Annotated in this window: 81 protein-coding genes and 1 tRNA gene (1 of these 82 running past the window's edge); 39 read left to right on the top strand and 43 right to left on the bottom strand. The window is 62.1% G+C overall.

Going from position 1 to position 115,343, the window contains the following annotated elements:
- Nucleotides 1–103 precede the first annotated feature (103 nt).
- Entirely contained in the window at nucleotides 104–283 is a 180-nt protein-coding gene (locus tag JSS27_05250) for a DUF488 family protein (GenBank protein ID MBS0208342.1), read from the top strand.
- A 220-nt stretch (nucleotides 284–503) separates the two neighbouring features.
- Here the strand turns inward: JSS27_05250 and JSS27_05255 are convergent, their stop codons facing one another.
- A complete protein-coding gene (locus JSS27_05255; GenBank protein MBS0208343.1) occupies nucleotides 504–881 on the bottom strand; it encodes a hypothetical protein in 378 nt (125 codons plus the stop codon).
- A 371-nt stretch (nucleotides 882–1,252) separates the two neighbouring features.
- On the opposite strand from JSS27_05255, the gene JSS27_05260 reads away from it, so the two are divergent.
- The 14 genes from JSS27_05260 (at nucleotide 1,253) to JSS27_05325 (ending at nucleotide 19,115) form a co-directional block, all read left to right on the top strand.
- Nucleotides 1,253–1,909 (top strand): cytochrome c3 family protein, encoded by a 657-nt coding sequence (locus tag JSS27_05260; GenBank protein MBS0208344.1) that lies wholly within the window; start codon nucleotides 1,253–1,255, stop codon nucleotides 1,907–1,909.
- Complete coding sequence (locus JSS27_05265; protein ID MBS0208345.1) at nucleotides 1,906–5,037, top strand: TAT-variant-translocated molybdopterin oxidoreductase; 3,132 nt, start codon at nucleotides 1,906–1,908, stop codon at nucleotides 5,035–5,037. The genes JSS27_05260 and JSS27_05265 overlap by 4 nt, the downstream gene beginning before the upstream one ends.
- Entirely contained in the window at nucleotides 5,034–6,425 is a 1,392-nt protein-coding gene (gene nrfD / locus JSS27_05270) for a polysulfide reductase NrfD (protein ID MBS0208346.1), read from the top strand. Before JSS27_05265 ends, nrfD begins: the two co-directional genes overlap by 4 nt.
- Before the next feature lie 6 nt (nucleotides 6,426–6,431).
- Nucleotides 6,432–6,977 carry a DUF3341 domain-containing protein gene (locus JSS27_05275; protein ID MBS0208347.1) on the top strand — a complete coding sequence of 182 codons (546 nt, stop codon included), beginning with the start codon at nucleotides 6,432–6,434 and terminating at the stop codon, nucleotides 6,975–6,977.
- Nucleotides 6,974–7,654, top strand: coding sequence for a cytochrome c (locus JSS27_05280; GenBank protein ID MBS0208348.1), 681 nt, complete (start codon nucleotides 6,974–6,976; stop codon nucleotides 7,652–7,654). Before JSS27_05275 ends, JSS27_05280 begins: the two co-directional genes overlap by 4 nt.
- Complete coding sequence (locus JSS27_05285; GenBank protein MBS0208349.1) at nucleotides 7,651–8,865, top strand: hypothetical protein; 1,215 nt, start codon at nucleotides 7,651–7,653, stop codon at nucleotides 8,863–8,865. The genes JSS27_05280 and JSS27_05285 overlap by 4 nt, the downstream gene beginning before the upstream one ends.
- Nucleotides 8,849–9,289, top strand: coding sequence for a hypothetical protein (locus JSS27_05290; GenBank protein MBS0208350.1), 441 nt, complete (start codon nucleotides 8,849–8,851; stop codon nucleotides 9,287–9,289). Before JSS27_05285 ends, JSS27_05290 begins: the two co-directional genes overlap by 17 nt.
- A 5-nt stretch (nucleotides 9,290–9,294) precedes the next feature.
- Entirely contained in the window at nucleotides 9,295–10,185 is an 891-nt protein-coding gene (locus tag JSS27_05295; GenBank protein ID MBS0208351.1) for an SCO family protein, read from the top strand.
- Between the two features lie 2 nt (nucleotides 10,186–10,187).
- Nucleotides 10,188–11,162 (top strand): cytochrome c oxidase subunit II, encoded by a 975-nt coding sequence (coxB, locus tag JSS27_05300; protein MBS0208352.1) that lies wholly within the window; start codon nucleotides 10,188–10,190, stop codon nucleotides 11,160–11,162.
- Nucleotides 11,159–12,814 carry a cytochrome c oxidase subunit I gene (gene ctaD, locus JSS27_05305; protein ID MBS0208353.1) on the top strand — a complete coding sequence of 552 codons (1,656 nt, stop codon included), beginning with the start codon at nucleotides 11,159–11,161 and terminating at the stop codon, nucleotides 12,812–12,814. The genes coxB and ctaD overlap by 4 nt, the downstream gene beginning before the upstream one ends.
- Nucleotides 12,811–13,518: a cytochrome c oxidase subunit 3 gene (locus tag JSS27_05310; GenBank protein MBS0208354.1), complete on the top strand. Its 708-nt coding sequence runs from the start codon at nucleotides 12,811–12,813 to the stop codon at nucleotides 13,516–13,518. Before ctaD ends, JSS27_05310 begins: the two co-directional genes overlap by 4 nt.
- Nucleotides 13,515–13,799, top strand: coding sequence for a cytochrome C oxidase subunit IV family protein (locus JSS27_05315; GenBank protein MBS0208355.1), 285 nt, complete (start codon nucleotides 13,515–13,517; stop codon nucleotides 13,797–13,799). Before JSS27_05310 ends, JSS27_05315 begins: the two co-directional genes overlap by 4 nt.
- A gap of 528 nt (nucleotides 13,800–14,327) precedes the next feature.
- Nucleotides 14,328–15,689, top strand: a complete 1,362-nt coding sequence (locus tag JSS27_05320; protein MBS0208356.1) for an efflux RND transporter periplasmic adaptor subunit — start codon at nucleotides 14,328–14,330, stop codon at nucleotides 15,687–15,689.
- Nucleotides 15,690–15,794: 105 nt separating this feature from the next.
- Entirely contained in the window at nucleotides 15,795–19,115 is a 3,321-nt protein-coding gene (locus JSS27_05325; protein ID MBS0208357.1) for an efflux RND transporter permease subunit, read from the top strand.
- Nucleotides 19,116–19,350: 235 nt separating this feature from the next.
- Here JSS27_05325 and JSS27_05330 read toward each other — a convergent pair whose 3' ends face one another.
- From JSS27_05330 to JSS27_05365, 8 genes are all read right to left on the bottom strand, one after another.
- Complete coding sequence (locus JSS27_05330; GenBank protein MBS0208358.1) at nucleotides 19,351–21,801, bottom strand: plasma-membrane proton-efflux P-type ATPase; 2,451 nt, start codon at nucleotides 21,799–21,801, stop codon at nucleotides 19,351–19,353.
- A 204-nt stretch (nucleotides 21,802–22,005) separates the two neighbouring features.
- Nucleotides 22,006–22,464 carry a hypothetical protein gene (locus JSS27_05335; protein ID MBS0208359.1) on the bottom strand — a complete coding sequence of 153 codons (459 nt, stop codon included), beginning with the start codon at nucleotides 22,462–22,464 and terminating at the stop codon, nucleotides 22,006–22,008.
- A 54-nt stretch (nucleotides 22,465–22,518) separates the two neighbouring features.
- Nucleotides 22,519–23,541: a malate dehydrogenase gene (locus JSS27_05340; GenBank protein ID MBS0208360.1), complete on the bottom strand. Its 1,023-nt coding sequence runs from the start codon at nucleotides 23,539–23,541 to the stop codon at nucleotides 22,519–22,521.
- Between the two features lie 64 nt (nucleotides 23,542–23,605).
- Nucleotides 23,606–26,884: an efflux RND transporter permease subunit gene (locus JSS27_05345; protein ID MBS0208361.1), complete on the bottom strand. Its 3,279-nt coding sequence runs from the start codon at nucleotides 26,882–26,884 to the stop codon at nucleotides 23,606–23,608.
- 102 nt (nucleotides 26,885–26,986) lie between these two features.
- Nucleotides 26,987–28,393, bottom strand: coding sequence for an efflux RND transporter periplasmic adaptor subunit (locus JSS27_05350; protein ID MBS0208362.1), 1,407 nt, complete (start codon nucleotides 28,391–28,393; stop codon nucleotides 26,987–26,989).
- A 385-nt stretch (nucleotides 28,394–28,778) separates the two neighbouring features.
- Complete coding sequence (locus JSS27_05355; protein MBS0208363.1) at nucleotides 28,779–30,164, bottom strand: TolC family protein; 1,386 nt, start codon at nucleotides 30,162–30,164, stop codon at nucleotides 28,779–28,781.
- A 226-nt stretch (nucleotides 30,165–30,390) separates the two neighbouring features.
- Nucleotides 30,391–32,043: a TolC family protein gene (locus tag JSS27_05360; protein MBS0208364.1), complete on the bottom strand. Its 1,653-nt coding sequence runs from the start codon at nucleotides 32,041–32,043 to the stop codon at nucleotides 30,391–30,393.
- Nucleotides 32,044–32,141: 98 nt separating this feature from the next.
- A complete protein-coding gene (locus JSS27_05365) occupies nucleotides 32,142–33,752 on the bottom strand; it encodes a TolC family protein (GenBank protein ID MBS0208365.1) in 1,611 nt (536 codons plus the stop codon).
- 595 nt (nucleotides 33,753–34,347) lie between these two features.
- Here JSS27_05365 and JSS27_05370 point away from each other — a divergent pair.
- Entirely contained in the window at nucleotides 34,348–34,713 is a 366-nt protein-coding gene (locus JSS27_05370; protein ID MBS0208366.1) for a hypothetical protein, read from the top strand.
- Nucleotides 34,714–34,802: 89 nt separating this feature from the next.
- Nucleotides 34,803–36,395: an arylsulfatase gene (locus JSS27_05375; GenBank protein ID MBS0208367.1), complete on the top strand. Its 1,593-nt coding sequence runs from the start codon at nucleotides 34,803–34,805 to the stop codon at nucleotides 36,393–36,395.
- A gap of 278 nt (nucleotides 36,396–36,673) precedes the next feature.
- Here the strand turns inward: JSS27_05375 and JSS27_05380 are convergent, their stop codons facing one another.
- Together JSS27_05380 and JSS27_05385 are read right to left on the bottom strand one after the other, a co-directional pair.
- Nucleotides 36,674–37,084, bottom strand: coding sequence for a hypothetical protein (locus tag JSS27_05380; GenBank protein ID MBS0208368.1), 411 nt, complete (start codon nucleotides 37,082–37,084; stop codon nucleotides 36,674–36,676).
- Between the two features lie 24 nt (nucleotides 37,085–37,108).
- Nucleotides 37,109–40,699 (bottom strand): proline dehydrogenase family protein, encoded by a 3,591-nt coding sequence (locus JSS27_05385; protein MBS0208369.1) that lies wholly within the window; start codon nucleotides 40,697–40,699, stop codon nucleotides 37,109–37,111.
- Between the two features lie 211 nt (nucleotides 40,700–40,910).
- Between JSS27_05385 and JSS27_05390 the strand changes: the two genes are divergently transcribed.
- The 3 genes from JSS27_05390 to JSS27_05400 all read left to right on the top strand — a co-directional run bounded on the left by JSS27_05390 (nucleotide 40,911) and on the right by JSS27_05400 (nucleotide 46,807).
- Nucleotides 40,911–42,245, top strand: a complete 1,335-nt coding sequence (locus tag JSS27_05390; GenBank protein ID MBS0208370.1) for a hypothetical protein — start codon at nucleotides 40,911–40,913, stop codon at nucleotides 42,243–42,245.
- Nucleotides 42,246–42,371: 126 nt separating this feature from the next.
- Nucleotides 42,372–43,364: a hypothetical protein gene (locus tag JSS27_05395; protein MBS0208371.1), complete on the top strand. Its 993-nt coding sequence runs from the start codon at nucleotides 42,372–42,374 to the stop codon at nucleotides 43,362–43,364.
- 152 nt (nucleotides 43,365–43,516) lie between these two features.
- The gene (locus JSS27_05400) at nucleotides 43,517–46,807 is read left to right on the top strand and encodes a protein kinase (GenBank protein MBS0208372.1); all 3,291 of its coding nucleotides are present in this window, start codon (nucleotides 43,517–43,519) and stop codon (nucleotides 46,805–46,807) included.
- A 136-nt stretch (nucleotides 46,808–46,943) separates the two neighbouring features.
- Here JSS27_05400 and JSS27_05405 read toward each other — a convergent pair whose 3' ends face one another.
- Nucleotides 46,944–48,308: a Gfo/Idh/MocA family oxidoreductase gene (locus JSS27_05405; GenBank protein ID MBS0208373.1), complete on the bottom strand. Its 1,365-nt coding sequence runs from the start codon at nucleotides 48,306–48,308 to the stop codon at nucleotides 46,944–46,946.
- On the opposite strand from JSS27_05405, the gene JSS27_05410 reads away from it, so the two are divergent.
- The 3 genes from JSS27_05410 to JSS27_05420 all read left to right on the top strand — a co-directional run bounded on the left by JSS27_05410 (nucleotide 48,307) and on the right by JSS27_05420 (nucleotide 50,919).
- Complete coding sequence (locus tag JSS27_05410) at nucleotides 48,307–48,579, top strand: hypothetical protein (protein ID MBS0208374.1); 273 nt, start codon at nucleotides 48,307–48,309, stop codon at nucleotides 48,577–48,579. The two genes, JSS27_05405 and JSS27_05410, sit on opposite strands and share 2 nt — an antisense overlap.
- 153 nt (nucleotides 48,580–48,732) lie before the next feature.
- Nucleotides 48,733–49,488 (top strand): DUF2071 domain-containing protein, encoded by a 756-nt coding sequence (locus JSS27_05415; GenBank protein ID MBS0208375.1) that lies wholly within the window; start codon nucleotides 48,733–48,735, stop codon nucleotides 49,486–49,488.
- Nucleotides 49,489–49,596: 108 nt separating this feature from the next.
- On the top strand, nucleotides 49,597–50,919 hold the full coding sequence (locus JSS27_05420) for a hypothetical protein (GenBank protein MBS0208376.1): 1,323 nt from the start codon (nucleotides 49,597–49,599) through the stop codon (nucleotides 50,917–50,919).
- Nucleotides 50,920–51,082: 163 nt separating this feature from the next.
- Here JSS27_05420 and JSS27_05425 read toward each other — a convergent pair whose 3' ends face one another.
- Complete coding sequence (locus tag JSS27_05425) at nucleotides 51,083–52,171, bottom strand: methyltransferase (GenBank protein MBS0208377.1); 1,089 nt, start codon at nucleotides 52,169–52,171, stop codon at nucleotides 51,083–51,085.
- Nucleotides 52,172–52,275: 104 nt separating this feature from the next.
- Here JSS27_05425 and JSS27_05430 point away from each other — a divergent pair, with 104 nt between their 5' ends.
- Nucleotides 52,276–52,488 (top strand): hypothetical protein, encoded by a 213-nt coding sequence (locus tag JSS27_05430; GenBank protein ID MBS0208378.1) that lies wholly within the window; start codon nucleotides 52,276–52,278, stop codon nucleotides 52,486–52,488.
- Between the two features lie 75 nt (nucleotides 52,489–52,563).
- On the opposite strand, the gene JSS27_05435 is transcribed toward JSS27_05430, so the two are convergent.
- The 7 genes from JSS27_05435 to nirD all read right to left on the bottom strand — a co-directional run bounded on the left by JSS27_05435 (nucleotide 52,564) and on the right by nirD (nucleotide 67,798).
- Nucleotides 52,564–54,774, bottom strand: coding sequence for a serine/threonine protein kinase (locus JSS27_05435; GenBank protein ID MBS0208379.1), 2,211 nt, complete (start codon nucleotides 54,772–54,774; stop codon nucleotides 52,564–52,566).
- Between the two features lie 11 nt (nucleotides 54,775–54,785).
- Nucleotides 54,786–55,628: a LamG domain-containing protein gene (locus tag JSS27_05440; GenBank protein MBS0208380.1), complete on the bottom strand. Its 843-nt coding sequence runs from the start codon at nucleotides 55,626–55,628 to the stop codon at nucleotides 54,786–54,788.
- Between the two features lie 135 nt (nucleotides 55,629–55,763).
- On the bottom strand, nucleotides 55,764–60,431 hold the full coding sequence (locus tag JSS27_05445) for a protein kinase (protein ID MBS0208381.1): 4,668 nt from the start codon (nucleotides 60,429–60,431) through the stop codon (nucleotides 55,764–55,766).
- Between the two features lie 182 nt (nucleotides 60,432–60,613).
- Nucleotides 60,614–61,981, bottom strand: coding sequence for a serine/threonine protein kinase (locus JSS27_05450; protein ID MBS0208382.1), 1,368 nt, complete (start codon nucleotides 61,979–61,981; stop codon nucleotides 60,614–60,616).
- Between the two features lie 59 nt (nucleotides 61,982–62,040).
- Nucleotides 62,041–62,418 (bottom strand): TerB family tellurite resistance protein, encoded by a 378-nt coding sequence (locus JSS27_05455; GenBank protein MBS0208383.1) that lies wholly within the window; start codon nucleotides 62,416–62,418, stop codon nucleotides 62,041–62,043.
- Nucleotides 62,419–62,979: 561 nt separating this feature from the next.
- On the bottom strand, nucleotides 62,980–64,443 hold the full coding sequence (locus JSS27_05460; GenBank protein ID MBS0208384.1) for a sigma-54-dependent Fis family transcriptional regulator: 1,464 nt from the start codon (nucleotides 64,441–64,443) through the stop codon (nucleotides 62,980–62,982).
- Between the two features lie 364 nt (nucleotides 64,444–64,807).
- Nucleotides 64,808–67,798, bottom strand: a complete 2,991-nt coding sequence (nirD, locus tag JSS27_05465) for a nitrite reductase small subunit NirD (GenBank protein MBS0208385.1) — start codon at nucleotides 67,796–67,798, stop codon at nucleotides 64,808–64,810.
- 196 nt (nucleotides 67,799–67,994) lie between these two features.
- On the opposite strand from nirD, the gene JSS27_05470 reads away from it, so the two are divergent.
- From JSS27_05470 to JSS27_05485, 4 genes are all read left to right on the top strand, one after another.
- Nucleotides 67,995–68,192 carry a hypothetical protein gene (locus JSS27_05470; GenBank protein ID MBS0208386.1) on the top strand — a complete coding sequence of 66 codons (198 nt, stop codon included), beginning with the start codon at nucleotides 67,995–67,997 and terminating at the stop codon, nucleotides 68,190–68,192.
- Nucleotides 68,193–68,647: 455 nt separating this feature from the next.
- A complete protein-coding gene (locus JSS27_05475; protein MBS0208387.1) occupies nucleotides 68,648–70,276 on the top strand; it encodes a dimethyl sulfoxide reductase anchor subunit in 1,629 nt (542 codons plus the stop codon).
- A gap of 2 nt (nucleotides 70,277–70,278) precedes the next feature.
- On the top strand, nucleotides 70,279–72,516 hold the full coding sequence (locus JSS27_05480) for a nitrate reductase (GenBank protein ID MBS0208388.1): 2,238 nt from the start codon (nucleotides 70,279–70,281) through the stop codon (nucleotides 72,514–72,516).
- Between the two features lie 52 nt (nucleotides 72,517–72,568).
- Complete coding sequence (locus JSS27_05485) at nucleotides 72,569–73,855, top strand: NarK/NasA family nitrate transporter (GenBank protein MBS0208389.1); 1,287 nt, start codon at nucleotides 72,569–72,571, stop codon at nucleotides 73,853–73,855.
- 201 nt (nucleotides 73,856–74,056) lie between these two features.
- Here JSS27_05485 and JSS27_05490 read toward each other — a convergent pair.
- Both JSS27_05490 and JSS27_05495 read right to left on the bottom strand, forming a co-directional pair.
- A tRNA-Leu gene (locus JSS27_05490) sits at nucleotides 74,057–74,139 on the bottom strand.
- A gap of 201 nt (nucleotides 74,140–74,340) precedes the next feature.
- Nucleotides 74,341–75,363, bottom strand: a complete 1,023-nt coding sequence (locus JSS27_05495; GenBank protein ID MBS0208390.1) for a cyanophycinase — start codon at nucleotides 75,361–75,363, stop codon at nucleotides 74,341–74,343.
- A 354-nt stretch (nucleotides 75,364–75,717) separates the two neighbouring features.
- On the opposite strand from JSS27_05495, the gene JSS27_05500 reads away from it, so the two are divergent.
- Nucleotides 75,718–77,271: an altronate dehydratase gene (locus JSS27_05500; protein MBS0208391.1), complete on the top strand. Its 1,554-nt coding sequence runs from the start codon at nucleotides 75,718–75,720 to the stop codon at nucleotides 77,269–77,271.
- A 104-nt stretch (nucleotides 77,272–77,375) separates the two neighbouring features.
- Here JSS27_05500 and JSS27_05505 read toward each other — a convergent pair whose 3' ends face one another.
- Complete coding sequence (locus tag JSS27_05505; protein MBS0208392.1) at nucleotides 77,376–78,161, bottom strand: cytidylate kinase-like family protein; 786 nt, start codon at nucleotides 78,159–78,161, stop codon at nucleotides 77,376–77,378.
- Nucleotides 78,162–78,863: 702 nt separating this feature from the next.
- Between JSS27_05505 and JSS27_05510 the strand changes: the two genes are divergently transcribed.
- Nucleotides 78,864–79,478: an SIS domain-containing protein gene (locus JSS27_05510; GenBank protein ID MBS0208393.1), complete on the top strand. Its 615-nt coding sequence runs from the start codon at nucleotides 78,864–78,866 to the stop codon at nucleotides 79,476–79,478.
- Nucleotides 79,479–79,620: 142 nt separating this feature from the next.
- Here JSS27_05510 and JSS27_05515 read toward each other — a convergent pair whose 3' ends face one another.
- From JSS27_05515 to JSS27_05560, 10 genes are all read right to left on the bottom strand, one after another.
- Nucleotides 79,621–80,487, bottom strand: a complete 867-nt coding sequence (locus tag JSS27_05515) for an OmpA family protein (protein ID MBS0208394.1) — start codon at nucleotides 80,485–80,487, stop codon at nucleotides 79,621–79,623.
- Nucleotides 80,488–80,621: 134 nt separating this feature from the next.
- Nucleotides 80,622–81,155 (bottom strand): hypothetical protein, encoded by a 534-nt coding sequence (locus tag JSS27_05520; protein ID MBS0208395.1) that lies wholly within the window; start codon nucleotides 81,153–81,155, stop codon nucleotides 80,622–80,624.
- Nucleotides 81,156–81,225: 70 nt separating this feature from the next.
- A complete protein-coding gene (locus JSS27_05525) occupies nucleotides 81,226–82,536 on the bottom strand; it encodes a prepilin peptidase (protein MBS0208396.1) in 1,311 nt (436 codons plus the stop codon).
- Entirely contained in the window at nucleotides 82,533–84,581 is a 2,049-nt protein-coding gene (aroE, locus tag JSS27_05530) for a shikimate dehydrogenase (protein MBS0208397.1), read from the bottom strand. Before aroE ends, JSS27_05525 begins: the two co-directional genes overlap by 4 nt.
- 173 nt (nucleotides 84,582–84,754) lie before the next feature.
- A complete protein-coding gene (gene mutL / locus JSS27_05535) occupies nucleotides 84,755–86,671 on the bottom strand; it encodes a DNA mismatch repair endonuclease MutL (protein ID MBS0208398.1) in 1,917 nt (638 codons plus the stop codon).
- 115 nt (nucleotides 86,672–86,786) lie between these two features.
- The gene (locus JSS27_05540; GenBank protein MBS0208399.1) at nucleotides 86,787–88,214 is read right to left on the bottom strand and encodes a sigma-54-dependent Fis family transcriptional regulator; all 1,428 of its coding nucleotides are present in this window, start codon (nucleotides 88,212–88,214) and stop codon (nucleotides 86,787–86,789) included.
- A 148-nt stretch (nucleotides 88,215–88,362) separates the two neighbouring features.
- Nucleotides 88,363–89,115 carry a sensor histidine kinase gene (locus tag JSS27_05545; protein MBS0208400.1) on the bottom strand — a complete coding sequence of 251 codons (753 nt, stop codon included), beginning with the start codon at nucleotides 89,113–89,115 and terminating at the stop codon, nucleotides 88,363–88,365.
- 133 nt (nucleotides 89,116–89,248) lie between these two features.
- Complete coding sequence (pnp, locus tag JSS27_05550) at nucleotides 89,249–91,351, bottom strand: polyribonucleotide nucleotidyltransferase (protein MBS0208401.1); 2,103 nt, start codon at nucleotides 91,349–91,351, stop codon at nucleotides 89,249–89,251.
- 361 nt (nucleotides 91,352–91,712) lie between these two features.
- Nucleotides 91,713–91,982 carry a 30S ribosomal protein S15 gene (rpsO, locus tag JSS27_05555; GenBank protein MBS0208402.1) on the bottom strand — a complete coding sequence of 90 codons (270 nt, stop codon included), beginning with the start codon at nucleotides 91,980–91,982 and terminating at the stop codon, nucleotides 91,713–91,715.
- 525 nt (nucleotides 91,983–92,507) lie between these two features.
- Complete coding sequence (locus JSS27_05560) at nucleotides 92,508–93,449, bottom strand: fatty acid desaturase (protein ID MBS0208403.1); 942 nt, start codon at nucleotides 93,447–93,449, stop codon at nucleotides 92,508–92,510.
- Nucleotides 93,450–93,767: 318 nt separating this feature from the next.
- On the opposite strand from JSS27_05560, the gene rplU reads away from it, so the two are divergent.
- On the top strand, nucleotides 93,768–94,085 hold the full coding sequence (gene rplU / locus JSS27_05565; protein MBS0208404.1) for a 50S ribosomal protein L21: 318 nt from the start codon (nucleotides 93,768–93,770) through the stop codon (nucleotides 94,083–94,085).
- A 138-nt stretch (nucleotides 94,086–94,223) separates the two neighbouring features.
- Here the strand turns inward: rplU and JSS27_05570 are convergent, their stop codons facing one another.
- Nucleotides 94,224–95,297 carry a 3-deoxy-7-phosphoheptulonate synthase gene (locus JSS27_05570; GenBank protein MBS0208405.1) on the bottom strand — a complete coding sequence of 358 codons (1,074 nt, stop codon included), beginning with the start codon at nucleotides 95,295–95,297 and terminating at the stop codon, nucleotides 94,224–94,226.
- A 220-nt stretch (nucleotides 95,298–95,517) separates the two neighbouring features.
- Between JSS27_05570 and JSS27_05575 the strand changes: the two genes are divergently transcribed.
- Nucleotides 95,518–96,168, top strand: coding sequence for a hypothetical protein (locus JSS27_05575; protein MBS0208406.1), 651 nt, complete (start codon nucleotides 95,518–95,520; stop codon nucleotides 96,166–96,168).
- 226 nt (nucleotides 96,169–96,394) lie between these two features.
- On the opposite strand, the gene phoU is transcribed toward JSS27_05575, so the two are convergent.
- Nucleotides 96,395–97,054: a phosphate signaling complex protein PhoU gene (phoU, locus tag JSS27_05580; protein MBS0208407.1), complete on the bottom strand. Its 660-nt coding sequence runs from the start codon at nucleotides 97,052–97,054 to the stop codon at nucleotides 96,395–96,397.
- A gap of 372 nt (nucleotides 97,055–97,426) precedes the next feature.
- On the opposite strand from phoU, the gene JSS27_05585 reads away from it, so the two are divergent.
- The 3 genes from JSS27_05585 to JSS27_05595 all read left to right on the top strand — a co-directional run bounded on the left by JSS27_05585 (nucleotide 97,427) and on the right by JSS27_05595 (nucleotide 102,015).
- Nucleotides 97,427–97,639 carry a cold shock domain-containing protein gene (locus JSS27_05585; protein MBS0208408.1) on the top strand — a complete coding sequence of 71 codons (213 nt, stop codon included), beginning with the start codon at nucleotides 97,427–97,429 and terminating at the stop codon, nucleotides 97,637–97,639.
- 117 nt (nucleotides 97,640–97,756) lie between these two features.
- Complete coding sequence (locus tag JSS27_05590; protein ID MBS0208409.1) at nucleotides 97,757–101,221, top strand: mechanosensitive ion channel; 3,465 nt, start codon at nucleotides 97,757–97,759, stop codon at nucleotides 101,219–101,221.
- A 233-nt stretch (nucleotides 101,222–101,454) separates the two neighbouring features.
- A complete protein-coding gene (locus JSS27_05595; GenBank protein MBS0208410.1) occupies nucleotides 101,455–102,015 on the top strand; it encodes a DUF456 domain-containing protein in 561 nt (186 codons plus the stop codon).
- Between the two features lie 168 nt (nucleotides 102,016–102,183).
- Here JSS27_05595 and JSS27_05600 read toward each other — a convergent pair whose 3' ends face one another.
- Both JSS27_05600 and JSS27_05605 read right to left on the bottom strand, forming a co-directional pair.
- Nucleotides 102,184–102,399, bottom strand: a complete 216-nt coding sequence (locus JSS27_05600) for a winged helix-turn-helix domain-containing protein (GenBank protein MBS0208411.1) — start codon at nucleotides 102,397–102,399, stop codon at nucleotides 102,184–102,186.
- 180 nt (nucleotides 102,400–102,579) lie between these two features.
- Nucleotides 102,580–103,128, bottom strand: a complete 549-nt coding sequence (locus JSS27_05605; GenBank protein ID MBS0208412.1) for a cob(I)yrinic acid a,c-diamide adenosyltransferase — start codon at nucleotides 103,126–103,128, stop codon at nucleotides 102,580–102,582.
- Between the two features lie 123 nt (nucleotides 103,129–103,251).
- On the opposite strand from JSS27_05605, the gene JSS27_05610 reads away from it, so the two are divergent.
- On the top strand, nucleotides 103,252–104,343 hold the full coding sequence (locus tag JSS27_05610) for a PD40 domain-containing protein (GenBank protein ID MBS0208413.1): 1,092 nt from the start codon (nucleotides 103,252–103,254) through the stop codon (nucleotides 104,341–104,343).
- A 239-nt stretch (nucleotides 104,344–104,582) separates the two neighbouring features.
- Here the strand turns inward: JSS27_05610 and JSS27_05615 are convergent, their stop codons facing one another.
- Entirely contained in the window at nucleotides 104,583–106,079 is a 1,497-nt protein-coding gene (locus JSS27_05615; GenBank protein ID MBS0208414.1) for a transglutaminase family protein, read from the bottom strand.
- A gap of 604 nt (nucleotides 106,080–106,683) precedes the next feature.
- Between JSS27_05615 and JSS27_05620 the strand changes: the two genes are divergently transcribed.
- On the top strand, nucleotides 106,684–107,418 hold the full coding sequence (locus tag JSS27_05620) for a hypothetical protein (protein ID MBS0208415.1): 735 nt from the start codon (nucleotides 106,684–106,686) through the stop codon (nucleotides 107,416–107,418).
- A 297-nt stretch (nucleotides 107,419–107,715) separates the two neighbouring features.
- Here the strand turns inward: JSS27_05620 and JSS27_05625 are convergent, their stop codons facing one another.
- Complete coding sequence (locus tag JSS27_05625; protein MBS0208416.1) at nucleotides 107,716–109,278, bottom strand: N-6 DNA methylase; 1,563 nt, start codon at nucleotides 109,276–109,278, stop codon at nucleotides 107,716–107,718.
- Between the two features lie 3 nt (nucleotides 109,279–109,281).
- On the bottom strand, nucleotides 109,282–110,235 hold the full coding sequence (locus JSS27_05630) for a XamI family restriction endonuclease (protein ID MBS0208417.1): 954 nt from the start codon (nucleotides 110,233–110,235) through the stop codon (nucleotides 109,282–109,284).
- A gap of 121 nt (nucleotides 110,236–110,356) precedes the next feature.
- Between JSS27_05630 and JSS27_05635 the strand changes: the two genes are divergently transcribed.
- Complete coding sequence (locus JSS27_05635) at nucleotides 110,357–110,743, top strand: hypothetical protein (GenBank protein MBS0208418.1); 387 nt, start codon at nucleotides 110,357–110,359, stop codon at nucleotides 110,741–110,743.
- Between the two features lie 97 nt (nucleotides 110,744–110,840).
- Complete coding sequence (locus JSS27_05640) at nucleotides 110,841–111,017, top strand: hypothetical protein (protein ID MBS0208419.1); 177 nt, start codon at nucleotides 110,841–110,843, stop codon at nucleotides 111,015–111,017.
- A 72-nt stretch (nucleotides 111,018–111,089) separates the two neighbouring features.
- On the opposite strand, the gene JSS27_05645 is transcribed toward JSS27_05640, so the two are convergent.
- The 3 genes from JSS27_05645 to JSS27_05655 all read right to left on the bottom strand — a co-directional run.
- Complete coding sequence (locus JSS27_05645; GenBank protein MBS0208420.1) at nucleotides 111,090–112,898, bottom strand: adenylate/guanylate cyclase domain-containing protein; 1,809 nt, start codon at nucleotides 112,896–112,898, stop codon at nucleotides 111,090–111,092.
- A 124-nt stretch (nucleotides 112,899–113,022) separates the two neighbouring features.
- Complete coding sequence (locus JSS27_05650; protein MBS0208421.1) at nucleotides 113,023–113,868, bottom strand: glycosyltransferase family 2 protein; 846 nt, start codon at nucleotides 113,866–113,868, stop codon at nucleotides 113,023–113,025.
- A gap of 212 nt (nucleotides 113,869–114,080) precedes the next feature.
- Nucleotides 114,081–115,343: the 3' portion of a UvrD-helicase domain-containing protein gene (locus JSS27_05655; GenBank protein ID MBS0208422.1), read on the bottom strand. The gene runs 1,917 nt beyond the window's last position; the window shows 1,263 of its 3,180 coding nt (coding positions 1,918–3,180); the start codon falls outside the window, past its right edge — the gene reads right to left on this strand; the stop codon is at nucleotides 114,081–114,083.

Raw genomic sequence — 115,343 nt, forward strand, 5'->3', positions numbered from 1 at the left:
TATTAAGACTGACAGAGGACTAGTCAGCCTTCCCTTTTCGCATTGATCGTGGACCAGGCTCGCCTTTCGTCTCGCCAATTGTGATTGCTTGGGCCGGCGGATCGTGATTCGGCCGCGGCGCGCATCTGAACGGCCTTCGCGAAAGGATGGGCTGCGGCTCCTGGTCGGGCGGCTTTGGCCGCGCGGCCCGTCAACAGCGCGAGCGACCGTGCAGCCCCGACCAGGAGGTTTGGCGCCGCGCAACGAGTTGCGGGAGTGGTTCGCGCACGTCCCAGCCAAATGAAAACAATTACAAGCTCGTTACCCGTGGGAACCGCCAGCGCGGAAGGGCTCGCTTGAGTTGCCAACGGAAGCCAGCCAGCGCCGGCTGGTTTGCTTTGCTCCCTGGTGCGCGGAGCGAAGAACGCCATGCGGCGATGGCGCCGAAAAAGCTTCTGGAATGACCGCCGTTGAGCCAAGGCAGGGTTCGGGGGCGCCTTATCCGCGAAGGGCCAGCCAACGCTTCACGTCAACTGTGTCACGACCCACACGCCGAAGAAGGCAAAGTGCCTTCCGCCGTGCCGCGCGGCAAGGCGAACAATCTGCGTGGCCTCTGCTTGGTCTTTGGCCTTCACTCGCAAGACAAAGCCGCCCGCCTTGAGTTCCTTGAGATGCTCCTTCAAGGCGTCATCTTCGGCATCCGAAAAGAAAAAACCTTCCGCGCGCTCGAGCAAGTGAACGCCATCCACGCCACTCAAATACGAAACGCTCCCGGCGGAGACGCCCGCCTGTTTTAAGGCTTCGATCGTGGCATCCAACCCAGCTTGCGAATCGACAATACCTATTACCCGGCCATAGGGGGCCAGGTTTTGGCCGTAGTCATGGACTGGTGGCTTTTCCATGTTGGGCGTCTCCTCGTCGAAGACCGTCGCGCATGATCGTATTCCCGCCAACTTGATCGTCTCCTGACCAACCAATGGCGTCGCGCGAAAATAGAGTGCGCTACCGCCAACGTCAACATCTATCCGTATTTATCCGTGCAAACCGCGCGCCATGATTAACGCGACTGTAATCGCTGCCACTTCCATCTTATGGTTCGCACAAATCGCACAACCTTTAGTCGTTACAGTTTCGAGAAGAAGAGTGTCGCCATTCATTGGCAACCGCCGACGCGATCCGCTTCTTGGCTACCACCGACACATTGCCTGCGAGGGCTTTAACAATGCCCCAGCGCTTCATAGAATGAGCCGCACTCCTCAGTCGGCGGAACATCATGACGCAAATCTTCCACCCGAGCATGAACACCTTTTCCAAGGTGACCATCTTTGGTGGGTTGCTCATTGTCGCGGCGCTGACCTTTGGGTGGGACCAGTTCAATCGCTCCTCGTACATCACCGAAGCGGACGTGGTCCGCGATCAGCCGGTGCCGTTCAGCCACCAGCACCATGTCCGCGGTCTGGGCATTGATTGCCGCTATTGTCACACCACGGTCGAAGAATCGAACTTCGCCGGCATGCCCGCCACCGAAATCTGCATGAGCTGTCACTCGCAGATTTGGAAAGACAGCCCCATGCTCCAGCCAGTGCGCGAGAGCTTCCGCACCGGCAAGCCGCTGCTCTGGACGCGCGTGCATGACGTGCCGGACTTCGTCTACTTCAATCACGGCATTCATGTCGCCAAGGGGATCGGGTGTGAAAGCTGCCATGGTCGCGTCGATGAAATGCCGCTGATGCGCCGCGCCCATTCGTTGCAAATGAGCTGGTGCCTGGAATGCCATCGCCACCCTGCTGACTTCGTGCGAGTGAAAGAGGACATCTTCAAATTCGGCCAGCCGGGAGAGAAGCTCTCGCCCGCACGGAGCGAAGCGTTGCTCAAGGAATACGGCGTTGACTTGAAGATTCTGACGGACTGCTGGACGTGCCACCGATGAGCCGAGAACTGATCGAGCTTGAAGTCTTGCCGTCGACGCAACCCGCGCCGGCCGGGGCGCCGCTCGATTGGTCGGCGCTGCGCGAGCGGTTGGCCGCTGAAGATGGTCCGCGGTTCTGGCGCAGCGTCGATGAACTGGCCCAGACACCGGAGTTTCTTGAATACCTGCGCCGCGAGTTTCCACGCCAGGCGGGTGAATTGAACGACGCGCTTGGACGTCGCAATTTCCTCAAATTGGCCGCCGCCTCGCTGGCCCTGGCCGGTGTGAGCGGCGCGGGTTGCATGCGCCAGCCCGAGGAGAAAATCGTCCCCTACGTGCGTCAGCCCGAGGAGATGATTCCCGGCAAGCCGTTGTATTATGCCACCGCCCTGACGCGCGGCGGCTACGCGACGGGCGTGCTGGTCGAAAGCCACCTCGGCCGCCCAACTAAGATCGAAGGCAATCCCGATCATCCGGCCAGCCTGGGAGCGACCGATGCGATCACCCAGGCCGCGATCCTCGATCTGTACGACCCGGATCGCTCGCAAACATTGCTGAAGAACGGACGCATCAGCACGTGGGGCGATTTTCTCACGGCGCTCGCGGCCGAGATGGCGGCCATTCGCAACGCGCACGGCGTCGGATTGGCGATCCTCACCGAGACGATTACCTCGCCGGCGCTGGCCGATCAGCTACAGAACCTGCTGCGCGACCTGCCCGAGGCGCGCTGGTATCAATACGAACCCGTCAATCGTGACAATGTTCGCGAAGGAACCCGTCTGGCCTTTGGCGAATACGTCGACACGGTTTATCACTTTGATCGGGCTCGCGTGGTCGTTACCCTCGACGCCGACTTCTTCAGTCAACTGCCCGGCAGCGTGCGCTATGCGCGGGACTTTATATCTGGGCGGCGCACGCATGGCGACCCAGCCAAGTTGCGGATGAACCGGTTGTACGCCATCGAGAGCACGCCAGGGCTCGTGGGCGCGGTGGCCGATCACCGCTGGCCTCTCAAGGCCGGCAACATCGAGCGCTTGGCGCGCCTGTTGGCGCATCGTGTAGGGGTCGCCGGGGTTGTCGAACCGGCCGACGTGGCGAACTTGTTGCCCAAGGGCGCGCTCGAAGCCATGTTGTCCGATCTGCATGCGAACCGCGGCGCGAGCATCGTGATCGCCGGCGATGGCCAGCCGCCGGCGGTGCATGCGATCGTGCAGGCCATCAACCAGGCACTCGGCAACCACGGTCAGACGGTCGAAACCATCGCTCCGGTCGAGCCCACGCCGATCAATCAACTCGCGTCGCTGAGCGATCTAGCCGAGCAGCTGCAATCAGAACGCGTCAAGGCGCTGATCGTGCTAGGGGGCAACCCGGTTTACAATGCGCCGGGTGAACTGGAGTTTGCCACGCTGTATCAGAGGGCCCCTTTCCGCGTCCATCTATCGGAAGTGGTTGACGAAACGTCGTTCCTATCTCATTGGCACGTACCCGCGGCCCATGAATTGGAATCGTGGGGGGACGCCCGGGCGTTCGACGGGACGCTGACGATCCGCCAGCCGCTGATTGCGCCCTTGTATGCCGGTCGCACGCCGTACGACGTGGTCGCGGCCCTGGCGGGGCACTCGGATCAAGGGCATTACGAGTTACTGCGGGCTTACTATCGCCGGCAATTCGGCGACGCCAGCTTTGAAGCCCGCTGGCAGCAGAGCATCCACGACGGAGTCGTGGCCGATTCACGCGCCGCCACTCGCCAAGTGGCGCTGCGCCCGCTGGGGTCAACGCTGGCGGGTCTGCAACCGGCGTCGGGCGCTGGGCCGCTTGAACTGCAACTGCTCCCAGATGTGAATATCTGGGACGGCCGCTACGCCAACAACGGCTGGCTCCAGGAATTGCCGAAACCTTTGACGAAGCTCACCTGGGACAACGCGGCGCTGCTGAGCCCGCGCACCGCCGAGCGGCTGGGTGTGTTGAACCACCAGTTGGTTGAAATCAAGTCCGGCGGGCACACGACACGCGCGCCAGTTTGGATTGTGCCCGGACAGCCGGATGATTCGATCGCCCTGGCGCTCGGCCATGGGCGTACCCAGTCAGGACGCGTGGGGCGCAACACGGGCGTGAACGCCTATCCCTTGCGCGCGGCGCGATCCGAATGGTTCACGGCCGACGTGACGGTGACGCCGACGCGCGAGCAATACCGGCTGTCAGTCACGCAAAACCATCACAGCATGGAAGGGCGCAACATCGTCGAGGTGGCGACGCTAACCAACTTTCAACAGCAACCTGAGTTCATCGACGAAAAGAAACGCCATCCCGAAGGCTTGCCCACGCTCTACCCGGCGTTTGACTCGGCAGAAAACGCCTGGGGCATGGCCATCGACCAGACGGCTTGCATCGGTTGCAACGCATGCGTGGTGGCCTGTCAGGCCGAGAACAACATCCCGATTGTCGGCAAGGAGCAGGTCGACCGCGGCCGCGAGATGCACTGGCTGCGGATCGATCGTTATTACAAAGGGACGATCGAGAATCCCCAGACCTACTTTCAGCCGATGGCGTGCGTCCACTGCGAGAACGCGCCGTGCGAGTTGGTTTGTCCCGTGGCGGCCACGGTGCATAGCGCCGAAGGGCTGAACCAGATGGTCTATAACCGTTGTGTCGGCACGCGGTACTGTGCGAACAATTGCCCTTACAAGGTCCGCCGCTTCAACTTCCTGGACTATCAGGGAGACTTTGAATACGACGGCGAGCGTTCGCCGGTGATGAAGTTGATGCGCAATCCCGACGTCACGGTGCGCAGCCGCGGTGTGATGGAAAAGTGCAGCTACTGTGTCCAACGGATCACGGCCGGCCGAATCGAGGCCGAGAAGCAAAACCGCCCGATCCGAGACGGCGAAGTGGTCACCGCCTGCCAGCAAGCTTGCCCGACCCAGGCAATCACGTTCGGCAACCTGCGCGACCAATCAAGCCAAGTGGTCAAGCGGCGCGAAACACCACTGAACTACGCGCTGCTGGCCGAGTTGAACACCAAACCGCGGACGACGTACCTGGCCCGGGTGCGCAACCCCCACCCGTCGCTCGACCAAGGGACGCTCGACGACACGCCGCCCGTGGTGCCCGACGAGGTCGATCGCTTGCGCAGGGAGTGGGCGCCATGAGCGACGCATCCGAACCGCGCGACGTTCCCGAATCCGAACTGCACGTCGGCAGCCCGCTCGTGCTTGAACCGGGGCACACCTACGCCTCGGTGACCGACAAGATTTCGAGCATCGTCCTCAATCGGCGTCTGCCGCGCGGCTGGCTGTTCGGGTTCAGCGTCTCGTTCATTCTGATGATGCTGTTGCTCTACGGCACTTGCCATTTGTTCGCCACCGGTGTCGGCATTTGGGGAACGACGATACCGATCGGATGGGCGTTTCCAATCATCAACTTTGTCTGGTGGGTCGGCATCGGTCACGCCGGCACGTTGATCTCGGCCGTGTTGTTGCTGCTGCATCAAGACTGGCGAACCAGCATCAACCGTTTCGCCGAAGCGATGACGCTGTTTGCCGTGTCATGCGCTGGCTTGTTCCCGCTGTTGCATCTGGGTCGCCCATGGGTGTTTCACTGGCTGCTGCCCTACCCCAACACAATGGACATGTGGCCGAACTTCCGTAGCCCGCTGGTGTGGGACGTGTTCGCGGTGCTCACCTATCTGACCGTGTCGACCATCTTCTGGTACGTGGGCTTGATCCCCGACCTGGCGACAATGCGCGACCGCGCGCAGCACCGCGTGGCGCGGATCGTCTATGGCATGCCCTCGCTCGGTTGGCGCGGCTCGGCGGCGCACTGGCGGCGATATCAGACGGCCTATTTGCTGTTGGCCGGGCTGGCCACGCCGCTGGTCGTCTCGGTACACAGTATTGTCGGTATGGACTTCGCCAACAGCCTCGTGCCGGGCTGGCACACGACCATTTTCCCGCCGTACTTCGTGGCCGGGGCGATCTTCTCGGGATTTGCCATGGTGATGACCTTGGCGATTCCGCTCCGCAAGTTTTACGGCTTGGAGGATTTCGTCACGCTCAAGCACTTGGACAACATGGCCAAGGTGATGCTGGCCACCGGCTCAATCCTGGCCTATGGCTATGCGGCCGAAGTGTTCTTCTCGTATTACAGCGGCAACCCTTACGAGCGCTACGTGACGATCAACCGCGCGCTGGGGCCGTACGGTTGGAGCTATGGGCTGCTGGTGCTGTGCAATATCATCGTGCCGCAGCTTTTCTGGTTCCGGCCCGCGCGTCGCAGCGTCCCCGTCTTGTTCATGGTGTCGATTGTCATCAATGTCGGCATGTGGCTGGAGCGATTCGTGATCGTGGTCGTCAGCTTGCATCGGGATTACCTGCCCTCGGCCTGGCGAATGTATTATCCCACCGCTTGGGACTATGCCTTCTTCGTGGGCTCGCTCGGCTTGTTCTTCACTTTGCTGTTTTTGTTCATTCGCGTACTGCCGATGATTTCGATCTTTGAACTCCGCGAACTCGTCCACGAAACCGAGGGAGAGGGCTAAGCGATGATGGCCGTCCCTCCGCAAGTGGCGCCGCTGTACGGCTTGCTGGCCGAGTTCGACCAAAGCGACGAACTCGTCGCAGCGGCGCGCCAGGCTTACGCCGCGGGCTATCGGATGATGAATGGCTATTCGCCATTTCCGGTACACGGCTTGTCCGAGGCGCTCGGGCAAAAGTCGTCACGCCTGCCGTTGATCACGCTGCTCGGCGGCCTGTGCGGTGGGGCGGCGGCGTATTACATGATGTACTATGCGTCGGTCGTGAGCTATCCGCTCAACATTGGTGGCCGGCCGCTCCATAGCTGGCCGGCGTTTCTGCCGATCACGTTCGAGTTGACCGTGTTGGCGGCGGCATTCGCGGCGGTGCTGGGGATGCTGGCCTTGAACGGCCTGCCCCACCCGCACCATCCCCTGTTCAACGTCCCCGAGTTCAAGCTAGCCAGCCGCAGCAAGTTCTTCCTCTGTATCCAGTCGCGTGATCCGCGGTTCACGTTGATCGAGACCGCCGAGTTCCTCGCTCGCCTGCACGGCAAAGTACACGAGGTGCCGCGATGAGGCTGCCGGGCGTCAATACGGCGGCCGCGGTCGTCCTGTGCATCGTGGCGAGCAGTTGCGGCTGCGATCGCCTCGACATGTACGACCAGCCGCGCCACGAGGCGATGGAAGCGAGCAATTTCTTCCCCGATGGCTTGTCGGCGCGGCCACGCGTGCCGGGCACGATCGCCCGCGGACAGCTTCACGCGGACGAAGCGCTGTTCACCGGCCGGGTCGGCGGCCAATCGGTAAGCCAACTTCCCGACGGCGCGCTGCGGGCCATCCATGCGCGCTTTCCACAACGCTTCAAACAACCGTTCGACAAGACCGACCTGGTCGAGTTACGACAAGCGCTACTTGAGCGCGGCCACGAACGGTTCGACATTTACTGCTCGGTCTGTCATGGCGGCGCCGGGGCCGGCGACGGGATGATCGTGCGGCGCGGCTTCCGCAAGCCGCCGTCGTTCCATATCGACCGCCTGCGCAACGCGCCCGCCGGACACTACTTCGACATCGTGACGTCGGGCGTCGGCGCCATGCCCAGCTATGCCAGCCGGATCGGCGCCGCCGATCGCTGGGCGATCGTGGCGTACGTGCGGGCATTGCAACTGAGCCAGAACGCGCGACTGGACGATGTGCCAGCCGATGCGCGGTCGATACTGGATGCTGCCAGCGCGCCGGCGGGAGCGAAGCCATGAGCCAGGCTCGGGCCCCGTGGGCAACCACCACGGAGTTGAATGTCACGCTGCAACGGACGGCGCGCCGGGCGCTGCTCGTCGCGGTGGTGGCCGGCGCGGCCACGGCCTATGGCTACTCAACTGACCGCGCCGAGTTCTATCCGGCGTATTTGACGGCGCTGATGCACTGGCTGGGAATGGCGCTCGGCTGCCTGGGAACGTCGATGCTCCACGGCCTGAGCGGCGGCGGCTGGGGGCGGACGATTCGGCGCGTGCTCGAGGCGGGCTATCAGACGTTGCCACTGCTGATGCTGCTATTCCTCCCGATCTGGCTGAACGCCGCGCATATCTACGAGTGGGCCGATCCCGAAGTGGTGGCCCATCACAGGTCGCTGCAACTCAAGACGGACTATTTGAACATCGCGGGTTACCAGACCCGGGCGGCAATCTGCTTTGCCGTGTGGATTGGCGCCGGCTTTTTCCTGACTCGTTTCACGCCGCTGGGCGACACTCGCCCCTACTCGCCGCGCAGCCGCAAACTGCAGCGCGTGAGTGGGCTGGGGCTGATCGGCTATGGGCTGGCCATTACCGTGGCCGCGGTCGATTGGGTAATGTCGCTGGAGCCCGAGTGGTTCTCGACGATGTACGGTGTGTTGTACCTGGCCGGACAAGCGGTGTCTGGGATGTCGTTCGCGTTGATCGTCGTGGCGCTACTGGAAAGGTACGAGCCCTGGGGCAGGTCGCTGCTGCCGTCGCGGTGCAATGACTTGGGGAATCTGCTGCTGGCGTTCATCATGTTCTGGGCCTACGTGTCATTCATGCAGTACCTGATCATCTGGTCGGCGAATCTACCCGAGGAGAACGTCTGGTATCTGCATCGCGAGACGGGGGACTGGCGCGCGGTCGTCGCGGCGCTGATGATCCTGCACTTTGGCGCGCCGTTCTTGATGTTGCTGTCGCGCGAGCGGAAGCAAAGCGCTCGGGGCTTGCTACCGGTCGCGGTGTTGCTGCTTGTCATGCGCTACGTCGACCTCACCTGGCTGATCGTGCCAGGGTTCACCCACGGACATGGCCACGAAAGCGTCACCGGCATCTCGTGGCAAAGCGTCGCGGCGTGGCTGGCGATCGGCGGCGCGTGGACGGCGATGTTTTGCTGGCGATTGTCGGCGCGTGCCGTGGTTCCAATCCATGATCCCGAAGCCCGGGAGGCTGCCGATGAGCACGCCCATTGACCCGCCCACGCCTGACCCGCCCACGCCTGACGGGCCCCAGCACGGCGGTCACGAGAAACGCGATGTCCAGGTCCGCGCGGTCGCGCAATTTGGCCTGGGCGTGATGCTCCTGATTCTCGGTTCCTTGGCGGTGATTCACCGGCTGGTCAACCATTACAACGCCGAGGCCGACCAAGCCGCGGGCCCAACCAGCCCGCTAGCCGCCGACCAGACACCCCCCGAACCACGGCTAGAGACGACGGTCGGAGGGGCGTTCGACCAATATCGCGCCCGAACCGAGCAGGTGCTGACGACCTACGCATGGATCGATCGCGAGCAGCGCGTGGTGCGAATTCCAGTCGCACGGGCGATCGAGTTGCTGGCCAAGCGCGGTTTGCCCGAGCCAAAGCAATTGACCACTCCGGCCAAGGAGCGTAAGCCGTGACGCACATGCGAATGATCCTGGCGCTGGGGGCGATCATCCTGCTTTTATCAGGCGTGGATGTACGCGCGCAGCGATTCGCTTCGGCCCCGTACGGCACGCCGGCCGGTTCGAGCCCCAGCGCGGAGATGCTGCGCGACGTGGGCATCGAGCAACACCTCGACGCCCAGTTGCCGCTGGATGCCGAGTTTCGCGACGAAACGGGCAAGACCGTGCGCTTGGGTGATTACTTCCAGGACCAACCGGTGGTCGTGCAACTGGTCTATTACCAGTGCCCGATGCTTTGCAACCAGGTGTTGAATGGTTTTCTGAAGTGCAGCCAGGCGGTGCCGCTCGAGATCGGCCGCGACTATCAAGTCGTCACGGTCAGTTTCGACCCCCACGAAGGGGCCGACCTGGCCGCCAAGAAACGCGAAAGCTACGCGCGGGCCTATCGTCGCCCCGGTGGCGCGGAAGGTTGGCACTTTCTGACCGGCGACGAGGCAAGCATCAAGCGGCTGGCCGCGGCGATCGGCTTTCGCTACCGCTATGACCCGGCGAGCAAGCAGTACGCCCACGCCAGCGGCATCTTCGTGGCCACGCCCAGCGGTCGTCTGAGTCGTTACCTCTATGGCATCGAATACCTGCCGAACGATTTGCGATTCTCGCTGGTGGAAAGCTCGTCGGGCCGAATCGGCTCGCCAGTCGACCAGGTGCTGTTGCTCTGCTTCCACTACGACCCGCTGACAGGCAAGTATGGCGTGGCGATTTCGCGCGTGTTGCGCGCCGCGGGCGGCTTGACCGCGCTGGCCTTGGGGGGCTTTGTCGTGGTGATGTTTCGCCGCGAGCGTAAACGGATGCGATTGGTTCGCCCCGCGGCGGGCAGCAAGGTTGCCGAGGATCTGACGCCACGGACTTAGTCATGATTGACGACGGTTTTCGCTTACTTCCCGAGCAAGCATCGACGCACGCTTCTGGCGTGGACTCGCTCTATTTCTTTTTGTTGGCGGTGTCGCTGTTCGTCACCGTGGCGATTGCCGGCACGATCCTGTATTTCCTCATCAAATACCGCGGCGGCAATCATCACGTCGACCGAACTCCCTCCGCTGGTTCGTACTTGGCGATGGAAGTGGCCTGGATCGTGACTCCACTGGTGCTGTCGATGGGCATCTTTGGCTGGGGGGCGTCACTCTACTTCGACGCCTTCCGTCCGCCGCGCGACGCGCTTGACGTTCAAGTGGTCGCCAAGCAGTGGATGTGGAAGTTTCAACATCCCAACGGCCGCCGCGAGATCAACGAACTGCACGTCCCACGTGGCCGTCCGGTGCGGCTGACCATGATTTCCGAAGATGTGATCCACGCCATGTTTGTGCCGGTGTTTCGCATCAAGCGCGACGTGCTGCCGGGCAGTTACGGCATGTGCTGGTTCGAGGCCACGCGAACCGGCGATTTCCATCTATTCTGCGCCGAGTATTGCGGCACGAATCACTCTCTGATGAAAGGGCGCGTCGTGGTGATGGAGCCGGCCGAATATGAAAGCTGGCTCGGAGGTGGCTTGTCGAACGAGCCGCCGGCCGTGGCGGGACAGCGGCTGTTCGAGGAACTGCGCTGCAATACTTGCCACGTGGCCGCGACCGGGACGGCGCGTTGTCCGCCACTCGAGAACATGGCCGGCAAGGAGGTTCGCCTGGCCGATGGTCGCACGGTGGTGGCCGACGACAACTACCTGCGCGAATCGATCCTGCAGCCGGCCGCCAAGGTCGTGGTCGGGTATCAGCCCCTGATGCCCAGTTTTGACGGCCAGTTGAACGAAGAGCAACTGCTGCAACTGTTGGCCTATTTGAAATCCCTGACCAAGCCCACGGCGGCCCCCGCCCCGGAGCGCCGCAACCCATGAACGCCACCACCGCACCTACTCCAATCCAAGTCGCGCCGCCAGCGTCGCGCAATTACTTGAGCGATGGCTACAGCGTCCGTTCGTGGCTGCTGACGACCGATCACAAGCGAATCGGCGTTTTGTATCTGCTGTCGATCACCTTCTTTTTCGTCATCGGCGGCATGGCGGCCACGCTGCTGCGGCTGGACCTGATGACGCCCGAGGGAGATTTGGTCCAAACCGAGACCTTCAACAAGCTGTTCACGGCGCACGGCGTGGTGATGGTGTTTTTCTTTTTGATTCCGTCGATTCCGTCCGTGCTGGGAAATTTTCTGGTGCCGCTGATGATCGGCGCCCGGGACCTGGCGTTTCCCAAGCTGAACCTGTTGAGTTGGTACGTCTTTATGATCGGCGGGCTATGCACGATGTACGCGCTGCTGGCGGGCGGCGTCGACACCGGCTGGACGTTCTACACACCCTATAGCAGCACCTACAGCAACACCTATGTGATGGCCACCGCGGTTGGCATCTTCATCACCGGTTTTTCATCGATCCTAACGGGGCTGAATTTCATTGTCACCATTCACAAGATGCGCGCGCCCGGCCTGACCTGGTTCCGACTGCCGCTGTTCATCTGGTCGAGCTATGCCACCAGTTTGATCATGGTGCTGGGGACGCCGGTGGTGGCGATCGCGTTGTTGCTGGTCGGGCTCGAACGTCTGCTCGGGCTCGGCATCTTCGATCCGAAGCTGGGCGGCGACCCGGTCCTGTTTCAGCATCTGTTCTGGTTCTATTCGCACCCGGCGGTCTACATCATGGTGCTGCCTAGCATGGGAGTCGTAAGCGAGATTATCCCGTGTTTTGCCCGCAAGCGGCCGTTCGGCTACGCCTTCATTGGTTTCAGCAGTTTTGCGATTGCCGTGTTCGGCTTTCTAGTCTGGGGGCACCACTTGTTCGTCAGCGGGCAGTCGCTCTACGCCGGCATGGTCTTTTCGCTGCTTAGTTACCTGGTGGCGATTCCGTCGGCCGTGAAGGTCTTTAACTGGACCGCGTCGTTGCACAAAGGAACGATCAGCTTTGACACGCCGATGCTGTACGCGCTGGGCTTTATCGGGCTGTTCACCATGGGGGGCCTGACCGGGTTGTTCCTGGCGGCGCTGGGGCTCGACGTACACGTGCATGACACTTACTTCGTGGTCGCTCACTTCCATTACATCATGGTGGGCGGCACGGTGATGGCGTACCTGGGAGGGATTCATTTCTGGTGGCCCAAGCTGACCGGCCGAATGTACAACGAACGGCTGGCCCGGGTCTCGGCGATTTTGATCTTCTTGGGCTTCAACCTGACGTTCTTTCCGCAGTATGTCCTGGGCTACCTGGGCATGCCGCGGCGCTATCACATCTATCCGGCCGAGTTCCAGGTGCTGAACGTGTTGTCCTCGGCGGGGGCGTCGATTCTGGCGGTGGGCTATGCCTTCCCGCTGACCTATCTGCTCTGGTCGCTCTGGTTCGGCAAGACGGCGCCCGCCAACCCGTGGCGCGCGACGGGACTGGAATGGCAAACGACGTCGCCACCACCGACCGAGAACTTTGCCCAGACGCCCGTCGTCGTTGACGAAGCGTACGACTATCCGCGGCTCGATCGCTCGCTGGCTCAAGGAGCAAGCTCATGAGCCAATACGCCACCGCTTCCTCGGTAGCCGTGTCGGACGAACCGCCGCCGCGTCATGACGCCCGCTCGGCGCTGGCCCACCAGTTCGACGATCTGGAGCAGCAGCACCAGTCGGACGAGTTGGGGATGTGGTTGTTCTTGTCGACCGAGATCATGTTCTTCGGCGGCGTGTTTCTGGCCTACGCGATCTACCGCCTGCAACACGAGGCGGCTTTTGCCGCGGCTAGCCATGAGCTCGACCTGTTCCTCGGCACGCTCAATACAGCCGTCCTGTTGTGCAGCAGTTTGACGATGGCCCTGGCGGTGCATGCGGCCCAGGCCTCGCACCGCAAGCAATTGTTCTGGCTCTTGCTGACGACGATTGCGCTCGGTTCGGTGTTTCTGGGAATCAAGGCAACCGAGTATTACCACAAGTATGAGCACGGCCTGATGCCACTGGGCAACTTGCCATTCCATTGGGACAAGCCCGACGCCGGCCCGGCCGAGATGTTTTTCGACCTGTACTTCGTGATGACCGGGATTCATGCCGCGCACATGATAATCGGCATCGCCATTCTGGCGATTCTGGCCGTGGCGGCCCACCGTGGCAAATTGCTCGGCGACTTTCACGCCCCGGTCCACATCACCGGACTGTACTGGCACTTTGTCGACATCGTGTGGGTGTTTCTGTTTCCGCTGTTGTATTTGATCGGGGCCCATTCATGAACCAGCAGGCCCACGAAGCATCGCTCAAGCCGTACTATGTGGTCTTCGCCGCCCTGATGGCCCTGGTGGCGTTGACCGTCGAGGTGGCGCGCCACGATTTCGGCGAGTGGAACTTCGCCATCGCGGTGTTGATCGCGGCGGTCAAAGCCGTGCTGATCATTTACTACTTCATGCACGTGCGGCAGAGCGCGTCGCTGACCCGATTGATGGTCGGCGCGGGGTTCATGTGGCTGGCCATTCTATTCACGCTGTCCTTTGCCGATTATTGGACCCGCGGGTGAAGAGCTTGCTTTCTTGCCCAGGCGGCCAAGCCCGTGGCATCGGTTCCCTTTTGTAAAGCGGACGGCTTGTTCCTCCGCCTTGAATGCGCTGCCGGTTTTCGTCAACTAGGCATTGGCAACCGTAAGCAGCTTTCATTGGTCCCTTACAATATCGCAATTCGCGTCACGTCAGCGACTAGGGCGATCAGACCTTTCCAGCGGCGCGGACACTACCTGCAGTGCTTCGTTTGCCGGTTGGGCGTCCACGCGAAGCTAGCCATGCATATGGCTTGGCGCGTAGGTAGTAGAAAAAACGACGCGCCATTCGTCACAGAGTCAGACGCGCCTTGCCGAGGAATGTTCAGATCTGGTGGTGACGAATTGTCGCCCTGCTCCATGCGTCGTCGCGGCTTGAGGGCGGCATGGAATTTGCTTTTGCAATCAGGGTTGACCGTTGTTCTAAAATAAAATGATGGGCGTTCGACTCTCTGCCATTGCTTCCTTGGTACCTAGCGAAAAGAGAAGGCCATAGCCATGAACCGAAGTCACATGCTGGTCGTGATCGTGGCCGTTACGCTGGCGACAGCGTTTTTCTTTGCGTTTGGCAAATATGAAGGGGCCACGGCCGGAACACAACGCGCTGACGCCGAGCAACACGATCCGCAAAACACGTTGACGCAGCCCCAGCCCAAAAAGCCGCACGTTGAAGCGGTTCATCCGAGGCCCGGCGGACTGCGGCGCTCTACCACACAGCCAGCCATCATCAACTCTTTTGGGATTGCGAACTTGTATGCCCAAGTTTCTGGTTACCTCAAAACGCAACAAGTTGATATTGGCGATCGAATCAAGATGGGAGAGGTGCTGGCCGTGATTGACGTGCCTGAGATCGAAACGCAGTTGAAGGGGAATCAAGCCCAAGTTGGCTTGGCCCAGTCGAAGGTCGAGCAGGCCGAAGCTCGCGTGAACTCCGCGGTGGCTAATTGGCGGGCCGCCAAAGCAGCCGAGCAACAAAGTGAAGAAGACGTTAATAAAGCGGTCGCCACACGCGTCTTTCGCGAGAAGGCATACAGCCGGATCAAGGAATTGTTCGAGCTCAAGTCGATCGAAGAAAAACTGGTCGACGAAGAACAGGAACGTCGCGATTCGGCACGCGCCTCCGAACGAGCAGCCAACGCAGCGCTCGTTAGCGCCCGGGCACAGATCGACGCGGCCCTGGCCAGCGTCGAGCTGGCCAAGGCGGATGTCCACGCCGCGAAACAACAAGTGCGCGTCGCCGAGGCCGCCGTCGAGCGGACCCAGGTGTCACTCGACTACGCCAAGATCGTCGCGCCCTTCGATGGCGTGATTACCGTTCGAAATTATTACCCCGGCGATTTTGTTCCCGACGCCCAACAAGGAGCGTCGAAGCCGATACTGGCGGCAGTGCGGACAGACCTCATGCGGGTGGTCGTGCAAATTCCCGACGACGACGTGGCCTACGTGCGACAGGGAGAAGAGGCATCGATCAGTGTCGACGCTCTGGGTGGGCGCGAATTTACGGGCCAGGTATCGCGGATGGCCAACAAGGAAGATGAACTGACGCGCACGATGCGCATCGAAATTGACTTGCCCAATCCAGACAACCTTTTACGAGATGGAATGTATGGCCGGGCGACCATCAAGCTGGCCGCCCCCTCCGCTAACGCGGTGACGATTCCCTCGGGTTACCTGGTCGGCAATGTCGAGCATCATCACGGAAGCATCTATGTCGTCGACAATGGAAAAATGCGGCGTCAGGAGGTCACGATCGGCGCGGACGACGGCACCCACGTCGAAGTGCTCGAAGGCGTCGATGCCGGCGACTGGGTCGTAACAAACCGCGCGGGAATCGCAGGAAATAATGTCCCGGTTGAGGTCATTGAGCGTAAATGACCGATTTCGACCCCAAATTGTCAATCGCTAATGTTCGGCTTCTGACTAAAGCTCTCTGAAAACTTGTGGGGCCATTGGCTGTTGTGATTTCAGGAGTTCAGGAATATGAACGGCCTAATCCGCGCCTCGCTAAAGAACCCGTATGCGGTCACCGTCTTTGTCTTCACGCTGGTGGTAATCGGCGCGCTCACGCTGTCGCGAATTCCGGTTGATATTCTTCCGGTGTTCAAAAGCCCAGCGGTTCAGGTTCTGACGTTCTACTCCGGCATGGCGGCGGCAAACGTCGAACGGGACATCACCAATCGAATGGAGCGTTGGACTGGCCAGGCCGCCGGCACCAAGCGGCAGGAATCACGCTCGATTGTCGGCGCCAGCGTCATCACCAATTACTACCGTAGCGGGACCGACCCCAACGGCGCCCTGACGCAAGTCAACTCGCTGGCTACCGCGGCCATTCCCAATCTGCCACCAGGAACCTTGCCGCCGGTTGTTCTGCCATACGACCCGACAAGCGTCGTGCCCGCCTGTATTGTCGCGCTCGATAGCAAGGAGGAGTCAGAAGCCATTCTCTATGACGTGGGCCGGTACGAGGTCCGGAACATGATCATGAGTTCGCCAGGCGCCGTCGCACCGGTAGTTTACGGAGGCAAACTGCGAACCGTGCTGGCTTACCTCGATCGCATCAAGCTCGAAGCTCGCGGCTTGTCGTTGTTGGACGCGATGCGCGCCATGGACGAATCCAACCTGTTTCTCCCGACCGGCGACGCCAAGTTAGGTGACACCGATTTTGCGATCGACTCGAACTCGATGTTCAAAAGCGTGGATCACATGGGGGACATCCCCTTGCGCAACGCGCACGGCAATGCCGCCTACCTGCGCGATGTTGGAACACCTAAAGATGCGGCCCTCATTCAAACCAACGTGGTACGCGTCAACGGCCGCCGGCAAGTTTACGTTCCCGTTTATCGGCAACTCGGTTCGAGCACGCTCGAAGTGGTCGACAACCTGAAGCAGGCGGTGCCGAAAATGAAAGCGCGACTCTCGCGTCCCGATGTCGATCTGAAATTGGTGATGGACCAGTCGGTATACGTTCGGCAGTCCATCAAGAGCCTCGCACAAGAAGGGGTATTGGGTGCGGTTCTCTGCTCACTGGTGATCTTGCTTTTTTTGGGCCAATGGCGGATGACGGCCATTGCCATCATGACGATTCCAATTTCGGTTCTGGCGGCCATGATCGGGCTATACCTTACGGGCAACACCGTAAATGTCATGACATTGGCCGGGCTGTCGCTGGCGATCGGCCCGATGGTCGATAGCGCGATTGTCTGTTTGGAGAATACGCATCGCCACCTGGAAATGGGAACAAATGTCACGCAAGCGGCGTACCAGGGGGCGCGGGAAGTTGCCATGCCCGAACTGGTCGCTAGTCTTTGCACACCGATGGTCTTGGCGCCGCTGGCGTTGATGCCGGGTCTGGGGGAGTACCTGTTCCGGCCCATGGCGTTAGCGGTGGGGTTTGCGATGGCCTTGGCGTATCTGATGTCGCTATCGTTCGTACCCACGCGGTGCGCCGCCTGGCTGCGCCCTCACGAGAAACAGGGGCCGGGCAAATCTCGAGAACCGGACGAGTCACGTCCTCAAGTAAATAGCAGCCGCTGGCAAGCGATTAAGCAAGGGGCCGCCCTTCCGTTGCGCTTGATCGGCCGCGCCTTTGGCCGCTGGGAAAAGCTGATTGAAGCGAGCATCGCCTGGTACCAGCGCTGTTTGGACCGCGTGATGCGGCATCGCAAAATGACGGTCGGCATCGCCGTCGCGTTGCTGTTGGTAGTAGTAGGAGGGCTCGGCAGCCAGTTGCGTCGCGAGTTCTTTCCCGAAGTCGATGCCGGTGCGTTCCAATTGTTCCTCCGCGCCAAAACCGGAACCCGCATCGAAATCACCGAGCAACGAGTCGCTCAAGTCGAAAAAGTACTTCACCAAATGATCGGCAAGGATCTGCAATTGGTGCTTAGCGAAATTGGCGTCACGCCCGACTGGTCAGCCGCTTACACTCCCAATGCCGGTCCCATGGACTGCGTGATGAAAGTCCAGCTTAACCCCGAACGCGATCACTCGGCTCAGCGCTATGTTTCAATGCTACGCAGCAAGTTTGCCAGCGACCTCTCGTTTACCGACCTCGAATTCGCCTTTGATGCCGGTGGCATGATCACTGGTGCCGTAAACGAGGGAAAATCGACTCCGATCAATATCCGGATCGAAACCAAGGACTTGACCAAGGCGCGAGCGATTGCCGAGCAGATCCGCGCCAAAGCAGTGCAAATCGACGGCGTGGTCGATTGCCGGATCATGGAGCGGCTCGACTATCCGCAATACGTCGTCGAGGTCGATCGAGCCAAGGCAGCCGACTTGGGCTTGACGCAAGCCGAGGTGATGCGGAACGTCGTCGCCGCGTTCAACTCCAGCATTCAGTTCAACAAAAAGAATTTCTGGATCGATCCAGTCAGCCACAATCAATACTACGTCGGCGTCCAATACCCCGAGTCGTCGATCACGTCGGTCGAAACGATTTTGAATGTGCCGATCACCAGTCCGGTGCAAAATCGGCCGGTTCCGTTGCGGAACGTCATCTCATTGCGTCGCGGTCAAGTGCCGGCCGAAGTGGTCCACACCAATTTGCAGGAGACGATGGAGGTGACAATGGGCGTTGAACGCCGTGACTTGGGGCACGTGGCGTCCGACGTGGGCCGAATGTTGAATCAGTTCGGCAGGTCAACTGGCAACAACGAATGGGATTTGTATGATCCCGACTCGACGGAATCGAAAACCCTGGAGGGGGCCACGATGACAATTTCGGGCGAATACTCACGGATGCTCGACACTTTTCGCGATCTAGGGATCGGACTGATCCTGGCATGGTTGCTTATTTATTTTCTGATGGTAGCCCTATTTCGTTCATACATTCTGCCGCTGGTGGTGTTATTTGCCGTGCCAATTGGCCTCGTGGGCGTGGTTGCGATGCTGTTTCTCACGCAGACCGCGGTCAACGTGCAATCGATTCTGGGCGTGATCTTCATGGTCGGCATCGTCGTTTCGAACACAGTCCTGCTCACTGATTTTGCCCAGGGTATTCGGGAGATCGAAAAATTGAGCCCCACCGAGGCGATCAAGAAGGCCGCGTCGATTCGTGTTCGCCCGGTGGTGATGACCGCGTTGGCGGCCTTCTTCGCGCTGCTACCGATGGCGCTCGGCCTGGAACGCGGAAGCGAAGCGAATGTGCCCTTGGGGCGAGCCGTCATTGGCGGATTGCTCGCCGGCATGGTCACGACGCTGTTCGTGGTCCCTTCCCTGTACTCGCTGGTGATTCGCGACACGGAAGTCCACATGCACGAACGTGATAACCAAATCGATAAACTGACTGGCGCCGTGTAAGACCTTTCTTGCCCGAGAAGACCATTTCTCGCCTACAGACCTCCACGCCGCGTACACCGCATCGGAATCGCGGGGTGTTTGTCGTCCGCACGATCTCGCCAACGGCGGACCTGGCCCTCGACTCTTCACCGCCATACGGCGACTGGATTTCCGAGACGGCAACCTCGGGCTGCCTTGGCAAAGATGTTGGCCAGATCAAGGTGAGAATCGGCGTGCCCCCTAAAAGGAACAACTCCTAGCTCGGAGCAAGCCATTTAATCATTGCCACCTTCACGGCATCGTTGACGACAAGGCACGAACCCATCGCATAACCGAAGATGGCCAGCATCTGCCACCAAGGCAGGGGCGCAAGGCCCGAGAGGCCAACAAGAGCCAGGACCGACCCGACGAGCGCTTCGGCCGTTAGGGCGACGAAGAGGCTCTTGCTGGGCATGGTCGCCCAAAACCAGCGACGTTCCCGCGCCGACACCAAGGAGAACACTGCAAAATAGAGCAGTGTCAAGAAGCTAAATGTATGAAGCGGCTGGTCTTTAACCCCTTCGAGCGGCGCCAGATCAAAACTTGACCAGCAGAGATACAAAAGGAGCAGAGTCTCCACCACCATCAGCATACCCAATACCACGGAGACCATAATGAAGCCGCCGATGTCCCAGGTCTCCGGCTTTCGAGAGTGTCGCACATGATCGGTGGCAAGCGTGATTTTCGCGAAGTCTGTCATGAAGGTGAGCAGGAGCATCGCAAAGGCCGAGACAACAAACTGACCGGTCACGATGAAGGCAATCGCCACGAAGGTGGACTTCAGGATCGTCCGACTGATCTTGTTGATGATCCATGTCAGCACCCGCTGGTAGATGATCCGCCCCTGCTCAACCAGCGCCACAATGTCGGTGAGCCCCTGATCCGTTAAAACGACGCTCGCGGCTCCCTTGGCAACATCGGTCGCTGCGCTGACGGCGATGCCCACTTCGGCTTGACGGAGTGCCGGCGCGTCGTTGACGCCGTCGCCCGTCATGCCAACCACATGTCCGGCAGCCTGCAAGTGCTGAACTACCAGATACTTGTCCTCTGGGTAGACTTCGGCAATGCCATCGGCGCCGGCGAGAAGATCGACCCCCGCATTACCAGCTTGAGCGTCCTGGGCTTTCAAGTCTGCCACCTTGCGGATATTTGGCAACCCGACTCCGTTGCCAATCTCACACGCCACCGCCAGTGCGTCGCCCGTCAGCATCTTGACCGGGACGCCGAGATCGTGGAGTTCGCCAACAAGCTGCTTCGCATCAGGTCGCGGTGGATCGTATAAGCTCACCAGCCCAACTAACCTGGGGGTACCCGTTTCAGGGCCGCGCGCCACCGCGAGCATTCGATAGCCCTTGAGCGCGGACTCACGAACCTGGGCATCGAGCGCCTCGATCGCTTGGGGCTGCATCCCACACGCCTCGGCGACAGTGCGTACGGCGCCTTTCATCACGCGTAGCCTCTGCCCGCCCTGTTCGATCACTGCTTCAGTCCGCCGGTTTTTTGCATCAAACGGCGCAAATGAGATCGGCTTGACTGCCGGAACACCGTCCAAGGCGTGTTTCGCTTTCGCCGCGGCGAGGAATGCGAGATCAATCGGATCCTGGTTGGCTTCCTGGGAAGCCAAGGCGCCAGCAAACAGCACGTCGGTTTCCTGGGCATTGTCGAGCGGGATCACGCCGGTGACCGCCAATTGATTCATCGTAATGGTGCCAGTCTTGTCCACGCAGAGCACGTCCATTGTCGCGGCGTCTTCCGCTGCACTGAGCCGCGTGACCAGCACGCCTCGTTTTGCCAACTCCGCCGATCCGATGGCCATGCTGACGGTAAACATGACCGGCAGCGCCACAGGCACGGCACTCATCAGAAGCACCAGCATGAGCGGGATCATTTCGAACAGAGGCGCACCACGGCTCAGTGACAATGCCATGACCACCGTCAACAATACACCGACAATGATAAACAGCCAGCGAACGACCTTGGTGATTACTGATTCGATATGCAGCTTGGGGCTCGCGACCTGCACGAGTTCGGTAGTGCGGCCAAAATAGGTCTTTGCCCCGGTCAGAATCACGACGCCGTTGCCTTCTCCTCGACGGACGACAGAGCCCGACGAAAGCACTTCACAAGGGGCCTTGTCGACATCTCTCGACTCTCCCGTGAGGGCCGATTGATCGACGCTCAAGGTCCCGGTCAGCACCTTCATATCCGCGGGAATAACGTCCCCTGGTCGTACGCGAACAATATCGCCGGGAACCAGTTCTCGAGCAGGTACGACTTGCCATTTCGCATCTCTCAGCACACGCGCACTGATCTGGAGTCGCCGTCGCAATGTCTCCATCACGCCTGCGGCACGACGCTCTTGGGCATAACCCAATACCGCATTAACTAATAGCAACGCACTCACGATGGCGAGATCGGAGTAATTCCGCAGCACGAGTGACAGAATCATGATCAGTTCGAGCATCCAGGCCGATAGTCCCCAGAATTTTCCGAAGAACTTGAGGAGGGGGTGCTCCCTTCGCTCGGCCACCTCGTTGTAGCCCTGCTCCTTGCGGCGGATTTCGACTTCGCCACGCGAGAGTCCGGTGTCGGCGTCCACCTGAAGGGACGCGAGCGTGTCGGGAATCGACACCAATGCGATGTTAGGCGATTTCAAGCTTGCTGGCATTTGTAGTGCCGGCCACAGGCGTTTCAGACGCCCGTGTCACGCGGTATGGGGTGGGCAACCCGAGAGCAATGATGCCGGTACTCTTGGTATCGCTAGCCGGACTTGCTCTGGCGTCACGACAGAAGGCCACGTCACCCAGGTTGTGCCGGCGCCCTCGCTTAGGCACCTAACTCACCCGGTTGCTTGGAATGCTCGCGAGTTTCGTCAAACGTCCTTCAAGCCATCTTTTGCATTGAGTGGCCCCTCGATTCCCTTGGCATGTCGCGAGCATCCTAATCGCCAATAGAAGATGCCGAATGCCAGTGCGGGAACGGGACTCGTCAGCAGGTAGGCGATCAGTTCTAGATCGAATAATTCACCTAGCCGCTTTCCCTCAAGCAAATCGAAAAGCAGCGGAAACAGCACTGGCGCCAGCGATAGCATCCCCACCATGATCAACAGCACCCCGGCGCTGATCGGACTTCGGTGGGCCAGCAGCACGGCAGGTAATAACGTGAAGGGCGCCAGAAGCGCAAACGACCAGAGCGTCACCCACTCGGCCTTCGTGCCAGGATGCTGCTCGGCGGGGTTGCCATGCGCTAGCAGTAAAGCCGCGATGGACAGCAGGACTAAGCCGACGACAATTCCGAAATACCAGACGGCTCGTTCCCACCGCGAACCCATGAGTGTCCCCCTAACGGGCATTGAGCAGCGCTCATTCCGCCTGGCGGCGACGCTTTAGATTCCGGCTGCGGTCTTCTCGAGTTCCAACTCTTCGATGTTTTGGTCCAATCGGGCCCGCGCATAGTTATCAATGTAGAGATCGTCGACGACATCCCATTGATGCCCGTCTTCGGTGCGCAAAGGCAAACCAAACACCAAGCCCTTGGGCACATCGTAAGCGCCGGGCGAACACACGGCGGCGCCAAAGCGTCGGTAAAAAGGGGTCGGGGTCGAGATTGAGCGAATCGTCCCAAGGATCGCCTGCGCTGCCGCGGCCGCGGGAGTCGTGCCGCAGAGGCTGTTGATCTCGCGACTACGCGTCGCGACGGCCGGCTCGAACACTTCATGCACCCATTTCTGATCGGTAATTAGCTCGTGAGCAGGCCGCTCGCCAATGAACGAATTGCGGAAGTCGACAAAGATGCTTTCGCTATGATTTCCCCAGACCGTTACGCGGTTCACTTTCGACACCGGCACCTGTGCCTTTTCGGCAATCATGGCAGTCGCGCGCATGCGATCGAGTCGATTTAAGGCGAACCAGCGCTCGGGGGCCACATTGGGGGCCTCGTGCATGGCGATCATGCAGTTGGTATTGCAGGGCTCCGCCACCACCAGAATACGCGCGGTTGGGCAGGCCAAATTGATCGCGCGTCCATGCTCGACATAGATGGGGCCGTTCTTATGCAGCAAATCATGCCGCGACGATTGATCGTAGTTCAGGGGCCAGCCGGCCAGAAGAATCACCCAGTCGGCGCCGTGAAAGGCTTCGAAAGGGTCGGAAGATAATTCAATGTCGTTCAACAGTGGATAGGCGCAGTCCTTTAACTCCATGCTCAAGGCCTGCAACGCCCGCATCCCTTTGGGCGACTCGAGCAAGCTTAGCGTCACCGATTGCACGGGGCCGAACAGCGCGCCGGCAGCGATGCGGAAAACCAGATTGTAGCCCAAATGCCCGGATGCGCCACTAATGGCGACACGAATGGGCGCGGCAGGCTCATCACCTGGCCACCAATTCGGCAATGGCGGGTGCTCGGTCATTTATTTTGTCTTTCTAGTCTTGTTTCCGTTCGCGAAGCGGCCACAACAACAAAGACACCAGCCATTACAGTTCTTCACCAGTCGTGGGAGTTAGCTCGGGAGCAGTTTCAAGCGGTGGATCATTTCGAAGATCAATTGCCGGACGATCGTCACGGACCATCAACGAAAAGAGCGCTGGCAAGACGAACAAAGTAGCCGGTTCCACCGCGATTAGACCACCCAGGATAGCTCGGGCCAAGGGAGCATTTGCTTCGCTGCCCAACTCAAATGCCAAAGCGGCGGGCACCATGGCAAAGAACGCAGCCAGTGCCGTCATCGTAACCGGCCGCACGCGGATCGAGGCCGCTTTGCGAATCGCCTCGGTCGGACTCAATCCTTCATGACGTCGCAACTCCTGGGCAAAGTCTGACATCAGCACGGCGTTCGATACGTTGATGCCGACGATGAAAATGATGCCCAGCAGCGACTGTACGTTCAGGGCAGTACCCGTCGCAAAGAGCATCACCACGACGCCAGCCAATGACAGTGGCACGATCAGCATGACCGAAAGCGGCACAATCCACGACTTGCCCAGTGCCACCATCAGAAAATAGATCAGCAAGCTGGCCAGAATCAGCGCCACGCTCAGGCTACTAAAAGTATCCTGCATGCGAGCGTATTCACCGCTCAACTCGATCTTGGCGCCTTCGAGCGTCTTCTTGGATTGAGGCTCGTGAATATCGTAAGGCGCCCATCGACCGTCGGGCAATCGTGCGCCAAAGCGATCGATCACCTTGGCAACATCCACTGACACGTGCCCCAGGTCACGGCGGGCTACTCCCATGGTCAAGTCGATTGCCGGTTGAATATTAACGTGGCCGATTTCGGTCGGAACCGTGGTTCGCGAAATCGTCACCAGGTTTCTTAGCGGGACCGGTGTGTGCTGCTTGGGGCTGGTCACTGGAATATCGAGCAATGTGTCGATCGAAACGATGTCCTGTTCGGGATATTGCACGCCGACGAAGTATTGGTTGTAGCTGACCGGGTCGATCCAGAAGTTTTTCTTGTTGAACGAGATGCTTGAGTTCGTCGCCGCCACGACGTTGCGCATGATGTCTTCCTGGTTCAACCCCAGGTCAGCGGCCTTGGAACGATCGACCGTCAACGTGAATTGCGGGTAGTTCATGCGTTGAATGACCCGGGCGTCGACCACGCCGTCAACCTTGATCACCTCCTTGCGCAGCGCATCGGCAATGTCATACGACAGGTGCATGTTCTTGCCGATCACGCGAATGTTAATCGGCGTGGACTTGCCCTCGTTCAAGGCGCCGCGAATCATGCCGCCCGTGTCAAAGGCATATTCCAACTGTGACAGTTGCTCGTTGGCGTGCAATTCGCGGCGCAAACGCTCAGCGTAATACTGCGAAGAGTGATGGCGGTGCTCGCTGAGCTGAACTTTTACCACGGCATCCATCGGCCCCGCGTTGGGGGTGTAAGCCGCTGACCAGTCTGAGGTGACGCCCAATTCGGACACGATCAACTGCAAGTCGTGTTCGTCAATGTTCTTTCGGACGAAGTCCTCGACTTTTGCAATCCATTCTTCACTGACTTCGATGCGCGTGCCGCTCGGCGATCTGACCGCCAGTTCGAACGCCCCGGCGTCAACGTCGGGAAAGAATTCTCGCCGCAGATTCGGTCCGATCGTGGCCAGTACGACGGCCAGTGTCCCGAAGCCAGTGAACACTACTTTCCAGCGATTGCCCAGCACCCACCCCAAGGCCACCACGTATTTACTGATCGCGGATTCGATCACGCGTTCCCATCGGGCGAAGGCCCGCGCAACTAGGTTTTTGGGCTTTTCGTCGTGGCCATGGCCACCATGAGATTTGAGAAACATGGCACTGAATGACGGCACCAGAGTTCGCGATAGCAAATACGCGCAAATCATGGCGAAGGCTACCGCCAGTGCCATCGGCGTGAACAAGAACTGGCCAATTCCCGGAACAAAGGCCAACGGCGACAACACCAAGAACGTACAAAGCGTGGCAATCAATTCGGGCATCGCGACTTCGCTGGCGCCGAGGAAGGCAGCTTCCTTGGGCTCGACGCCGAAACCCAGGTGTCGATGCGTGTTCTCCAGGCAAATGATCGCGCTGTCGACCATCGGCCCAATGGCTAACGCCAAACCAGCCAGCGTCATGACATTCACGGTCATGCCGGCGGCATAAAGGCAGACAATCGCACCGAAGACGGCCAGCGGCAGCGTCAGAATCGCGATCACGGTCATGCGCCATTCACCCAAGAACAGCAGGATGACCAACGAGCACAAAATAGCCCCCAGAATCCCTTCTTGAATCAAGGCCGCGATCGAGGCACGAACATAAACGGACTGATCCATTACTAATTTCAGGTCAATTCCCGGCCGTGTGATTCGCGCCTGCATGTCGGCCAGACCATTGCGGACTGAATCGACCACGCGTAACGTGCTAGCGCCCAATTGACGATAGACGGGAATGTAGACCTGACGCCGGCCGTTCACGCGGACGACGTTGGTCTGAATGAATGCGGCATCGCTAGGGGTGGCCACGTCGCGCATAAACGAGATCTTGTTGTCCGATGCGCTAAGTGGGATATCTCCCATCCGCTCGACGAACGTGTACATCGAATTCGAATCGACGGCGTAGTCGGTATTGCCCATCTTGACGCTGCCGGTCGGCAAAAAGAGGTTGTAATTGTCCATGGCCTTCATCACATCCAAGGGGGATAAACCCCGCGCTTGCATGCGAATCCGATCGAGGTACAGCATGACCGCTCGAACCTTGCCGCCATAAACCACAGGCGCCACGGCGCCTGGGTTACTCATGATCATGCTGCGGACTTCATAGCGGCCAACGTCGTACAGAATCGCTTCGGTCTGCGAACTGCTGTCGAGCGCCACCAACGCGACGGGCGTACTACTTGTAGGATCGAAAGGCAACACCACCGGCGGAAGAGTGCCGGGGGGCAAATTCGGAATCGTGGCCAGCGCGAGCGAATTGACTTGGGTCAGCGCACCGCTGGGATCGACGTCGCTTTGAAAATAGTTGCGGACAATGCTAGCGCCGACAATCGATCGCGATTCCTGACGCTTCAGACCATTGGACTGACCGACCCACCGCTCCATGCGATTGGTGATGTCTTTCTCGATTCCTTCAGCCGGCATGCCGCCATAGAACGTCAATACCTGCACGGCCGGACTTTTAAACACCGGCAAGATGTCGATCGGAATCATGGTCATGACCAATACGCCAATCACGAGCATGGTCAAGGCCATGACCGTAACGGCATACGCATTCCGAATGGAAGCCTGAATAAGTCCGTTCATCGATTGGTTTCAGCCGATTGTCAGTTTTGATTACGTGGTTACGCGTCAATACACCCGAGGCGCAACCGCGGGCAGCGCGGCAGCTTAAGCCGGGTGTCGTTACTAGTGCCCCAAGGAGCGGGCCTCGGCACCGGCCGCGTGAGTTGCGTCAACCGGTGTCCCATCTTGGATGGCGCCGCTGTTGCTGGCCACAACCAAGTCTTTGACCGTCAATCCGCCAAGCACCTCCACGGCAATGCCGTTGTCGGTGCCGACCTGAATCGGTGTCTTGCGCGCCTTGCCGTCGCGGACCACGAACACGGCGCCTTGGCCGTCGCGCACGCCGCCGACCAGACAGGAGGAGGGAATCTGCACTGCCGCAGGAGCGGCTGGCTGCAATTCGATCGTCACACGTCCATACATGCCCCCGCGCAACACGCGTTCCGTATTCGGCAAGTCGACCTCGGCGCGCATGTTGCGAGTCTTGTCATCTTCAATCACGGCAATACGCGATAGCTTGCCAGTGAACTTGCGCCCAGGCAGTGCATCGATCTCGACAAAGACGCCGTCGCCGGGCTCGGCGTACGGCACATCGCGATCGGGAATGGGCACAATCACCCGCATCAGATCAACGCGAGCTACGCTGACGACCGGTTGTGAAACGCCTTGATCGGCGGCTTTGATGAAGTCTCCGCGGTGGTATCCCCGAAACGTGATGACGCCGTCGTAGGGGGAAACGATTTTCAAATAGTCAAACATCACCTGCGCGCGCCCCAAGTTAGCCGCGGCGACGCGCACTTCGGCTTCGGCATCAGCCACGTCTGCCAGGGCCTGATCGATTTTGGCCGCGGCCGCCACCACTTGCGCCCGGTGGGTGGCCAAGGACGCCTGCGAAGCCGCGACGGCGGCCTCCGCCGCGCGGAATTGATCTTCTTTCTCGTCGACCAGCTTTTCGTCGATCGACTTCAGATCGAACAACTCGGAAATGCGTTTGAATTGTTTGCCGTGGAAAGATTCGCGAGCCAGATCGCGCTGCACGTCAGCTTGGGCCTGCACAACAGCAGCCTCGACTGCTTTGTGATCCGCTTGTGCCGAGACGACACGCGCCTGCATCTGGCGGACCTGAGCTTTGGCCCTTTCCACCGAGGCCGCCGCGCGTTCGACTTCCTTGAGTAATTCGGGAGAATCGAGGACCGCCAGCACCTGGCCAGCGCGAACCGTATCGCCGATGTCGACGTTCTGCTGAGCAAGATATCCGGATACCTTGGTATACAAATCGGCGAAGTCAAATGCGTGAACCGAGCCCGGTTGCGTGGTCACGCGCGGCAAACCGCCCGCCTTGGGGTGTACCGCGTCAATGCGAATGGTCTCGGAACTCAGCGGTTCACCCGCCGAATCACGAGCAGCCTGCGCGTGGGCGGCCGGCGTGTGCAACGGAGCCGCATTGCCAAGCCAATGCCAACCGCTAAACCCGGCCAGAAACACTCCGGCGACCGACGCTCCTCGCAGCCACCAATCACGATTGCTCATGAATAACCGCCTCGTTGGCGCAATAGAATACAAAACGGCAAAGATACTATCGCCTAACAAGTTATACTAGTTCATCGACCGCGCGGCGCGGCGCGGCGGTGTACTGTCGCGGAAATGTAATTCTTGCAGGCCTTGTCGCAAGACAAGTGCTGGCCTTTCTCACGGGAATGTAACCGAACATCGCCTGACGCGGATCAATCGCGACAGAATGACTCGCTTAAATGACGGCATGTCAATCAAGAGCGACTGACAGGTGTGTTCAATTTTAGGGCGCGAATTAGTGCCGCACCAGAACGCGGTGTGTGAATCGACGATCGTTGATTCGGAAGTCAGGCGCCCAGCATGGTCGGCTAACGGCCCGGGTAGCCGTACCGCGGAACTTGATCTATGGCCGCGAACCGATCGCTGCCTCTTCAAGTGGGGCAGGATTGGGGCCAGCACTCGAAGGTCGGCTCCCCACTGCGACAAATAAACGGAATTGAGCGAGGTCATAATCGACGACGGCGCCGATCGCATCTTGGCGCGCTTTCGCCAGACGGGTGATGCTGTTCAGCGATTCAATTGGCAAACCTTCGCCCAGTCGAGTGCGAATCAATTCCTCTTTAGCCCCGCGCTGGGCGCTCTCCAGTTGTCGAGCGACAACGTCAAGTCGCTGCTTGGCGGCTTGCAGTGCGGCAAAGGTTGCGATGACTTCTCTTCGTATGTTGAATTGTGTCACCGTGCGGCGGGCCACGGCTTCGGTACGATCGGCACTTCGCTGGTTCTGCAATGCGACATTGCCGGCGCCGAAATTCTGCAACGTCCAATACGCCCACATGTCGAAATCGCTGCGACCGCCAAATCGCTGAAAGGCTTCGACGTCCGACTTCAAATCGCTGCGATTGCTGCCACCGCCAAAGCCACCGGCGCTATATCCCACCATGACCGTGGGCAACAGCGGGCGCGTCCGCTCCAAGCGATAACGCGCTTGTGCCGCGCCAATCATTGCGCTTTGCGCGCGAATTTCTGGCCGCAGCCTGGCTGCCATTTCGGCCAGTTCCTCGGGCGTGCGAACGGGATCGACTAACTCAACCAACTCGAGCGGCGCCTGCATCGTGGTCAAGTGGATGGCCGGGTCAAGTCTGAGTAATCTTGCCAATTCATTTGACGCAATCATGGCTTCGGCCTCGGCATCGAGCGATTCCACTCGCATCAATAGCGCATCGCCGGTCGCGCGTTGAAAATCGCCTTCGCGTCCTTGGCCCGTCCGAGCAAATGACTGCGTGTTGCGGCGAATCTCATCGATTTCGCCAAGCGATTTCCGCCAGGCATCAATGCGCGACTCGGCGGCCGCCAGTTCGAGGTAGCGCGTGACGACATCGAGCAAGACCTCGTTAGTCACCGCCTGGTTCTCGGCGCCGCGTGCCGCCACTTCCTGACGCGCCGCCAGGGGCAGGAAGTAGGCATCACCAAGATGAGCGAAGATGCGAACCATGGGGATACCTAAGGTTTCGGCCGCCAATGTTCTGGCGCCGCCGCCGACGTAGACTGACTGCCGATCCACGTCGAAAATATGACCTGGCGAGGCCTGGTAGGGACCGTGGTGCGTGTCGTAATTGGCGCCGGCGTTCAAGTCGGGCAGCAACAGGACGCGTGTACTCCGATGAATGGCCATCGCTTCGGACAACGCGGCGCGACTCATGCCCAGATTAGGGTTAGTCACTTCGGCCAAGCGTATGGCCGACGGCAGATCGATCACGTGCGACTCAGCGGCGCCAGGAACGATGAGCAAGTCGTTGCTAGGCAGCGGTGCCGCGGCGGTCGCGTCGAGGGGCGGTTGAAGTTGCGGGACTTCACCACGAGCGATTACGCAGATAGCGCAAAGCAACGTCGCGAATGCCTGTGATCGTATTGTTTGTAGCGCGGGTGCCGTCATCTTCTCGATTCCATGCCGACGAAATTCATTTACCCACTTCAGCAGCTTGGTCTTGCCGACTGTTGTTCGAGTACCAGGACGATCAATGCTTCACGGCGGGGTCATTGTTTGGCCCGGGCACGGCCTCGGCCGGTCGCGCCAGCACGTCGGCCGGCGGTTGCCCAAGCGAGACATACAACGTGAACTGCGAGCGGTTATAGTCGACAATCGCTCGCAAATAGGCCAATCGCGCCTTTGCCAGCAGCCGCAAGCTATCCATCACCTCGATGGGCAGTCCCTCGAGGGCTCGAATCCGATTCACGTCCTCCGTATAGCTGTTGGTCGCCGCTTTCATGGCCTCTTCGGCCATTTGCAATTGCTTGAGTCGTGTTTTCGAACGCGCGTGGGCGTTGGAAACTTCCAAGCGGACTTGCTCATAGACGCCCAGTCGTTGCCAATCGGCGGCCGACAACCGCGCGCGGGCGGCATCGATCATCGCTCGATTGCCAAGACCGACATTCTTCAAGGTCCAATATGCGATGACGTCGAAGTCGATACGCTGAGCATAACTGCCGAACCGTGGCTCCCCGCTAGCAAACGGGTTGGCCCCCGGTGGCGCATTCACCAGGTTGCTGCCGCCGCCGAACATGCCTGAACTGTAGCCAAGGAAAAACGTCGGTGAGAACGGTAGTTTCTGGGCGCCTTCCAATTGCAGCAAGGCTTGCCGCACGACGGCCTGTCGTTCACGCAGTTCAGGACGCTGAGTCAGCGCAATCACCAGCAACTCGGGCAACTGCACGGGGTCGGGAACCAGTGGATGAGGCACGACCCAATTGTCGGTCGGATGCAAGCGAATGGCAGGATCGAGTCTGAGCAATTGCGCCAAGCGCGACGAGGTAACAAGGGTCTCGCCTTCGGCAGCTACGGCAATCGCTTCGCGGTCGATCAGTTCGGTCGCGGCGCGATGAGCGTCCGATGCCCGCCCCTGCCCGGTACGGGCGTGAGCGTCGGTCAGCCTTGATAATTCGAGCGCTTCTTGCCGGACCTTAAGCGCAATGCTACGACGCCCCTCTGCTTCGAGCAGATCCAAATACGCCGAGACGACTCGCAGCCCCATTTCATTTCGGGCGGCCGTGGTGCCAAACTCCCGTGCCGAGACGGCCTGCTGCGACTGCAAGTAGTTATAGGTCACATCCGCCAGATTCTGGACCCACATGACGCCCGGGATGTTTACGGTGCCGGCCGCCAGTGCGTTGGCGCCGGCGCCGACGAACATGGCACTGCGTGAGACATTGATGACGTTGCCGCTCGATTGCTGCAAATTGCCGATATGATCGTCGTAGCTGGTGCCAAGATTGATGGTCGGCAAAAACTGCGCGGCCGCTAGTTGGCGAACCGCCATCGATTCGAGCACCCGCTGCTGGGCTAACAAAAACTGTGGGTTGCGCACGTCAACCAACGCTAAAGCCGCGCCCAGGTCGATCGGCGTCACCTCGAGTCGAGGAAATAAATTGGTTAAGTCGTCTTGCGGTGGAGGAGCAGGTAAGACTTCGACCGGCTCCGCCACGCGCACAACTGGTCGCACCGTTGGCATGGCAGTGGCCGGTGCCACCGCTTCCACGGGTAACCGAAACCGCGACACGCTCGGGTCGTGGGCCTCGGGGCCCGACGCAACGACGCTAACCCGCACGGGGCTGCCAAACGGCTCCTCGGCGCGCGCGGCAGTCGTCAACCAGCCGATACTTGCCAGTGACATGCCAGCTAGCCAGGGCTGCAGCATTCGACGAGCATTTGACCGGCGATTATTCGGCAAGCGCATCGAGATTTTTTTCCAGGGAATTCGCATCGTTGGACCTAGGGCGCGATTCGGTCTGCGGGTGGGGCGGGAGGTTGAGCCACCGTCGGACGTACCAGCAAATCAGCCGGCGGCTGGCCGACTGCCGTGAACAGTGCAAAGTGAGCCTGGTTGTAGTCCACGATGGCGTTCAAATACTCACGTCGGGCATCGGAAAGCAGCCGTAAGCTGTCAAGCACTTCGATGGGTCGCCCCTCGTTATTGCGGACACGCAGCATATCTTCCTTGAGTGACATGGCGCTCGTCTCAACCGCACGCTGACGAATATTGACTTGCGCCAAGGATGATGTCTTGCGTGCATAGGTGGTGGCTACTTCCACCTGCACCTGATTGAGGACGATCAGACGTTCCATTTGCGTCTGGCCTAAACGTGCTCGAGCGCCTTGGATCAGGGCGTGATTACCAACGCCCAGATTGCGAAGCGACCAATACATAATCACGTCGAAGTCACCGCGCGAGGCAAAGTTGCCAAATCGCGGACCGTTAAGCGGCGCATTGAATCGAGGTTGGTCAGCGCTGGCGACCAGACCGCTGCCCCCGCCGTAAACCCCGTAGCTATAGCCAGCCATGACTTGAGGTGAAAATGGGAGCACCCTTGCCCCCTGTAGGTTGGCCATCGCCATCTCCACGGCGGCGCGAAACTGTCCCAACTCGGGCCGTCGATACAACGCCATGGCCAACAGTTCAGGCAACTCAATGGGGTCGGGAATGATCGAGCGCGGCACGACCCAAGGCTCGGCGGCGTGGAGGCGAACCGACGATTGCATATTGAGTAACGCCACCAACTGAGCTGATGCGATGGCCACTTCAGCATTTGCTTGCACCAGGTCAGCCTCGCGGCGAGCGAGCTCGTTGGCGCCTCGCGCCGCCTCGGCATCGCGACCTTGGCCCGCCCGAGCGTAGTCGCTAGTGACCCTGGCAATCTCCACGGCTTCGCCGCGCACTTGCTGCGCGATGGCACGGCCGCCCTCCGCGCGTAACAACTCGCCGTAGGCGAGGGCAACATCGAGTTGCAGGTTATTACTCGTTGCCCGATAGGCATATCGCGAGCTTTGCACCAGGGGCCGCGCGGCAATCATGCGAAATATCATTTCCGAGGCGTTTTGGTTGAACTGCACCCCGGGGATACCCACCGAGCCGGCCGCCACCGCATTGGCGCCGGCGCCTACGAACAGAGCATTTCGAGTGACGTCGAGTACATTCCCGCTGGCCTGCATCAATGCTCCACTGTGGGCATCGTAGTTCGTGCCAAGATTGAGATTGGGAAGCAATTGTGTCGCCGCCAGTTGCTGCACTGCCGTGGTCTGCAACGTCCGTGCATAGGCCACGGTGATGATCTGGTTTTGCGCGCCTGCTAGCCGCAGCGCCGTGGGCAGATCGATGGGCACTTCTTCCACCGCGACGCCTGGCGTCGCCTCGGCTAAGGGAGCCGACGGTATGGACAGTTCGCGCGTCGAATAGGAATCCTCGTTCCGGCCGCCGCGGTCAGGCGAGAACGGTTGTTCGGCGAGCGCGGCCGTGGCGGTCATGCCGGCGGCTAACACCGCCGGCCAACCTAATGACCTGGCGACGCACACCACTTTCTTAATTCTCTGCGAGCGAGCCTGCATGAGGTCGCAACTCCAGCAATAACGCCGAGCTATCAAATGTCGTTCCAAAGGTATGGGTCTTTATCGACCTAACGAATAGGGGACTTCTTACTGAAAATCCACCGATTCGTAGGAGTCGTAATAATCCGGCGTTAAGGTCAACGCGATCGCTACCGCCAGATACCAACTGGGCTCATAACCCGCAAAGTCGATGGCTGAACGTCATGTGACTGCGCGATTTTGCGGGGAAGCAGGCCCGTAGCGATTGGATGGCGGCCCAATTACGGGGGGACGTAATACTCGAAATGGTGGGGTTGAAACCAGCCCTTTCAGAGTCGTAATCGGTTTCCTTCCAAACCAACCGGATCGCGACACAATGTCGCGTGAGAGTGGGGAAAAGATTCAACTGCGATGGCTCAGGAGTGGCGGATTCCGGCGGAGGCAAGTCGCCAAGTTGACGGCGGGTTTGAAGCGGCGTTGCGACCAGGCAAGCGTCAAGCGGCGTCGTTCTTGAAGGGGCCGCCGGTTGCCGAACCTAAACCACTCGGACGCACTTCGAGGAAGCGTCAACGGCCCACTCGCCGAGCGGAACACCCGCCTGCGGATCGACTGTCTGTTGCCCAAGCAAGGCCCGCACTGCGGCGACCCGTGGGTGAGCGCCACCCACGTCGCTGCGCAGTACCAGACCGGAATCCCCCGTGCGGTGATCAATCGTCAATTCAACGTGCAGTTCGGCCGCTGTGACGTCTGCGGCCGCACGGTCGCCGGTCATCGCCAGCTTTTCCCTAGCCAGGGCCTGTTCCGCTGCCTCGCGGCCTTGCTTGCCACGGATTCGCTCTCCCTGCTCGTCAAACAGGGGGATGCGCCGCTTGATGCCGGGCTGGGTGGAGTACCAGCAATCAGCTTGCTTCCAAAGCCAGGCCGAACCATGCTGTTGTCGGCGCTGTTTGCGGGCGAGCCATGTGGGCCTTCCGTGAGTTAAAATCGTTGACCTGGGGCAATAGGCAGTCGATATTGCGCGTCGTATTGAATGCCACTCCCGCCACGCTCACCCCGTTGGAACAGCTCCCCATGCCTGGTTGCATCGCCAAGAACTCCGAACCCACTCGCCAGAAGTCATTGCGTCGTTTATTCCACAGGTTTACTACACTCGCTCTGGCCGCCGTGACGGCTGGAGTGGCATTTGCTTCGCGGAATCAGGCATTTTGTTCCACTCCAACCAGCCGGCCCAATATCATCTTCATCCTGGCCGATGACATCGGCTATGGCGACCTGTCTTGCCAAGGGGGCAAGCACGCCAAGACGCCGAACCTGGATCGGCTGGCCGCCGAAGGCTGCCGCTTCACCGACGCTCATTCTCCCGCGTCGACCTGCACTCCCACGCGCCGCGCGCTGTTGACCGGCGTTTATTCCTGGCGACAACAGCAAGGCTCGTCGATCGCGCCGGGCGACTACCCGTTGTCGATCAAGCCCGGCTCAACCACCGTGGCGTCGATCATGAAAGCCGCCGGCTACAAGACCGGCGTGGTCGGCAAGTGGCACGTCGGCCTGGGGCCCGAGGGTGGCCCCGACTGGAACAGCGCGATCAAGCCGGGGCCGCTTGAGTTGGGCTTTGATTACGCCTTTCTGATGGCGGCGACCGGCGACCGCGTGCCCACGGTCTATGTCGAAGATCATCGCGTGGTGGGGCTCGACCCCAGCGACCCAATCCGCGTCAGCTACAAGCAAAAGATCGGCAGCGAGCCAACCGGCGCCGAGAATCCTGAACTGCTGAAACTGAAGCACACGCACGGCCACGATATGACCATCGTGAACGGCGTCGGCCGCATTGGCTGGATGACCGGCGGCAAGGCGGCCCGCTGGGTCGACGAAGACATGGCCGACACGTTCACCAAGCACGCCGTCGGCTTCATCGAGCAGCACGCCCGCGAGCCGTTCTTTCTGTTCTTCGCCACGCACGATGTCCATGTGCCGCGCGTGCCACACGCACGGTTCCGCGGTAGCAGCTCGGTCGGCACGCGCGGCGACGTGATTCACGAACTGGACGATTCGGTCGGCAAGGTATTGGCCACGCTCGATCGGCTGAAACTCACGGACAACACGCTGGTCATTTTCAGCAGCGACAACGGCGGCGTGATGGATGACGGCTACGAAGACACCGGCAGCTTCGACTACCACCCCAATGCGCCGCTACGCGGCGATAAGGGAATGCTCTACGAAGGTGGCAACCGCGTGCCGTTCTTGGCCCGCTGGCCGGGGCACATCAAGCCCGGCGCCACCTCGGCCGCGCTGTTCGCGCTGCTGGATATGTCGGCCACGTTCGCGGCGATTGTCGATGTCAAGATTCCGAGCGGCCAGTGCCGCGACAGCGTGAACGTGCTGCCCGTTCTGCTTGGTCAATCGTCCACGGGGCGCGACAACTTCATCGCTCACATCGGCGGCACGACGGGCCCCTTTGCGGTGCGGCAAGGAACATGGAAGTACATCACGCCGGGCGCGCGCTCGGCACGCTTCCCCCAAGGCGAGCGGATCAACAAGCCGCAGTTGTACGACCTGTCGACCGACCTGGCCGAGACGAAAGACCTGGCCGCCGACAAGCCCGAGAAGGTCGCCGAGCTGCAAAAGCTGCTCAGTGACGCCCGCGGCAACGACGCAGGCAAATAACAAGCAACCATCATCACTAGGCCAGCGCTAACCCTTCTCCCTCCGGGAGAAGGTGGCCGAAGGCCGGATGAGGATCCCCGTTGCGCCGTGTCACGCCCGCCTGATGCGCACCCCGGTTCGCTATGCGAACCACCCTCTCCCGCAAGGGGCGAGGGTGAAGAGAGGTCGCGCACCGGCGACACGAGGCGTACTGGGCGCGGTGACCAGCGCGATTCACACCGCACACAGTCCCTCTTGTTGCTGCGCAACCCCGACAACAAGTTGTCGCGGCTACCCGGCTAATCATGCTTCGTAGCAAGACCGCGTTTATTGAGCGCCTCTCGTAGTTTGACCTCACATTGGTCCGCAATGCCCTTTCCCTCTGGCAAGTCTCCGTCATACTCAATTCCTGTCAGAAAGAACGTCTTGAACTTGCCGCCGACAATTCCTGCGTGCCACCTCAAATATACCTTTTCAAGCTTTAACCTATCGACCGAAGGAAACTGGCTATGTAGCTCTGTCAATATTCCGCCCGATTGCCATTCTTGCAGGATGCTCTCACCGACCTTGTTGATTTCATTTGCATCCAATGTGCTCATTTCGACGACGCGTTGTTCGGTGTTGACGGTAGTGACTGAACAACCTGCGCCCATCATCGCCGTCAACGCAATGAGTATCATGCTATTTGAAATGCGCTTAGTCGGTTGCACGGTATGTTCCTCAGTTAAAATCCTTCACTCCGCCGGCCGCACCAATTCCCGGCGCAACTCATTCGCTCGGTCGCCTAGGTTCCCATACCGGTGGTAATCGTACGAAATGCTCTGCTCGCGCAGGTACCAGAGCAGTTCGATCCGCCCTTCGGCCAGGACCGGCGCGTCGGCAATCCATTGCCCTTCGTGAGCCGCCACCTGCCGCACCGCCGCCGGCACATGCTCGCGCCGCGCGAAGCGGATCCGCGGCCAATGACGCTGGTACATATGGGCGATGACCGTCGTGTCCGGCTCCTCGAACAGTTCGATCCCGGCGGCCCAGCTTTCGGTCCATTCGTCGAGCGTCTCGCGCCACACCGTCGGGCAGCCTGGCGCAAAGCAGGCCAGCACCCGGGCGCCGGTCACGCGGGCCGCCGCCACGCGCGCGACGATGTCGAACCAGGTGTCGGCCGGCGTGATCCGCACACAGGCCTGGCCAAACGGCAAATAGCGCCGCACGTTGTCCTGGCCCAACAGTCGGAAGTGATCGTGCTCGCGCGAGAACTCGGTTCGCCACCAATGATCGTAGCTGGCCAGGGCCTGTAGCAGCCGAGCGTCGTCGTCCCGATCCGACTTCAAATGCTCGGCCAGATCGGCCAGGTCGTCGTTGTCGATGTCCAAATCGCCAAGCTGCGCGTCCCGATCGCTGAAGTGCATGAAGCTGGCCACGTAGTTCGGGCCGCCGGCCTTGAGCCCCGGTCCAACGGCCGACAAGCCCATGCCACCGAACGGCTGACGCAGGACGATCGCCCCGGTGGTGCCGCGATTGATGTACAAGTTGCCGGCTTGAATCGCGGCCCGCCACTGCGCCATCTCGCGATCGTCCAAGGTGTGCAGCCCGCTGGTCAGGCCGTAGCCCGTCGCGTTGACCCAATCGATGGCGTCGGCCAGACGCTCGTAGCGCATCACGCCGAGCACCGGCCCGAAGAACTCGATCCGATGAGTAACACTGCCCGGCGTGACGCCGTACTTCACGCCAGGGGTCCACAGGTAAGGATTGCTCGGCGACGGTCGCGGCATGACCGCCCAGCTTTCGCCCGGCTCGAGCGTCTTGAGCCCCTCTTCCAGCACACCCGACGGCGGACGAATCAACGGCCCCATGCGCGAGGCCAGATCGTAAGCCGAGCCGACCTGCAGGCTTTCGACCGCGTCGCACAACATTCGCTTGAAGTTCACGTCGTCGTACACTTCAGCATCCAGGATCAGCAGCGACGTGGCCGAGCATTTCTGCCCGCCGTGGCTGAACGCCGAGTGGACAATGTGCTTGATCGCCAGTTCGCGGTCGGACAGGGCGCTGACAATCGTGACGTTCTTGCCGCCTGTCTCGGCGCTCAGATGCAAGTCCGGCTTCTTGGCCAGCATGCGCAGCGCCGTCTCGGTGCCGCCGGTCAGGATCACGGCCGCCACGTCCCGATGGCTGACCAACCGGCTACCTGGCCCGCCGCCAGGGCACGGCACGAACTGCAACGCGCGGCGCGACACGCCAGCGCGCCAGAAACATTGGCACAACTCCCACGCCACCAGCACGGTATCCGAAGCCGGCTTTAGGATCACCGTGTTCCCCGCCGCCAATGCCGCCGCCACGCCGCCACAGGGAATGGCGATTGGAAAGTTCCACGGCGGCACGACGACCACCACGCCGGCCGCGCGGGCGCGGATCGTGGGGAGCTCGTAAAACATCCGCGCCGAGGCCCGATAGAACTCGACAAAGTCGATCGCTTCGGAAACTTCCGGATCCCCTTCGGTCAGAATCTTGCCCCCGTTGGTCAGCGCGGCCCAGAGCAGATCGGCCCGGGCGCGGCGCAGCTCCTGGGCCGCGCGGCCCAGCACCTCGTTGCGAGCGTCGACGGTCATGGTGCGCCAGCCATCGGCGTCGGCCTGGGCGCACTGAACCGCCAGGTCCACATCGGCGTCGGTCGCCTGGGCGTAATGACACAACGTCGCGCCGCCGCGCGATGGATCCTGACAAGGCTTCTTCGCCCGGTCGGTGATCTCACCGCCGTCGATCACGACTGGAATCGTGTGCGCGGCGAGCGCCTTGACGTCGCGGGCGACAATCGACTCGGCCCAGGCCCCGTTAGCCGGCAGCGACCAATCGGTATCCGCCTCGTTCTCGAAGAGCTGCAGTGGCATCTCGACGCGCGGCGTGGGAAACTGCTCGGTGTTACGATCCTGCTGACGTCGCGGGCGATGATCGATCGCGGTCTGGAAAGCCTGGCGAAACCCTTGTTCGAGCATCCGCCAATCGTCGCTGCCGACTTTCAGGCGGAACGCATGCCCCAGGAAATTCTCCGGGCCGGTGTTCTCGTCGAGCCGGCGAATCAGATAGCCGATCGCGTTGAGGAACTCTTCCTTGCGACAAGCCGGAGCGTACAGCAACAGTTGCGACGTCCGTTCGAGCAGTGCGCGACGCTGGTGATTGGCCATCCCTTCCAGCATTTCGAACTGGACCAGATTCTCGGCCAGCCGTTCGCCGACCAGCACCAGCCCATAGGCCACGTCGAACAAGTTGTGCGACGCGATGCCGACGCGGACCGCGTGCAAATGGTCGGGCACCAGCGCGAATTGCAACATCTGTTTATAGTTGGCGTCGGTTTCGACCTTGCTGGCGAACGGGGCTTGCGGCCAGTCGTGGAGCGCCGCGTCGACGCGCTCCATCTCCATGTTCGCCCCTTTGACGATGCGAATCGTGACCGGCGCGCCGCCGCGGGCCACGCGCTCGCGCGCCCAGGCGGTGATGCGCTGTTGCACGGTGAACGAGTCGGGAACGTACGCCTGTAGGGCGATGCCGCCGCTCACCTGGTCCAAGCCCGGTCGGCCGAGCGTGCGCATAAACGCCTCGGCCGTCAGCGACAGGTCGCGATACTCCTCCATGTCGAGATAGATGAACTTGGGCGTCAGATGGCCGTCGGGTCGCGTGTACTGGACGTGCGCCGCCTCGCGGTACAACAGCTCAAGTCGATCGCATAGCACACGCAGCGTCTGCTCGCGCGCGATCGGGATGATTTGCGAATAGATCGTCGAAATCTTGACCGACAGACACTCGACCTCGGGCGACTGCAGGGCCTGCAGGTATTTGTTCAAGCGTTGCTGAGCCTCTTCCTCACCCAGCAGCGACTCACCCAGGAAGTTCAGGTTCATCCGCACCCCTTGGGCACGCCGCGCGGCCAGGTGCTCGTGCAGCAACTCAGGCTCGGCCGGCAGCACCACGTTGGCCGTCTCGTGCTGTAGGTGGGCTTTGACCAAGGGAACCGTGACCGTCGGCAGCCAGTCGCCAAAGGTCTGAAAGCCGCGCAGCAATGCCTGATCGAGCGGGCTGAAGAACCGCGGAATCCCCTGCACGTCGAGAATGTGGGTGAACTGCTCGGCGGTGCGGGCCGCGACGTGCGAGCGAAACGACTGATCCGTCAACTGGACCAGCGTGGCCTTGTCGTGCGGGTTGCGGAGCATGCGGTCGAGCTCGGCCTGCTGCCGGCGCTCGGGCGGCGACTGCAACGCGACGGCGCGATCTTGCAACTCGGCGGCCAGCCGGACGGCGGCATCAATCAGGCGTGCATCGGCAGCGGCGGTCTTCATGGCGAGCGACCTGGGGCCAGCGGTGGTCGAAGCAGTTGAATTGTTGGACGCTGGCCGGAATGAATCAACACCATTCGCGGTTGGCGGCGCGGCGAATGCAGCCGGCGGGGCGTTTCCGCCACGGCGTCGGGACATTATCCTGGGACGCGTCGCTGGCTCCTTAACCAAAAACGAACGAGTCACCATGAAATGCGCACCATCAATGTCACGGATGGCCGCTGCCCAACTTTCCCGTTCGGTGGGCTTGGATCGTCGCACCATGCTGGGCGCATCACTGGCCGCCGGGGCGACGATGTTGCTTCCGCGCGCCGGCTGGGCCGCCGACGCCACAAGTGAAGCGATTCAACGAGCGCACGACGAAATCTGGCAGCGCTTCGTCGATCGCCACGGCATCCTGGTCGACTTTGCCGATCTCGACGGCCGGGTCGAGTTGCCCACGCCTGAGGAATGCCGGGCTGGCAAGCCGAACGCGCTGGGCTGGTTTCAACCGATCGAAAATGGCGCGATGTTCAACGGCATGTATATCGACGCCCTGCTCTGCCAATGGGAACAAACACGCTCGCCCGAAGCGGCCGCCAAGGCTCGACGCTTGATGCAAGGGCTGCTGCTATTGGCGTCGATCAGCAACGTGCGCGGGCTCGTCGGCCGGGGCGTCTCGGCCGACGGGCGGTCGCACTACCCGATGGGTTCCAATGACCAAACGTCCCCCTGGTTCTTTGGGCTGTATCGATTTCTATCGTCCGGCCTGGCCACCGCTGAAGAACACCGGCAGATCATCGCCAAGCTGGTCGAAGTGGCCGACGCGATCTACGAGTTGGGCTGGAAGATGCCGGCCGAAGCGCCGTTCAACATCCGAGGCTCGTTCGCGGGAATATACTTCGACGCCGCGGCGCGGCTGTTGTTCGTCGCCAAGCTGATGCACCACTTTACGGGCGACAAGGCGTGGGCCGACCGCTACGCGCAAGCCCTCGACGAGCGCGGTGGCGAAGCGAACGCCAGCCGGCGGGAACTGATGCGCGGCGGCATGAAGTTCTACTACGCCAAGACGCACCACTGGACATCCTGCGCGGCGGTCTGTTGTCTGCGCGGCCTATGGGAGTTGGAGACGGACGCCACGTTGAAGCAAGCGTACGCCGAAGGCCTGCGGGCCAGCGCGAATCTCGCCGCCGAAAGCTTGCCGCTGGCCGAGAAATACAACGCCGCGGACCCGAGCACCTTCAGCCAGGATTGGCGCTCGGCGATGATGCCCCTGTGGAAGCCGCAACAGACCGAGCAAGAGTCCCAAGCATTGGCCGAGGCCCAACTGCGGGCGTTCATGAAGGTCTCCCCGCGACGCAATCTGGAGACTGCCGCGATTCGCGAGCCGACTGCGGCGGCCTGGATTGTGACGCTGTGCCCTGACGCCCAGGTGGTGCGCCAGCATGCCGCCACCATCAAGCAGATGGCCACGCGATATGACTATGCCCGGCTGTATTACTGCACGTTCTTTTGGATCGAGGGGGCGGTGTGGCGGCTGCGGGCATTGCCGCCAGGCGGAACGAAATAGTTAACGAAATCGTCACCTGAGTCCGGCTCGCCGGTCCTCCACCTCACAACTATATTGGGCCGCGATTGGGGTTTGTTTTTTGCATCGTTTGGCGCACGTCACCCGCTACGGGCAGAGATGGTTCACATGTATCGCTCGCGATTGATGATGATTGGCTGCTGGCTGGCCTGGGGCATCTTGATCGGCGTCGCCGGCGCTCAGGCCCCGTCAAAGACACCCGCGCCGACCGCTGGCCCGCCGACCGCCAAGCAAGTGATCGTCGGCATGTACTTGAACCAGGTCGACAGCGTCAGCCTGAAGGACAGCCAGATCGTCGTCGACTTTCATATCTGGTTCCGGTGGAAGGATGCCGACCTAAAACCGATCGAGACGTTCGACGTGGTCAACGGCAAGATTGAGTTGAAGGAAGACATCGTCACCAAGGACGACGTCAACGGCTATCGCTACGCCTGCTGTCGGGTGCTGGCCACGATTCACAAGCTGTGGGACGTGTCGCGGTTTCCGCTCGACGAGCACGAGCTGCTGATCGAAATCGAGGACGGCGACTTCGAGGAAGACAAGGTCCGCTACATCGCCGACGTCGAGAACAGCGATCTGAACCCCGACGTGGAAGTGGCCGGCTGGAATGTTGGCGAGTGCCCCGTCTCGGTCATCACCCACCGCTACAACACAAACTTTGGCGACACGACGCTCGAGACCGGGCACGGCTCGAACTATTCGCGATTCCGTTTTCCAGTGCTCCTGTCGCGACCGAGCTACGGCATGTTCTTCAAGCTGCTGACCGGCATGTTCATCGCCTCGGCCATCGGGCTGCACGCGCTGTTGATCAAGCCCAGCGAGCTGGACGCGCGGTTCGCGTTGACCGTGGGGGCGATGTTCGCCGCCGTGGCCAGCGAATACGTGGTGGTCTCGTCGCTGCCCGAGGCCAATTACCTGACGCTGGCCGACAAGCTGCATATCCTGACGTTCACGTTCATCTTCGCATCGATGGCCGTCTCGGTCGTTTCCTACAAGCTGGCCGAAACCCGCCGGTTGCACCTGTGCCGCTTGATCGACAGCGCGGCGTTCATCACGCTGGGCGCGGCTTACATCGTTACGGCGTACAAGCTGGTGGTGTGAGCCGGGGCGGCCGGGCCGCACTTGGCTGCGATTTTGCACTAAACCACGCGAGACTCGCCGCTTTTTTGGCGTCAGATCCACCCGACTGTTGCTTCTTTGTCGCCCGGGCTTCATCTACAATGGCACCCATCCTTGCAAGGGGAATGGGCAGCATGGGCATCGATCTCGATTCGTTCGTCAAGCAATTGTCCAGCGCTGGCATTCTGCCAGCCGACAAGCTCGAACGATTTGTGCCGCCCCAGGCCCACCCCAAGACGGCCGAGGAGCTGGCCCAGGAACTGGTCAAGAGCAGCGAGCTGACGAAGTTCCAGGCGACCCAAGTCCTGGCCGGTCGGGCCAAGGCGCTGCTGCTGGGCAACTACACGTTGCTCGACAAGATCGGCGCCGGCGGCATGGGCCAAGTCTTCAAGGCCCAGCATCGCCGCATGAAGCGACTGGTGGCGATCAAGATGCTGCCGCCCGCCCTAGTGAAAGACGCCGCCGCCCTGGCGCGCTTTCAACGCGAGGTCGAAGCGGCCGCGCGCCTGGCCCACACCAACATCGTGGCCGCCTTCGACGCCGACGAAGCCAACGGCACGCACTTCTTGGTCATGGAATACGTCGAGGGAAAAGACCTCTCGGCCACCGTCAAAGAGCGGGGGCCATTGCCGGTGGACGAGGCGATGAACTATATCCTACAAGGCGCGCGCGGGCTGGCCTATGCGCACGCCGAAGGAGTCGTCCACCGTGACATCAAGCCGGCTAACTTGCTGGTCGACAAGAAAGGCGTGGTCAAGATTCTCGACATGGGGCTGGCCCGGTTCGAAGACGCGAACGCGGCCGACCATCAATTGACCAACACCGGCGCGGTGATGGGAACGGTCGACTACATGGCACCCGAGCAGGCCGCCGACACCCGGCGGGCCGACGCGCGCAGCGATATTTACAGCCTGGGCTGCTCGCTGTTTCGCTTGCTGACGGGGGGCAACGTCTTTGAAGGGGAAACGGTCGTCAAAAAGATTCTGGCCCACATGCACGACCCGATCCCTTCGCTGTCGGATCGACGAACCGACGTGCCGGCCGAGGTCGACCAGATCTTTCAGCGGATGATGGCTAAGCGTCCCGAGGATCGGTACCAGACCGCGGCCGAACTGGTCGCGGCGATCGAGGCTTGGCGGGGCGGAACTTCACAGGCCTCGGTTACCTCGGGCTCGCAAGGTGGCGCGCAGCTCAGCAACTTCTTCAACAATCTGACGCTGCCAAGCGAACCGGGTTCGTCGCCATCGGCCGCGTCGAAGCCGAGCACCAGCGCTACCGTGCCAGCCGACAGCGCCACGGCGGCGTTTGGCATTCAGCATCTGAAGAATCTGCCGACCGGGAGCACCATTTCGGCGTCGCGGGCCGAGTTGGATACCGATCCGAAGAGCGAGCGATTCTTGCCGAGCTTGAAATCGGCCGTCAAGAATGGCGGCGCGGCTGGCGGCGCCGTGCCGCCGTGGAAGAGTCCCCTGGCCCTGGCCGGTGCGGGAAGTGCGGGCTTTTTGCTGGTGGCGTTGGGAGCCTGGTGGTTTGTATTCCGCGATTCATCCGGCAAGGAATTGGCGCGGAGCGAAGCCAAGCCCGCCCAGAAGGTGCAGACCGCTCCGGGCACGACGGTCGAAGTCGTGAAAGATGGGCAGCCAGCTACGGTCGTACTGGGCGGGGGCAAGAAGATCACCACCTACGACACGCCCGAGTTCAAGCGCTGGCTCGCAAGCATCGCGTTCCTCTCGGTTGAGAAACAGATCGACGCCGTCAGCAAAAAGTTGCAAGGGCTGAATCCAGGGCACGATGGCAAGCTTTACGGGTACGAATGCAAGGGAACGCCCAAGATCGAAGGGGGCAAGGTGACCGAGGTGGGCCTACAGCCAGCCAACCTGGTCGATCTTTCTCCGCTGCGCGCTTTCAAAGAACTGTGGGCGTTGTCGTGCAACGGCGCGGGTCCGCTGGCCGATTTGTCTCCGCTGCGCGGCCTGAAGCTGGGGCGATTGAACTGCAACGGCGTTAATAACATCACCGATTTGACGTCTCTGACGGGCATGCCTCTCACCTACATTCACCTGTACAACACCCAGGTTGCCGATCTGAACCCGCTGCGCGGAATGCGGCTTGTGAGCTTGTACCTGCAGCACACCCGGGTGACCGATTTGTCGCCGCTGGTGGGAATGCCCCTGCAGTACCTGGAATGCCACACAACGCCGATCAGCGACGTAACGCCGTTGGCCAGCATCGCATCGCTGAAGAGAATCACGCTATACGGCACCAAGATCACCGAAGCCGACGTGGCGACGCTACAGAAGGCCGTGCCCAATTGCCAGATCGAATGGCCGAGCCAAGGCCGACTCTACGTGCCAGGCGAGTCGACGCCCGCGCCGCCGCCCGATGCGGCCAATGCCGTGTTCTTGGACGACCTGAAGCCGACCAAGACGGCGAACTTGCATCTTCAGTTGGGGACTCGCGGGCGCACCAACAGCAACAAAGCTTTCACCTGGCGCGGAGGTCAACCGCAACATTCATTGTTCGCCCATCCCAACGGCGCGGGGCCCACGACGGTGTCGTACGCAGTGGATGGCAAATACGAACGGTTCCGCGCGACCGTCTGCCTGGTGACAGATCTGCAAGACAAGCAAGCGTCGGTGTCGTTTCGAGTGCTCGGCGATGATCGCCCGCTCTGGCAATCGGGCGCCTACAGCACCACCGACCGATCGGAAGACTTTGACCTCGACGTGCGCGGCATCAAGCAATTGACGCTCGAGATCACGACACGCGGCGGCATCGGCGCCATGCACCCCGTCTGGCTCGACCCGCGGCTGATTAAAGCGAGCGCGGCCGCTGCGCCAGCGCTCGCCGGCGACGGTTGGCGGTCGTTGTTCGATGGCCAAGACCGGCAGGCCCATTGGACCGCCAAGGGGGGCGGCGCGTGGAGCGTCACCGACGGCGCGCTAGTCGGCAAGACCGACAGCCCTGGCTGGCTGATGTCCCGAGAAGAATTCGACCACTTCGAGTTCGCTTGCGAGTACAAGCTGTCACCGGAAGGAAACAGCGGTATCTTTCTGCGAGCCCACGCCGACGGTCCCGTCAGCGGCAGCGATTTCCTTGAAGTCCAACTGCTCGACAATGCCGCGCCCAAGTTCGCCGCGCTCAATCCCAAGCAAAAGAATGTCGCGCTGTACAATCAGTTGGCGCCGCGGACTTCCCCCCCTGCCCCGGCCGAGCAGTGGAATCAGATCCAGGTTCAATGCTATGGCGCGCACGTTCGCGTCACGTTGAACGGCACGCTGGCGCTTGACGGCGAGATGACGTCGAAGCTCCGCGAGCGCGGCCACATCGGCCTGCAACTTTATCCCAAGCAAGTCGAGTTCCGCAACCTGCGCGTGCGGCCGCTGAGCAGCGACGGCACGCCGAGTTCCCCAATCAACCGCTGACCATCTTGTTCGCCTACAACAGCGGACATCAGATCAAGGCCTGGACGATTCGCGCGCTCGGAAGAGAAATCGTACCGCTACGCGACAGCGTGGCTGGCCGCAAATGAAGGGACATCGTGCCGAACGCACACATCGCTCACACGTCGCGCAATAATCCCGGCGCTGGCAGCTTGTAATACCCCTCGGCGCTGGGCAGCGTCAGCGGCATGGTGTCCCAGCCGGTAATCTGCTCGGGCATCAGCGTCTTGGTCGACTTGAAACCCTCGTCCCAGGTCACCGTTCGCCCGGTGTACGTCGCCATTCGGCCCAGAATGGCCGTCATCGTCGCCGCGGCTCCGCTCTCGGTCTCGTTGTGGGGCGTATTGTTGCGGATGGCCGCGAACAGCGCGTCGTGCTCCAACTGGTACGGGTTTTGATTGCTGGCCTCCTTGGCATTGCCCCGCGGACGCGGATAGCGCCACTCCTCGCCGCTCGATTGGATTTTCGCGCCGCTGACGTCGGCCGTGCCGCGGCTGCCGACGGCGAACTCGCCCACCAATGGCTCGCAGCCGGTGATCTGCCGGCAGAAGCTGAACATTTTGAGGCCGCTCGGGTACGTGTATTCCACCGAGTGGTGGTCAAAAATGTCGCCAAAGTCCTTGCCGGTTCGCATCTGCCGGCCCCCCATGCCAACGGCCGCGACCGGCGTGGCCCCCAGCAGCCAGTTGCAAACGTCCAGGTTGTGGACGTGCTGCTCGACGATGTGATCGCCGCTGAGCCAGTGGAAGAAGTACCAGTTGCGGACCTGGTATTCCATTTCGGTCAGGCCGTCGTGCGTGACCGGCGACTTGATCGTGCCGCCGTTCCAGTAGCAGCGCAGTCCCAGCACGTCGCCAATCGCGCCGTTGCGCAGCCGGTCAATCGTTTCGAGATACTTCGGCTCGTGGTGGCGTTGCAGGCCGACGCCGACCTTAAGCCCCTTCTCTTGGGCGACCTTGCCGGCGGCCAGCACTCGGCGCACGCCCGGCGCGTCGGCGGCGACGGGCTTTTCCATGAACACGTGTTTGCCGCGCTCGACGGCATATTCAAAGTGGGCCGGCCGGAAACCCGGCGGCCCGCACAAGATGGCGACGTCGGCGGCGTCGATGGCTTGCTTGTAGGCGTTGAGCCCGACGAATTGCCGGTCGGTGGCCACGTCGACCCGCTCGCCGATGGCTTGCGGCACCGACGTGCGGATCATCGTTCCACCATCGCGGAACGCCTTCAGGCACTGCTCGACCCGATCGGAAAATGCGTCGGCCACCGCCCACAGCTTCACCGGCCCGGCCGTCTGTAAAGCGTTGACGACCGCGCCGGTCCCGCGATTGCCACAGCCGATCAGTGCGACCTTGATCGTCTCGTCAGCGCCGGCATGGACCGGCCGCGCCAGCGAAGCGATCGACACGGCGGCGGCCGCGGTGGTCGCCCCCTGCAAGAACCGGCGGCGCGAAGGACCAGAACAACGGGGCGATAGTGCGGACATGCGTGCGGCTCCGGTGGGCGGGAAGTGGGGCGAGTGCGTACCGATCCTGAGCATAAGACGAACCGCGGGGCCGCACAAACTTCTTTCGCGTAACCATCGCAAAGCCCAGCATTTTACGGGCGATTCTTGCTCAGCGGCCGAAACCAAGACACCGATCAACGTCTTGTTCATTGGCAAGAGCCCCAAGGGGCTGCCGGGCAACTTCGCTGGCCTTGGTGAAGATCAGGCCCGCCGCCTGCAAGCTGTCGCCTGGCAAATGGCCCGGAAGTAGTTGACGGCCGCAGGATTGCTCCCCTCGCCCCTTGTGGGAGAGGGGTTGGGGGTGAGGGGTAAGCGGCTTTCACGGGATCCGCCCGCGCTGTTAATTCCTCCGGCGGCCTGCGGTTTCTCTCTTGGCAAGTAACGGGGGCCAAGGGAGGTCATCATGAGGCTGCCAGTCGTCGAAGGTCTGATCGAGCGGCGTATCCTGGTCAACTTTCGCGTCGACCCGGCGGTGCTCGCACGCCAGTTGCCGGCCCCCTTCCGGCCGAAGCTGGTCGCCGACCATGCACTCGCCGGCATCTGTTTGATCCGGTTGGGCGACGTGCGGCCGCGTGGGCTGCCGCGCGCGTTGGGCGTCTCGTCCGAGAACGCCGCCCACCGGATCGCCGTCCAGTGGGACGAGGACGGCGTTTATCGAGAAGGTGTCTTCGTGACCCGGCGCGACACCAATTCGCGATTCAATACCTGGGTCGGCGGCCGGCTGTTCCCCGGCGTTCATCATCACGCCAGAATCGCGAGCGAAGAAACGAGCGGCCGCTACCGCGTGAAACTCGACAGCGATGATCGGGCGGTGCGCTTGCTGGTCGACGCGCACGTCGCCAGCGAATGGCCCGGCCGATCGGTCTTTCCGACGCTCGCCGAGGCGTCGGCGTTCTTCGCCACCGGCTCGCTTGGCTACTCCCCGGCCCTCAGCCCGGGCGCGTTCGACGGCCTGGAGCTATCTTGCCGCACGTGGTCGATGACGCCATTGGTCGTGAACCGCATTGAGTCAAGCATATTTGCTGACAGCAATCGGTTTCCCACCGGCTCGGTCGAATTCGACTCTGCACTTCTGATGTGCAACATCCCGCACGAGTGGCGGCAGCGTCCCGTCATCACCAACACCCCGTCACTCCAAGGCGCTGCTGGCACCTGCTAGCTGCTGGCGCGAATTAATTCCGGTCAAGTATTCTTTGCCGCCTAGGCAAACTTTGCCGATTAGAGAATGGGGCTTTGTTCCGCCGGTCTCTCATTGCGCAGAATCGCCATGCAACGATGCAAGCACTTGTCGCTGGTCCTGGTTGCCCTCTTTTGCTCGGGCACGCTGGCCGCTGAGCCGTATCGCGGCCAACCGATCCGCTCGCGCCGCTCGGCCAAGCCGGTGCCAACTCGGGCCACGGCAGCGCGACCGGCCATGCCGCCGATCCCCGCGCCCGACGATTACGCCGACGAAGGAGATCAACAGCCCGCGATCTCGGAACCGTCGGCGGGCGATCGCTTCATCAAGTCGTGTCTCGACGCCGAGGCTACGGCCGCGCAGCGCCAGCCCAACTCGCGGCGTTCGCGCCCGACGTATTATCCGACCACTCCGGTCGCGTATGAAGAAGAGACGCCGCCCGCCACGCCGCTCGAAACGAGCGGTGATGTCCGTGACGAATACGATCCTTGCCCCGACTGCGGCCCCCAGGGAATCCGCTGCGGCGACTGTGATCGCTGGGTAGTCCAGGCCGACGCCATGTGGCTGCAAGCCACGTTCCATTCATCAACCTTGGCCTATACGCAAGACGGCACGGGCGCACAGGTCGACTCGCTGCGCGTCAATAGCCCGTTGAGCTATCAACCCAGCGTGCGGATTCGCATCGCTCGACAGATCAATTACCGGACCACGATCGAAGGCATCTTTTACGGCGCTCAACAGTGGTCGGCTAGCGGTGTGCTCACACCCGACCCGGGCGGCGCTAACAGCGTCTTCTCACGCTCCCTGCAAACGCCTGGTATTCTCGGCGGCCTGAGTGGGCCGGCCAGCTACAACTATGGCGCGAACTTTTACAACGCTGAATTGAACCAGCGTGTTGCCATCCACGACCGGTTGTGGACCGTCTCGATCCTCTCGGGCGTTCGCTATGTCCAGTGGAACGACCGGGCCAACCTGACGGCCGTTGACCCAGTGTTTGGCGGCGTCGAAAGCGTCAATGCCCGAGCGTACAACTACTCGATCGGCCCGCAACTTGGCTTGGGATTCTTCCGGCAATGGTCGCGGGTGCGATTCAATGCCGACTTCAAGGGAGCGATGCTGTTCGATTGGTACACGCTGCAACTCAGCAATACGAACTCGACGGGCCTTCAACCGGGCGGTATCCCGGCAATCAGGCCAATCAATGCCCACACACGCCAATCGGCCGTGTCGGGCGCTGTCGATTTGTTCGCCAACGCCACGTACCAGGTGACGTCAAACATCGCCGTCCGGGGCGGGTATCAGTTGCTCTACCTGCCCGGCATGGCGATGTCGCAAGAGCAGTTCGGCGGCTTCACTCGCCACGGCTCGCCATTCTTGCACGGCCCGGCCATCGGCCTGGAATGGCAACGGTGACGTTGACCGTTTGCGACCGTAATTACTTGGCTCATTGGCCTTGATATCGGGTGGCCCGGACAACTTGCTTGTCCGGGCGGCGCAGCCGCAAGAGGGCGAGAAACGACCTCGCCACCCTCATGCCGCTCGCGCGACACCGACAACAAGTTGTCGGTGCTACCTCTTATCTTGTACCGCTGGCGACATAGTACGATTTTGACTCGACGATCTTCACGTCGTCGAACCAGCGGGGCATCTGCTCGGCATACCAATCGGGCGTCTTGGTGACGACCCACACTCGGCCGCCGGAGCGCAACGACTCGTGTGCCGCGCGCAGGAAGTGCTCGGCAATCCGAAACGACGCATAGTACGGCGGATTGGCGAGCGCCATGTCGTACGCGCCCACCCCTTGGTACGGCCCGTGGGCGTTCAACTCGGCCGTGACGTTTGTCAATTGATTCCGCGCCGCGCCGCGCAACGTACACTCGACAGCCCGGGCGTTGGAGTCAACGGCGTGAACCGTGACGCCTGTCGCTCGCAGCGCCGCGGCCAGCGCCACCGTCCCCGAGCCGCAGCCAATGTCGATCACACGCTGCCCGGGCCGCACGTCCATCTGGGCCAGCAACTGCCGCGCGCCCGGATCAATCCGCCGGTGGGCAAAGACGCCCGGCCGGCTATACGCCCGGATTAAATGCCCGCGATCGCGAAAGGCAAACTCACACGCATGGTTCTTCAATTTCCTAAGCGGCCCGGACTTGGTCGCGACGTAGGCGGTCCCCAGCGGCAACTCGTGCCGGCGAACCGCGTCAAACCGTTTGCCCAGTTCTTCGCCAAGCCAACGGTCACGGCGATTGTCAGTCGAGGTCAGCAGTCGGCCTCCAACTGCAAGCCGTTCGTGGCCTTGCTGGATCAGCTCGCGTGCCAGGTCCGCCTCACCGCCCGAGGAGGTGGGGATCGCGACAACGTCGACTTCGCCGGTGGGGAAATCGGCGTTGCAGATGATCTTGAGTGCGCTGGCACCCGCCGCCGAGGTGTCTTGTACGACAGCCTCGCTGGCCAATGCTGCCCGATATTGGTCGAGAAACCAGCAGGTCACCTCGCGCCGGCCGGCGGCGGTGGCGGCCCGAGCCAACTGCGCACGTCCCAGCGAAGTACATAGCACCCGCTCCCCCGCAACGTCCGGCAGCAGTCCGATTAGCAACTGCTCCGACGCCAGGGCCGACAACTGCGCGGCCGATAATCCTGCTACTTCCTCGTCGAATTCGTCGGTCACCGCGATTGCATCCAACTCTGAACAGGTGCAGTAGCAACGGCCGGGACGCGAAGCCATAATTGCCCCAGTCGCGTCGCCCTTCTCTTCTATACCTGAATCGCACGATGTTCTCCACCGCTACGCTGCTGCTTCTCGTGATCGCCAACCCGTTGGCGGCCGGCGACCATTCGCGCACGTTGAAGGTGGGCGAGATCGAAGGGGGCGGCCACACCTGGCCCGGCAAGCCGCCGCGAATCAATTTCCTGGGGCCGACCACGGAAGACATCTCGGCCAACGGCCTGATGTGGGAGTTCTTCGAGCGGCATCCGATGAAGTGACGCTTGCCAGTTCGCCACGCGCTGCGCCGCGATTGGAACGCGCCACACGCTCACAAGAGCTACTCTAGCCGCGCCCTACCGCCCGTCGAAGACCATCGTTTCGGCTGGTGGCCTGGTGTCGATCGAGCGCTTCGCGTCGGGCACCGGCGCGTCGAGCGTGGCGTCCATGTCGGTTGGCAGCCCGGCCCACCAGGCTTCGGCGTCGGCGCGCGTCCAAGGTTTTGTCAGCCGGCACTGGGACAACAACTCGGCCAGTTCCTCGGCCGATTGGGGGCGGGCCTCCTTGTTCTTGGCCAGGCAGCGGTGAATCAATGCTTCGAGGTCCGGTGAAATCGGCCCCGGCGTGCGCGACGAAAGTGGCGGCGGCGCTTGAGTCAGATGTTGATGGCAGACCTCCATCACGTTTTTGCCGTCAAAGATGTTCTGGCCGCAGAGCAGAAAATAGCCGACCGCGCCAATCGCGTACAAATCGCTGCGAGCGTCAACCGCGTCAGGCGTGTTCACCGCCTCGGGAGACATGAAGTGGGGCGTCCCCACGAACGAATACGCCTTGGTCACCGCGGCGTCCCCCAGCGACGCGATCGTTTTCACCAACCCGAAGTCCAGCACCTTGAGCACGTCGAACTGTCGCCCGCGGCGATTCAACAGCAAGTTGGCGGGCTTGATGTCCCGATGGATCAGCCCGCAGGCGTGGGCCTCGGCCAATGAACCGCACAGTTGTCGAAGTATCTCGACGACGCGTCCCTCGGGCTGAGGGCCAAACTTGCGGACCAGCACGTCGAGCGGAATGCCGTCGAGGTACTCCATCACGTAATAGAACACCCCTTGCGCCGTGCGGCCGTAGTCGTAAATCGCAATCGTGTTCGGATGAGTCAGTTGGCTGGTCAACTGGACTTCGCGTTCAAAGCGGGCCAGCGCCTCGTCGGAGTTGACCTGCGGGTGCATCAGCTTGACGGCCGTCGGGCGGCGCAGCAGCGCGTGGCGCGCTTGGTAGACCGCCCCCATCGCTCCTTCGCCCAGTTTGCGCTCCAGGGTGTATTGGCCAAGCTGTTTGGTTTCGACCTCGGCCACGCGCAACGCCAGCCGCAACCGCGACGCCCAGAGCACGGCAATCAGCATCCCAAAGCCAGTCAACACCAACAGCGCGAAGACCACGCCGAAGGCGACCTGCACGTAGCGCAGCGGTTCGAAGGCTTCGGCGTAGTCAACCTGGGTAGCGACGCCAAAGTTGTAGGCGGGCAACCAGCGCCACGCGCCGATCACCGGCACGCCGCGATAATCGCGGCTGCCGTCGACATCGACACCATCCCGGCCCGCGGTCGCTTCGCTGGCAATATGCGTCAATGGTCGCTCGACGCCGACGGGCGTGCGCGCGCCGCTGGCCAAATCGACCAGCGGATCGCGCAGCCGCAACGTGAGAATCGACTGGGCGTCTTCATCGTCGGGCAACAAGCCAAGTTGCTTCAGTCGGCCATCGAACCGGCTCGACGACAGCAGCAGCCCATCACGATTGAACGCATAAGACTCGCCGCTGGCGCCGAACTGGGCGGTGTTGAGGATCTTGGTGAACTCGACCTCGGGAATGATTCGCATGCAGAGCGCGGCGATGACTTTGCCCGCTTCGTTCCTCACTGGCCCACAGGCGAACATCGTCGGCACCCCCGACCGCAAGCGGCCACGCCGATCGGGCAGAAACGCCGCGCTGGGAATCGGCTGGGACACGGTCGGCTCGCCGGCCAGGGCTTTGCGCAGCCAACCGACTTCGGGGTAAATATCGCTCATCGTCTTGCCGACCGTTTCGTCGTGCTTCGACGCGAGGACGCGGCCGGCGGGGTTCACGATGGTAAAGCCGTTGTGCCTGGCGGTGATACGGGGCGTGCCCAGCAACGTGCGCACGCGCGCCAACTCGGGCGCCTGCAACAGCTCGACGGTCGTGGCCTGTCGCTCGCCCAGGGCCAGCAGCCCCGCGATGTCCTCGACCAGTTCGCCGTTCTCGGCCAGTTCGGCGACGTTGTCGCTCTGCTCGCGCAGCCAGAAATCGAGCGCCGTCAGGTCAGCCTTGAGAATGGTGTTCAATTCTTCGGCCAGCTTGGCCTCGAGACTGTTCTCGACCGTCCGATAAAGCAGCCACCCCACCACGGCCAGCACCACGGCAGTCACTACGGGGCCAATCCAGGCTTGTTGTCGCAGTGTCCGCGCCGCCCCCTGCAGCGACGTCCCGCGGCTCAGCGAGCGCACCGAATGAGGCAGGATTTTGAACCGTGATTGGCTGGCTTCTTGATTCATTCGCGAGAACCCTAGCGCAGCGTGGCAATGCCCCGTTCGAGCTTAAAGAGCTGCTCGACCTCTTGATCGCTAAGCGGTCGATCGAACACCGCCAAGTCGTCCAGGTGGCCGACGTACGAGGCGCCAAGCACCAGGGCCACCTGGGCCGGATCCCAGCCCAAGGTCAGCTCCCAATTCTCGATTCGGCCTTGCGGCTTGCCGTCGAGGTACAGGCTGCCCGATGGCTTGTGGGCTTTGTCGTTGAGGTGCGAGATCGTGAACACCACGTGCGTCCAACGCTGGCGATCGAACGGCGCGTTGGCCACTTGGACCATCGGCCGCTTCTCGAACGGAATCTGGTCCCACTGCACGCCGGTCGGATTCCAGATGTGGACCAACGGACGAATGGCATAGCGGAAGAATCGCGGCGTTTCATCCTTGGACCACTCCAGGAAGATGAAGCCCTTTTTGCCGTCGTCACCGACGATCTGCACCGGATCGCAATAGCCGGGCTCCAGATCCTGGTCGGGCGTCAAGCGCAACCAGACCGAGACCGTGGCGTTCCAATTCGAGTCGTTGTAGCCCAGCATGCCGACGCCGCTGAACTGCGGACGCGTCGTCCCTTTCTTGGGAAAGGAAATCGCGCCGCCGAACTTTCCCGCGCCCGAGACGAGCTGTACCTCGTCACTGGGCGCTACGGGTACAAGCTGCTGCCCCTTCTTGACGACACAATGCGTGTCCCCGCGGCTAAAGTCGGCGTCGAACGACGAATCGAACGAGGCATGAAACGTCAGCGACCGTTTCAGCGCCTGGGGGGCCTGAGCCCAAGCGACCGCGGGTACGAGACAAGCCAAGACAGTCAGGATCGTTCGCATGGTGGGCACTCGCAGGAGGGAAGCAGGGCAGGAATCCAGCACGCCGGCCGTCACAATAACCGCCACCATAACGAGCTGGCGTCGCAACGCAATGCGGGAGTTGGAAAGTTAAAGAAGGCTCGCGGCTTTCCGAGCTTAGTGATCCCATTCACAAACGAACCAGAACAAGCGCCCCTGATTCGTGTCGGAAGCCTCGGCTTTGATCTGCCCTTGCTCCGCGCGAACGCTCCAGTACAGATGATCCTCGGCGCCATTGCCGTTGTTGGGTTCATTGACGGCCCAATTGACAACGTCGCGGCCGACCGATGAGCCATCCAGCCAGGCGAATTGGCCTTCGTTCTTGACGTCGCTGGCCCCCAGCCAGAAATCCAGTCGCTCGCCCAGGCCGGCTTGCTGGGCCTGTTGCAAGACAAACCGCGAAACAAATTGTCCCTCGGCGGCGGATTCCAAGCAGAGCATCGCGCCCCCCATCCGCTCGCACGCGGCGCGTGCCGTATCCCAGGTCACGGGCATGGCAAAGAACTTGTACCAGCGATCTCCGAACTTAATCGCATCCAGGGGATGTCGCTGCGAGAAACTGGCGTTGCTCAGCTTGCGCAGGTTGGCAAGCTGCACGCGGCGCTTGTCGATAATGTTCCGCGATGGTCCCGTCGCGTCTTCCACTGCCGACATGTACCAGCGGGCGGCTCGTTCCATGGTCAGCGCCTTGAGCGCTCCGGCGAGCTTCTCGCTGGCTTGCCACCACAGCTCGCCCAACTTGACCTTGGCGGCAGCCTCGACGGGACGTTCTTGCTCGGCCAACGCAATCTCACGCCAGGGTGTGTCGCTGCCCGACTCAAAATCGGCAATGGCGGCGGCGGGCTGGTTGCGCACCAGCAACAGATAGCGCCCGCGGGCGGCATGCGCCTCGCGATCGTCGGACTGCTCGCGCAGCTTGGCCTCGGCAGCCAGGCCAAGTTGCTGTTCGTCGCGATAGAACTTGAGTTCCATTTCACGAGCCTTGGCCTCGCGGCTGGTGTCTTGGTCCAGCTTTCGCTTGGTCTTTTGCCAAGCGCTCAGCAATTCGACCGCCAACCCATATTGGTCGAGGAGCGCCGCCCGCTCGCTACCACGCCAAGCCTCGTCGGCCAGCGCCTCGCGTGCCGCGTTCGAGCGGCCGGTGCGGAACAACTCGGCCACGGCGCGTTGTTCCATGTCGCTCGGATCAAACGCGAAGAAGCGTCCCAGGTCTTCGAGCGCCGTGAGCGTGACCGGCACGTCTCCCGCCTCGGCGGCCAACTGGGCGGCCAATTCCAGGGTGGCCCAGCGTTGCAGATCATCCAGTTCCAGATCACACGTCGTGGTCAACAAGGCTTCAGCAACGGTCAGCTTCGCGTCGGGCGTCGCCGATTTGTCGGTCGCCTTGCTGTACTGCTTGCCCAGCATTTCGACCGCGGCGGCGCGCTCGGACACGCTGGGCGGAGCGACGGGCTGCCAGTCCAACGGCCGTACGTCGAGCTTTGTCACCCGCCACGAAGAGCGCGAGCCACCCACCCAAGTGGACAATCGACTGGGGACCGACCATTCACGACGTTCCCCATAGGGTGCCCAGCCGGCCTTGGTCTCGAAGGCCAGTTGGCCGTCCACCATGACTTGCGGCCCGCTGTTGCGAGCGATGAACTCGACTCGATGCTGCTGGCCTGGAACCAGGAGCGCGGGGGCTCGATTGTGATGCGCGGCTTCCAGCGCTTCGCCATTCGTGGCCACGCCTGCTTTGGACATGGCTTCGCCATCGACCACCAGCGGGGCGCGTCGTTCCTGCATGGGAAGCCCGACGGCAAAGCCCCCGCTTCCGCCCAGTCGTTCGACAATGGCCGTCACCACGTATTCATTCGGCAAGCTAACGGGAAGCGCCAGCCGATTGGTTGTATTCTCGTTTGGCTTCAGGATCACGACGCCGCGGGCTTTCTGCCACTCGCCGCGCTCGGTGTCACGTTTGACGTCGACCGACGCGATCAGGTCCAAGGGCCGGTAGCCATGAATCGCTCGTTTCGGCGGCGAGATTTCAAACTTGGAAATCTCGAACTGCGTGTCCTTGCCCTGCACTCCCAGGAACAGTTGGCGTCGATTGCGCGATTGAAAGAACGTCGGCAACCCTAGGTCGCGAGGATCGCCTTGCCAATCGATCGCCAGGCGATTGTCCACGTAGGCGCTGACGTGATTCTTGCGAACCAAGCAGACGACCTCGCACGGCGTGTCGTGCGGAAAGGTCACAATCCGCCGCGCGGCGGGCAGGTAGCGGCTGTCCCCCGTGGCGGCATCCAGACCGATGAACTGTGGTGAATCGTTCGCGGCCGTTTCGATATTCAGGCGGGTTTGCGCCTCGCCCACCACTAGTCCGATCGCCAGCCGGCCGTTGCCTGCCGTGCGCTTGGCGACCAGGCGCAAATCGTATTCCTCGGGCGGAGTGTACGGGACCATGACGCGAAGATTGACGCCCTTGCCGGCCAGGTTGGAAAGCGCGCCATTGACCAGTTGCCAATCGCCCTCGATCGTGTCGCGAGTCGGGTCGACGCGCGAGAGCAAGTCGGTGGCGCCACCCGTGGCGTCTTTCGACTTCTGTCGCGTCAAGTCGTCGAGCGCCGACTTGACGATGGCTTCGGCATTGGTCTTCGACCCCAGCGGCACCAGGCGAACATTGCGAAACTTGAACGCCGCGTCCCATGTCCCAAGCGCCAAGCTATCGGTACGCGGCAGCGCACGATCCGCTGCCAGGGAAAGCTCGGTGGTCTTGCCCTTCCAATCGGTGATTGTGGTCGTGTCGCAGGTCACCTTAATGGCCCCGTCGCGCACTACGCACGCGATCAGCATGGGGTCATTTGACCCCAGGAACGTGCCGCGGTTCGCCGATCGGTTGCCGGCCGTGGCGACGTACCTTCCCTGCAACAAGCTCAGGCCGCTGATCGTGCCCCGATTGGCGTCGATCACGGCCAGCACCTGACGCCCGCCGCATGCGATGGTCAGCTGCAACTCGTGCGAGGAGCCCAATCGTTCGACCTCCAGCAGCAGCACGTACTCGCGCGGCGCGCCGGTCGGGAACATCACGCGCGCCGGCTTTGCGATCGGCGCGATGAGCTGTCCCGGCTCCTGCCGCCACTCCCCCTCGATGACATCGCGCGAAAGATCAACAAGCGGCAGCAAGTCGACCGGTTGACCAGGCTTCCATTTGACGCTGACTCGCGGCGGCGCGTCGTCTGGACTGGCGGCCGGCGGCGGCGCGGGAGGAGGAGACGGCTTCACCGCGGGCGCGGGATTCTGATTCTCAGGTGTTGTGGGAACAGGTGCAGGTATTTCAGGCTTACTCGCCCTTTGCGGCTCAGGATTCGGCATGGTGGGAGGCGTGGTCGCCACCGAGGGATTCTCGGCTAGCTTCTCACCGTCGCCGCCTGACATTCCCCAAAGCACTAATGCAACGGCAACGACCACGGCCAGGCCTGCGCCGGCGACAAGCAAGCCCGTTCGACGCGGGGCTTCGGGCTCGGGCAATGCCTGAGCGCCAGGTGGGAACGAGGGCTGGCGCACGGCCGTAACTGGGCTGCCAACCGGCATTGCATAGACCAGGGGCACCGCGGTCAGCACCCCTGGCGGGGCCAGGGCCGGCGCGTCGCTGCGCGACGAACCGATCGAAGAGCCGCCACGCTGAATGCCCGACGAGCCGGGAGCGGACAGGAACGCGGCCGCATCGGCCGCGGGCATCACGTCGTCGAGCACGCTGATGGATGAATCGTCGTCCGAAACACCGCTCAACAAGGCGCCGAGCGCCGTGGCAACTTCACTTGCCGTTTGCACGCGCCGGGCCGGATCTTTGGCCACCATCTTCTGAAACAGCGCGTCGAGCCTGGCGGGAACCTCGGGGCGCACCGCGCGAAGTGAAGGGATCGGGTCTTCGCGATGAGCCCACAGCTTCTTAACCAGGGTATCGGCCTCGTAGACCGGACGCCCCGTCAGCAGCCGGTAAAGAGTGCAGCCCAGGCTGTAGATGTCAGCGCGGCTGTCGGCCCGACGGGCGTCGCGAGCCTGCTCGGGGGCCATGTAATCGATCGTACCCATCACCTGGCCATCGAGCGTCAAACCTTCGCGCGCCGCCGTCTCGGCTTTTTCCGACGCATCGGTCAAGCGCGCCAGGCCCATGTCCAGAACCTTGACAGTCCCTTTCGTATCGACGAGCAAGTTTGACGGCTTGATGTCGCGATGCACCACCAACATGCCATGCGCGTATTCGAGTCCGCGCGCGGCCTGCATAACACAGTTCATGGCCTTCTCGATCGGCAACGGCCCTTGCTTGGCCAACAGCGACGACAAGTCCTTGCCTTCGACATATTCCATGACCAGATAATGCAAGCCGTTCGTTTCGCCAGCGTCAAAGGCGGTGACGATATTCGGATGCACGAGCTGCCCGGCCGTTTCAACTTCCTGGTAGAAGCGTTTGACGTTCTGCGGGTCGTGCATGGAATGAGGCGGCAGCAACTTGATCGCCACGATTCGCTTCATGCGGCGATGGCGTGCCTTGAAGACCTGGCCCATTCCTCCGGCGCCAAGCCGGTCGAGCACGACGTATTCGCCGAACACCAGCCCCTTGCCGCGGCCGTGATAGATGTTGTGCGCCTGGTACTTGGTCAGTTTTCCCTGGCGGACGAGTTCCTTGGCGAGCTGCTCGGCGTCGTTGGCGTCGGCAACGCACAGCTTGACGGTTGCCAGCTCATCGCCCGGCAAGAGATTGAGCGTCGACAGGCTTTCCAAGAACTCTTTAGCTGTGATGGCCATCGCTGATCACCGCTAGCGTTCGTAGGAAACGGGCCAGTAGGAATGGGGGGATGGAATCTTCTATGGTAGCGCTGCAGGGCCCCCGCCACAAGCGTTAAAGAGAATTAACGCCAAGAACTTGACAATTGATCGTGCCAATCGGCCAAAGGTTCAAGGTGCGACACCGTGTCGGGGGCTATGGCCTAGCCGAACAGGATGACGAGCCCCACCACCAAGGCCAGCAACGCCACCCCCGCCGCTACCGCGATCATCGGCAGGTAAGAAAACTTTCGAGGTGGCACCTCGACCGGAAGCGAAACCGTTGGCTCGTTGGCCCGGCTTGGAGCGGCAGGTCCAGTCGCGCCAGCTTGGATCGCGGCTTGATTAAAGCGCGCCGTCACCTCGGCCTGATAGATGCTGCGCATCTGTTGCATGCCCATCGCCGCGGTCATGCCGTCTTCGACATATTGGGGGCTCGCCGGCGCGGCAAAGACTCGCGGCGGCGGTGGCGACTCGGCCTGTGCCGCGCTGTCGGCGCCCGAAGCGTTTCCGGCGGCGCGCTGCATGCAGAAGCGTTCCAGATCGACGAGCAACTCGCCTGCATTCTGGTAACGGTCTTCAGGGCGCTTGGCGACCATTCTCGCGAAGATGCGATCGAGTTCGGCCGGGGCGTCTGGTCGCTTGGCACACAAGGACGGGATCGGGGCTTTGAGATGAGCCAGGATTTTTTGGATGGGGGTATTCCCCTCGTAGACGCTTTCGCCCACGAGGACGCGGAACAACGAACAGCCCAGACTATAGACATCGCTCCGCGCGTCGGCGTGACGCATGTTGTTCGCCTGCTCGGGCGCCATGTAGTCGACCGTCCCCATCACCACTTCAGAATTGGTGAGCTGCTTGTCGGTGGCTTCGGCGTCCTCGATCAGCGCCAAGCCCAGATCGAGCACCTTGACGACTCCTGATTGGTCGAGCAGCAAATTGGCGGGCTTGATGTCGCGATGAACCACGCCCTGGGAATGGGCATAGGCCAGCCCTCGCGCCGCCTGGGTGATGTGATCGACCGCGTTGTCGATGGCAAACCGGCCGTACTTCTTCGACAGCGCGGAAAGATCGCTCCCCGTGATGTATTCCATCACCAGGTAGGGGATGCCGTTTGTTTCGGTGGCGTCGAAAGCGATGACGATATTCGGATGATTGAGTTTGGCGACCACTTCGGCTTCGCGTTGAAAGCGCGCCGTGGCCGCGGCGTCCTTCGTCAAGCCGGGCGGAAGCATCTTGATCGCCACCACGCGTTTCAAGTGGCGATGCTGGGCTTTGTACACCTGCCCCATGCCCCCTTCGCCAATCTTCTCGAGCAGGACATAGTTGCCCAACAAGAGGTTCTTGAATTTGCCAGCGACAATCTGCTCGGCCTGGAACTTGGTCAACACGCCTTTCCTGATCAGCGCCCGCAATAAGGCGCCCGGGTCCGAAGTCGACGCTGCGGCCGTAACGAACGGGCGCAGTTGATCGGAATCAACGACGCCGCTGTCTTCAATTCGCTTGATGATGGTTTCAAGCGTCACGGCCATGAATTGCGCTCGGGGGTAAGTGGCATCACCATGACAACGACGATTCTGGCGCGGAACGCTCAGCTCACCAATTGCCGAATCCGATCGCAAAGTTGGCGCTCGTGGTCGGCCACGGCGCCGTCAGCCCGGGCGATGGTGTCCATGCAATTGAGCACCAGGTCGCGCCATTTGGGCTGTCGCAGCGAATGCACCCGATTCAGTGCGGTGGCCAACACATTGCTGAAGCCCTGGTTCTTGATATCTTCGATGAACTGATCGATGCCTTGCTCGACGGCCTGTGGCGTCCAGTTGAAGCCGGCGTCGCGCACCACCTGTTTGATGCAATCGCGTTCCGACTTGGTGGCCTTGCCGTCGATGGCCATGACCGAACAGACCAGTCGAAAGACGGCCGTTTCGCGAAACTCGTCGAACTCGTTCGTGGCCGCAGGCTCGGTCATCGGATCGGCTCGCTAGAAAGAAAAGGTGCGCTGGTGTTTAAGCAATGCTCGTCACGTCGCCAACACGGCGTCATTGGGCTTGGGCCGCGGAATGTGGCAATGGCGCCGTGATCGTCCCGATCGTATGTTGTACCGAGATTCCGCACCGCTGTATTGCGGGAGGGCCACGGAACGAAAAGGCTGGCAACCTTTCGCCGCAAGTCCTTTTCACTTTCGAAGTGCGAGAGGCGGGGCTTGGCCCCACGCAACCGCGCGGCCACTCGATTCTGAGCGTATTTCCGCTCCTCCGCAACCCCTTTGCCGACCGCAACTTTCGGCCAATATTCGTTGCCGGCCGGACCTGTTGCCACAATTCGCCACGCGACGAGCGATTCGATAAACGACGAATCAAACCCGCCAGACCTGCGGCGCCACAGGTAACAGGCCGGCGGCCGCACATCGGTCGTTTGTCAGCAGCAAGGGCACGGCGCTCAATGCCACGCCATACAGCCACGTCAGTCGGCATGGCCGAGCCGGCGGCGATTTGGCCCGGGTGGTTCTCCTGGCCAGGCACCGCGCGGCTCAAACGCGCAACGCCTCGACTCCTTCCTCGACCGCCGGCACGTCAACGGTTCGGCCGACGACGATCCCCAGCGCGCGCAACTTTGAACGGAGGCTGGTCCGCGTGATCCCCAGCAGCTTGGCCGCCCGAGCCTGGTGTCCGTCGGTGTGCTTCAGCACCAGAGTCAAGAGTTGCATCTCCATCTGGGCCACGGCGTGTTCGTGGATTTGCTCCGAATCGGTTCGCAGTTCGGCTTGAACAAACGCATTCCAATCGGTGCTGGCGTCGTCGGCCGCGGCGGCCGGCGTGGCGGACGCCTCGCCGCGAATGGCCGCGGGCAGAAACTCGGGCAACAGCACCGGCCCGCTAGCATTCAACAAGGCCTCGCGCAGCACTCCTTCCAGCTCGCGCACGTTGCCCGGCCAAGGATAGCGCCGCAAGGCTTCGAGCGTTTGCGGCGCCAGGCGGGAGACCCGCTTCTTGAGCTGCTGCATATGCCGCAGCAGATAATGATTGACCAAGGCTGGCAAATCGTCCAGCCGTTCGCGTAACGGCGGCACCTCGATCGTCGTCGCATTCAGGTGATAGAACAAGTCGGCCCGGAACTGTCCGGTGGCGAGCAGTTGTGACAGATCGCGGCTGGTCGCGGCGATGACCCGCACCTCCGAGAGCGGAGGCGTGGCCTCATTGCCTCGGGCACTGGCCTGATCGACCAACAGGTTGACCAGCGCGCTCTGCATGGAAAGCGACAGCTCGGCGACTTCGTCCAGAAACAACGTGCCACCGGCCGAACGCTGCAGGCACGATTGCCTGGCACGATCCGCTTTGGTGCTACTCGCGCGTTGCTCGCCCAGCAGTTCGGCTTCAACTTCGCTGGCCATGACGCAGTTCAGCGCGACAAAGGGGCCAGCCGCGCGGCGGCTATACTGGTGAATCAGCCGGGCGGTCAGCTCCTTGCCGACGCCCGACTCGCCGCGGACCAGGACCGTGACGTCCTGTGTCGCCAGACGGCCGATCGCTTTGCAAACCTGTTGCATCGGGGCCGAGCGTCCGACCAGCACCGGCGAAGCCGTGGGGTCGGCTTCGACCGGCGCGCGAATCTCGACGGCCGAAGTGGTCAGCGCGCGGGTTTCCAATAAGCGTTGCACGCATTGGCGCAGATCACTCACCTGGATCGGCTTGAGCAAGAGGTCGAACGCGCCGAGGCGCATTGCTTCGATGGCAATGCGACTGTCGTTGCCCGCCGTGACGACAATCATCGGAATCTTGACGTCGAGCGCATGGAGCCGCTCGAACAGGCTCAGCCCCGGTTCATCGGGCAACGCGACTTCCAACAGGATCACATCGGGAATCTGCTGCAGCGCGGTGGTGTAGCCCGACGCGCCGGTGTGGGCCGCGACCACATTCAGCCCCAGGTCCGATACGGCTTCGCGCGCCAGGGCGGCAAGGCTGGGATCATCGTCGATGACTAACACACCGGGCATGGTTCACTCTTGACGGGCTCGTTCACGGGCGGCTGACCTCGCGCGATTGGTGCAGCACGATCGCGACCACATGACACATCATCGCAACTTGCATGCCAGATAGGGCCTTGCGTCATTTTGTCCCGATGCAAGGAGCGGCCAAATCCGCGAAATGCGGCTGTAAACCGCGTTCGCCACACAACTTCTTGGCAGCGGCCCGAACGCGGCCCCCCGGCATTTAATTGAGCTTTGCCGCCAGTTCATCGGGCAGCAGCGAAGGGCATTGCGCAGGAATCGGGCAGCCATTGCCCGTGCCGAGATAGGGGACGAGCCAACGAATGATCTCGTCGGCCGCGTTGGCCAGCGCTCGCATCGGACGAACAGATCACGTCTGGCAATTCGACAAGTGGCAGCCCCCCAACGCGTGGCAGCCGTGTTCTCCATTGGCTGCGATTGGCAAATCGTGGGGCGCGCTCACGTAGACCTGATCCCCTTCGACTTTGACGGGGAACACGCTCACCTGATAGTCGTCCCCCGTCAGGCATTCTCCCGATTCCAACGAGAAGGTTTTCTTGTGCAGCGGGCAGGCCACCTTGGGCACGCCGTTCTGGTCGCCGATCAGCCCGCTCGAAAGCACGAACTGCTGCTTGTGCGGGCACATGTTCTGGCAGGCGTACCACTGACCACGACTGGTAAAGTTGAAGATGGCAATCTGCCGATGTCCCACTTTGACCGTGGCGCCCCCTTCCTGCGGGAAGTCGCTTGCGTTGCCCACACAAGTCCAGTGGTCGTCTTCAGCCACTTCCTTGTTGAGAGGAGTCGCGGGCGCCGGGAGTTGGAACTGTTCGAGCGTCACTACGTTTGGTTCCCAGCCGGCCGGATGTTGCTGGCCGCGCTCGGAGACCATCTCGATACACGATTCAGTTTCGTCGGTGTTGACAAATTGCTTGAACAGCCGGCGACGCTCGGGATCGTCGACCACTTCCTTCCATTCGCACTTGTACGAATCGGCCAGGAATTGCATCTGGCGTTCCAGGTCGGCGCAGATGCCCAGCGTGTCGTTAATGATCACGTCGCGCAGATGCTCGATTCCACCTTCCATCTTCTCGAGCCAGACGCTGGTCCGCGTGAGTCGATCGGCGGTTTGGATGTAATACATCAGGAAGCGATCGATGTATTTAATGCACGTTTCCTCCTCCAGGTCGGCGGCCAGCAACTCGGCGTGCCGAGGCTTGGAACCGCCGTTGCCGCACACGTACAGGTTGTAACCGTTTTCGGTGGCGATCAATCCAAAGTCCTTGCCTTGCGCTTCGGCGCACTCGCGCACACAGCCCGAGACGGCGGCTTTGATCTTGTGCGGCGCGCGGACCCCCTTGTATCGGTTCTCGATCCGAATGGCGAAGCCGACCGAGTCTTGCACGCCATAGCGACACCAGGTGGTGCCGACACAGCTCTTCACTGTGCGCAGCGCCTTGCCATAGGCGTGACCGCTCTCGAAGCCGGCTTTGACCAGGTCTTCCCATATGTCGGGTAGCTCGTGAACCTTGGCGCCGAACAGGTCGATTCGCTGACCGCCGGTGATCTTGGTGTATAGGCCATATTTCTTGCCGACTTCGCCCAGCACGACGAGCTTCTCGGGCGTGATCTCGCCCCCCGGCACGCGCGGCACCACCGAGTAGAGCCCGCCGCGCTGGATGTTCGCCAGGAAGCGATCGTTCGTGTCCTGCAACGTGGTGTGGTCCATCACGTTCTCGTTCCACAAGCTGGCCAAGATCGACGCCACGGCCGGCTTGCAGTTTTCGCATCCCTGGCCGCGCCCGTGGCTCTGGACTAGCTCGTCGAAGGTTTTGATCTGCTTGATCTTGACGATTTCGTACAGGTCTTGCCGCGTGTGAGCAAAATGCTCGCAGAGGTCGTTATTGACCTTGGTACCCAAGGCGCGAAGCTGCGCCTTGAAAATGTCGGTGACCAGGGGCATGCAGCCGCCGCACCCGGTGCCCGCTTTGGTGCAAGCCTTGATGCCGTCGAGTGTGGTGACACCCTGGTCGCAAATCGCGGCACAGATTTGTCCCTTGCTGACGTTGTTACACGAGCAGACCTGCGCGTCGTCGGCAATCTCGCCCAGACCAGCGGCCGCCCCCCCGCCTTTACCACCGCTCAACAAGTCCGAGGGCGCAACCGGTAGCGGCTTGTCGCTCTTGTAGAGCATCAGCAAGTTGCCGTAGTCGGCGGCGTCGCCGACCAGAATGCCCCCCAGCAGTCGCTTGCCGTCCGGGCTGAACACCAGCTTTTTGTACGTGCCGCCGAAGGGGTCTTCATAAGTGATCGCCCGCGAGACGGCGGCATCGGCGAACGGATTGCCGAAGCTGGCCACGTCGACTCCCATCAACTTGAGCTTGGTCGACATATCGGCGCCGGAGAACGCTCGCTCGGTCCCGCACAGATTCTGCGCGGCCACTTCGGCCATGTCGTAGCCCGGCGCGACCAAACCATAGATCATGTTGCCGTGCAGCGCCACCTCGCCCACGGCGAAGATTGCCGGGTCGCTGGTGCGCATCAGATTGTCGACCACGACTCCACCGCGCTGCGAGACGTCGAGCCCGCATTCGCGCGCCAGCTCATCGCGTGGGCGGATGCCGGCCGACACGATGAGGACATCAACGTCGAGCTTGCTGCCGTCGTTGAATTCCAGACCCTCAACCTTGCCGTTGCCCAAGACTTGCTTGGTGGCCTTGTTCAGATGGACCTGCACGCCCAGTTGTTCGATCTTTTGGACCAGCACTTGGGAGCCCGTATCGTCGACCTGGCGCGGCATCAGTCGGCCGGCGAACTCGACCACGTGTGTTTCCAGGCCCAGGTCGTACGCCGCCTTGGCCGCTTCGAGCCCCAGCAGTCCACCGCCGATTACCGCGGCGCGGCGCGCCCCTTTGCTATAGGCGATGATTGCTTCCAGGTCTTCGATCGTCCGATAGACAAAAACCCCCTGCAGCGCGATGCCCGGTACTTGCGGCACGAATGGGTAGGAGCCGGTCGCCATGACGATGTAGTCATAAGCCACCTCGCGCCCCTTGGCCGATTTGACAACACGGCGTTCGCGATCGATCGCCGTGGCGCGGTCGCCAATATGGAGTTGAATGCCTTGCTGCTCGTACCATTCGTGCCGGGCCAGCATCAACTTCTCGGCGTCGCGATGGGTGAAAAACTGTGTCAGCCCCACGCGGTCGTACGCGGCGCGCGGCTCTTCACAGAACGTCACGATTTGAAACTGGCGCTCGCGGTCGAACTCGACCAGCCGTTCGCAAAACCTGTGCCCCACCATCCCGTGGCCGATGACCACAATCGTTTTCGGGCGGTGATGTTCTCCGACAGTAATCATGCGCTGGTGTGCCTTAACGGTAGTATTGAGGTGGCGGAAAAACGGGTGACCGTTGAAAACACGCTCGTCGGGACGGGCGCGTGACTACTTATTACAGCCGCGCCGCCCACGCGCGCTTTGCCACCGGCGTCAATCCAGGTGCTGCCCCTTTGCGAACGACAGCCGCCAGTACCATCAATGTTCCCGAGAGGAATTCGTGGCTGCGAAATCGGGAAACGGACGCCCGCTCACCATCTTGAGCCTGTCGTTCGCGCTGCTTCATGTGGTCGTCAGTCAAGGCAAACATCGTGCCAGATTCACGATTCGCTATTCCATTGGCGCGATCAAAACGCAGAAGTGCCGTGAAAACACGGCTGGAAAAGCTGTTGCCACGAATGCGACGCGATTCACTTGATTTTGAGATCGTCGAGCCATCTGCCTCAAGGCAATGCAGCGCTGCGCAGCGAAACCGCAGAGGGGCGAAAGCAGCCGTGGCTAAAAGTCGCTCTTAGTGGAACAAAATGGCCCGCCCACCTAAATCGACGTCCTGTGTTTTATGCAGCGACTGATGGGGAGTTGGGCAGCGGCCGCTCGATTCGCGCGGCAACAACACGCCAAGCACGTGTTTTTGCGTGTTTCGCTCGCGCCGCGCAAATAAAGCAGGATTTTGTCACGCGCGGCCGTGCGACTTGGCACGGCGCTTGCCTAAGAGAGTGATCGCCAGGCGGCGCACTTTTCGATTGGGTTTGCAGCGTGATCATTCGCGCCGACATCGGCAACGAACAAGCGGACGCTATTCGTGACGCCGTCTCCGACGCCGGCCGCTTGGCACGCGCCTCGTCGTCACCGACGGGCGAGTCGTTGCTCGAGATGTTGTTGCGCGAGCAACAAGAGATGACGCCGCTCGAGCGCTTTTCCCGTCAGCATGACGCCGACGAATTGCCGGCTCAGCAGCGGTACTATCATGACCTGATCCCCCTCAGCGCGCCCGCCCCCGGCGAGCAATATGCGTTTGACGTCGATCTGGACGCCTGCTCGGGCTGCAAGGCGTGTGTCAGCGCGTGCCACAACCTGAACGGGCTCGACGATCAGGAAACCTGGCGCGACGTTGGCCTGCTGCAAGGAGGCACCGCCGAACTGCCGATTCTGCAGCACGTGACCACGGCCTGTCACCACTGCATCGAGCCCGCCTGCATGCTGGGCTGTCCGGTCAAGGCTTATGAAAAGGATCCGGTGACCGGCATCGTCCGGCACCTGGACGACCAGTGCATCGGTTGCCAGTACTGCGTGCTGGCCTGTCCGTACGACGTGCCCAAGTACAACAAATCACTGGGCATCGTCCGCAAGTGCGACATGTGCAGCCAGCGATTGAAGGTCGGCGAAGCGCCGGCCTGCGTGCAAGCCTGCCCCCACCGGGCCATTCGCATCACGGTCGTCAAGCAGGCCGAAGTGGTGGCTAATTGCGAGACGAACCAGTTTCTGCCCGGCGCGCCGGACCCAGCCTTGACGCTGCCGACGACAAACTTTCGCAGTTCGCGACCGCTGCCGCGCAATTTGCTGCCGGCGGACTATTATGCCGTCCATCCCGAGCACGCCCATTGGCCGTTGATCGTGATGCTAGTGCTGACGCAGCTTTCGGTCGGCGCTTTCGCTACTCAAGTATTGGCCGAACGGTTCAGCAGCCGGGCGCTGCACGGCGCCGACCCGGCCGCGGCCTTCTGTGCCCTGGCGTTCGCGGTGATCGCGCTGGGGGCCAGTGTATTGCACTTGGGCCGGCCGCTGTACGCATTTCGCGCCGTGTTGGGACTGCGCACATCGTGGCTTAGTCGCGAGATCGTGGTCTTCGGACTGTTCGCGGCGTTGGCGGTGGCGTACGCGGCACTCGAATACTTCTGCGGCGCGAGCGAACTCTATCTCAAGTGGCGCGCCTCGATTGGCGCCGCGGTCGCGACCAGCGGCATCGCCGGAGTGTTCTGCTCGCTGATGATCTACTACCGAACCGGGCGCGCTTCGTGGAACGCCGTGGCGACCGGCGGCCGGTTCGTACTGACCACGATCGTCATGGGGCTGAGCACGACGCTCTTGACCGAGACGATCATCCAGCAACTTTCAGCCAGCGCCACCGAGTCGTCACGCCAATTGCGATTGGACGAGATGTTGCGACTGTTGCTCCTGACCGCGGGCGTAAAGCTGCTATTCGAAGCCAGCGCCCTGATCCACCTGCGCCGGCGGCAGCATACGCCCCTGAAGCGCACGGCGCGCCTGATGGTTGGCGATCTGAAGCGCGCCGCCTTCGGCCGCTTTGTCTACGGAATCCTAGGTGGCGTGCTGCTGCCGCTTTGGCTGCTGGGCCAGGTGACGCGCGATCCCACGGGCGCGCTCCCCTGGCCGGCGGTGGCCGCCAGCTTTGTCTTTCTGTTGGCGGGTGAATTGCTCGAGCGCTATCTGTTCTTTACGGCGGTGGCCGCGCCGAAGATGCCAGGAGGTTTGACCACATGAGCATGCCCGAGCGCAGCGGCCTGTACACCGTTGCCGATAGCATCGTCGGCCGCTTCAGCGCCTTGGTCCGCAATACCGAAGGGCCGTTGACGCGCGAGTTGCTGCTGAACCCCGGCGGGTTCGGCCTGGGACAGGTGCCCCAGAAGCTCAAGCCCGACTCGACCACGACGATGGTGTGCGGCTTTTGCTCGACGGGCTGCGGGCTCAATATTCATCTACGCGATGGCCAAGCCGTGAACCTGACGCCGACTACGCAATATCCGGTAAACCGAGGCGTGGCTTGTCCCAAGGGTTGGGAAGCGTTGGCGGTGCTCGACTCGCCCGATCGCGCCACCACGCCGCTGTTGCGCAATCGGCAAGGCAAGCTCGAACCGGTCGATTGGGCCACGGCCGCCCGAGAATTCGCCAGCAGAATGCAAGGCGTCCAGGCTCGACACGGCGCCGAGTCGGTGGCGTTTCTCAGCACCGGTCAGATCGCCACCGAAGAGATGGCGCTGTTGGGCGCCGTGGCCAAGTTCGGCATGGGCATGGTCCACGGCGACGGCAACACGCGCCAGTGCATGGCCACGGCCGTCGTGGCTTACAAGCAAGCCTTCGGCTTCGACGCGCCGCCGTACACGTACCAGGACTTCGAGGAGTCCGACGTGCTGGTGATCGTGGGCGCGAATATGTGCATTGCCCACCCGATCATGTGGGAACGGGTGATGCGCAATCGGCACCAGCCCGAGATCATCGTCGTCGATCCGCGCCGCACCGAAACGGCCATGATGGCCACGCAGCACCTGGCCATTAAGCCCAAGTCGGACCTGGAACTCTTTTACGGGCTGGCCCATTTGCTGATTGCCGCCGGCTGGATCGATCGCGACTTCATCAGCGCCCATACCAACGGGTTCAACGACTTTGCCCAATTCGTCGCCGAGTACACGCCCGAGCGAGTGTCGGCCGCGACGGGCGTTGCGGTCGAGCAACTGCACCGTGTCGCGCGAGCCATTCACGACGGCAAGCGCGTGTCGTTCTGGTGGACCATGGGGGTCAACCAGAGCTACCAGGGGGTCCGCACGGCGCAAAGCCTGATCAATCTGGCCCTAATGACCGGCAACATCGGCCGCCCCGGCACCGGCGCGAACTCGATCACTGGCCAGTGCAACGCGATGGGCTCGCGGCTGTTCAGCAATACGACCAATCTGCTCGGTGGGCGCGATTTCACTTCGGCCGACGATCGTGCCCACGTGGCCCAGTTGCTCGACATCGACGCTGGCGCGATCCCCACCCGCAATAGTTGGGCCTACAACGAGATCATTGAAGGCATTCTGCAGGACAAGATCAAAGGCCTGTGGGTCATCGCCACCAACCCCGCCCATTCGTGGATCAACCAGAATCAGCTCAGCGAGATTCTCGATCGGCTTGAGTTCCTGGTCGTGCAGGACATGTACCACACGACCGAGACGGCGCGGCGAGCCGATTTGGTGTTGCCGGCGGCCGCTTGGGGAGAAAAGGAAGGGACGTTCATCAACTCGGAGCGGCGGATCGGCGTGATCAAGCGCGTGTCGTGCGCGCCGGGGCAGGCCTTGGCCGATTTCTCGATCGTTCGCCTGTTGGCCGACGCCTGGGGCTGCGGCTCGATGTTCCGACAGTGGGATTCACCCGAAGCGGTGTTCCAGATTCTCAAGCGCTTGTCGGCCGGGCAGCCGTGCGATTTCTCGGGCGTCGATGACTACGCCATGCTCGACCGCGAAGGGGGCATTCAATGGCCGCTGGCGTCGAGCAATGGACCGATCGAAACCGAGCGGCGCTTGTTCGCCGACGGCAAGTTCTATCACCCCGACGGCAAGGCGCGATTCTTGTTTGAAGCGCCGCGGCCGATGACCGAGCCGCCGACGTCGGAATACCCGCTAGTACTACTCACCGGGCGTGGCAGCGCCTCGCAATGGCACACGCAAACGCGGACCAGCAAATCGGCCGTGCTTCGCAAGCTCTATCCGCAGCACATCTACGTCGAGGTCAACCCCGACGACGCGACGCGCTATGGCCTGCAACCCAACACCTGGGCCCTGGTCGAATCGCAGCGCGGCTCGGTGCGGGCCAAGACCTATGTCACCTCGGCCGTCCAGCCGGGGCAAGTCTTCATCCCCATGCACTACGAAGTCACGAATCAACTGACCGACGGGGTCTTCGACCCGTATTCAAAGCAACCGTCTTACAAAGCCTGTGCGGTGCGTTTGCGCCGCGACCATAAGTAACCATCTTTACCAAGAGTCAGCGGCGCGGCTGGCATGGTCACGGAGAATGCAAATGAAATCGGTGTCTGAATCGGGGCCACGCACGCGGGTTCTCCTGCTGTCGACCACGGCGTTTACGCTGCTGTTCAATGTCTGGCTGATGCTGGGCGTGCTGGGCATTCCCATCCGCAAGGAACTCGCGCTGAGCGACACGCAGCTCGAATGGTTGATCGCCACGGCGATCCTGGCGGGTTCGCTGCTGAGGCTCAGCTTTGGCATCTGGGCCGATCGCTTCGGCGGCCGCAATGTGTTTGTGGCGCTGCTGCTGTGGTGCGCCGTGCCGACGTACTTGTTTAGCCGCGCGACGAGCTACTGGGAGTTGCTGCTCTGCGCGCTCGGCTTTGGCACGGCTGGCAACGCCTTTTCGGCCGGCGTGGCCTGGTGCTCGAACTGGTATCCGCAACATCGCAAGGGAACAGCGCTCGGCATCTTTGGCGCTGGCAACGTCGGCGCCGCCGGAACCAAGCTGCTGCTCGTGTTGGTGCCGAGTTTGCTCACCCTGGTGCCTGCTGGCGGCATCCTGTACGGCGTGATTCCCGGCGGCTGGCGATTCATTCCGGCGCTTTATTCAGCCTTGCTGGTGTTGATGGCCGGGGCGATTGTCTGGCTGGCGCCGACGCCCGACCCAACGCCGGCGCGTTCGCGCTCGCTGTTGGAACTGATGCAGCCGTTGCGCCACATGCGAGTCTGGCGATTCGGCCTGTACTACGTCGTCGTGTTCGGCGCGTACGTGGCCATGTCGGGCTGGTTGCCGAAATTTTACGTCGACACCTTTGGCTTGCAACTGCGCGATGCCGCGCTGTTGACCGCGCTGTTCATCTTCCCGGCCAGCTTGTTGCGGCCACTGGGTGGCTACCTGTCCGATCGCTTTGGGCCGCGCGGGGTGACCTATGCGGTGTTCGCAGTGATGTTCGTGGCGCTGTTGGCCTTGGCTGTACCGTCGGGTTCGTACTTCGGCGTGAACTATGCGCTGAATGTCCAGGCTTTCACACTGCTGATCCTGATCGTTGGCTGCGGCATGGGCATCGGCAAAGCTTCGGTGTTCAAGTACATCCCCAACTATTTTCCCAGCGACGTCGGTGCCGTCGGCGGACTGGTCGGCATGTTGGGTGCGCTCGGCGGCTTCTTCCTGCCGCCGCTATTCGGCTGGCTAGGTCGCACGACGGGCATGCCGCAGATGGCGTTTGCCGCGCTGGCGGCGCTGACCGGCATTTGCACCGTCTGGCTCCATGCCGTGGTGGTTCGCTCGCGCAGCCAGGCGTTGGCTGCCGAAGCGGCGATGGCCGTGGAAGGTACTTAGGCAACCAGGGCATGCGCGGCCATCGGCAAATTACGACAACCGACAACTACTACCTCGATACGCAGCCGGCCATGCGATCAGCCGTAGCGGCCAGAAAAGTGGCTCTCGTCGATTTATGTAGAACTTCTGTAGAACTACCAACGAAAACGGCCGATCCTCAGATAGCTGAGAACCGGCCGTAAGTCGTTGTCTGGACTATAGTACCGGAGGTGGGACTTGAACCCACACATTCTTGCGAATACTGGATTTTGAGTCCAGCGCGTCTGCCATTCCGCCACTCCGGCAGCAGGAATACTACAGCATGAAGTAAGCCGGCCCACTGTCAAGGGGTGCCATTCCCCGGCGCGCCGAATCGGCGGCCAAGACCGTGGTGGTCGTGCCGGAAATATTGACCACGGGTGTCAGTGAGGCCGTGCTAAGCGAAATCTTCGAAGACCACCCGATCGTCGGAGCGCCGAACCTCGGCGAACGATCACGACGGGCGATTACTGCCCGCCCGAGGCGGTTGAGACCGGCTGGGGCGACGGAATGGTCGTCGTGTTCGACACCGTCCGCACTTTGCCGTGGGCCGGAGCGCTCGTCTTGCCGTCGACCACTGACTCGGCATGCACGGCCGCTTCGGCCGGCACCGTCACCTCGGATCGAGTCCGCAAGTCGAACCGGTCGCCTGGCTCCAGGAAGTAATAGCCTGGCTCGTCGCCGTCGCGATCGCGGTTGCCGTCGTAGATGGCGACCTTGCTTTCGCCCAGGACGTCCATCGTGTCGTCTTGCACAACGATGGCTGTCTTTTCATCGATGCCAATGCCGAGCACGTCCGGGTGTTCTTGGATGATGTTCGTCAGATCGTTTTCGCGGCGACGAACCAGCAGATGCTGATCGATCACCGTGTTGCGCAGAAAGCCAAAGCCTGGCTCGTACGGAGTGTCGCTGCGGCCGGGGAACGAGGCGTAAATCCCTTGAATCGTCGCGCCGGCCGAGGTGCCGCCGATCACGCCGCCACGCTCCAAGACTTCGAACAACGCCTTTTGCGTCTGGGTGCCGAAATAGGTCGACACCAACCGCAGTTGCTTGCCGCCGCTGATCCACACTCCCTTGGCCCGTAGCAGCGGCTTGATGAACTCTTTACTATCAGCCACCGAGCGGTCGCGCGTGTGCAGGACCGTCAGATCCTTGACTCCCAGGGAACGCAGCGTGCGGATCGTGGGCCAATCGTCGCCGAACGATTCCAAGCTGCTAGCGGTCGGCACGATGACGATCGGCGCCGAAGGGCCGCCGGCCAGTTCGATGAACTTCTCCCAGATCGCCCGGCTCAGGGTGCCGCCGCCCCCAATGACCAGCGCCCCCTGGCGCGGCCCGACCGGCGGCGCGGCCGGCTCGGCCAAAGCGGCCCGCTGGTGAGCGGACAACTCGGCGTTCAAAGCAGAACGTGGCTGTTCGCCGGCAAAGGTCGCCAGCCACAGCAACGTGAAGATTACGGTCAAAACTAGCGTGCGCAGGCACAACGCCATCGGGCAGGCTCCCTTTTCATCCATGAGAAGGAGTTTTCAGGTGGGAACGATTCCGGCCGATCGACTCATTCGCGTGCCGGATCGCTAACAGGCATCAGTGACAATTTATACGACAACCGATTCCGATACAATCTTTTTTATGGGTCCAGAACCTTCCAGGCCATCGCAATTCACGCAATCTATCAAACTATTAAGCCTAGGCTGCCAGCACTGCTACCCGTCTGATTGCGACACTTTTCGCAACAAGTTATGATGCGTCAAAGCGTTACGCTCAATTCCTCGCCCCTTCAATGCCGGCCGGTCTCGGGGGCTTTTTCCTCGGTTTTGACCCGCCGGATAGCTCGCGAGTCGCCCATGGCCACCGTCGGCAAAGTCGATGCCGTTCTGCTTCATCCCAACGACAATGTGGCGATTGCCACCGTGACCCTTCCCACCGGGTACGAGCTGAGCGTGCCGGGGCGTCGGGTCCGGCTGACGGGGGCGGTGAAGCTGGGGCACAAGGTCGCCCTGGCCGACATCCCGGCCGGCCAGCCCGTGGTCCGCTATGGCCAAACGATCGGCTTTGCGACCCAGACCATTTCCGCAGGTGATTGGATCCATACGCACAACCTCTCGGCCCAGCACTTTGCCCGGGACTATGAGTTCTCGACCGAAGTTCCCCTGCCGCCGACGCCGATCGCCGGGCGCACCTTCCAGGGCTACCGTCGCGCCGACGGCCGTGCTGGCACGCGAAATTATCTGGCGATTATTTCCAGCGTGAACTGCTCGGCCTCGGTCAGCCGGGCGATTGCCCAGCGGTTTGACCGCGAGCTGCTGAAAAAATATGCCAATGTCGATGGTATCCTGCCCCTGACGCACAAGGGTGGCTGCGCCATGCAATTTGGCGGCGAAGACCATCAACAGCTCGCCCGCACGCTGGCGGGCTTTGCGCGGCATCCGAACGTGGGTGGCTTTCTGATCATTGGCTTGGGCTGCGAGACCGGTTCGATTCCCTACCTGGTCGATCGCGAACGATTGGTTCAGGTGGCGCTGCCCGGCCAATCGCGCGCTGACGCGATTCCGATTCTGTCAATGCAAGAGCTCGGCGGCACCGTGGCCACGGTCAACGCCGGCCTGCACGCCATCGAGGAGCTGTTGCCGCGCGTGAACGCAGTACGCCGCGAACCGATTCCGGCCAGCGAGATCGTGCTGGGACTGAACTGCGGCGGTAGCGACGGCAACTCGGGCATCACGGCCAACCCGGCCTTGGGCGAGGCCAGCGATTTGCTGGTCGCGGCCGGCGGCACGACCGTGTTGGCCGAAACGTCCGAAGTGTACGGCGCCGAGCACTTACTCGCACGGCGGGCACGCACGCCGGCGGTCGGCGAGAAGCTGATCGAGCGCATTCATTGGTGGGAACGCTACGCGGCCATGTTCGGCGTGACTCTCGACAACAATCCGTCGCCGGGAAACAAGGAAGGCGGGCTGACGACGATCTATGAAAAGTCGCTCGGCGCCACGGCCAAGGCGGGCTCGACGGCGCTGAACGATGTGGTGCTGTATGGCGAGGCAATCAACTCCAAGGGGCTGGTTCTGATGGACACGCCGGGCTTCGACCCCGTCAGCGTCACGGGGCTAGTCGCCGGCGGTTGCAACGTGGTTTGCTTTACGACCGGGCGTGGCAGTTGCTTTGGCTGCAAGCCGACGCCATCGATCAAGATCGCCACGAACACGCCGATGTACGAGCGGATGCGCGACGACATGGACATCAACGCTGGCGTCATCCTCGAAGGCACTCCGGTCGCCGACGTGGGCCGGCAAATCTTCGAGACCATCCTGGCCGTCGCCAGCGGCCAGCCGACCAAGAGCGAACAGCACGGCTACGGGGACGAGGAGTTCGCGCCGTGGAGCATCGGGCCGGTGTTGTGAAGAAGCAATTAGCAGGAAGAAGCGATTAGCGACTAGCTGCTAGCGATTAGACACAAATGCCGCCTTGTCTAATCGCTAACCGCTAATTGCTAATCGCCTACCTATCAATGCATCACGAGATGCATCTGCTGGTCCACATGCGTGTCGGCCGCCCGCATCGAGCGCAGGGCGTCGAGCGCTTCGACCATCAGATCGACGCATTTCGCCGTCGACCAGCGGGCCGTGTTAAGGACCAGGTCGTAGTTCCGCGTGTCGGTGATGTCGCGATGGAAATGCTCCTTCACGAAGCGCCGCTGCAGCTGGTCGGCCTCGGTCACATAGCGTTCCGCCTGGCGGTAGGGAACGTGCCGCTCCTGGGCGACAGCCGCCGCGCGCTGATCGAACGGCGCCACCAGTCGCACGCGCAGCGTGTAACGCGGCGGCAACAGGAACGTCGCGCCACGGCCGACGATCACGCAATTGCCCTGTTTGCCGTGCTCGATGATCGCCGTCGCCACGTGGCTGAAGAAGACGTTCTCGCTGATTGACGACCCTGAAATCAACAGCGCGCATTCCTGGAGCCAGTTCAGATGCCGCTCATCGACCGCTTCCAAGCGGTTAACCGGCACGCGCAACTCGCCGGCGACCTGCTCGATCAGAGCCCGGTCTTGCAGGCTCCAGCCCAGACGCTCGGCGGTCGCGCGGGCGATTTCGCGGCCGTTGGCGCCGACTTCGCGGCTGATGGCGACGGACAGCCGCGGCGCTTCGCCGCGATGCGGGTCGCGCCCCAAGTGGTGCGCGTGGTGCAACTCGGCGCGAACAAACGATTCAGGACTGAGACTGAACTCAACATGGCTCGACATAGTCGGCGCTCCCATGAACAGGAACTTGGCTGGCGGGAATTGGAACATTCGCATGACTCGTAACTGGTAGGCGACGGGCCATACGGGGCTAGCGGTGCGTGCGACATTCGTTCGCAATCATGCGACCGGTTGACTTGCAGAGCACGCGGCTCACAACGACCAACTCCATCGTCGTTCTTAATCCGAACCACCAAGGCAAAACAAGCTTTCTCACCGAGTTGTAAGAGAGTTTTCCAACATCGCGAGCCAAGGTGAGTTTTCCGAAACCTAAATGCGCAACATGTCACGCGGCCGAGGTCGCTAGCGACATTGTGTCTTTTTTCACAGCCCAGCATGCTGCTCGCTTGACACGATGTCGCTCCACGCAGGCAAACCAGAAAGACCAACCACGACGGCACAACGACACGACGTTAGGAACAAACGGGACATAGGCTTCACCGCAGAAGCGCAAAGGGCGAGAAGAAGGGCAAAGACAATATTGAATCGCAGAGGGCGCTGAGCANNTGCTCAGCGCCCTCTGCGATTCAACTTTTTTCTTTGCGCCCTTTGCGTCTTTGCGGTTCAAATTGTCGTCCGCATTGAACGTCGTGTCGTTGTGCCGTCGTGGTTGGTTTTCTGCCATTAACAGCGAACAACCATGCGACTCGGCGATTCGTGGGCGAAATCGCTCGGCTAGCTGGCCGCTCGGCGCGTTGATAAAATCAAGCCTTCCCCTTCACGCAACACGTGATCAACGAGGACTTGCCACCCATGCTCGGCGCCAAACTCGACGCTTCTCAATACCTGCTCCGCCTGCAACAAGAGGTCGACCGCATCGACCGCGGCGAACTCAAAACCTGGGCCGATCTGATCTATCGCGCCTGGGAGCAAGGGCGTTGGGTCTTCATCTTTGGCAACGGCGGCTCGGCCACTACGGCCTCGCACATGGCCGAGGACTTGGGCAAAAGCTCGCTCCGCGAGTCCGACCTGAAGGACGAATCGAAGCGCCGCCTCCGCGTCCTCAGCTTGACCGACAACGTCGGCTGGCTGCTGGCCGTGGGGAACGACGTCGGTTACGACCAGATCTTCCAGCAACAGTTGATGAACTATGGCGGCCCGGGCGATGTGTGCATCGCCATCAGCGGTTCGGGCAACAGCCCCAACGTCCTCAACGCGGTCGATTGGGCCAATCGCCACGGACTGCACACGTTCTCGCTCACCGGCTACAGCGGCGGCAAGCTCCGCCCATTGGCCAAAGCCGGCCTGCATGTGCCGTTGGACGACATGGGCATGGTCGAGAGCATCCACTTGGCCCTGTTCCACTGGGTGTTGAACGACGTCTTCGCCCGCATCAACAGCGAAGGGCGCTACGCGGGCGCAAAGTAGAGACGGCCTGCGAATGACCAAGTCTCAATGACCAATGTCCAAAAAGGCCAGAGGGTGTTTAACGCGCCAAACGCCTGAGACCGATTGGTCATTGGGCCTTGGTGCTTTGAGGACAGCGATTCAGACGCGCTGTAACGCGCCACTAGCGCTGCGGCGCCCGATCGGGATAGACCACCAGCTCGACGCGGCGGTTCCGCTCTTTCCCCTGCAGCGTGCCGTTTGACACGATCGGGTGATTGGCCCCATGCCCGCCGACAAATAGATGCGTCGGCGGCACGCGCGACGGACCTGACAACTGGTCATAGACCGCCAAGGCTCGGGCCGTCGACAGTTGATGATTGCTCTGCCACCGACTTTGCCCCGCCAAGGCGTCGGTGTCGGTGTGACCTTCGACGCCGATCATCTGCTCGGGGTAGGCCCGCATCAATTCCGCGCCGACCTGGTCGATGAGAATCGTCCCCTGCGGCGTCAGCCGAGCCGTGTCGGGCTCGAACATGCGACCGGCCGGCAGTTCCACGCGCACCACGTCCCCGTCCTGGCGAATCTCGACGCCAGGAATCGTGATCGGTGGTACGCGCGAGCTGCGCACTGCGCCGCTCGACGCGCTGGCCGGAATGATCCGCTGTCGGGCGTCTTGTTCGAGGGACTCGGCGCGCCGCGCCATGGCTTCGTTATCGCCGCGCATCTTGGCGATCTGCGTCGTCGCGCCGGCCAGTTGATCGCGCAAGGCCGACGACTGGTCTTCCAGCACGCGCGATTGTTGCCGCGTCTGGGCCAACAGCGTCTCGAGCTCTTGATTGTCTTTGTCCAGGTGAGCCGCGCGGTCTTGCAGTTCTTGATTCCGCTGGGCCAGTTGCGTGGTCTGTTGTTGCAGACTCGTCACCTGCCCTTGCATCATCGGATTGTTGGCACAACCCGTGGTCAGCAACAGCGACATTCCTCCCACGCCGAACGCGCAGCCGCGCACGCGGGCAAACAATCTCGTTAATCGCTCGCGCGTCGTGATCACCGGGCTCGTCCTTGAGGGACCGGAAATGAGACCCAAAGAAGGCGTTAAGTGCCGAAGTGGTCTATGGTGTGGCGCGGAAGATTAGCAGCCGCGCCCCACGACGACAAGGTCAGTGACCCCGGCAGCGGGCCTTGCTAGCAGGTGGCCCCGGCCGCTTCCGCGGCCAGCGCGGCGCGGAATGCTGTCACCTGGTCCGACTCGCGCGCCGGCTCGGGCCACGCGAACCGCTTGATGTAATTCCGCCGGTAGGACATCGGCGCGTGGGCTTCCCATCCCCAGCGCCGCAGCAAGCGGGCCGAAATCCGCAGATTCGACACGTCGCACACGATTCCCCAGCTTTGCTTGAGGACGGCGATCTCGTCCAGGATCACCAGCGCCCGGCGGAACGTGGCGAATGACGTCTGGTGCGACGACTGGACATAGTCAAGCGCCAGGAACTCGGGGCACGCTCCGGGCTGATGCCAGTAGAGCCGGCAACGATCACCGCGCCGCCAGCGATGAATCGCCTCGCCCACGGTCACCGCCTCGAACCGAGTCGGCCGACGTGCCCAGGGACGCCAGCGCACGCCGCGGAACTCGCCACGTTCGATCTCGATACTGCCGGCCCGCCAACCGCGCAGCCGGTCGGCCTCTTGCACGCGATCAGTGATTTGCGGCCACAGGCTCATAGCAGGCTTCCCCGGAATCGGACACTGCCGAAACTCTAGGTCGCCTGCGCGCCATTTGACCCGCAAGGTGTCAGAGATCCGACTCGGCCGGGTCAGCGCCGCCATAGCGCATCAGCCGGTAAACCAGCAAAACCGGCACAATGATTACCAGGCAGCCGACGAGCCCGGCCGGAATGAGCCACGGAACAAAGAACGATTCCTTCAAGTAGTCCCAGGCCGGCAGCCAGAAACAGACGACTACCGTAGCCCCCAGGCACAAGAACGGCCCGAACGGAATCACCCCGTCGCCGCTGGTCAGTCGCTTGACGATGCCCAACACCGCGCCGGCGAACGGCGCGACGAAGAACGTGAACAGCGCGGCTTGCCAACCGAGGAACGCGCCGATCATCGCCAACAGCGTCACGTCGCCGAAGCCCATCGCCTCGCGACCCAGCGTCCAGCCCCCGGCCAGCCGGATGTACCAGACCACGCCACCACCGACGGCCAGTCCGACGAGCGAACTGAGCAGCGATTCCCAGCGCCAACCGCCGCGAAACCAGACGGCGACGATAGCCGCACAGCCGACGGTGGCCAACACCCCGGCGAGTCGCGTCCCCGAGCGGCGACAAACGCTAGCCACGCACAAACTGACGGCGCGTTGCCAACCATGCCGGCCATACCACGTGCGCGGCAACAGCGCAAAGCACCAGCCCAGCCAGCAGCCGCAGCCCAGCGCCAGTGAGCCGACGCTTGGCCAGCCGCCCAGCGACACGGGAAAGGCGAGCGGCGACGCCATCTGCATGGGCCGCTGGCCAATCGGCACGTTGACTTCCTGTAAGTTTTGCAGGTTGATGAACGCCGGCGGTACATCAGGCAAATGCGAATACGGCAACAGCACCGCGAACGCCATCGCCAGGCAAGTTCCCGGCACGATCAACTCGTCGGGAATCGTATAATCGTCGATGTCGATCAACGTCACGGCCAGCATCAACGTCATCAACACGACATGGGCCGCGAACTGCGACCAGACGACCGACAACGGCGCGGGCTGGGGAAACGCCGGCACCAACTGAAACACCAACCCCTGCCGGCCCACCTCCCAGTGGTACAACCCGGCCCACAGTGCCGCGCAAACCAGCTCGACGACCACCGGGCGAATCCAGAAGTCGTAGCCAAACGCCCTGCCTCGGTGCCGCATGCGGATCCAGCCAAACACCGGCGACCGATCGAGCCAGTGCGAGTCGGCGTCGCGCGGATGCCGGGACGACCAGGGGCTGATCGGCCGCGGCATGCTCGTCAGCGCGTACGACGCCCAATTGACAAAGCTGCCGGCCACCAGCCCGGCGAGCGCCATAATCAAAAGTTGCAACGGATAGCCCAGCGCCGAGAAGTGCTCGATCATCGTGCGCCGCTCCGTCGCGGGGCGCGCAAGTGGGCGAGGATTTCATCCACGACCGCCGCGGGCTCGCGCCCCACGGTGTCGATCGTCAGATCGGCGCACTCGCGATAGATCGGCTCGCGCTCGGCCAATAGCTTTCGCACCTCGGCCTCGCCGCCCGCCGTGGTCAGGTTCGGACGCCGCGCCGCCGTCGTCGGATCGGCCGCGATGCGCGCCAGAATGGTCGGCGCGTCGGCTTGCAGCCAAATGATGAAGCTGTCTCGCTTCAAGGCGGCGCGATTCTGCGGGCGCATCACCACCCCGCCGCCGGTGGCCAGCACCAGTTGAGGGCGCCGCGTCACGTCGGCCACGACGCACGACTCCCAATCGCGGAAAGCCTGCTCACCCTGGCTGGCGAAGATCTCGGCGATGGTCTGATGCGCGCGGCGTTCGAGATCGGCGTCGGCGTCGAGCCAATTCCAACCCAACTTGGCGGCCAGCCGCCATGCCACGCTCGTCTTACCGGTGCCGCGATAGCCAATCAGCACGATGTTCCGCCGCGCGAAGTCGGCCGACAGGGGCGACTGGCCCGACTCGCGCACCGCTTCCGCTTCGAGCGCCCCGCGCATCACATCCAGCGGCGCTGGCTGCCCGGTGAATAACTCGAACTGCCGCCCCGCCTGGCGGACGAACATCTCGCGCCCCGTGACCGTGCGACAGCCGGCCGCTTGCGCCTCGATCAACAGTCGCGTCATCGCGGGTGTGTAGACAGTGTCAAATACCACCATTGTCGATTTGAAATACGCGGCGTCCCAGGGAGTGTCGCCCGTGTTCGGATCCATCCCCAGCGGCGTGCAATTCACCAGCACGTCGGGCGCGGCCGCGTGGCGTTCATCCCAGGCGACGACTTCGCAGCCGAGCGGCTTGGCCAGTTCGACGGCCCGCTCGCGGGTCCGGTTCGAGACCAGCACCCGAGCGCCGCGCTGCTTCAGTCCATAGGTAATCGCCTTGGCTGCGCCGCCTGCGCCCAGCACCAGTGCCGTGGTCCCCTCGAGCCGGGCGTTTTGATCGGTGCGGCCGAGCGCTTCGGCCAGACTGTCGACCGCGGCGGCCATGTCGGTGTTGTAGCCGCGCACGCGATTGCCCTCGAAGACGAGCGTGTTCCCCGCGCCGATTGCCGTCACGGCCGGCTCGGGCTTGGTCATCACGTCAACGATTGCTTCTTTGTGCGGGATCGTGACGCTCAAGCCGCTGATGCCTAACTCACTCGCGTTATTTAAGAACCGTGGCAAATCGGCCGGTGGCACACGGAACGGCAGGTAAACGGCATTCAGGCCGGCATAATGCAGCGCCGGATTATGGATCAAGGGACTCCGTGAATGGGCAATCGGATCGCCAATCACGCCAAACAACTCGGTTGTCGCGTCCAGCACCTGCTCGTGATACAGATCGCGCATCTGGTGATAGCTCAACTGCCCCGGCGCTGGCGGAGCGTCGCCGTCGAGCGCCGCATAGGTGAACGGCGCACTCCAGCGCTCGGCCAACAATCGCGTCGGCGTTCCCAGTTCCCCCATGCAAAGCCCGACTGTGGGCATCGCGCTGTGCCCGACGAGGTCGAGCATTCGGAAGGCGTCGTGCGTCGACTGGGCCAGCGTGGCCAGCTTGACGATATCCGCGTCGCGGCTGACGAGTTGTCGATGGATCGCCGCCAGATCGTCCGGCGTCTGCTGGAAGTCGTGCATGCTGACGATGCGTTGGCTCGCGCCGGTGCGCGCAAGCGCGGCCGCCGTTGGTTCTTCCAGGTCGATGTACTCGGCACCGGCTTGCATGGCCGCGACCAGCAGCGCGCGGCGTTCGTCCTCGCCGCGTCGCCAGTGGCCGCCGTCGGCCGGCAGGCGCAGCGTCACGATCACCGGTCCCGGCCGCTGGGCGAGCAAGGCCGGCATATCGAACGGCTCGATCAGAAAGTCGAGCCGCCATTCAACCAGCAGCACCCCTTCATCGACCAGCCGCCGATGCGTCGCCAGCAATTCATCGGGCGTGGTGCAGTTGAGGACGACGCAGATCATGGGGGAAGCGATTAGCAATTAGCGGTTAGCGACTAGATAGGAGAGATTAGGGCGACGGAAAGTTCGCCCATGCCCTGGGCGACTTGAATAGTTTAGCTTATTGCCGCCCAGCGTTCAGCCGCCTTCACCACCTCTGGCTAATCGCTAATAGCTAACCGCTAATCGCTTGCCAGCTACGTCCGCTTGAACTGCCGATCGAGTTCTTCGCGAGTAAAGACCAGGGCCGTCGGGCGGCCGTGGGGGCAATGGTGCGAGTCTTGCGCCAGGTGCCGCTGCGCCACCAGCGCCTCGACCTCCTCGGGCGTCAGGGGGTCGCCCGCCTTGACCGCCGCCTTGCAACTCATCATGTGCAACAGCTCGTCGATCACGTCGCGCCGGTCGGGGGTCCGACCACCGGCCAGCAACGGCTCGGCCAGCGAGCGGAGCAACTCCGCGGGACGCAGCCGGCGGAGCATGGCCGGGTAGCTGTGCATCAGCACCGTGTCGCCGCCGAACGCCTCGACTTCGATACCGACCTGCTGCAACGCGTCGCGGGCTTCGAGGACTACCGCTGCTTCGTTCGACGCCAAGTCGATTGGCTCGGGCACCAGCAATCGCTGGGTCTCGACCGCGCCGGCCAGGACTTTCTCGCGCAGTTGCTCGTACAGAATCCGCTCGTGCAACGCATGCTGGTCGATGACGACCATCCCTTCGCCGCTTTCGACGATCAGGTAGCGATTGTGCATCTGTAGCGCGCGAACCGGGCCAGCATCGGCATCGAGCAGCGACGTGGCCGGCGACACTTCATTGCTATCGGCGAAGGCGGCGGCGCTGTCGACGTCGTCCGAAGTCTGATCGCCGCGGCTGGTCGCGCCGATTGGCGCTGCGGGAGCGCCCAGCGGTTGCGACAGGCGCACGGTCGTCAGCGGCGCGTGGCGCAACCGGTCGCCGGTCGGATCGGCACTGTCGCCAGTCCCCTCCCCTGCCCCGCCAACACTGTCTTGCCGCCAACCGGTGGTTTGCGCTCGGGCCCACTCGGCCAACTCGCGGCGCTTGGCATCGAGTTGCGACTCGGTCAGCCCGACCGGTTCGGCGGGTCCGACCGGTGTCAGGCGATGGGTCAGGTCGGTGCTGAGGAACTTGTTACGCAGCGTGCCGAGCAACTGGCTGTACAAGCGCCCGCCGTCCTGAAAGCGTACCTCTAGCTTGGTCGGATGCACGTTCACATCGACCAGTTCCGGCGGCATGTCGATCCGCAGGAAGCAAATGCCGTAGCGGCCGCCCAGGAGCAAGCCGCGAAACGCTTCGGAAAGCGCATGTCCCAGCGCGCGATCCCGGATAAAACGACCGTTCAAGAACAGATACTGCATTCGCGGATGCGAGCGACTCTGACTGGGGCGCGCCACGTAGCCGGCCAAGCGGACTTGCTGATCGTGGCTTTCGACGGCGATCAAATCGTCGGCCAGCTCGCGACCAAAGAACAGCGAAATCCGGTCGAGCAAGTCGGCGCTCGGCGGCAGCTCGTGGACCATCCGCGTATTGTGCCGGAGCGTGAAGTGGACGTGCGGGTGGGCCAGGGCCAGTCGCGTGAACGCCTCGGAAACGTGCCCCATCTCGGTCGAGGTGCCGCGAAGGAACTTGCGCCGCACCGGCGTGTTGAAGAACAGATCGCGGACTTCGATCGTCGTCCCCACCGGACCGGCGGCTGGTGTGATCGGGCTGATCCGGCCGGCGTCGACTTCCAGTTGCATCGCCCCGGTCTCTTCGCCCGGCCGGCTGCGCAACAGCGTTCGGCTCACTTCGGCGATCGAAGCCAGCGCCTCGCCGCGAAAGCCCAGCGTGCGGACGCGGAACAAGTCGTCGGCGTCGGTCAACTTGCTGGTGGCGTGGCTGGCCACGGCCAGCAGCAACTCGTCGGCCGCAATGCCGCAGCCGTTGTCGACCACGCGGACCAGTTGCACGCCCCCTTCTTCCACCGCCACGTCGATGCGCGTGGCCCCCGAGTCGAGCGAGTTCTCGACCAGCTCCTTGACGACGCTGGCCGGTCGCTCGATCACCTCGCCGGCGGCGATCTTGTTGACGACGCTCGGCGGTAATTGGCGGATGGGCATGGGAAAAAGTTGCTAGTTGCTGGTTGCGAGTTGCTAGAGGAATACAGGAGACCGTGGATGCGCTGCTGGCTCTTAGACGTCTTTAACTAGCCGCTAGCAACTAGCAACTTTTCTCTCACAGACCGAACTCTTTAATCTTCCGATACAATGTTCGTTGGCCGATGCCGAGCATCGTCGCTGCTTCTTCGCGGTTGCCGCCGGTGGCGCGCAGCGTCTCGGCAATGAACAGGTGCTCAATCTCGGTCAGCGGCCTACCCACCAGGTTAGCCAGGCTGTTGTCGGCCGCGGCTTCGCCACCCGGCGCGGTCGCGCCTTCGTGCGATGGTTCAGCCAGTTCGACCGGCAAATCGTCCAGGTCGAGCACGCCGTCGAAATCGACGACCACCATGCTTTCGATCACATTCCGCAACTGCCGCACGTTGCCGGGCCAGTCAAACGCAATCAGCCGGCGCCGCGCCGCCGTCGACATGCTCTTGATCGACTTGTCGTGCCGCTTGGCGAACATCTTGATGAAGTGCTCGATCAACAGCGGGATGTCCTCGGCCCGCTCGGTCAATTGCGGCAAGACCACGGTCACGACCTTGAGCCGATGGTACAGGTCGCTGCGAAACGTGCCCGCTTCGATCTGTCGCTCGAGGTTCCGGTTGGTGGCTGACAGAATGCGCACGTTGACCTTGATCGGTTCGTTCGAGCCGACCCGCGTGATCTCGCCACTTTCCAACACGCGCAAGAGCTTGATCTGGGTTTGCATCGGCATGTCGCCGACTTCGTCCAGGAACAACGTCCCGCCGTGGGCGTACTCGAACTTGCCCACGCGGTCGGTCGAGGCGTCGGTAAACGCGCCGCGCACGTGGCCGAACAGTTCGCTTTCGAGGATGTTCTCGCTGAGCGCGGCGCAATTGAGCGCCACGAACGGCTTGGCCTTGCGCGGACTGTTCTGGTGAATGGCCTGGGCGACCAACTCCTTGCCCGTGCCGGTTTCACCTTGAATCAGGACGGTGGCGTTGGTCGGGGCGATCCGCTTCAGCAGCGCGATCACGTCGTTCATCTTGGGGCTGCTGCCGACCATCCCTTCAAAGCCGAACCGTTCGTCCAGCCGGCGCTGCAATTCGACGTTGGACCGCTTCAGATACTGGCTCTCGGCAGCTTTCTGGACCACGGCCCGCAGTTGCTTCAGGTCCAGCGGCTTCAACAGATAGTTGAACGCCCCCTGTTGCATGGCCGAGACGGCCGAAGGGATGCTGCCGTGGCCGGTGACCAGAATGACGTCGGCGTCGGGCAGGTCGTTCTTGGCCTGGGCCAACAAGGCCAGCCCGTCGACATCGGCCATCACCAGATCGGTGATGATGATGTCGAACTCGTCCTGGGCGATGCGCTCGGAGCCCTCTTTTCCCGAGGTCGCCACGGCGCACTGGTAGCCGACCGTTTCGAGCCCGTCGGCCACGGCCTGGGCGTGAGCGGCGTCGTTGTCGACGATCAGCACGCGCAGCGTCTCGGGCGCAGGCTGGGCAGCGGCGATCGGCTTGGCTTTCTCGGTGGCCATGCGTGCGATGATACCAGGGGGCGGGCAGAAGGGGCTAGGGACTAGTTGGTCAGTGGTCCGTTGTCCGTGGTCAGTTGCAGGGAAACCAGTTGCGGGAATATCACAACGGACTACTGACAACGGACAACGGACCTTTTAATGAGTTCTATCACTTACCGCGATCCGATGACGCATCGCCAATCCGCGGTGGCGTTGGCAGTTCAATCGTGAAGTTCGTGCCGCGGCCGAGTTCGCTTTGGACGAAGATCGAACCGCCGTGGGCCTCGATAATGCGCTTGGTCGTCGGCAGCCCCAGGCCCGAGCCGCCAGGCTTGGTCGAGTAGAAGGCTTCGAATATCCGCGACATGCCCCGGGCGTCGATCCCCCCGCCGGTATCGATGACGTGCAACGCCACGCCGCGCGGCGTCGATTCGGTGCCGATCACCAATTGGCCCCCGTCGGGCATCGCCTGCTCGGCGTTGATCAGCAGGTTCAAGAGCGCCGCCTGGAACGAGCGGCGATCGAGCTTGACCTTGGGCAGTTCGGGTTCGAGGTACTCGAAGACTTCGATCTTGCCGGCCTGAGCCTTGGGGCGAAAGAACTCCAGCGCCTGGCGGACCTGCTCGTTCAGATCGGCCGGTTCGAGCAACGCCTGTTGCACTCGGGCATAGCTCAGGAAGTCGTCGAGCAGCCCTTGCAGCCGCTCGCATTCGCGCTGCATGGTCGAGAGCCGAGCCATCACGCGCCGCCGCTGGGGCTCGTCGAGCTTCTCCAGCTCTTCGGACAACAACTCCATGTTCAGTCGGATGGTCGAGAGCGGATTGCGAATCTCGTGGGCCAGGCCGCCGGCCAGGCGCGCGATCTCGGCATAGCGGTCGCGCCACTGCTGAAATTCGCTGTGCTCGTCGGCCGGCGGTGTCATGGGCGTTTCGTCGCGGGGTGCGAAAGGCGCCAGGCCCCAAATACAAACGAGGCGCGGCAAACCAGTTGCCGCGCCTCGTCTTGATGATAATCAACGTCCGATCGTCCGCCGCGCGAAAAGCGCGACGACGAACCTAGGACTTGGACTGCTCGAGCTCGCGAATGGCCGCGCGACGGCTCAGCTTGACCCGGTCCTGCTCGTCGATGGCGATGACCTTGACCTGCATTTCATCGCCGATCTTGCAGACTTCCGAGACGCTCTGCACGTAGCCATCGGCCAACTCGCTGATGTGGCACAAGCCGTCCTTGCCCGGCAGGATTTCGATGAACGCGCCGAAGTCCTTGATGCTGGTGACGCGACCGTCGTAAATCTTGCCGACCTTGACCGACTCGGTCAGGCCCTCGACGCGACGCATCGCGGCATTGGCCCCTTCGCTGTCGGCCGACGAGACGATGACCGTGCCGTCGTCTTCGACTTCGATGACCGCGCCGGTCGATTCCTGGATGGCGCGGATCGTCTTGCCGCCCGGACCGATCAGCAGGCCAATCTTGGCCGGATCGATCTTGGTGCGCAACAACCGTGGCGCCCACGGCGAGATTTCCGTGCGCGGCGAGCCGATGGCCGAGAGCATGCTCTTCAGAATCTGCAGCCGGGCTTCGCGGGCTTGCGCCAGCGTGGCCTTGACGATGTCGAAGCTGATGCCGTCGATCTTCAGGTCGAGCTGAATGCCGGTGATGCCGTTCGGCGTGCCGGCGACCTTGAAGTCCATGTCGCCGTAGTGATCCTCATCGCCGATGATGTCGGTGAGCAGAATCCAGTTGTCGCTCGATTCCTTGACCAGGCCGATCGAGATGCCCGCCACCGGGTTGTAGATCGGCACGCCGGCCGCCATCAGCCCCAGCGTCGAACCACAGACCGTGGCCATCGAGCTCGAACCGTTCGACTCGAAAATGTCCGAGATGATGCGGATGGTGTAAGGGAACTCTTCCGGATCGGGCAGCACCGGCTTGACGCTGCGCTCGGCCAACATGCCGTGGCCGATTTCACGACGGCCGGGACCGCGGATCGGGCGGACTTCGCCGACGCTGAACGAGGGGAAGTAGTAGTCGAGCATGAACTTCTTGGAGTACTCGTCGATCAGGCCATCGACGCGTTGCTCGTCGCGCGTGGTTCCCAAGGTGATGGTGATCATCGCCTGGGTCTCGCCGCGCTGGAAGACCGCCGAGCCGTGGACGCGCGGCAGCACGTCGACATAGCACTCGATCGGACGCAACTGCGTGGCGTTGCGACCATCGGAGCGCGTGCCCGACAGAATCAGCTCGCGCACCGTGCGCAGTTCCAGGTCGTGCCAGGCGCGGCCGAACGTGGCCGCGTCAACGGCGCCCGGCGCGTCGGCGTTCGGAATCAACTCGGCAAGCGCTTGCGCTTCGAGCTGGCTGACCGCTTCGGCCCGGGCTTGCTTGCCCGCGGTCTGCTTGGCGGCGCGCAGGGCCGGGCCGTACTTGGCCTTCAAGGTGTTGAAGGTTTCGCTCGGCGGCGGCGAAATGAACTTGGTCTTGGTGACACCGACCTTCTGGGCCAGCTCGTCCTGCAGATCGCACAGAATCTTGACGTACTTGTGCGCCTCGACAATGGCTTCGACCATCCGGTCTTCGGGCATCTCGCGGGCAAAGCCCTCGATCATCAGGATCGATTCGCGGCTGCCCGAGATAATCAGGTCGAGATCGCTTTCCTCGAGTTCGTCTTGCGAGGGGAAGACGACGAACTGGTTGTCGATCAGGCCCAAGCGAACCGCACCGATCGGGCCCTGGAACGGCAACTGCGACAGGCCGAGGGCGGCGCTCGCGCCGTTCATGGCCAACACGTCGCCGTCGTGCTGCTTGTCGCTGGCCATGACGAAGGCCTGGATTTGCACTTCGTCGAAGAAGCCTTCGGGAAACAGCGGGCGAATCGGGCGGTCCATCAACCGAGCGGTCAGCGTTTCTTTGGTCGTGGGGCGACCTTCACGCTTCAAGAATCCACCGGGAAACTTGCCGGCCGCGGCGGTGCGTTCGCGATAGTCGCAAGTCAGCGGGAAGAAATCGGTGCCCACGCGAGGGGCGCCGGTGGCCGCGGCGACCAGCACCACGGTGTCGGCATAGCGGATCAGACAGCTGCCGGCCGCCTGCTTGGCCAACATGCCGGTTTCGATCGACAGCACATGATTCCCGATCTGGCGTTCAACTCGTACTTTCAAGGTAGTTCCTGTTTTGTTTTCCGCGTTCCAGCAAATTGCCAACAGGTTGCCGGGCGAAAGCCGGGAATGGAATTGGCCCTGCCAAAGGCCAGCACATTCGCGGCCGCCAAACGTCGGCGAGAGAAAGAAGACGGGCTTACGGAGCCAAGGCGGGCGGAACAGCGCGTTTCACCAGCAAACTGACTGCCTGATGAAACTTGCTGGCCGGCGCAACTTGCCTGGAGCGAACACGCACGAGTCGTTGCCTAATGCCCTCGGAGGCTGGCAACCCGTCGTCGACCACCGCTTACCCTTACCGGGCAAGGCTCACCCTTGATGAGCTGGCCGTGTTCAACCGCTCGCGGCCCAACTACCGTTCCGGCTACTTCCGGATTTCGAGACGGCGGATGATGTCGAGATACCGTTGCGGATTGACCCGCTTCAGGTAATCGAGCAGGCGTCGTCTGCGGCTGACCATCATGAGCAATCCGCGCCGGCTGGAGTAATCCTTGGAGTGCGTTTGCAGATGACCGGTCAACTCGCCGATGCGGCTGGTCAGAATAGCAATTTGAATTTCCGGCGAGCCCGTGTCGGACTCCTCGCGCCGGAAGTCCCCAATGAGGGTCTGTTTACGTTGCTTTGTGATAGCCATCGGCGACCGCTGTTCCCTGGAAGTGGCCGGCTGGATTCTCTCGTCCAGCGACCTACTTGTCCTAACTTGCTTGAACTATTCCACTTCAAAATGGTTACTAAAACGTCAAGCGGTTGAATGTACCAAAAGCCCCCCTGGTTGCAACAGGGGGCGGCAGCCGGTTTTTCAGCCCTCGGCGATAGCGGTTGGGGGCCGCCGAAGACAGGAAAACCCTCGCGTTTGGTATTTTGCAGGGCCAAAGGCCCGATCCCATACCAGCCAAAGGCCTGGCCTTTGTAGGATGCATTCCATGCACCTTATGGCGAGTTCTCTATCTGTAAAAGGCGCCTGGCGTTCGCTAGTGCCGAGGCGAGATTGCCACTGTATTCCTTTTGGAAGCCACCGATAAGGTGCATGGAATGCACCCTACCAAGACTGAGTTGCCCTTGCTGCGTAACTCCCTAAACAAAAAGGGCCAGCCGATGTTCATCGGCTGGCCCTTTGATTTGCTACGCAAACACTACGACACGCGGGCGCTTGCCCCTTTTAGGCCGGCTTGGTCCCGCGGGGGATCGTCTTGACCACGTCCCAGGCCAGGCCGGTCTTCTCCATCAGGTAGATCGCCCAGTAGGTGACGTCGACTTCCCACCAGCGGTGACCGTGCTTGGCCATCCGTTGATAGGCGTGGTGGTTGTTGTGCCAGCCTTCGCCGAACGCCAACAGCCCGACCCACCAGTTGTTCCGGCTGTCATCGGTGGTTTCGTAGTTGCGGTAACCCCACATGTGCGAGGCTGAGTTCACGAACCAGGTCACGTGCAACACATAGACCAGCCGCACGAACATCCCCCACACCACGAACGAGATGCCGGTGTACAGATCCCAGCCCAGCCAGCCGACGGCCAACATCACCGCGCCGGTGACGATATGGCTCGGCAGAAACAACGTGTGCAGCAGCCGCAGCATCGGATCCTTCAATAGGTCCGGCGCCCAGCGCGCCGTCATCGTGTCGTAATGCTTGCGGCCATAGTTCGGAAACAGCCAGTTGATGTGCGACCAGATCCCGCCGTCGCGCGGCGAGTGCGGGTCGCCTTCCTGATCGCTATGCGCGTGGTGCTTGCGGTGATTGGCCACCCACATCAGGGCCGAGCCTTCGCCCGACAAGCCGCCAATCAGGGCCAACAACCACTTGACCGGACGATAGGTCGAAAAGCTGCCGTGCGTCAGCAGTCGGTGATAACCCAGGCAGACGCCAATCGAGCCGGTCAGCCAGCACCAAACGGCGCACAAAGCCAATGCCTTCCAAGTAAAGAAAAACGGCGCGGCCAGGGCGCCGACGTGAATCAGCCCGATCCAGATCGTGGTCGGCCAGTCGAGACCGTTTTCCCAAGGTTCGAGCTTGGCCCGCGGCGCGCTAGCGGGCTTGAGTTGGGCGGCCTGCTTGGCCAACTTCTTTTCCTTGCGACGCTTCAGTGCTTTGACGGGTGACACGCGAAAACCGCTCCTCTCCGATGACTCGCCCTGGCTGTATTGAAGACTGCTGGGCGAAGTTGTTTATCTACTTCACCTGCCAGCCCCACGACCGGCAGCTCAATTTACTCGTCGAATCGTAGGGTAAATCGTCCTAGCGGTTGTCACGGCAGGGTCGGAAGATTGTAAAACCTTGGTAAAATCGGCTAAGCCCGGCCGCAGCCGCCGGTTGCGTCGGCCGAAAAACGATTGCCAAGCACCCTCTCGACCCTTTGACGGCTGACGGTTACAATGCGGGGCTTCCACACTTAACCTAGAGCCGCGGTATTGGGTTCGATCATGTACGCGATCATTTTGGACGGCGACAAGCAGTTGAAGGTTGAAGAAGGTCAGGTTCTCGAGATCGACTGCCGCAAGGCGTTGAACCCGGGCGATGCGGTGACCTTTGATCGCGTGCTGGCGGTGGGGGGCGAAGGGGGCCTGAAGCTGGGCACCCCCGCGGTGGCCGGCGCTTCGGTCACGGCCGAAGTCGTGGGGCTGGCCCAGGGGCCCAAGCTGGTCGTCCAGCACTTCCGTCGCCGCAAGAACTCGCGGCGCAAGAACGGCCACCGGCAGGTTCACACCCAGGTGAAGATCAACAAGATCACGGCCGGCTAGGTTTGAAGCCGTCGCGCTGGCAAGTTTGAAATCGTGCGCGACGAAACCTCACATCGCACAAGCCCAGGGATCGGCGGTCCCTGGTTTTTTTTTGCGCGTCACGCTCAGTAGTTCACGATAGCGTAATCAGACGGCGCGCTACTTCGTCGTGCTTTGCAGCGTCACATCGTTCTTCAACACGTCGTGCGCGTGCTCGATCAATTGTCGAGTCTCGTCCCAGCCGGTACACGGATCGGTGATCGACACGCCATATTTCAGCGTGCTGGGCGGATAGGTGAGCTTCTGATTTCCTTCGAACAAATTACTTTCCAGCATCAAGCCGATGATGTTCCGGTTGCCCGCGGCGCGCTGGTCGACCACGTCTTTCCAGGCGATCTCCTGGCGGCGGTGATCCTTGGCGCTGTTGGCGTGGCTGCAATCGACCATGATGTTCACGGGCAGCTTCGCCTTGGCGAGCGTCTCGGCGGCGAGCTGCAAATTGGCGGCGTCGAAATTCGGGCCCGAGCGACCGCCGCGCAGAATCAAATGCCCCCAAGGATTGCCCGCAGTATGCACCACGCAAGTCTGACCTTGCTGGTCGATGCCCAGGAAACTGTGCTTGTGCCGCGCGGCCTGCATCGCCTCGACGGCGATTTGCAGATTGCCATCGGTGGCGTTCTTGAACCCGACGGGCATCGACAACCCGCTGGCCATTTGCCGATGGGTTTGCGATTCGGTGGTCCGCGCGCCAATCGAAGCCCAAGTCACGAGATCGGCCACGTATTGCGGTGTGATCGGTTCCAACATCTCGGTCGCGGCGGGCACACCCAACTCGTTGATCTCGATCAACAGCCGGCGCGCCCGGCGCAATCCCAAGCCGATGTCGAACGAATCGTCCAGGTTCGGATCGTTAATCAAGCCCTTCCAACCGATCGTGGTGCGCGGCTTCTCGAAATAGACGCGCATCACCAGCACTAAACGATCGGCGACCTGATCGGCCAGTTGCTTCAAGCGACCGGCGTATTCGAGCGCCGCCGACTCGTCGTGAATCGAGCACGGCCCCACGACCGCCAGCAGCCGGTGATCGCTGCCGTCGAGAATGGCCCGAACCGCCTGGCGGCTGGCCACGACCGTGCGATTCGCCGCCTCGGTCATGGGGATTTCAGCCTTCAACTGGCTGGGGGGGGTCAGCCCGACGGTCCCTAGAATATTGATGTCTTCGGTGCGCTGCATGGCGGTTCTGATCATGGGCGGTTCGCGAGGGTCCAAACATTCCATAATAGTCAGGCTGGCTAGCCCCCGACAGGGGCCCCGATAGCAGAGCTTGCCGGGACGGAAAAGTTCGCGAAATCGCTACAGATTGACACTCGGACTGGTCGATCTAGTGAGCGCGCTGCGCCAGCACGCGCCCGAGTGGCCGGCCGCCTCTGATCAAGCTCCGATTCCGACCGTTATGTGGTGTCGCCATTGCCAGCAAGACGTGCCCGCCCTGGCCGGAGGTTCGGCCGGCTATGGCTGCGCGCGGTGCGGGCAATCGACGTCGCCGGCCCCCGCAGCCAACGAACGCCCGGCCGCCGCGACGGCGATGACACCTTCGTCCGGGACTGAACCGGCCGAAACATCACCGGTCGACACGAGCCAAATCTCGCCGCTTGAGCGCTGGTCAAGCTGGGAGCTGAACGAACAACTGCGGCACGTCGAACGACTGATCCAGGCCATCGAGCCCAAGCCTGCGTCAACACGCACCGGCGGCTTGCTGCGTTTTGACGCGGGCAGTGCGATGTTACCCGCCGAGCGCGAACCGATTGCGCTGCCGCCTCAAGAAACCGGCGGCGTCTCGTCAACGGTGGCCTGGCTGGGCCTCGGGCTCGGCTTGGGGGCGACCGTTTGCGGCGCGGTACTCAGCATTTGGGGCTTCGCCGGCGAGCGGCCAGAGCTTTGGCATCTGGGCATGCCGATCTTGCTGGCCGGCCAGTTCGCGCTGGTGCTGGGTTTGCTACTGCAACGCGGCAACGGCAGTTCAAACGCGGCCGCGCCCAACGAGACGTTCCCGCAACTCGACCGGCGTTTGGCGCGCACGGGCAAGCAACTGCGCCGGCCGTAGCGCGGGGCTCACCACGTTCTCGCGTCTCGGGTGGCACCGATGGCTCGGCCATCGGTGTTGCGCAGCAACAAGAAACTCGATGGGCACGCGCAACCCCAATGGAAACTCGCCACCCGTGAGGGACGGCGCTCGAGGTTTCTTGTGGCCTTCGGCCACCCAGGTGCAAGCACCTGGGCCACCCTCGCGACAGCGTTCTGAGACGTGCTCTAGAAAAACGCCGTAGCGCTCACGCCCCGGCTCGGTGACGCACGATCGAGCCCTCGACCATGTAGATCACTTCTTCGGCGATGTGCGTGGCCATGTCGGCCAGGCGTTCCAGGTGCCGGGCCACCGAAGCGACCTTGAGCAGAATCTCGGTCTGATCGGGGCACTCGGCAATCGCGGCCAGAATCTGGGCCTCGATCGCGTCGCGCAGCTCGTCGACCGCGTCGTCGTCGCCGCGCACTTGCCGAGCCAAGGAGCCGTCGGCGGTGACCAGCGCGTCGAGGCTCTGCTTGACCATCGCCTGGGCCAGCCGCGCCATCTCGGTAAACTCAACCGGAATCTCGATGGCTGGCACCCGCGCGATCACCAGCACGCGCTTGGCGATGTTCTTGGCCAGATCGCCAATCCGCTCGAGGTCGTTGTTGATCTTGAGAACCGCCACGACAAACCGCAGGTCGAGCGCCACCGGCTGCAACAGGGCGAGAATGTTCAGACAGTCCTTCTCGACGGCCACTTCCATGCCGTCGATTTCGCTGTCGGCGGCGATTACCTCGCGGGCCAATTGTTCGTCGCGAGTGCGCAGGGCGGAAATCGCCTTGGCCAGCGCCGCTTCGACCAGCGCGCCGACGTAGATCACCTCGTCCTTAAGGTGTTCCAATTGGCGATTGAGATGTTCGGCCATCATTCAGGCTCGCACGGGTTACGCCTGCCCTCGATCCATCTCCCACGGACGTCGCCCCGCCGTGGCTGCTCGTGCGCGGTGGGGGCTCCCCTCACCGAGCCGCACGTTTCGCTCCATCGTTTGCACGCATCTAACGACGCCTGATGATTCCACTGTAAGTCGCGCTGGCGAAATCGTAAACATTAATTTGCGGGAATCAGGGCTTGCTGGCAGCCCGGCTCGGCTTGTCACGTTTTGCCCGTTGCCATACGATCGCCGCGTTACGGAGCGGCGTCAGGGTGCTAGCACGTTACCATCGGCGGATGCCTCGCGCCTCGGCCGGAAGCTGCCGCTGCCTCGTTTTGCATTTGTCCAATCGAGGAGGGGCCGATCATGCCCAGCGGAGTCATCAAAAAAATCGTCCAAGACAAAGGATTCGGCTTCATCTCGGTTCCTGGGGGTGGCGACGTGTTCTTTCACCATTCGTCGGTCGCCGACGGCGGGTTCGTCAACCTCACCGAGGGCCAACAGGTCGAGTTCACCGTCGAGGAAGGTGGCGCGTCCAAAGGCAAAGGCCCCCGCGCCGCCAGCGTGAAACCAGCCTAGCCGATCGCGCCATCCGAGTCGGGCCAGCGAGCCTGGCAGTGTGTGGCGTCGTTCCGGCCAAGCCGGCCTCGCCGCGCTCTTCGCACCCGCTAATCGCATCGACACGGAGGTTGAGCGATGAGTTCGCACCAGCGTCAATCCATCTTGTCGGGCCGCGGCCCACGATCAGGCACTTGCCTGTCACTTGCGCTAGCGCTTTCAGGCTGGCTGGTGTTTTCGACCTCGGCCGCGGTGGCCCAGGCGCCGGCGGTTTCGCCGGTGCCGCTGGTTTCGGTCGAGCAGGTCCGCGCGGCGCTCGACGAGCTGCAAGCGGCGACCGACACGCCCGATGTCCGCCAGAAAGCGACCGACCTGTACCAGCAGGCGCTGGGCGAGTTGTCGGTGGCCGCCACCTGGAACGGCAAGGGTGAAACCTTCCGCAACGCGCGCAACAATGCCCCCCGCGACTTGGAAGCCGCCAAGGCCCAACTGGAACGAACCGCGACCGACGCCACGGCAGTCGCCCCTGATAACGCCACGCTCGAGCAGTTGAAGGCTACCCAGGCCAAAACCGAAACCGCGCGCGTCGAAGCCCAGCAAGCGCTGGCCGAACTTGATGTGCAGAACCGCTATCGTGGCGACCGCATCGACGAAATCCGGGTGCTCGACGCGGCGGCCAAGACGCGGCTGGAAGAACTCGACAAGCAACTGGAAGCCACGCCCGAGACTGCCGAGGTTCGCGACCCGGTGCGGCGCGCCAGCCGGACGCTGTTGCTGGCCCGGCGGACCAAGATTCTGGCCGAGCGCGCCAGCTACAGCGAAGAGTTGCCCAGCTACGAGGCCACGCGCGAGCTGCTGCGCTTGAAGCTCGACCTGGCGACGCGCCGCCTGCACCAGGCCCAGCAGCTTGACACTCGCTGGCGCGAGATCGTGGCCGAGCGTTCGCGCGCCGATGCCGCGTTGAAAGCTCGCGACGCGCGCTGGGCGGTGCTAACCGCGCGCCCCGAGGTAATGCCGCTGGCCCGCGAGAACGAAAAACTGGCCGAGTTGCGCAACGCCGCCGACGGTCCAGCCGCCAAGGTCAAGGCGATCGAGAAAGACTTGGCTCTTCTGAACGGCGTGCGAACCAAGGTCCAGGCCCAATTCGCCCACGTCCGCAAGATCACCGAACTGACCGACGCCGTCGGCCAATTGCTGCAACGCCAGCGCGACGATTTGCCCGATTTGCAACAACACCGCGCGCAACTGCAAGCGCGTCAAGGCGAGATCGCCGAGATCAAGCTCAAGCTGCTCGATCTGGAAACACGGCGCAACGATCTGGCCGACATCGACGCTCAGGTCCAGCAAGTAATCGGCGGCTTTGCGCCGGCCCCGACCGACGAGCAAGTGGCCGATATCCAGGCGGCCGTGCATCAGTTGCTGGTCACGCGGCGTGACTATCTGGACGCCCTGATCGCCGACTACAACCAGTATTTCCAAATGTTGGTGCTGGAGCTTGATCGCAGCGAGCGCGACCTGGTGCGCGAGACGGAAGAGTATGCCGAGTTCATCGACGAGCGAATCCTCTGGATTCGCAGCACGAGCCCGCTGGCCTATGACGATCTGCGCCGCACGGCCGACGCGTTGGAATGGACCTGCTCGCCTCAACATTGGCAGCAGGTGCTGGTCGCGCTGACCGACGACTGCGTGCGGCACCCGGTGTTGAATGGTTTGTTCGCCGCGCTGGTTCTCGGCCTGTTTCTCACCCAGCCGTTCCTGCGCCGCCTGTTGCGGCGGATTAACGACGATGTGGTCTCGAACTACTCGGCGACGATTCTGCCCACCTTGCGCGTGGTGGCGTTGACGGCCCGACTGGCCATGCCCTTGCCGGCCACGATGCTGTATGTCTCGTGGCGGATCGCGCACGTCTGGGACGCTACGCCGTTTTGCAAGTCGGTGGCGTTCGCGCTGAAGGTGACCGCCGTGGCGCTGGCCACGACCGACTTCTTTCGCCAGGTCTGCCGTCACCAGGGGCTAGCCCAGGTTCATTTCGGCTGGCCCGAGCCGGTCATCCGCCTGTGGCGGCGGAACTTCCGCTGGTTGATCGCCATTGGCATCCCCCACGTATTCATCGTGGCCATGATTCATGTTCAGGAAAGCGACTCGCACAACGCGTCGTTGGGCCGGCTGACGTTCATTGCCGGCCTATTGATGTTGGCCCTCTTCGCGTGGCGCGTGACGATTGGGATCCAGAAGCTCCGCGCCGCCAGCGCCACGGGCAACCACGTCGAGCAATCCGGACTGCGCGCCATGGCGCGGATGTTCGCCATCGGCGTGCCGCTGGCCTTGGCGGCGATTGCCGCGCTGGGCTTCTACTACACAGCCTTGACGCTGACGGTTCGGTTGCAAGTCACGCTCTGGCTGGCCCAGGGGCTGATCCTGGCCCATGCCGTGGCTTTGCGCTGGTTGCTGGTGGCGCGACGACGACTGGCCATTCGCCAGGCCCGCGAACGCCGCTCGGTGGCTGGCGCCTTGGCCGGGGCCTGCGCCGATCAGACCGTGCCGGGGCCCTCGTGCCGCGAACTGGATTTGTCGTTGATTGACGTGCAAACGCGCCGGCTGCTGCGCGGCGTGGGCATTGCCGGCTTTGTGATCGCCCTGTGGGTCACCTGGGTTGGAGTGCTGCCGGCCTTGGCCTACTTGGATCAATGGCCGCTCTGGTCGTACACCGAAATGGCGATGCCGGCGGCGCGTGAAGGCTCGCCCACACCCGCGCCGATCGCCACCGAACGCTGGATCACCGTCCGCGACTTATTGCTGGCCGCCGTGGTCTCGACGTTTACCCTGGTCTCGGCCCGCAACCTGCCCGGCTTGCTCGAGATCGCCTGGCTACAGCGCTTGCCGCTCGACGCCGGCGGAAGGTACACGCTAACGGCAGTGACGCGCTATGTGATTCTGCTGGTCGGGACCGTGTCGGCGTTTCACTCGGTTGGCGTGGGCTGGGCCAATGTGCAATGGCTGGTCGCGGCCATCACGGTCGGCTTGGGCTTTGGCTTGCAGGAAATCTTCGCCAATTTCGTCTCGGGGCTGATCGTGTTGATCGAGCGCCCGATCCGCGTCGGCGACACGGTCACCGTCGGCAATGTCAGCGGCACCGTCAGCCGCATTCGCGCTCGCGCGACTACGATCACCGATTGGGACCGCAAGGAGCTGATCGTCCCCAACAAGGAGTTCATCACCGGCCAGGTGGTCAATTGGACCTTGTCCGACTCGGTGCTGCGGCAAGTCGTGAAGGTCGGCGTCGCCTATGACAGCGACGTGCCGCTGGTGGTCAAGCTGTTGCACGATGTGGCGGGCCGGCATCCAGCCGTGCTCAAAAGTCCCGAGCCGGTGGCGCTATTGGCCGAGTTCGGCGACAGCGCGCTGCAGTTCGAGCTGCGGGTGTTCGTGGCGGGGCTCGATCAATTCACCTCGGTGCGACATCAATTGCACATGGAAATCGAACGCGAGTTCCGCGCACACGGCATCGGCATTCCCTTCCCGCAATGCGACGTCCACATCCACGACACCGCTCCGGCGGCGGTAGCGAAGATTCCGCGCCTGGCCGAAAAACGCTCGGCGTGAGCGAGACTCAGTGGGTAACACCGACAACTTGTTGCCGGTGTCGCGAAGCGACACGAGGGCAATGGGTCGCCGCCCTGATCCCTTTTGCGGCTGCGCCGCCCGGACAAGCAAGTTGTCCGGGCCACCCTCGGTAAAACTGAAGTCTCACGACTTCAGCTACGATTGGGCGTGACGCCGAGTAGAATAGCCGTGGAGCGGTCTGTACCTCGGCGAACTGGCAAAGGCGGCCTTTGATGCTTGATTGGACATTGCTGACAATCGGCATCATCTTGCTGCTGCTGGCCTTGGCCATTGGCTGGGTGATGACGCTGTTCTCGCTGCCGGGCAACTGGCTGATTGTGGCGGCCGCGCTCGTGTTCGGGCTGCTGGTGCCGGACGATTGGCGAACCGACTTGGGCTGGCCGACGATGGTCGCGCTGGTCGGGCTGGCCCTGTTCGGAGAATTGGCCGAGTTGCTGTGCGGCTCGGCCGGCGTGCGCGGGGCCGGCGGCAGCCGACGGGCCGCGTTCCTGTCCATCATCGGCTCGGTGCTGGGCACGATTCCCGGCGCGTCGCTTGGCGGCCTGCTGGGCTCGATCGTGCCGGTGTTCGGCACGATCGCCGGCGTCATCCTGGGGGCGTGCCTGGGAGCGCTGGTCGGGGCGATGATCGGCGAGGCCTGGAAAGGGAGCGAACTCGACCGGAGCATGAAGATCGGCCTGGGGGCGTTCGTCGGCCGGCTGTTCGGCACCGTGGCCAAGCTGGCCGTCGCTTCGGCGATGGTGGCGATCACCCTGGCGGCGCTCGTTCTGTGACGCGTGCGCAAACGCAAGGAAATGTGGCGAACATGCATTGTCGACCCAAGCCGGCGGCTTTGCCGCCAAGAACGGTGGCAAAGCCACCGGCTTGGTAGAGTCGCCATCGCCACATTGAATCGGGAAGCGATCTAACACATGCGACGGGGCGTCGCTCAACACCACTCCTTAGCGCAGCGAAACAACCGCGCTGCGGTTCATTTCGATGTTGATTTTGTCTTCGCGCGCCAGCCAGCCAATGGCCAGCATCACCACGTCGCGCGGCAGGTCGAGTTGCTTGACAATCTTGGCGGTGCTGAGCGGGCCCTGCTCGGCCAGCATGTGCCACACCGCGCCGGCCGTTTCGCCAATCTGCGCGACGGTCGGTTCAACCACGGTCGCCATCGGTGAAGTCCTCCGTTGATACCCTGTCGAACGATCACCACCCCTCCGTCCGCCAGGCGATCGAGAATCTCTCCAAGATTATATCTTTTCGAGGCCGAAACGCCCAGTCTCTGACGCTGGGCACAGCGTAGGGCATTTGCCCAACTACCCGCTTCCAGTCGGCGGAAATCAAGAACAAGCCTACGACTTACGGCTGGTCCAGGGCACGTCGGGGACGTTGGCCTGATGGTTCGCCCACCGCGCCACGACGAACAGCAAATCGCTCAAGCGATTCAGGTAAATCGTCAACTCCGAGGCCAGCGGCTCGCTGGCCGACAACTGCACGACCTGCCGCTCGGCACGGCGACAAACCGTGCGCGCCAGGTGCAACAATGCCGCCGTCCGCGTGCCGCCGGGCAGGATGAACACGCGCAGCGGCGCGAGGTGCCCCTCGTACATGTCGATGGCCGCTTCGAGGGCCGCGATCTGCTGCTCGCCGATGATCCGCAGGCCGTGCCGCTCGGCGTCGGGCGTGGCCAACTCGGCCCCCAAATCGAACAACTCGTTCTGCACCCGATCGAGCAGGTGATCGAGCCCCGGCGCCAACGTCTCGCAGCGGACCATGCCGAGCACGGCGTTCAACTCGTCGACCGTGCCATAGGCGTCGATCCGCGGATGGTCCTTGCGGACGCGCGGCCCGGCAAATAAGCCCGTCTCGCCGGTGTCGCCGGTCTTGGTGTAGATCTTCATCGTTGGGTTCCTCTTCTTGTCCCTGTTTCCGGGGATTCATTGTGCCACGCGGCGGCCCTATAATCGAGTCGCCCGACCGTCGCCGATTGTCTTACAAACTCGTGAATCAAAGGTTTGCCGCCGATGAGCCGATCGACCCTCCCCTGCACCGCCCTGCTGTTCGCCCTGCTTGCCGCGCCGGTTACGGCCCAGCCCCCGGGGGCCGGCTCGGCCGCGGCGGAACCAAGTCTGTCGACGCTCGAAAGCCGGCTGCTCAAGAATCTGCGGCAAGTGACAAGCGGCACACGCCGCGCCGGCGAAGGTTACTTCTCGCCCGACATCAAATCGATCATCTTTCAGGCCGTGCCGCTCGACTATCCTTTCTATCAAATCTTCACCCAGCCGCTGGCCGGCGGCACGCCACGGTTGGTCAGCACGGGGCGCGGCCGGACTACCTGCTCGGCGTTTCATCCGGACGGCAAGTCGATCATCTATGCGTCGAGCCACCTGGACCCGCAACTCGACGCCACCGAAGCGGCCGAGCGGAAGCAGCAAGCCGAGGACGCCGCCAGCGGCCGCCGCCGGCGCTATGAATGGAACTTCGATCCGCACATGGACATCTTCCGCGCCGACGTCGACGGCCAGCACATTCATCGCTTGACCGACGCGCCGGGCTACGACGCCGAGGGTTCCTACTCGGCCGACGGCAAGCAGATCGTCTTTTGCAGCATGCGCAGCGGCGACCCGGACTTGTACATCATGGACGCCGATGGGAGCCAGGTGCGGCAATTGACCAACCAGCCCGGCTATGACGGCGGACCGTTCTTCTCGCCCAATGGCCAGTGGGTGATCTATCGGACCGATCGCTTGAAGAAAGATTTCTTGCAGGTCCACGCGATCAGCGTCGATGGCAAGGTGGACGTCGCGCTGACCGACAACAACGGCGTGAACTGGGCGCCGTACTGGCATCCGAGCGCGCCGTACATCATCTGGGCCGGGGCCGATCATTCCGACCCCAACGCGCGGCCGAACTATGACCTGTGGCTGATGCGATTTGAAATGAAGGACGGGCGAATTGCCGCCGGGCCGATCGAACGGGTGACCGACCATTCAACCGCGGACGTGTTGCCCGTCTGGTCCCCCGACGGCAAGCAGTTGATGTGGACCAGCAACCGCGGCGCGGACCACAGCAGCCAATTGTGGATCGCCGACTTCGAACTGCCGAAGGGGAATTGAGCCGGCGCTTGCTGCTGCTTGAAGTGTTCTCGGACCTCCGTCGCATAGGTGGCCCAGGTGCTTGCACCTGGGCGGCCGAAGGCCGCAAGAAACCTCGGGCGACGCGTGGCAAGCCAAGCAGGCCTGCTACGTGCGGAGAACGGCGCTCGAGGTTTCTTGTTGCTGCGCAACACCGATTGCTTCGCAATCGGTGCCACCCAAGTCGCGAGAACGCGGCGAGAATTGCTCTTGTTTCGGCGTTACTTCTCTTCGATCAGTTCAATCTGCAAGCGGCCGAGCGCTTTGGCCACGGTCAGAAAGCTGGCCAGTGCCGAGCCGTCGGCCAGCGAGCTGTTGGCCAGCTTCAAGTGCCCAGCGCCGATGCCGCCGCGCCCCAGGGTCGCGTCGAGCGGAATCCAGCGGTCGCCAAGGTACGCCTCGGTCCACATGTGAAAGACCATGCTCCGCTCGCTGGGGGCGTAGACCATGCCCAGCGCCACGCGTGACGGTATCTTCCGCGCACGCAGCAGCGCGGCCAGCAGCACCGCGTGCTCGGTACAGTCCCCTTCCAAGTGCTCGGCCACTTCGGCCGCCGAGCCGAGCGCTTGCGAGAAGTTCTTGTTCTTGATCTTGCGCTGGACGAACTGTTCAAAGGCCACCGCCGTTTTCCAAGGTTCGCCCCCCTCGGGCGCGCCGGCAGCGGCCAGCGCCACGACCGGCGGGGCGTCGAGCTGCACCAGGGCGCTCGCCGCCAGATCCTCGGCCGTCGGCGGCGCGTCGAACACCCCCGGCAGTAGCGGCGTCTCGGGTCGAATCGCCCTCACCGTCACGTCGGCCGTGTTGACGTTCTGGCTGGCCACCTGTTGTGACTGCCCCACGGCGAACAACGACGCCGGGTCGTCGCCGGTCATGCGGACGCGATACCGAGCCTGCTGGGCAGCGTGCAGATCCTTGGGCATCTTCCCCTTCAGCAAGACGTTCGTGGCCAGGGTCAGATCAAAACTCGCCGGCGTCGCTTCCCCCAGCGCGATCTCCTTGGTGGTACGATACAGAGTCTGTTCGAGCGGCTCCTGAATCCATTGCTTCAGCACGTTGCCGCTGGCATCGGCCCACAGCTTGCCGTGAATCGTCAAGCCCGAGACCTCGGTCACCGCGTCGATGCGCAACAGCTCGTAATTGCCCGTCAGCAACTCGGTCGCTTCCTTGCCGACCGCCACCATCTGGACGACCGACACGGTGTTCAAAATCGGCGCAAACGCCACGATCCTGCGCCGCTCGCCGGGGCGCATGGGCTTGCGCAGCAGCGACAACTCAACCCCCTCGGGGCCGTCCCCGTCGCTGGGCCACGCGACCGTGCCAGGGGTCTTACGCCCCGCTTGCTCGGTTTCGATCTTCAGCTCCCCCCCCTCGACGCGCCCGCGGGTCAACGTCGGCTCGGCGCCGAATTGCGACCGGGTCTCGAACCGCAACATGCGTCCTTGCGGCGTCTCCCAAGTTATGGTCGCCGTCTTCTGCTCGATGGGCTGGGCCGCGCGCAGGACGCGGAAGGTCATATCGCTGTCCACCCGTACGGCCGGCTGGCTGTCGAGCGTGTCGGGCGCGGCGCGGAAGTGCCGGACGCCGACTCGGTTTTGTTGCAATTGGACAATGTCCCAAACTTCGTGGACGTCGCTTTTGGGCGCAGGCGGCGCTGTTTGCGAGGAACAGCCGGCCAGCCACAGCGCCAGCAGCACTAGCATGCGATGGTTCGTAGTCATGGCGACAATCGTAGCAGAATCGGTCGGTTTGCGCCGAGCCGCGCGGGCGCGAACGAAGCCCCCTCGGCTTGCGTATCGATTCATGCCTAGCACGCTCGTCAGGCGTGGCGAGCCGCCGAACTTGAGTGGTTTCGGCGATTGTTTTTCGACCCCCGGTTTGACCGCGGGACCGACTCTACCGGCCACGGAGGTTTGACCGGCGGCAGATTTTGCCGCCGCGTCACCATCGGCCAATCAGCCCCGTGAAGCCCGGGTGTTTTTACACCGCGCGGCCGTCACCGCCAGCAGTCGAGGGCTAGAGTTTCACCAGACGAGAGCCCCGCTGGTTTCGACGAATGACACGCGACCGCCGCGGCCGGTTCACCCGTCGCCGGTTCCGGTTGTGACGACACGACCAGTGCCGACGGACGTAGCGGGCCGCCGCAACCGGTCCTGCGGCCGGTACCGACGGTAACGCCCGGCCGCGAGGGACCGTCGACAGGTTAGCAATTTATGAATCGACATCCCCGACAGGTGACCTAGGGTTTTCTGCGGAACCGCCGGGTTCCCAAGCCGGTTCGCCGCCGGCTGCCGGACAGACTGTTAACGAAAGAAGTGAGCGGAAATGGGATTCTTGCAACGATTGCTGCGCAATGTTTTTCGCGACGGCAAGACCACCGTCGGCGCGAGCAGTTTTGACCGCTTGTCGGAAGAAGAACTCGAAACCCACCTGGGCATCGTGCGCTACGGCGACTTTGTGCTGACCGACGCCATTCGCCCCTCGTACGACGTGCAGGTGCCGCCCACCCAGGGCTTTCGGCACGACGTCTATCGGGACGACGCGTCGAAGACCAACGTCCCCGTGCTGATGGGGGCCGCGTCGTCGACTCGGCTGTTCGAGCTGTTCCTCGACTTGCTCGACCCGTTGGGCAACGCGGCGGACGTGGTGCTCGAGACCAGCCACAATCAAGAACGCCGCGGCCACACCGATCTGTACCGCGAGCACATCGACTTGCCGGTGCTGAAGAGCATTTTGTGCGAGTACGAAGACCTGCTGACGGACGACGGCTGCACGGGCATTGCCGTGCTGAACCCGGCCGCGCCGTTGGAAGTGCAGTTCGACGAGCACAAGCTGCTGATCGTCTATGGCCACGATCTGAAGCCGTTCGAGCGCATCTTCGAACGTCACGGCATCCGCTGCCGGGACCAGATGAAGTTCATCACCGAAGCCGAGCACGTCCACTCGTCGAGCGATTACTTCGCCCAACGGTTCGAAGAGTTGAAGACCCAACTGGGCATCGACTCGTACGCCGAAGAGGGCGGATTCGACACCGGCAACAACTGGGGCGCGTACGCCTAAGCGGCGTTCATTCGACGCAGCACTAAGCGCCAACTAAGCTAACACAAGCCCAGGGGGTTTACCCCCTGGGTTTTTTGTTGCGCCGCGTGGCGTCGGCGGCCCTCGTCCAGTCGATCACTTGGTTTCCAGGCTGATCACGCCGTCGAAGCCCCGCGCCGGCGGCCTCCATGCCGAGATAGTGTTCCGCAGGGACGACGACATAGCATAGGGACAGGTCCATTTATTAACTGGACCTGTCCCTCGTTCCCGTTCAGGCCTGCAATCTTGGTAAAGACTTGCGAGGTATGAGCGGCTTGTTTAGGCGAACGCTACACGTTGTTTTTTTCGTGTTGGCAATCCTGCGGCGGCAGCCAATTTCGGAACCGGCAGCCGCGATAGCTCCAGCGGTTCCACCTTATGCAGGCCACCACCGTAGACCCTACCTTCGCTCTTGAAGGCGCTTTCGCTAATCTCGTTAAGAGCATCGAACACGCGGGCGTATAGCGAGTGGTCAGCATCTAGGGCGAGTTTCAATTCGCCCTTCGGGTAAAGAACCAAATAGACGTTTGCCGCTGTAGCTTTCGATTGATTCCAAATGAAACGGAAGGGCTTTTTTCCTATTCCGCTCGAACGCCCCATATAAGTGCAAAGAAACGGAGCGGGTTCCCGATTTTCTTGCGAATACCACGGGGTGCGGCGGCTGGTTAGATAGCGGGAATGAATCGACTTTGCTTTGCCGCTCTGCAAATACTTCCAGAACTCCGGGAAGTGTTTTTCTATTTCGCTTTCGGGCAATTTAGTGTCAATCAGAGACAACACAACATCTGTTTTGGGGTAGCCGTCTTTTCCGCCCTCGATCATTTCGTTAGTTATGTATCGAGGGCTTGGCAGGATTGGCTTCAAACACTCGCTAGGGATGCCAAGCCTATTGGCTTCCTCACGCGGCAAAATAAAAAATGAGTTGTCGCCGGTCGCCAATCCACGCTTGATTGTAAACAACTCACCTAATCTCGGCCCTTCCGCTGGTTTTTCGACTTCGCCAGAGTTGGGATATGCCGTCCATTTTGCACGTTCGCGTAGTTCAGTAAGCGGAACGTGCTGCGACTTGGCAGGCTCATTCAGCGTGCCACCGAAAGAGAACTCGACCGTGTGGTTATCCGTGGCGGAGGATTTTTTGAACACCACAACCGCAGACGAAACAAGCGCATCGTCGAATTGAACATCGGACGGGCAAAACCGATGGATGTGAAGAAGCGTTACCTTGTCAGTCAAATACTGCTTGACGGCGGTGCCGTAATTTACGTCCATAAACTCGGATGGAATCAACCAGACGGCCAATCCATCCTTTTCAAGCCAACTGTGTGCCAGCAAAAGAAAATAGCAGTAAAGCCCGGCCAAGCCGCTTATCTGAATCCCAAGCCGCTCTGCCACCAAATCGCGTAAGCGAGGCTTGTCGTGTGCGTGCAAATGATGATGGCGAACATAAGGCGGATTCGTCAGTATCAGATTGAAGCGCACGAATGGTTCCGGCTCTTTAGTAAAATCGCCCGTCGAAACTTTCAGACCTGTCGGCCCCCATATTTCGTTTGCCGCACTAGCAAAAGCGGAATCAATTTCAATTCCCGCTGCGGTGGTTATCTTTGCCGAAAATGTTTCGAGTGCAGCCGCGTAGAATGAGCCGGTTCCGATTGCTGGGTCAAGAAAACGAATTGCCGAGCGATTGCCCTTTAGAAGGCGCTTTGCGTATGTCGCAATGTCCAACGCGAGTGCTGGCGGTGTCGCAAACTGCCCCAACTTATTCCGCTCCAAAGCAGTCTTTAGAGCATCAAGCCGAACCTGTTCGGCCAACCTGTCTTTCTCGCGGGCGGATACGTTGGGCATGTTTTAAATTCCTAGCAATGCAAAATCGTCTATGCGGTGTTCCCAGACCCAATCAATCAGGTCGGCAGCTTCGTAACCCAAATAACCCGCGTCGAAGTATCCACAGAGGAATAGCACGAACTCAACGCCTTGCCCGAACTTAGCGCGCAATTGAAGCACTTTTTTTGCTTCCTCTTTTTGCCGCTTATTTGTATTGGTGAAATCGCCTGCCGATTTCGCTTCAACGAGAATCGGAAACCTATTTGGTCGCAAGTTCCTTGGCTGAATCACAACATCAACTGGTATGCGAACTGGTCTAGGGTTCTCCCCAACGACCAGATTCATCCCAAACCAAAAGGTTCCGGCTTCCATTTCTCTAATGTCGAGCGTCGAGGGGTGCTGCTTCTTTTTGTACCCCTTGCCGACAAGATACGCCTCGATTTTTTCCTTCTGTCGCTTCTCCTGCGCGTTGCGAATGATTGGATTAGCAACGGCACCACAAAGGCGGTCAGCGACGATCGTAGATGCACGGTGTCGCTGTTCTGGCGTCGGCCGTGATTTTGTCGCCAACCAAGGAAAAATATCACGGTCAAGCATTCGGTCGATAATCCGAATCAGCTTTCCAAAGTTATCGAGACGGTCGGTTTCAGTCATGCGGACGGACAGCTTGCCTTTTTCCATTTTGCCGACAAGGCTTTTGTTTGCGTCGGCAAGCCCGATTAGACGGTCAACGGCAAGCGGTGGACAACACGCCATGCGCAGCGTTGGAAGAACTTGGGGGTGTGCCTCCAAGATTGCGGGCGTAATAGCCGCGAAGTCCTCGGTTGCAAGCAAAGTCCTTTCAACGTCCTTCGTCGCCTCAACGCGAGTATCACGGAACGCCTTGGGCGCGCTTTCCATAAACCATTGATTGAATAAATCGACCGAAGCCACCGTGTCGGCTTTCCAAATGTCGGTCTTATCGCGGTTGACAGCCATTCTTGATTCGCTCCTCTTGCGGCTGGCAAATTGTACCCCACCCCGATACGGTATGACAGTTGCTGAATGCGTGCTAAAACCCTCAAGCGAAGCGGCCAGACTGCTGGCCGGATGGCGTCGAATGTCGAGCGTGATTGACGACAGAGCAAACGAACGAGTGCGCGGGGCGGCGTGGGACAAAATACGTCCGCAACTGACGGCGATTCTTGACACCATCGCTACGGCAACGCCAACCGCGTTCGGGGAACTAACGACCATCTACGTTAAGTTCACGACCCCTGAATCGGGTTTGCAGCCCTTCGCGGTTCTTTGGATAAAAAAATCAACGGAACTTGTCTTGGGGTTGGCCTTGCCGGAGGGGTTCGATTTAGGCAGCCAGCCGGTTGCAAAAACGAACCTGAAATACAACGGCCTGACTGCCTATTTCAAATTCACGGCAGCCGACGAAGTGCCCAGGCAACTAGGCGAATGGCTCGGAATTGCCTACCGAAACCGGCTGCCCAAATGAGACAATTCCCCGGCGACCGGCTGGGCGGCTTGCGGTTTCCCGCGCACCAGACGGCTACACGCCGGCGAGCGGTTGAGCCGGCAGAAAGCGTGGCAAGATGGACGACACCCCCAAGCCCGAGAAGCTTTCCAAGAAACAACTGTGGCGCATCATGCGCGACGTGGCGCAAATGCAACGCGACGGCATTCTGGAATCGCCCGCCGCCGGCAAAGCCAATCGCCATAAAACCGGTGAGCCTAATCGCCCCAACGACGGCATGCCCAAGCCTCAATAGGCCCCCAAAGAGACAGAGGCGGGGCGCGGGGGTAGCAGGCCGATCAACCGTTGGCGGCTGTCGGCCACGCGATCACTTGGTCTCCAAGCTGATCACGCCGTCGAAGCCCGGCGCCGGCGCGCCCCCCATGCCGAGAATGGTGCTCCGCAGGAACGCGGCCACGCCGTCGCGCGCGGCCAACGGTTCCAACTGCTCGAGCGCCGCCGACCATTGACCTTGCTCGAACGCCGATAGGGCCGCTGCGTAGCTCTGCAAGTCGTCATCCCCCGGCACGTCGGCCGTGCCGGCCGGCGGCAACAGCTCGCTGACTTCGACCCGCGCGTACATGCCATAGGGGCGGATGGTCGCCACGCGTCGCAGCCGCGCCGCGCCGGCGGGCAACTGCTGGCGGACGATTTCGGCGGTCGGCCCGTCCAACAGGATCGGCGCTCGGCACAACTTGGTCATTCCTTCCAAGCGACTGGCCAGATTCACCACCGGGCCGAAGACCGTCACCTTCACCTGATCCTCGGTGCCGATCCGTCCGGCCACGGCCCGCCCCGTGGCCATGCCGATCCCCACGCGGAAGTCGGCCAGCGACTGGTCGGCCTGGTGCGCTGCTTTTTGAAAGACATCGTTGATCGCCAGGGCCGCCCGGCAAGCGCGAGGAACCTTGTCGGCCTGGGCCAGCGGCCAGCCCCAGAAGCCCATGGCGGCGTCCCCCTGAAAGTCTCCCAGCACGCCGCCGTGGTCCAATATCTCGTGGGTCATTACGCCGAGCGCGTCGCTCACACGTTCGAGCAGCGCCATCAGATTGCCGGCCATCCGCTCGCTGTGGAGCGAAAACCCTCGCAAGTCGCAGAACAGCACCGTGACTTCGGTCTCGCGCGGCTGCAACACCACGTCGGGGCGCGCCGAGCCAAACGCCTGAAACACGGCCGGAGCGAAGAACTGGCTCAGCGTCGCCTGGCGGCGCTGCAGCAACTGGACCTGTTGCAACGCGCTGAACGTCGAGGCGACCAGCTCGGTGAACTTCAAGTCGCCGCGCAAGTCGATCGGGCCGACCGAGCCGGTGCCCGAGCCCCCCAGCGCCGGCGTCAGCGGAGTCCGCTCGACCTCGTTGCGACCGCCGACGTACACCGCCCAGCCGGGGCACGCTTCGCTTTCCATCGGCGTGCAAAACGCCCAGTCGACGTTGTCGCTCATCGTATAGGTCGCGTCGCCGGCATGCGGGGCGGCGTTCCAGATGTGCAACACGCTATGGCCGTGGCCGACCGCGGCCGTCACCAGTTTGTGGCTGGGGCGGAAGTCGCCCGAGAAGCCGAGCCGCCGTTCCCAATGCAGCACGTGGACCCGATCGTCGCCATCGTGATGTTGCCATTGGACCAGCGCCACCATGCTGGCCCGCGGGATGCCGGCCATCAACATCATCGCCAAGCGCGGCAAGAACTCTTCCTCGGACAGCGCGCCGGAGATCAACTCGGGCAGCCGGGCCAGCACTTCGATCCGCTGGTCCGCGTTGTAAAAGCGCAGGCCGCGCAGGTAGTGCGCGCTGAACGTCTGCTCGTTGACCGCCGAGGGGGAGTTGTCCTCGACCACCTCGGGCTCGTCGAGGACCGTGAAGACCGTTTCGCCCAGCACGAAATGCTCGCCGGGGACAATGACACAGTGGCGGACTTCCTGGCCACTTTTGAAGATCGGGTTATTCGCGGCCGGCAACATTTCGACTTCCAGCTTGCCGTGCTGCCAAACCAATTGCGCGTGCTGCCGCGAGATGTGCTGGTCCCAGGGGACCGACCAGGGGCCAGCCGCGCGGCCCAGCACGAATTGCTGGCTGTCGCTGGGCAGCGGCCGCCGCCAACGCTGATCGGGCTGTGCGCCTTGTGCCTGCAAGTGAGCCATGAGTGGCGGTGCGCTAAACGAGGAGCAACGGCGACGAAAGCCCCAATGTCCAAGCCCCAATGACCAATCGTACACAACAGCCAAGACGTCTCTCATTGGTCATTGGTGCTTGGTCATTCCCCCCTTATCCATTCCGGTATCGCAAAATGCACCAGAGCGCTCGGAAGCCGTCGCGCCAGGTGATCTTTTTCCCTTCGGCGTAGGTGCGCCCCTGGTAGCTAACCGGCCGCTCGTAGATTCGCACGCCCGGCAGGCGCGCGATCCGCGCCGTCAATTCGGGTTCGATGCCAAACCGGTTTTCCTTCAGATTCGGCGCGATCTGCTGAATCACCTCGCGACGGAACGCCTTGTAGCAGGTTTCCATGTCGGTCAGGTTCAGGTTGGTCGTCATGTTGCTGAGCAGGGTCAGGAACTGGTTGCCCAGCGAGTGCCAATAATAAAGCACGCGATGGTCCTGGCCCAGGAATCGGCTGCCAAAGACCGCGTCGGCATGCCCTTCGACGATGGGCTGAATCAGCACCGGGAACTCGGCCGGATCGTATTCCAAGTCGGCGTCCTGGACGATCACCACGTCCCCCGAGGCGTGCTCGAAGCCGGTTCGCAACGCGGCCCCTTTCCCCTGGTTCTGCTGGTGGAAGATGATCTGCAAGTCGGCCTCGCCGCGCCAACTGTCCAGCAGTTGCCGCGTGCCATCGGTGCTGCCGTCGTCGACCAGGATGATCTCGACCGGCACGCCACAGTTGCGGACTCGGCGGATCACCTCGGCCACGGTCTTCAGTTCGTTGTAGACCGGAATCACCACCGACAGGCGGAACCCCTCGGGTACCGCGAAGATGCCCAAGTGCCGACAGGCCGCCTTGCCCAGCAGCCGCTCAAGCATTTCGACATGCTCGACCGACCGCGGCTGCGCGTTGGTATGCGAGGTCGGCTCGGCCAATAGTTGATCGAGCAACTGCCTGAGGTCCGCCATCGTCGAATTGCTTCCTGCACCGGCCACGCGAAATCCTCCTGGAGCCAAGCGCGCAGACTGCCCCAACTGCGCATTCCTCGCGTACTTTAGCGTTTCAGGAGAATCCCGGCAACCAGGGCTCGGTTGCCGACGCAGCGGGAATCATCGGAATTCGACCACGACGGTCACGACGCCGGAAACTACGAAGACGACTGTTGCGTCTTCGATCCGCGCTACACGGACTGTACCTGGTCCAACTCGACGAAGGCCAGCCTGGCGGTGACCGCGCCGGGCGATAGGTGGTACATCGCCGCGACCGCGCGCCGGTAGGCGGCGAGTTGTGGACGGTAGAAGGCCAGCTTCTCGGCCAGGGCCGACGCCGGGAACCGGTCGGTCTTGAAGTCCACGACATCGGCCGCCGCAAGTTGCTGCCCCGCGTAGATCAGCACTACCCGGTCGATCGAGCCTTGGACGATCGTCTCTCCGTCGCGCACCGCAAACGGTAGCTCGCGGTGGACCTCGTAACGCGGCGCGCCGTTGGCCACGCGGCGCACCACTTCGGCCGGCAACCCAATCGCTTTCAAATCGGCGTATTCGTCGCGACCGAGCAATCGGCGCAAGCGCGGCTTGGCCAGCAGCGCGCGGAACTCGGCCAGCGCGCCGTCCAGATCGCCGCTGCCGGCGCTCAATCGCGCCGCGGCTTGGCGCAGCTCGGCATCGCTCGGCGCCGCGTCGTCGAGCCAGCCCACCTGTTGGAACCAGGCGTGGAACAAGGTGCCACGGGCGAAGGCCTGGCTCGCATCAACGCGCAACCGCTCGCGCAGGTTCAACTCGCCGCCCCCTTCCAGCCGGCTGGGCGCGACATGATCGAGCATCCGCCGCCGGTGCGTCGAGGGGGCCAGCTTGACGTCGACCGTTTCGACCTCGGGTGCATCGGCGCCTCGCGACGCACGCTTCGCGGCCCCCTTCGCCCCCTGGTCCCAGGCTGGCTCGCCCAACTGGAACAGCACGCCGGCATTGGCCGGGTTCTCGCCTTGGGTCAGCGCCGATCGCAGGATCGCGGCAAAGGTGTGGCCGCGGTTTCCTTTTTCCTTCAGCGGAGGCACGATCATGTGCAAGGCATGGACCGCCCGGGTCATGGCGACATACAGGACGCACAGCGACTCGTTGACCGTCTGTTCCTCCCAGGCGTCGTGCAGCTTCTGGAACTTCTCGGGCAACACGCCGCGCACGTCGTCGCTGGTCCAGCGGCAGACGTGCGTCAGCGGCCCCGTCGGCTTGTCTCGCCCGATGGCCAGCGCCGGCGGCTGGCCTTTGATCGCCTCGTCGAGTTCCGGCAGGACGACAATGTCGAACTCCAGTCCCTTGGCCTGGTGAATCGTCATCACGCGAACCCGGGCCGTGGACGGATCTTCGACCCTGGTCGTTTCGACCAGCGCCACGAAATCGCCGGTGCGCAACCCCGGCGCCGCGTCGTAGCGATGGGCCAGTTCGAC

This window comes from Planctomycetota bacterium, assembly GCA_018242585.1.
Classification (GTDB): domain Bacteria; phylum Planctomycetota; class Planctomycetia; order Pirellulales; family PNKZ01; genus JAFEBQ01.

What these genes read in the sequence shown, in the direction of transcription:
- JSS27_05255 (MBS0208343.1), bottom strand. Translation starts at nt 881, where the DNA reads ATGGAAAAGCCACCAGTCCATGACTACGGCCAAAACCTGGCCCCCTAT.
- JSS27_05590 (MBS0208409.1), top strand. Translation starts at nt 97,757, where the DNA reads ATGAGTTCGCACCAGCGTCAATCCATCTTGTCGGGCCGCGGCCCACGA.
- JSS27_05335 (MBS0208359.1), bottom strand. Translation starts at nt 22,464, where the DNA reads ATGGGTTCGCGGTGGGAACGAGCCGTCTGGTATTTCGGAATTGTCGTC.
- JSS27_05310 (MBS0208354.1), top strand. Translation starts at nt 12,811, where the DNA reads ATGAGCCAATACGCCACCGCTTCCTCGGTAGCCGTGTCGGACGAACCG.
- JSS27_05400 (MBS0208372.1), top strand. Translation starts at nt 43,517, where the DNA reads ATGGGCATCGATCTCGATTCGTTCGTCAAGCAATTGTCCAGCGCTGGC.
- JSS27_05325 (MBS0208357.1), top strand. Translation starts at nt 15,795, where the DNA reads ATGAACGGCCTAATCCGCGCCTCGCTAAAGAACCCGTATGCGGTCACC.
- JSS27_05620 (MBS0208415.1), top strand. Translation starts at nt 106,684, where the DNA reads ATGGGATTCTTGCAACGATTGCTGCGCAATGTTTTTCGCGACGGCAAG.
- JSS27_05405 (MBS0208373.1), bottom strand. Translation starts at nt 48,308, where the DNA reads ATGTCCGCACTATCGCCCCGTTGTTCTGGTCCTTCGCGCCGCCGGTTC.
- rpsO (MBS0208402.1), bottom strand. Translation starts at nt 91,982, where the DNA reads ATGGCTATCACAAAGCAACGTAAACAGACCCTCATTGGGGACTTCCGG.
- JSS27_05460 (MBS0208384.1), bottom strand. Translation starts at nt 64,443, where the DNA reads ATGCCCGGTGTGTTAGTCATCGACGATGATCCCAGCCTTGCCGCCCTG.
- JSS27_05585 (MBS0208408.1), top strand. Translation starts at nt 97,427, where the DNA reads ATGCCCAGCGGAGTCATCAAAAAAATCGTCCAAGACAAAGGATTCGGC.
- JSS27_05600 (MBS0208411.1), bottom strand. Translation starts at nt 102,399, where the DNA reads ATGGCGACCGTGGTTGAACCGACCGTCGCGCAGATTGGCGAAACGGCC.
- mutL (MBS0208398.1), bottom strand. Translation starts at nt 86,671, where the DNA reads ATGCCCATCCGCCAATTACCGCCGAGCGTCGTCAACAAGATCGCCGCC.
- JSS27_05525 (MBS0208396.1), bottom strand. Translation starts at nt 82,536, where the DNA reads ATGATCGAGCACTTCTCGGCGCTGGGCTATCCGTTGCAACTTTTGATT.
- JSS27_05570 (MBS0208405.1), bottom strand. Translation starts at nt 95,297, where the DNA reads ATGCAGCGCACCGAAGACATCAATATTCTAGGGACCGTCGGGCTGACC.
- JSS27_05475 (MBS0208387.1), top strand. Translation starts at nt 68,648, where the DNA reads ATGTTGTTGCGCGAGCAACAAGAGATGACGCCGCTCGAGCGCTTTTCC.
- JSS27_05430 (MBS0208378.1), top strand. Translation starts at nt 52,276, where the DNA reads ATGTTCTCCACCGCTACGCTGCTGCTTCTCGTGATCGCCAACCCGTTG.
- ctaD (MBS0208353.1), top strand. Translation starts at nt 11,159, where the DNA reads ATGAACGCCACCACCGCACCTACTCCAATCCAAGTCGCGCCGCCAGCG.
- JSS27_05485 (MBS0208389.1), top strand. Translation starts at nt 72,569, where the DNA reads ATGAAATCGGTGTCTGAATCGGGGCCACGCACGCGGGTTCTCCTGCTG.
- JSS27_05295 (MBS0208351.1), top strand. Translation starts at nt 9,295, where the DNA reads ATGCGAATGATCCTGGCGCTGGGGGCGATCATCCTGCTTTTATCAGGC.
- JSS27_05610 (MBS0208413.1), top strand. Translation starts at nt 103,252, where the DNA reads ATGAGCCGATCGACCCTCCCCTGCACCGCCCTGCTGTTCGCCCTGCTT.
- JSS27_05605 (MBS0208412.1), bottom strand. Translation starts at nt 103,128, where the DNA reads ATGAAGATCTACACCAAGACCGGCGACACCGGCGAGACGGGCTTATTT.
- JSS27_05650 (MBS0208421.1), bottom strand. Translation starts at nt 113,868, where the DNA reads ATGGCGGACCTCAGGCAGTTGCTCGATCAACTATTGGCCGAGCCGACC.
- JSS27_05390 (MBS0208370.1), top strand. Translation starts at nt 40,911, where the DNA reads ATGGCCGCTGCCCAACTTTCCCGTTCGGTGGGCTTGGATCGTCGCACC.
- JSS27_05340 (MBS0208360.1), bottom strand. Translation starts at nt 23,541, where the DNA reads ATGACCGAGCACCCGCCATTGCCGAATTGGTGGCCAGGTGATGAGCCT.
- JSS27_05345 (MBS0208361.1), bottom strand. Translation starts at nt 26,884, where the DNA reads ATGAACGGACTTATTCAGGCTTCCATTCGGAATGCGTATGCCGTTACG.
- JSS27_05510 (MBS0208393.1), top strand. Translation starts at nt 78,864, where the DNA reads ATGCTCGGCGCCAAACTCGACGCTTCTCAATACCTGCTCCGCCTGCAA.
- JSS27_05480 (MBS0208388.1), top strand. Translation starts at nt 70,279, where the DNA reads ATGCCCGAGCGCAGCGGCCTGTACACCGTTGCCGATAGCATCGTCGGC.
- nrfD (MBS0208346.1), top strand. Translation starts at nt 5,034, where the DNA reads ATGAGCGACGCATCCGAACCGCGCGACGTTCCCGAATCCGAACTGCAC.
- JSS27_05595 (MBS0208410.1), top strand. Translation starts at nt 101,455, where the DNA reads ATGCTTGATTGGACATTGCTGACAATCGGCATCATCTTGCTGCTGCTG.
- JSS27_05290 (MBS0208350.1), top strand. Translation starts at nt 8,849, where the DNA reads ATGAGCACGCCCATTGACCCGCCCACGCCTGACCCGCCCACGCCTGAC.
- JSS27_05315 (MBS0208355.1), top strand. Translation starts at nt 13,515, where the DNA reads ATGAACCAGCAGGCCCACGAAGCATCGCTCAAGCCGTACTATGTGGTC.
- JSS27_05445 (MBS0208381.1), bottom strand. Translation starts at nt 60,431, where the DNA reads ATGGCCATCACAGCTAAAGAGTTCTTGGAAAGCCTGTCGACGCTCAAT.
- JSS27_05455 (MBS0208383.1), bottom strand. Translation starts at nt 62,418, where the DNA reads ATGACCGAGCCTGCGGCCACGAACGAGTTCGACGAGTTTCGCGAAACG.
- JSS27_05420 (MBS0208376.1), top strand. Translation starts at nt 49,597, where the DNA reads ATGCAACGATGCAAGCACTTGTCGCTGGTCCTGGTTGCCCTCTTTTGC.
- JSS27_05495 (MBS0208390.1), bottom strand. Translation starts at nt 75,363, where the DNA reads ATGGCGTTGTGCCTGCGCACGCTAGTTTTGACCGTAATCTTCACGTTG.
- aroE (MBS0208397.1), bottom strand. Translation starts at nt 84,581, where the DNA reads ATGATCTGCGTCGTCCTCAACTGCACCACGCCCGATGAATTGCTGGCG.
- JSS27_05410 (MBS0208374.1), top strand. Translation starts at nt 48,307, where the DNA reads ATGCGTGCGGCTCCGGTGGGCGGGAAGTGGGGCGAGTGCGTACCGATC.
- JSS27_05500 (MBS0208391.1), top strand. Translation starts at nt 75,718, where the DNA reads ATGGCCACCGTCGGCAAAGTCGATGCCGTTCTGCTTCATCCCAACGAC.
- nirD (MBS0208385.1), bottom strand. Translation starts at nt 67,798, where the DNA reads ATGATTACTGTCGGAGAACATCACCGCCCGAAAACGATTGTGGTCATC.
- JSS27_05415 (MBS0208375.1), top strand. Translation starts at nt 48,733, where the DNA reads ATGAGGCTGCCAGTCGTCGAAGGTCTGATCGAGCGGCGTATCCTGGTC.
- JSS27_05275 (MBS0208347.1), top strand. Translation starts at nt 6,432, where the DNA reads ATGGCCGTCCCTCCGCAAGTGGCGCCGCTGTACGGCTTGCTGGCCGAG.
- JSS27_05320 (MBS0208356.1), top strand. Translation starts at nt 14,328, where the DNA reads ATGCTGGTCGTGATCGTGGCCGTTACGCTGGCGACAGCGTTTTTCTTT.
- JSS27_05625 (MBS0208416.1), bottom strand. Translation starts at nt 109,278, where the DNA reads ATGCCCAACGTATCCGCCCGCGAGAAAGACAGGTTGGCCGAACAGGTT.
- JSS27_05450 (MBS0208382.1), bottom strand. Translation starts at nt 61,981, where the DNA reads ATGGCCGTGACGCTTGAAACCATCATCAAGCGAATTGAAGACAGCGGC.
- JSS27_05260 (MBS0208344.1), top strand. Translation starts at nt 1,253, where the DNA reads ATGACGCAAATCTTCCACCCGAGCATGAACACCTTTTCCAAGGTGACC.
- JSS27_05615 (MBS0208414.1), bottom strand. Translation starts at nt 106,079, where the DNA reads ATGACTACGAACCATCGCATGCTAGTGCTGCTGGCGCTGTGGCTGGCC.
- JSS27_05505 (MBS0208392.1), bottom strand. Translation starts at nt 78,161, where the DNA reads ATGTTCCAATTCCCGCCAGCCAAGTTCCTGTTCATGGGAGCGCCGACT.
- JSS27_05365 (MBS0208365.1), bottom strand. Translation starts at nt 33,752, where the DNA reads ATGCAGGCTCGCTCGCAGAGAATTAAGAAAGTGGTGTGCGTCGCCAGG.
- JSS27_05575 (MBS0208406.1), top strand. Translation starts at nt 95,518, where the DNA reads ATGTGGTGTCGCCATTGCCAGCAAGACGTGCCCGCCCTGGCCGGAGGT.
- JSS27_05635 (MBS0208418.1), top strand. Translation starts at nt 110,357, where the DNA reads ATGTCGAGCGTGATTGACGACAGAGCAAACGAACGAGTGCGCGGGGCG.
- JSS27_05435 (MBS0208379.1), bottom strand. Translation starts at nt 54,774, where the DNA reads ATGAATCAAGAAGCCAGCCAATCACGGTTCAAAATCCTGCCTCATTCG.
- phoU (MBS0208407.1), bottom strand. Translation starts at nt 97,054, where the DNA reads ATGGCCGAACATCTCAATCGCCAATTGGAACACCTTAAGGACGAGGTG.
- JSS27_05520 (MBS0208395.1), bottom strand. Translation starts at nt 81,155, where the DNA reads ATGAGCCTGTGGCCGCAAATCACTGATCGCGTGCAAGAGGCCGACCGG.
- JSS27_05280 (MBS0208348.1), top strand. Translation starts at nt 6,974, where the DNA reads ATGAGGCTGCCGGGCGTCAATACGGCGGCCGCGGTCGTCCTGTGCATC.
- JSS27_05285 (MBS0208349.1), top strand. Translation starts at nt 7,651, where the DNA reads ATGAGCCAGGCTCGGGCCCCGTGGGCAACCACCACGGAGTTGAATGTC.
- JSS27_05375 (MBS0208367.1), top strand. Translation starts at nt 34,803, where the DNA reads ATGCCTGGTTGCATCGCCAAGAACTCCGAACCCACTCGCCAGAAGTCA.
- JSS27_05350 (MBS0208362.1), bottom strand. Translation starts at nt 28,393, where the DNA reads ATGAGCAATCGTGATTGGTGGCTGCGAGGAGCGTCGGTCGCCGGAGTG.
- JSS27_05645 (MBS0208420.1), bottom strand. Translation starts at nt 112,898, where the DNA reads ATGGCTCACTTGCAGGCACAAGGCGCACAGCCCGATCAGCGTTGGCGG.
- JSS27_05265 (MBS0208345.1), top strand. Translation starts at nt 1,906, where the DNA reads ATGAGCCGAGAACTGATCGAGCTTGAAGTCTTGCCGTCGACGCAACCC.
- JSS27_05640 (MBS0208419.1), top strand. Translation starts at nt 110,841, where the DNA reads ATGGACGACACCCCCAAGCCCGAGAAGCTTTCCAAGAAACAACTGTGG.
- rplU (MBS0208404.1), top strand. Translation starts at nt 93,768, where the DNA reads ATGTACGCGATCATTTTGGACGGCGACAAGCAGTTGAAGGTTGAAGAA.
- JSS27_05395 (MBS0208371.1), top strand. Translation starts at nt 42,372, where the DNA reads ATGTATCGCTCGCGATTGATGATGATTGGCTGCTGGCTGGCCTGGGGC.
- JSS27_05440 (MBS0208380.1), bottom strand. Translation starts at nt 55,628, where the DNA reads ATGCGAACGATCCTGACTGTCTTGGCTTGTCTCGTACCCGCGGTCGCT.
- JSS27_05545 (MBS0208400.1), bottom strand. Translation starts at nt 89,115, where the DNA reads ATGACACCGCCGGCCGACGAGCACAGCGAATTTCAGCAGTGGCGCGAC.
- JSS27_05540 (MBS0208399.1), bottom strand. Translation starts at nt 88,214, where the DNA reads ATGGCCACCGAGAAAGCCAAGCCGATCGCCGCTGCCCAGCCTGCGCCC.
- JSS27_05330 (MBS0208358.1), bottom strand. Translation starts at nt 21,801, where the DNA reads ATGCCAGCAAGCTTGAAATCGCCTAACATCGCATTGGTGTCGATTCCC.
- JSS27_05630 (MBS0208417.1), bottom strand. Translation starts at nt 110,235, where the DNA reads ATGGCTGTCAACCGCGATAAGACCGACATTTGGAAAGCCGACACGGTG.
- coxB (MBS0208352.1), top strand. Translation starts at nt 10,188, where the DNA reads ATGATTGACGACGGTTTTCGCTTACTTCCCGAGCAAGCATCGACGCAC.
- JSS27_05385 (MBS0208369.1), bottom strand. Translation starts at nt 40,699, where the DNA reads ATGAAGACCGCCGCTGCCGATGCACGCCTGATTGATGCCGCCGTCCGG.
- JSS27_05360 (MBS0208364.1), bottom strand. Translation starts at nt 32,043, where the DNA reads ATGTCACTGGCAAGTATCGGCTGGTTGACGACTGCCGCGCGCGCCGAG.